The sequence below is a fragment of the Streptomyces sp. NBC_00885 genome (assembly GCF_045207475.1).
GTDB lineage: Bacteria > Actinomycetota > Actinomycetes > Streptomycetales > Streptomycetaceae > Streptomyces.
On the sequence record NZ_CP108796.1, the window covers coordinates 8,193,114 to 8,307,501 of the forward strand.

Here is a 114,388-nt window from a genome sequence, read left to right on the forward strand (position 1 = left end):
GCGGGATTGGTGGTCCTCGGCTCGCGTCGGCTGGGGCGGCTGGCGGGGGTGCTCAGTGCGGCTTCCACGACTGTCCCCGTGAGCGCGAACGCCGCCTGCCCAGTGGTCGTAGTGCCGGCAGCCGGGCGCACGGTGGAGGAACCTCCGTATCTCGTGGTGGGGCTGGACGGGAGTCCGTCGGCTGACGCTGCCCTGGACCATGCCCTGGAAGCCGCCGCCTCGCGTGGTGCCTCGGTGCGTGCCGTGTGGGTGTGGCAGCGCCCGCTGCTGGGATTCATCGATGAGCAGGCCGCGCTCGAGTCGTGCCACAGGCAGCTGCATGAAGCGGCCGCAGGGCGGTCCGGTGGCCACCGGGATGTGCCGCTAAGTCATACGGTGCTGAGGGGGCATCCGGTTGAGGCACTGGCCGAGGCTGCCGAGCACGCCCTCGCCGTGGTCGTCGGCCGCCGTGGCCGGGAGGGCTTCACCGGCATGCGACTCGGCTCCGTTCCGCATGGTCTGCTGCACAGGGCAGTCTGCCCCGTGGTTACGGTGCCTCCAACGGCTCACTAGGATCGCTGAATGCTTCCCTGGAACTGGCGGAAGGGCCCTGAGGAGGGCGCGGAGAAGCGGCTGGCTGCCGTGCACCACAATCGGGATCCGCGAGAAACGGATGGGCCTTTCGCCTCTTGCAGTGCTCATCCGGCGGAAGCGTCATATGCCGAGCTGCCCGTCGGTCGTCCGGTGTCCTCGCGGCGGCTCGACGTCCAACCCCAGGTTGTCGTACTCGTAGCCGATCGTCTGGTGCACGGCGACCACGCCGTCGACGGAGCGGCACAGGCGCTCGATCACCGGGATGTCGGCTCGCTCCGTGACCCGGCCGGTCAGCGTTACTACGCCGTCCCGCACTCTTGTATGCACAGTGCCCGGTGAGAGCCCCAACGTCTTGTCCAGCACGTCCCGGTGGATTTCGTCGCTGATGGCGTCGTCGCGCCGCAGGAAGGGCCGAAGCAGGTCGCAGCGGCTGACGATGCCGACGAGTTTGCCGGCCTCGTCGATGACGGGTAGCCGCTTGACGTTATTGCGGTCCATCGTTCTGGCCGTCTCGACGATGCTCCAGGCCGGGCGGGCCGTGACGGCGGGAGAGGTCATCATGGCCTGGGCGGTCTCGGCCTCGGCCTGTGCCTGATCCAGTGGCATGAGTCTTAGCCGGGCACGGCGTCCCTCCGGGTAGGGCAGGCCCGCCGCCCTGCGCAATAGGTCCGCCTCTGAGACGACGCCGAGGGGATGGCCTTCGTCGTCGACGACCGGGACGGCTGTGATGTCGTTGTCGTTGAACAGCTGGGCGATCTCCTTGAACGACGAGGAAGGGCGCGCCGTGATAACACTCGGCGTCATGATCTCGGAAACGGTGCGGTGCTGCATGTCCTTGCTCCTTCTCGGAGCCTGTTGGGCCCAGGTATGCGGGATTCGGCCTCCCCACCACTCTCCGCCGCAGGCTCGTGTGAAAGCAGAGCCGAATGGACTCCGAAAAGAATTGATCACCCCGTCACCCCGTCACGCCGGGAGACACGCGGGATGGTGGGCGACGACAGCACGTGCAAGGAGTCAGGGTGATACCACTGGCCGCACGCTGGCCTTCTCGGTTGTCCGGCTGCGCGAGGCGACAACAGATCGGCCTCCGAGAGGCACCGATCCGCCGTCGAGGACATCGCCCTTCGGCCGCCCTCAAGGAAGACCGCCCGCTGATCGGGGGTGAGCCCGAGCCGGGTGAAAGCGCCCGGAACAAGCAGTACAGAGGCGGATGACCTGGGAAGAAGCTTCATGCCCGGCCGCACAGCCGGGTAGCAGTCCGCCGCCTGACGCAGGGAGACATGTGTGGCTGGCGGCGGCCGCGCCGCCAGCCGGCACATGGTTTCTGGGGAACCTTCCCACCGCACTGGTCGGCGGTGACACTTGCTGTCGGTCCCGGCCTTGTGGCCAGGGCACCATCACAGCCGCACAGTGTCGAGCGGGAGTGGCCATGGCGAGCGTGCATCCGATGGACCGGCAGGCCGTGTACGACGACTTCGAACGCGCCCGACAGACCTTCCACCACCTGCTCGAGACGGCCACCGCGGCCAATCTGGGCAGGGCCACCCGCGGCACCCGGTGGACCAATAAGGAGCTGCTGTGGCACATGCTCTTCGGCTACATGCTGGTCCGCGTGCTGCTGTTCCTGACGCGGGTCTTCGGGCGGCTTCCGCGCGGCGTCGGCAAGGCGTTCGCTCGCGTACTGAATGCGGCGACGGTGCCGTTCCACTTCATCAACTACCTCGGACCTGTGGGAGCGGCGAAGGTCTGCGGGCCTCGCTGGATGGCTTCCATGTTCGACGATGTCATCAGGTCTCTCCGCCGCAGACTCGCAGGGGAATCCGAGGCAGACCTGGCCCGGGGCATGCACTACCCCGTCCGATGGGACCCGTTCTTCCGGGACTTCATGACGCATGGGGACATCTACCGATACCCGACCCAGCACTTCGACTTCCACCGCCGCCAGCTCACCCTTGACGGCGGCGACTGACCCACCTGGGCACGAGCGAGCCGACAGCCGCAGCTCCGCACGCGCCTGAGGTCAGCTGATTGCCGGGCTGCGGCGCTCCAGCAACACCACGTCCCGCCACACACCGTGGTGGCGCCCAATGCGCTCACGGGTGCCGATGACGCGGAAGCCCGCGCGCTCGTGCAGGGCGAGGCTGGCGGTGTTCTCGGGGAAGATGCCGGACTGGATCGTCCAGATCCCCGCGTCCTCGGTCGAGGCGATGAGCGCCTTCAGCAGCGTGAAAGCCACACCACGGCCGCGGGTGCCGGGGTGCACGTACACGGAATGCTCCACGACCCCGGCATACGCGCAGCGGTCGGAGACTGCTGTGGCGGCGACCCAGCCGAGCACCGCACCGCTCGAGTCGACGGCGGCGAAGCGGTGCCCGGGCAGCTTCGCGGCGTCGAAGTCTTCCCAGCTGGGGGCGCTGGTCTCGAACGTGGCGTTGCCTTCGTAAATGCCCGCCTGATAGATCGCCAGGACTTGGTCGGCGTGCTCGGCGGACAGCGGCACGATGACCGCGGACGACGGGCTGGTGTGGCTGGACATGTGCTGGGATCCCCCGTGGTGATCAGGCGGCCGTCGCGGCGGCGGTGAGGAGCTTGCCCATGGCGGCGAGCACGGGGGGCTCCACGCGGTAGTAGACCCATGTGCCGCGCCGCTCGGAGGTCAGCAGCCCGGCTTCCTTGAGCTTCTTCAGGTGATGGGACACGATCGGCTGGGAGACGCCGACGTCGGAGATGTCGCGCACGCACGCCTCGCCGCCCTTGTGGGAGGCGATCGCGGAGAACAGCCGCAGCCGGACCGGGTCGCCGAGCGCCTTGAACATCTTCGCGGCCGTCTCGGCTTCTTCGGCCGTCATGTGGCGCTCGGTCAGCGGCGGGCAGCACGGCGCCACGACTTCGTCGGGTTCCAGCAGCGGCAGCACCTTCGTATTCGACACACGTCTATGTTGACACACGTCGAACTATTCCGTGGCGGGGCCCGTGCAGCGCAGCGGCGGGCCAGGTGGGCGGAAAGGCGCCGGGCGACGCGGGCGGCGTCCCGGCCGACGCCGTGCAGGGAGTTGGATGACGGGCCGCGCTGCCACTCCAGCCCGACGAGGGCAGGGCCGGACGGTGGGGGCGGCCGAACGTGCCGGATGCCGCAACAACAGCCCGCGCTGCCAGACCACCCCCAGCCCCGCGGGCGCAAGCGGCCTCCCGGCCCTGGGGGAGCGCGCAGCCGCCGACCGGATCACCTACCGCGTCCCCGACCTCAAGGACCCCGCCGTCCGCACCCGGTACGCCGGAAAGCGCACTGCGGTCATCGGCTCCGGCGCTTCCGCCTTCACCGCCCTGGCCTACCTGGCCGACCTCGCCAAGGGCGACGGCGGTGCGGGAACACATGGGGTCTGGATCCTGCGCCGTGGCATCAACGGCTCGACCTTCGGGGGCGGCGAGGCTGACCAGCTGCCCGCCCGCGGTGCTCTTGGCCTGGCGGCGAAGGCCGCCGTCGACCAGGGATACGCCGACGCGGTCACCGGTTTCCGCACCGAGGCGGTGGAACGGGACGGCGACGGCCGCCTGGTGCTGGTCGCCGAGGACGGCCGCCACCTGGACCCCGTCGACGAGGTCATCGTGCTGACCGGCTTCCGCCCCGACCTCACGTTCCTCTCCGAGATCCGCCTCGGCCTCGACGAACGCCTCCAAGCCCCGGTGGACCTCGCCCCGCTGATCGACCCCAACCAGCATTCCTGCGGCACCGTCTACCCGCACGGCCACCGCGAGCTGTCCCACCCCGAACAGGGCGTCTACCTCGTCGGCATGAAGTCCTACGGCCGTGCCCCCACCTTCCTGGCCATGACCGGCTACGAGCAGGTCCGCTCCGTCGTCGCCGCCATTGCCGGGGACATCGAAGCAGCCGACCGCGTCGAACTCACCCTCCCCGAAACAGGTGTATGCGGCGGCGCCGGACTCTTCAACACCCCCGACACCAGCGAGACGTCCGGCGGCGGCTGCGCCCCCGCGCCCGCTCTGGTACAGATCGGCACCGCTGCGGCTACCTCGTCCGGCGGATGCTGCGGCTCGTGACCGACCTCAACGCCGGCAGCCGTGGGGCCGCGACCGGAACAGGGGACCGGTCGCGGCCCCGCGCCGCCCTCCCTGCCCTGTGCCTGACGCAGGTCACCAGCTGGGGCATCCTCTACTACGCCTTCCCCGTCCTGAACCCGCAGATCACCGCCGACACCGGCTGGCCGACGGGCGCCACGACCGCGGCGTTCTCCGCCGCCCTGCTCATCTCCGCGCTCGCCGGGATCTGCATCGGCCGAGTCCTCGACCACCGAGGCCCACGCACCGTCATGACGTCCGGCTCGATACTTGGCGCCCTCAGCATTCTCGTCATCGCCACCGCCCCCAACCTGACGGTGTTCGCAGCGGGGTGGCTGCTCGCCGGCCTTGCGATGGCGTCCAGCTTCTACCTGCCCGCCTTCGCGGCATTGACCCGCTGGTGGGCACCGGACCACGTCCGCGCCCTGACCATTGTCACCCTCGCCGGCGGTCTTGCCTCCACTGTCTTCGCCCCCCTGACCGCCGCGCTCGCCAACCACCTCTCCTGGCGCGCCACTTACCTGGTGCTCGGCGGGATCCTCGCTGTCGTCACAGTGCCTGCGCACGCGATCGCATTGAACACCCCCTGGCCCAAGGCGCCTCCACCTGCCACCGCGCATACCGACTGCAGTGCGGCATCCGTTGCACGCAGCCGACCGTTCTGGATGCTCGCCGCATCCCTCACTCTCTCCGCCTTCGCCATGTACGCCGTCGTCGTTGCCCTCGTCCCCCTCCTGCTCGAACGCGGATACACCACCACTCAGGCCGCCTGGGCCCTCGGACTCGGCGGCGCAGGACAGACCCTCGGCCGAACCCTGTACGCCACGCTCGCCCGCCCCACCGGAGTGACCACGCGGACCAGCGCCCTGGTCGCCCTCGGCAGCGTCACGACCGCCGCCTTGGCGCTCACGCCGGGCCCGTACGCCCTGCTGGTCACCTTCTCGATCGCGGCGGGGACGGTCCGCGGCAACATGACCCTGCTTCAGGCCACCGCCGTCACCGACCGCTGGGGCACCACCCATTACGGCCGCCTCTCCGGACTCCTCGCAGCCGGCCATGTCGCAGCCGCCCTTGCGCCCTTCGCCGGGGCCGCGCTCGCTTCGCCGCTGGGCGGCTACCCGCACTTGTTCGGCCTCCTCGCCGCGGCGTCCGTCATCGCCGCCGCCCTCGCCCTGAATACTCTGCCCAGCCACACAGGCGCCTAGGAACGGCAACTGCCGCCCGGCTGTGGGTTCATCCTCCACACCGCGCGTTCGAAGCGGGTTCGCACGGATGCCGGAGAGCTCACCCTGGTGGAGCCCGCCGTCGATCGATGGTCTGCTCGCAGACGTCCGGCCTGCGATAACGGCCACAGAGGCTCCGTACCCGAGTACCGGGGCGGAGCCTCTACGCGTCGGAAGGGAATCACGAGCTGCGAAGCCGCTAGACGTCAGCGATCGGCCCTGTGCCACGGCGCGTCGGGCCGGGAACGGCGAGCGTCGGCCGCGACCGCCCTGGAGCAGGCCCGCTCGGCCGGCAAGTTCACACCGGTCGATGACGCCTGGGGCTGCCGCCCTCAAGCCCACGGGGAGAAAGACGGCACCAGGACCTGACCGCCGAAGACCCCCAACCGGAACGGCCGCAAATCAGGCACGTCACCCTCGTGCCGTCCCGACTGACCACCGTCACAGCACAACCACGCGCCACCACCACGACAGGAACGGAGAACCGATAAGCGACCCCCCAAACCGGCCACATCCTGGACGACAACGACCGCGGCATCGGCTCGGGTCTGGACCGGGCTCTCAGATCAGATGGAATTCCTCGGGCAGCTGGGGCTCGTGCCCGACATGCCGTCCTGACTCTGCCGTCCCTCTGCACGACGACGGGGGGCAGGCCAGGTCAGGGGCCTGGCGTCTGGTGGATGGCCGAACCTGCACCGTCCCCGCCTGCGCTCACAACGGTGTCCAGGCGCCATGGCGATCCTGGATCCGTGCGCTGCGCGGACTCGGCGACGACAAAGGCGTACGTCGCGGCGATCCCGTCCCCGGGAACGGGGCCGAGGTAGATGTGGCCGGTCAGGTGGGACCAGGCGGACAGGTCCAACGGGGCGGCCGGATCGGTGGCCTTCACATGCACGACGGTGCCCGGCGGTGCGCCGTCGATCTCGCGGCGGACACGCAGTAGCAGGGTGACGCACAGCAGGCCCGAGCCGTCGACGGCCAGGGGCGGACCTTGACGGACAGAGGCGGTCATGCGAGACCTTCGCGGGCGGCGGTGATCAGAGCTTCGGCGGCGCGGTCGATGTCGTCCGCCGTGGTCCAGCGGCCGATCGACAGCCGTAGAGCGCCCAGGCTGCGGGCGTCGTCCAGGCCCATCGCGTGCAGGACGGGTGAGGGGGTATGGGTGCCGCTGTGACAGGCTGAGCCGGTGGAGGCGGCGATCTCCGGTACAGCGGCGAGGAGTTCGTGGCCTCGAACGCCGTCGATGCTGAGGTTGAGGGTGTTGGGCAGACGCGGTTCCACGGGGCCGTTGAGGTGCACCCGGCCCGGCAGCGCCTCGACCAGGCTGGCGTGGAGGCGGTCGCGCAGCCCAGCGACGCGTTCGGGGCCGCCGCTTGCCAGGTCCGCGGCGGCGAGGTGTGCGGCGGTGCCAAGCGCGACGGCGAGCGCCACGTTCTCGGTGCCCGCGCGCAGGCCGTGCTCCTGGCCCCCGCCGTAGAGCAGCGGTTCGAGCGTGACGCCGTGGCGTACGTACAGGGCGCTGACGCCTTTGGGCGCGTACATCTTGTGCCCGACGACCGTCAGTAGGTCGACGCCCAAGTGCCTCACGTCCAGCGGGATTTTTCCGGTCGCCTGGGCGGCGTCGCAATGGAAAAGCGCACCGTGGGCCCGGGTGATGCGGGCCAGGTCGGAGATTGGCTGGAGGGCGCCGGTCTCGTTGTTGGCGGCCATGATTGAGACGACGACCGTGTTCGGCGTGAGGCCGGAGGCCAGAGCAGCCGGGTCGACCAGGCCGTCGCTGTCAACCGGCAGGTACGTCACCTCAATTCCGTGCAGGCGCTCCAGCGCGCGGCAGGTCTCCAGCACGGCGGGGTGTTCGGTGACCTGCGTGATCACATGCGGGCGGTCAACCTTCGCCGCCAGGACGGCACCGCGCAGGGCGAGGTTGTTCCCTTCCGAGCCGGGGCCGGTGAACACGATCTCGCCGGTCTCCGCGCCGATGAGCTCGGCCACCTGGGTGCGGACGCGGTGGAGGGCCGCCGTCGGCTCTGCCGCATAGGCGTGGTCGCTGGAGGGGTTGCCGAACCAGTCCGCCAGGTACGGCCGCATCGCTTCGACCACCCGCGGGTCGACTGGGGTGGTGGAGTTGTAGTCGAGATATACGGGCCCGCCGGCCAGGCCCGGGTGAGCGGGGATCACGCGGCACTCTCCGTCTCCACGGGCAGCTCGGCCAGCCGCCACTCCAGCATTCCGTCGGTGAGCCGCACCGCCCTGCGTCCGCTCTCACGGAGCAGACGTACCGCGTCGTAGGCCAGCACGCAGTAGGCGCCCCGGCAGTAGGTCACCACCTCCGTCTCGTCGGGCAACTCGGCGATGCGGTCGGCGAGTTCCTCGACCGGGATGGAGCGCGCGCCGGGGATGTGCCCGGCCGCGTACTCCTCGGCCGGACGCACATCGAGGATTACGACCTCGCCTGCCGCCGTGCGGGCGAGTAGGTCTTCCCGGTCGACCTCGGCCGCGTCGTCCGTGCCGAGGTAGGCGGTGCGGGCGGGTTCGACGGCGGTCTGGTGCGTCTGGGCGACCTGGCGCAGGAGCGCGTAGAGGGCGGCGACGTCGACTCCGGCCAGCCGGTAGTGGATGCGTACGCCGTCACGGCGGGTGGCCACGAGTCCGGCCTGCTTGAGGGTCTGCAGGTGCGCCGAGGCGGTGGTCAGGTTCAGCCCCGCGGTCTTGGCGAGCGCATCGACGGTGCGTTCGCCCTGGGCCAGCAGATCGAGCAGTTCCAGGCGCTTTCCACTGCTCAGCGCCTTGCCGGTGCGCGCGAATGCGTCGTACAGCGCGGCTTTGCGTGCGGGGTCTCCCATGGCATCCTCCATCGTTCCATGGAATATTGTAGCTAAGGGTGGGTGCTGAAGCGACCTGCACCTGCCGTGACACCTGGAGGATCCGATGGGCTTCGCCGACGACCACTTCATACCGCTGGTCGATGAGGGGCTGGGCAACAGCGCCTACGTCGTCGACCTCGGTGATGGACGGGCCCTTGCCGTGGACGCGAGCCGAGATCTGCGTGCCCTGCGGACGGCTGCCGCGCGGCGCGGGCTCACGGTTGCCTTCGCCGCCGACACCCACCTGCACGCCGATTTCCTGTCCGGTGCGGTGCAGCTGGCCGCCGACGACGGCGCGGCCGTACTCGCCTCCGCCGCCGGGAACCGCGCCTTCGAGCACACCGCGCTCGCCGACGGCGACGAGACCGACCTCGGCGGACTGACCCTGCGGGCGCTGGCCACGCCCGGCCACACCGACGAGCACCTGTCCTTCCTGCTCCTGGACGGGGCACGCGAGCTCGGAGTCTTCACCGGCGGTTCGCTGATCGTCGGCTCGGCCGCCCGTACGGACTTGCTCGGCGCCGACCGTGCGGAGGAGCCGGCCCGTGCCCAGTACCGCTCGCTCAAGCGCCTGGCCGAGCTGCCGGATGCGACCGCGGTGTGGCCGACGCACGGCGCCGGGTCCTTCTGCTCCGCCCCGCCCGGCGCGGAACGCACCACCACCATCGCCGCACAGAAGCGGGCCAACCTGCTGCTGGCCGCGCCCGACGAGGACGCCCTCGTACGGGAGTTGCTCGGCAGTCTCGGCTCCTATCCGGCCTACTTCGACCGCCTGGGCGAGATCAACCGTCGTGGGCCCGCGGTGATCGGCTCCGCTCCCACGCTCGCCGCGCTCACGACGGCCGACACACGCCAACTGCTGGGCCAGGGCGCACAGCTCGTCGACGTACGCTCCGTCGCGGACTTCGCCGCCGGCCACATCCCCGGCGCCATCTCCATCCCGTTGCGGGACCAGTTCGCCACCTGGCTGGGCTGGTTGCTCCCCGACGACGTCCCGCTCGTCTTCGTCACCGCCCCAGGACAGGACCTCGCCGAACTCACCTGGCAGTCCCTGAAGATCGGATACGAGTGGCTGGCCGGGCACCTCGGCGGCGGCATGGCAGCCTGGACCGCCGACGGCGGACCGCAGCAGACCATTGCGCTGGTCACCGCCGACCGGATCGCCGAGCGTCCCGTCCTCGACGTACGTCAGCGGGCCGAGCACACCACCGGCCACATCGCCGACGCGGTCCACATCGAACTCGGAGACCTCGTCGCACACACTGATGAAGCACCGGACGGCGCGGTGGTCCACTGCGGGCACGGCGAACGCGCCATGACCGCTGCCAGCCTCCTGCAGCGCGCCGGGCACCGGGATCTCGCAGTCCTCGACGGCGGCCCCGGCGACTGGTCCAAAGCCACCGGCCACCCCCTGGAGGAGAGCGCGTGACCACCCACGCCACCGACGAGACCAGCTCCGGCATACGCCTCGGACTGCGTGCCAATCTGGCCCAGTTCAGCCTGCTCGTCGTGGTCAACGCCCTGGTCGGCGGCATGCTCGGCCAGGAGCGCACGGTCTTGCCGCTGCTGGCCGACGATGTCTTCCACTTGTCCGCCTACACCTCCGCGTTGACCTACATCCTGGCCTTCGGCGCCACCAAGGCCGTCACCAACTTCTTCGCCGGCACCTGGTCCGACCGCTACGGCCGCAAGCCGGTTCTGATCGCCGGATGGCTGATCGCCCTGCCGATTCCCGCCATGCTGGCCTGGGGCCCGTCCTGGGGCTGGATCATCGCCGCCAACATCCTGCTCGGCATCAACCAGGGACTTACCTGGTCCACCACGGTCATCATGAAGATCGACCTGGTCGGCCCCGAACGACGCGGCCTGGCCATGGGCTTCAACGAGGCCGCAGGCTATGTCGCCGTCGCCGCCACTGCCATGGCCACCGGAGCCATCGCCGACCACGCAGGCCTGCGCCCCGAGCCGTTCCTGCTCGGCGCCTCCTACATCGTCCTCGCACTGGGCCTGTCCACCTTCGCGGTACACGAGACCCGCGACCACGCCCGCTTCGAGGCCGCCCGCCACGTCACCCCTGTCGGCAGCGAGCACGACGGGGAACTGACCACGGGCCAGATCGCGCGACTCACCAGCCTGAGCGACAAGGCCCTCTCCGCCGCCAGTCAGGCCGGCATGGTCAACAACCTCAACGACGCCCTCGCCTGGGGCATCTTCCCCCTGCTCTTCGCCGCGCACGGTCTGTCCATCGCCGAGATCGGCATCCTGGCCGCGCTCTACCCCGCCGTCTGGGGCGCCGGGCAGATGCTCACCGGCTGGTGGTCCGACCACGTCGGCCGCAAGCACCTGATCACCGCGGGCATGCTGCTGCAGGCCGCCGCAATCGCACTCGTTGCCGCCGGGACAACGTTCGGCGTCTGGGCCACCGCCCAAGTCCTCCTCGGCATCGGCACCGCCCTGGTCTACCCCACCCTGCTCGCCGTCATCGGCGACGTCGCCCACCCCGCCTGGCGCGCCCGCGCCGTCGGCGTGTACCGCCTGTGGCGCGACGGCGGCTTCGCCGTCGGCGCCCTCCTTGCCGGAGTCCTGGCCGACGCCTTCAGCCTGACCACTGCAATCTGGGTCATCGCCGCCCTCACCGCCGCATCAGGCCTCGTCGTAGCGGTCCGCATGTACGAGACCCACCCACGCAACTGACACCAGGGCCGCGCCAACCACCGGTACGGCCGACTGGCCGGATTTCCAGCGGCAAGGCTTGTGCACTGACGTAGCGGCATGCCTGTCGAGTCGCTCCCCATCGACGTAAATCGACCACCTGCCAATCGGGTCGCGATGCCACACCGTGCGCTAAGGATTGAAGGAGCGGCTCCCGAGGCGGATGTAGGCTGCGCGCAGACGTTCTGGCGCGGTAACGGCCACGAGGCTCCCACGGGGTCGGGTCGCGCCAGGTTGGGGTGGCTTCGCCGGTGAGGCGGCGAGGCGGGACGACGAACCCCGTGGCATCATCGGTGCGTTTGACGGTGGTGACCGCGAGGCGGAGCGGGGTGCGGGCCCCAGTCGACGAGCGGGCGTATCCGCCGTCGGCCCACACCAGGGTGATCCTGCGGTGGAGTTCACACAGTCGCTGCAGCAGGGGCATCGCGGCATCCCGGTCCTGGACGCTCGCGGCGGTGGCCGGCAGCAAGCCCCGGCAATCCACGACCTGCCCTTTGCGGCCCGCCACCTTCTTCCCGCCGTCCCGGCCGACACCGTCGGCGCCGACCGTGTCGGTCGTCCATAGGGACTGCGAGTCGACGATCGCCGCCGTCGGCGTGCGGCTGCAGCGTACACTGCTGGGCAAATCACAGTTTTGATTAATTTAACCTTGCAATTCTGGCAGGAGCGTAGCCAGAACCGTCGGATCCGGCGTCCGATCTGCCCGGAAGGGGCGCAAGGAGGAAGATTTCCCGATGACCCGGCCGGAGGACCCGCGCACCGCGGCGGCCCGGATGTTCGCCGAGGCCGGCGCGTTCGGCGAGCTTCTGGCCGGGATCGAGTGGGCGGCGACGCCGCTCGGGCCCCCCGAGTCCTGGCCGGGGCCCCTTGTGGACACCCTGCGCCTCATGCTCACCTCTGAGCATGGGATGGCTCTGTATTGGGGCGCCGAATTCGCCACGCTGTACAACCTGGGCTCCTCACCCATTGTCGGCGCCAAACACCCCTGGGCGCTCGGCAGGCCCTATAAGGATGTGTTCCCTGAGGTCTGGGTCCACCCCGTGAGCTCCCACTTCCACTATGTGACCGACACCCGCAAGCCCCTGCTGATCCCCGATGAGCCGCTCATCATGGAGCGCCACGGCTTTCCGGAACAGTGCTACTTCGACTCCGCCTTCCAGCCCGTGCTGCTGGACGACGGCACCGCCGGCGGCGTGCTGCAGATCATCACCGAGACCACCGGCCGGGTACTGGGCGAGCGCCGGCTGCGCCTGCTGAGCGAGACCGGCGCCCGCACCGCCGGGCTGCCCACCCCGGGCGAGGTCGCCCGCGTCGTCGCGGAGGTGCTGGGCTCCTATCCCGAGGAGATCCCGTTCCTGGGTCTGTATCTGGCCTCAGAGCCGGGGATGCTGCGGCCGGCTGCCTCCGCCGGGCTCCGGCCGGCGCCCGAGGCCGTCTCGCTGAGTGCGGCCGACGGGGCGGAGGTCGCGGCCCGGCTGGCGCAGGTGGTCGCCGACGGTGCCCCTGCCACGCTGCCGGCCGCCGCGCTCACCGGCGGCAACACGACCGGGCAGCACGCCGCGGCCTCCCGGCTCCCCGTCGAGCAGGCGCTGGCCCTGCCGCTGGACTGCGCGGGCCACGTGGGGGGCGTCCTGGTGGTGGGCCTCAACCCCTGCTTCCCGCCGGCCGGGGCCTACCGGGACTTTTTGGAGGTACTTGCCGCCTCCGTGGCCGGGGCGCTGACGGCCGCGCTCGCCCACGACGAGCAGCGCCGGCGGGCGGAGGCGCTGACCGAGCTGGACCGGGCCAAGACCACCTTCTTCGCCAACGTCAGCCATGAGTTCCGCACCCCGCTCACCCTGCTCCTGGGCCCGCTCCAGCAGGCCCTGGCCGACGAGGACCGGCCCGAGCGGCGCGAGCAGCTGGAGCTGGCCGAGCGCGGCGCCCTGCGTCTGCTGAAGCAGGTCAACACCCTCCTGGACGTCGCCAGGGCCGAGGCCGGGCAGATGCGCCCGGCCGTCGAGCCGGTCGACCTCGCCGGTGCCACGGCCGAGCTGGCCGGGGTGTTCCGCTCCGCCTTCGAGGCGGCCGGGCTGACGCTGGAGGTGGACTGCCCGCCGCTGCCCAAGCCGGTGTCCCTGGACCGGGAGATGTGGGAGAAGATCATCCTCAACCTGCTCAGCAACGCACTGAAGTTCACCTTCACCGGCGGCGCCCGGGTGCAGGTGGCCGCGGTCGGCGACCGGGCCCGGCTGACCGTGACCGACACCGGCACCGGCATCCCCGCGGACGAGTTGCCGCGCCTTTTCGAGCGTTTCCACCGGGTCCGCGGCGCCCGCTCTCGCTCCCACGAGGGCAGCGGCCTCGGCCTGGTGCTGGTGAAGGACCTGGTGGAAGCGCACGGCGGCACCGTCGGCGTGGACAGCCGGCTCGGCCAGGGCACCACCGTCACCATGGACCTCCCCTTCGCCGCCGCCCACCTGCCCCGCCCGGACCCGCCCGTGGCCGGCGCTGGATCCCTTGGGGAAACCCCCAGGGAAGGCGGAGTCGGCCGGCCCGGCCGCGCGGCTGCCTATGTGGACGAGGCGCTGGGCTGGCTGGCGGCCGACCCCGTCCCCGCCGCGGCACGCACCCCGCACGCCCCCGCGACCCACGATGCCCTCCACGGCCCCGGCCCGCACGTGACCGACCGCCCCCACCGGGCCCGCCTGCTGGTCGTCGACGACAACGCCGACATGCGCGCCTACCTCACCCAGCTCCTGCAGCCCGACTACTACGTGCTGCTCGCCGCCGACGGCCGGGCCGCCCTGGAGATGGCCCTGGCGCAGCCGGTGGAGATGGTGCTCAGCGACGTGATGATGCCCCGCATGGACGGCTTCGAGCTGGTCCGGGCGCTGCGCGCCGACCCGCGCACCGCCCGCCTGCCCATCGTCCTGCTCACCGCCCGCGCCGGCGAGGAGGAATCCGTGCAGGGCCGGCACGCCGGCGCCGACGACTACCTGGCCAAACCGTTCTCCGCGCGCCAGCTGCTGGCTCGCGTCCGCACCGGGTTGGAACTGTCCCGGCTGCGCGAGCAGGTCCTGACCGAGACCCGCAACCAGGTGGCCGTGCTGGCCTCCCTGGCCGACGCGGGCCTGCGGCTGTCCGCCACCCTCGACCCGGACCAGGTATTGCAGACTGCCGGCCGGATCCTGCTGCCCGACTTCGCCGACCAGATCAGCATTCACCTCACCGCCGCGGCACCCGCCCCGGCGCAGTCGCCCCCGGCGTACATCGCCGGCACCCCCCTTCTGACCCGCGAGGCCCTGGCCACCGCCGCCACCCACGCGATCAACGGCACCGCCCCAGCCGGCCCTCACCCGGCGCCCGCCGCCGTGCTGGCCCTGCCGCTGCACGCCCACGACCAGACACTGGGGGCCCTGGTACTGGTCCGGCACGCCGACTACTCAGCGGTCGAACACAAGTATCTGGAGAACCTCGCCCACCGCCTGGCCCTGGCCTACGACAACTCCGCCCGGTACCACAACGAGCGCCGCCTCGCCCTGACCCTGCAGCGTGCCCTGCTGCCCCACCGCCTGCCCCAGGTGCCCGGGGTGCGCCTGGCCACCCACTATCGGGCCAGCAACCGTGGCGCCGAGGTCGGCGGCGACTGGTACGACGTGCTCGCACTGCCCGACGGTGCCGTGGGGCTGGCCATCGGCGACGTCATGGGCCACGACGTGGAAGCCGCCACGGTGATGGGCCAACTCCGTTCCGCCCTGCACAGCCTCGCGATGGAGGGCGCCGGCCCCGCCCGGGTGCTGGCCAGGCTGGACACCTACCTGCAGTCGCTCGCCACTGAACGCTTCGCCACCTGCCTGTACGCGGTCTACAACCCACACCGCCACCGCCTGCGCTACGCCGCCAGCGGGCACCTGCCGCCCCTGCTGGTAGCCGCCGACACCGCCTACCTGGAGCTGCCCCCGGAGCTGCCGCTGGGACTGGGCAGCACCCCGGTCGACCACGAGGTGGCGTTCCCGCCCGGCACCAGCCTGCTGCTGTACACCGACGGCCTGGTGGAAAACCGGGTGCTGTCCCTGGACTACTGCCTGGGGGCCCTGCGCCAGACCTGCGGCGCGATGCCCGCCGCCGCCCGCACCGATCCCCAGCAGATCACCGAACGGGCTCTGGAGCTGCTGAACACCCCCCACCGGGTCGACGATGACACCGCCCTGCTCGCCGCCACCGCCGAACCATCGCGTCGAACCGGCGACCCGCAGGCCGGCGGAAGTGCCGTATAACCGGTGTGCCGGCGGGCGCCGCCTGGTCGTCTTGGTGCTGGCATGACCGCCTGCGCAGGGCTGCTCGCCTGGGCGCCGGCGCGCGACGGTGTGGTCGGTGGGGGCGTTGGCGTTGAACGGTCGAACCGGCGGATGGTGAAAACTGCCCGGGCTGAATGTGGTCCAGGCATCTGCCTGAGGGCCGGCGACGTTCAAGGCAGCCCGAATCTAGGGGCGGCGCGGAAGCTCGCTCCAGGATTTCGCGCCTTGGCTGCGCAGCCAATCGCTCACCTCGTCGGCTTCGCTGACGAGGGCTGTGTCAAGTGGCGTCTTGTCGTCGTAGCCGATCCAGTCGATGTCCGCGCCTCGCCGGAGCAGGTACTGCGCGGTCTGCAGGTGCCCGCCCTGGCAGGCACCCCAGAAGGCTCGCGTCACCTCGTCGGGCGCCGGTGCTTCCATTGCATCGACGAAGGCTTCGACGCGGTCCAGCAGGCCGAGAGTCGCGGCGTCCTGGAGCGTGATGTGCGCACCGTGCTCGATGAGGAGGTACGCGGCCTGCCACTGGCCGAATGCACGGGCATCGGCCAGTGGGGTGCCACCGCCGATGACTGCACCGGGCGCCTCGAGGTCGGCTCCCGCTTCGATGAGGGCGTCGAGCACGGCTACGTCGTTGCTGCTGGCCGCCCAGTGCAGCGGCGTCTCAGTGTGGGAGCCGTCGAACCGGGCGTTGGGGTCGGCTCCAGCTGCAGCGAGGGCAGCGACAACCGCGGGTCCGTTGGGGAAGTGGCCCGGCCAGTCGGCCGCGATGTGCAGGAGGCTGCGGGAAGCCCCGCCCGCGCAGCCTTCTCCTGCGGCTTCACTGATCCTGGTGGTGGCCAAGCCGGGGTGGTCGGCGAGGAGTTGCTCAAGTGCTGGAAGATCGCCGGTGTGAATGGCCTTGGTCACGGCGACGGCGAGCGGATCGTGCGAGTGGAGCGTCACCATGGCCGGTCTCCCTTGGTCAGGCGTGGTTCGATTCTGTCAGCAGTCGGCCGAAGACCGCCTGCCCCAGGGCCTCGGCACGGGTCTGATCGACCGCGTTGCCGGTGAACTCGCAGTGCTGCGTGGACCACTTGCGGCGGTGGCGCGGCTGGTGAAGAAGTTCAGGGCGCCGCAGGCGCTGTCCGCGGCGGGGCCGGTGCAGGAGCGTGCTGCTCCGTCCCAGCACCGGGGGCGGAGCCGCTGCGCGTGGGAAGAGGAATCCGCTGCGCACAGGTTTCCTTTGCGCCGGCGAGCTGGGGCGACGTATGACCACGACCGAGCGCCACGCCACTCCCAGTGCGCCATCCAACCTTCGCGCCCCGCCCGGGAATCGTCATTCATTCCTGGTCGCTCTGCCGCTCGTCAGCGGGAACCTCCTCATCATCCTGATCTATTGGCAACGGCCATTCAGGGGTTACCTTCCACACCTTCGGCGGGGGCTCTGGCATATACCCTCCGTCTGGCAATGAGTACCAGCGACCGGTGTGCGGTGTCTTCGACTTGCAACCGAAGCACCATTCAGGCCGGTCACCGGGTTGCTCGTGGGTACGACGTACCCATGCGTCGAACAGCTCCGTTCCACATTCAGTGCATCGCCTGAAGGCCGACATGATCACCACTTCAGCGCACTTGTAGACATCGTCGGCTCCGGCCGACGTGCACGGGCGGCGTCGATGGCAAAGTTGTGCGCGATGGGCGTAAGCCACGTCGTCAACTGATCCGCGACGGGAGTCGTAGATCTGCGCGTGCCGCCACGCACGCTCGAAGGTCTGCTGGGAGGTGTCCTCGGCGAGCTTCGTATCGCGGGTGACAGCGATGGCGACGCCGAAGACCTTGTGCCGGAACCGCCGTACGAAGTCACGGCGAGTTCAGCGTCGCCCGTTGCCCGCCCCGACAGCAGGGCCTCGTCCGGGAGGCGGCCGACCGGGAACCAGAACTTCTGCATACCCTATATACGGAGCGAATCGGCCAAGGGATTGCCCGTGTCTACGGAAGGTCATCCTCCTGTTCGCTTCCGGTTGTACGCCCTTCCTGGAAGTCGGACTCGTCCGGTGAAACGATGTTCGTATGCATGCAGCCGCCGGTGCGGCGCCTCGTGCCCACCGGGCAGGAACAGGGAGGCGAGCCATGCAGAGTGACCCCGAGATCATCGAGTTCCTCAACGAGCAGCTGACCGCCGAGCTGACCGCGATCAATCAGTACTTTCTGCACGCCAAGATGCAGGAAAACTACGGCTGGACCAGGCTTGCCGCGTACACCCGGCACGAGTCGTTCGACGAGATGAACCACGCGGAGATCCTGACCGACCGGATCCTGTTCTTGGACGGCCTGCCGAATTACCAGCGGCTCTTCCATGTACGGGTGGGACAGACGGTGACCGAGATGTTCCAGGCGGACCGCGAGGTGGAGGTCGAAGCGATCGACCGCCTCAAGCGCGGCATCGAGGTCATGCGGGCCAAGGGCGACATCACCTCGGCGAACCTCTTCGAGTCGATTCTTGCCGACGAGGAGCACCATATCGACTACCTCGACACTCAGCTCGAGCTGATCGAGAAGCTGGGTGAGCCGCTGTACGTCGCCCAGCTGATCGAGCAGCCGGAAGGCTGAGCCGCCTGGGTTCACACACCGGCGGCGGTGACCACGGCGTCGGTGGCGAAGCCGAGCAGCAGGCCCAGCAGGATCATCCAGGTGGTCAGCTCCTTCATGGCGGCTCGACGGACGACGGCCAGCAGCTCGATGATCACGAAGAGGATGGACCCGGCGGCCAGGCCCATGAAGGCGATGCCCAGGGTTTCGTTGACCACCTGCTGGCCGACCAGGGTGCCCACGAAGGTGGGGCCGCCGCCGATCAGGCCCAGCAGCGCGAGGCTGCCCCACGAGGGCCGTACACCTTCTGCGGCCAGCGGGGCGACGATCCCGAAGCCCTCGGTCGCGTTGTGCAGGCCAAAACCGATGACCAGCAGCACGGCAAGGGAGATCTCGCCCTGGGCGGCGGAGTTGCCGATCGCCAGGCCTTCCGCGAAGTTGTGCAGGCCGATGCCGATGGCGATCATGAGCGCGAGGTTTGCGGCACGCGAGCGGGCCGTGTGGACCAATTCGGTCGCGGTTGCCGCCCCCGGGCCCTCGGACGACGCCGCGGCGGAAGCCCGGCGGCGGGCACTCCACCGGTCGTAGTACACAAGACCGCACAGACCGACGACAAGGCCGGCGGTGAGCACCAAGCCGCCGGTGGCCGCTGTCGCCCAGCGGTGATCACTCAGCGCGGCGTCGGTCGGCTCCCAGGCCGCGCTGAGGACGTCCCAGAGCAGGAAGAGCAGGATGCCGATGGCGACCGCGTTGAGAGCGGTTCTCAGGCGGGGGACAGGGCTGCGCAGGCGGCCGATGGGCAGGCCGAGATAAATGGTGAACCCGGCAATGGCGCCGAGCAGAGCGATCTGCGAATCGGACATGGCCGTTCCAGGTAGGGCTGCGCAGGGACTGGCTGCGCAGCATTGGAAGGTAAGCCTTCCCTAACGAGGCTATGCCCTGCCGAGAGTCCGTCGCATCTTGTATCGGCTATCTCCCGGCGCCATGTGTTCTGTACCTGGAGCTTCTACACCGCTGATGAGCTGGCGGCGCGGCGCCGGCGGATGATCACTTCTGTGGCGAGCACGCCTGCGAAGAGTGCGGCAATGATCGCTGGGCCGATCTTGTCCAGGCCGTTGGCGATAGTGCGCTGGACGGCACCCGCAGCGTCGATGACCGAGTCTTGTGTGGTCGGGTCACGCTGGGCCTCAAGCGGCCCGCACATCGGGCTCTGCCCCGCCCATGGGCCGTAGCCGGTCCTGGCCGGGGCCCCTTAGCCTGGCGTTCATGGCTCCCCTGGCACATGAGACGACAACTGATTCTGCCTGCCGCTGCTGGCTGATCCGCGGCTACGACGGTGACCGGAACGAGAGCCTGGTGCCGTACTGGCTGGAGGGCGGATTCTGTTCCGCGTCTTGGTGGGAGGTCCCCGAGGTACCGACGGATGCGTCACGGGCGGAGGCGTGGGAGATCGTCGCCACGGCGATGCCCGGCGGGCCGCAGGGGCGCATTGCCCATGTGGCTGGTGCCCTCTACCGGTTCGCGTCCGTCATGGATACCGGGGACGTAGTGGTGACTGCGAAGCAGGGGCAGCCCGTACACGTCGGCATCGTGGAGGGCCCGCACTATTACGACGCCGAGGGCGAGAAGCGTCTGGCCCGGCGTCACAACGTCAGCTGGCTCACCGTCAAGGCACCTCTGACGCTCGACGCTTTGCCCCAGGGCGTATGCGAGCAGCTGATGGCCGGCCAGGCGACGCTCTCGAGGCTGGACAAAGAAGCGGCTGAGTACTTCATCGCGTTCTGCGCGCCGGAGGGCCAGTCCTCGTCGTCCTTCCCAACAGGCGGCCGGGCAGTGCTCGCTGCCGACCCTGCGTCCCGCTACGCGCGGCTGTGCGCCGAGCTCGCCGCTAGGGAACACGACACACACGGGGTGCGGGTGGCACATACGGTCACCGCCCCGGTCCGCCGCGCCAGGGCGCGGGACGCCGTGCTGACGCGCTGCGAGGGCGCATGCGAAAACCCGGGATGCGAGGGTGCGCCACGCGACGTGAAGGACTCTGGCCGGCCGATCCTGGAAGTTGACCACATCCACGACATCGCCAAGGGCGGTCGGGACGCTCCTGAGCAGATGATCGCCCTGTGTCCGAACTGCCATGCGGTGAAAACGTACGGGACGACACGGGAGGCGCTACGCGACCGGCTGCTCGGTGTGGCCCAAGCGGCGCACGCGACCTGGCTGAGCCGAGCCCCCGGCGCTGCTGAGTATTGACATACAGATCAGCCTGGGTGCCACCCGCGGCCGGAACGTCAGAGCTCGGTGTTGATGATCGCCTCGATCAGGACCTTGCCCTCCGGCGTCATGTTGATCTCCTTGGCCCGGTCGTCCACGGCAGTCAGGCCGCGTTCCTCCAGTGAGCGGAATATGCGCCGCCATGGCTCGTCCAGCAGGGACCGTCCGCTGAAACGCCGCTGGTGAAGCTCGTCTCGCAGTGGCTGTAGTGTCGACAGCGCCATCTTGATCGACCTGGCCTCCTGAGCGTCTTCGGAGAACTGTGTCGCCGACTCCAGCGGAAGTCGGCCGGCCTCCAACGCGGCGGTGTACGTCTTCGGGTTCACATCGGTGATCGCCTCAGATGTCCGGCAACTGGAACTACCACCGAGACCGATCGCGACTTCGGCTTCCTGCTTGTCCTGGTCGACCATGATGGACTTCCACGTTTCCGGGCCGAGGCCGTCTCGTGCGAAGTACATGGTGGGGTGCTCACGGAAGCCTCCGCGGGTCAGGCCCTCGGTGAGGACCTCGCGCATCTGGTACTGCTCCCCGAGGGATGGCCAGCGATGGCCGGCTTGGGCCAGCTTGCTCCGGTAGGCGGGCAGTTGCCAGGCGGCAGGCTTCTCCCCGGACACTCCGGTTCTGGTGTCGCTGTAGGACTTCAGATGCAGCTTGGCGCACACCACGGCCGTCAGATCGTGCTCAGTGATGATGTCGAGGTCCCTGCGGACGCTGTCGACGCTCTGGTCAAGCAGCCCGTACATGAGGTCGATGCTGATCCACTCGAAGCCGACGCGCCGTGCGTTGCCGATGAAGTCCACACACATCTGGGCTGTGTGCTCGCGGCCGCACTGCTGGAGCACCAGGTCGTCGAACGACTGCACCCCGCTGGACAGTTTGGTGCAGCCCAGTTCGGCCAGCAGTTCAAGTTTCTCGACGGTGAAGGTGCTCGGATCCCCCTCGAAGCGGATGGCCGTGTCCGGAGTGAAGTTGAAATTCTCGCGATAGAAGCTGATCAATCGGCGGATGGCCCGCGGTGGGAGCAGCGATGGAGTGCCGCCGAAGACATTGAACTCGCCGATCGGCGCCGACCCCAGATGGGGTACCTCGCGCAGCCACATTTCAGCTTCACGGATGTTCCAGTCGACCCATTGGCCGGCCTTGCGTTCGGTGACATCCGGCCTTCCCTTGACCAACACCACTGGGTACTGGCAGAACCGGCACCGGTACGCGCAGGTGGGGATGTAGGACCACAGGTGGAAAGGCGCAGTCGAGGCGAGTTGCCGGTCGAGGTCGGCCAGGAAGTCCGACGGTGAATAGTCCGGGATGTTGCCGGGGAACACGTGGGCGCCGAAGGGATCCTCCGTCACGTACTCGAGGAGGTGTTGATTCGCCGGGGCAGCCAGCACCTCCAGCACCGAGGGCACCGGATATCGCGGATCAAGCTCATGCAGAGAGGCCACAGCCTGTCCATTGCTCAGGCTCATCAGAACACCCCTCCATTTCCGAAGTAGTTGTGTGCCTCGCCGGATTCCCTGTCCTCGCAGAAGTACCTGACGAACTCGGAGAAGCGCTCGGGCGGCACCTCGCGCAGGCAAGCGGGCAGCGGTGGCGGATGGCCGATGTCCTCGCCCACAGTGGCGCGCAGTCTGGCGAACAGCTCGTCGGCGAACTCGAAGTACAACCGGTAGGACGGGGTCTTGTAGGAGTGGATCGCGGCGAAGTCAATCAGCCGCATTTCGTCCTTGATCTCGGTGATCCGGTGACCGAGCCGATGAGCGAGTGAGGGTCCGAAGAAGTGGACGACTGCGTCGTTGTCGAGAAGGGAAGGGGTCAGCAGTACCGGGAGGATGATGTTCTTCGGCGTGAAGTCCTTGACGGAGAAATCCCACGCTTGTTGTGCTTCGTCCTCAGTGAGATCTCCCTCGCGGTCAGGCGTTGGGTCCTGTACCCGGATGTCCCGCATGACGATGATCCCGTCGGATCCGTAGGCCCGACCGGTGATCACCTCATCGATGGCGTGGTTGATCCTCCGCGGATTGATCTGAACGCGAGACGTGGGGACATAGGTGATGTCCTCCCCGGAGTTGCGAACCCGAATCCCGAAGTCCCAGTCGTCGGAAAGGTGGTTCACGAAACGCCCGTCCTGCAGTTGGTAGGCGATCTCGATGCCGCCGACCTTCTCGTAGGCGTCCCTGTCGACCACAAACCCCTTGCCGTCCGGGAAACCACCGAACAGCCCGAACGCCACAGCTCGGCAGCGGAGCGTGCGCTGGACAGCGGTCCACAGCCGTGGTCGGCGGGTGAAGTGCTCTGCGGCGTAGTAGTAGTTGCAGACACCGATGGCGGCCTTGCTCGACTCCATGGCGGCGAACAGCTCCCACAACCAATACTCATCCACCTGGCAGTCGGCGTCGGCCGAGACGAGGTAGAACCTCTCCTCGGCGGCGCGGCGCCCGCGTCTTCTACTGCGTACCGACGCGAAGTCCATGCCCTTCTTCCGTGCGCAGGCGACACCCTGCTCGTGTTCCGCGACGACGTGGATCGCCAGATCGGGGTGGTCGGCGGCGAATCGGCGCGCGATCTTCACTGTGTCGTCGGTGGAGTTGTTGTCCACCACCACAATCTCGTACAGCGTCTTGTCGAGCGGCCCATGTGCACTCCGCTGTTCGTGGAGTGAGCTCAGCACCGCAGGCAGGTTGTCCGCCTCGTTGTAGACCGGCAGTACGACGCTGAGCCTTGTCCGCTCGTCCATCGGGGCAGGGAGAAGCTCGACCAGCACCTCATCGACACGGGAGGTATCGAACTGGTCTTTGCCGAGCCGGTAGTTGAACTCCGCCGTTTCCTCGCTCTCCCGCTCGTCCAGTACCAATTCGGCCACGCTGTCAACAAATGACTGGGTGGGCAGGTCATCTGTGGTGAGTTCCATGACGGGGGCGCGGAAGCCCTTGTCGCCGTACACCGTGTCGTACAGGGCGTAGCGACTGGTGATGTAGGGGACGCGCGAGGCGATCGCCTCCCCGATCGGGTTCCCATAGCTCTCGTAGTCGTAGGAGGTGAGGAACGACATCACGTTGGCGTGGGCGAGCAAGTCCCGCACCGAGTACCCGTGCCCGGACGCACATCCGACATGGGTTTCGTGCGGCGCGAGCCAACCGCCGAAAACGACCCGATCGCGCACTCCGAGCGTCTCGGCGAGACGGATGAGCTTCGCGTGCTCCTCCGGCGATTCCGAGGTGTCGCCGGCAACGAAGAGATAGATGTCCGCGAGGTCCGCGAGCTTGGCCACCAGGTGTATGTCCCGGTCGATCCGCTTCTGCGGGATGATCCTGGTACAACGGGCGATGAGCACGGCATCCTCTGGGATTCCGTGTTCGCGGCGAAAACCGGCGTTGTGCTGGTCAACGACTGCCGGCACGTGCGTGAAGCTATTGGGGAACACGCCGATGTTCTCCAGGCCTGGTGTCCACTCAAGAGTCTTGCGCCGTGCCTCCTCGTGCGGCACGACGTAGTAGATGTGTGGTGAGTTCACAGGAGCCACAGTGCGTGAGTACGGAAAATCACCGTACTTCTTGATTCCCGGTTCGCTCTGCCACATCAGATCGTGGTCGCGCCACAGTACGAAGCGGCTCAGCTTATTCCGCCGGCCGTACTGCTCGATGGCTCGGTAGAGCGCCTTCGTGTACACGATGTTCTCAGGCAGAGTGCCGTTTTCTACCATGACGAAGGACACGTCGAGGCGCTGCCAGTGCTCCACGATCCGCTGACCCAGCGCCTCGGCGACAGCGTCCACCCGAGGCAGCAGTTGCTCGCCCAGGCCGCCCTGAATGTACTCGCGCAAGACGGCGGCAATGAACGACTGGTCGTAGCCCGGGATCTCGTCGATGCCGTCGATCCGGTCGAGTTGAACCCAGTCCGGGAGCAGTGCGGCTTCGTCTGTGTAGGGCCTGAAGAAGGAATTCTTGTCAGCCTTGATGTCGTAACCGAGGTCGAGATACGTGCGATAGCCCTTGTCCCGGAACGCTAGCGCGGTCTTCACGAACTCCACCACCACGCCGGAAATCGGAGTGGCGTCGAAGGAGACTCCCCACAGAACGGTCATGGAATCGACGCTCCTGCCCGCTGTCGGACCTTGTGGCTTCTTCGACGCTAGCGCCCTCGGCGACCACTGGCGAGGGCACGTCAATGACCTGCGAGAACGATGGCACTGGGGACGCTTGAGACCGAGCAGGCGACGATCGCCCCCTGGCCGGACCTGGCCCACCGGCGGATTGGGTCGGCCAGGATGCGCAGCCGGGGCTTGCGGTCCCCTCCTCGCGTGACACCACGGCTACACGTACGACCACTTGGGTGGTACGGCGTCCTGAGCCGTCGGTCGGGATGCGCGGTGGTGCCCCCCGGTGGATGGTGGACTCATGAACCAGCACCACCATCAGTCCCAGGGGACGATCGACATCGACACGCGGCTCGTCACGACCGGTGCCGTGCTCACCGCGGCAGGAGCCATGGTGGCGTGTGCCGGCATGGCCATGGCCGCCTTCGCCGTGGTCACGGCAGGTCGGCGCATGATTCGCGACATGGACGTGCCTCCGGCCCAGCAGGCGGCCATGAAATGGCGGCAGGCCAAGGAGGCGTCCCTGGCGGGCATGCGGGCGTGGCAGTCCGCGTCCGACGCCCAGAACGGGTCGCTCGCCCGCTAAGTCGGGCGAAGTCGCTCCGCCCACCGGGTCCCGGGCCCGGTGGGCGGAGCGATGCCTCCTGTGGGGACTACGCGCCGACCCGACCGTAGGCCTGGTCGGTTGCCCGGCGGCGATGCCACCCGGTGGATCCCGGCGACCAGGTGCCCGACGAGCTGGAGATCTGTCAGCCCGACCGGGACGCCCTCGACTTCGCGCCGGTTTCCCCTGCCAGACCGGCAGTGACGGTACCCATCCGGCACTCGCTTGGCTGGCCCCGGAGTGCCGGCGTCAGGACGGAGTGCCAGGGTGGAAAGCGCCACTCGAAGAAGGTGGCGGACATTTGGGCATTCGCTGAGAACAACCGGTGAGACCACGCATCGGTCCGCATCGCGAGGAGGCAGTGCGCATGCCCGTCGCCAAGGCAGGACCGGCGGACGCGTCACCACAGGATCCACTGACTCTTCTCCGGAGCCGCAGCTATCTGGGGCTTCTGGTGATGGCCGCACTGGTCGGAGTGCCGGTGTCAGCGGCGGCGTTCGGCTTCCTCGCGCTGGTCGGCGAGCTCCAGCCGTGGATCTATACCGATCTGCCCGAGGCGCTGGGGTTTGATGGAACGCCAGTGTGGTGGCCGCTGCCGCTGCTTGCCGTCGGGGGACTGCTCACGGGGCTTGCCGTGCAGTACCTGCCGGGACACGGAGGCCATGAACCGTCAGAGGGGTTCAAGAGTGCGGGCGCGCCCCGGCCCATCGAGCTTCCCGGAATCTTCTTCGCCGCCCTGGCGACCCTCGCCTTCGGTGCGGTCCTCGGACCGGAATCGCCTCTCCTGGCCCTCGGCGGCGGTCTGGCCGCTGGCGCCGCGCGCCTGGTCAAGCGGGACCTCCCGGAGCGGGCGAGCGCGGTGATGGGAGCGGCGGGCAGTTTCGCGGCCATCAGCTCGCTGCTGGGATCGCCACTGCTGGGAGCGTTCCTCCTGATGGAGGCCTCCGGGCTCGGCGGGCCGATGCTTGGCGTCGTGCTGGTGCCGGGGCTGCTCGCTGCCGGCATAGGTGCGCTGATTTTCGTCGGCCTGGGATCCTGGACGGGCCTGGGTACTTACTCGCTGGCAATCCCGGACGTGCCGAAGGCCACGACCCCGACAGCCGCAGAATTCGGCTGGGCGCTGGTCGTCGGACTGTCAGCCGCTCTCCTGGGCGCGGGAATCCGATGGCTCGCCGTTCGCCTGAAGACGCACGTCGAACGTCGACGCGTGGCGGCCACGGTGGGAATGGGACTGGTCGTGGCGGGGCTGGCGATCGGCTACGCGGAGAGCACCGGCAAGCCCGCGACCGACGTGTTGTATTCCGGCCAGGTGGCGCTGAATCCCCTTCTCTCGCAAAGCGCCATGTATTCGGTGGGCACGCTTTTGCTGCTGGTGTTGTTCAAGGGCCTGGCCTACTGCGCATCGCTCAGCAGTTTCCGGGGAGGCCCCATCTTTCCGGCGATGTTCGTGGGGGCGGCGGGCGGCATGCTGCTCTCCCACGCCCCGGGGCTGTCCCTCACCGCAGGGTTCGCGATGGGCATCGGAGCGATGAGCGCCGCGATGCTGAGACTTCCGCTGGTCTCCGTCCTGCTCGCCACACTGCTGATCGGGTCACAGGGGCTCACCGTCATGCCGTTGGTGATCGTCGCAGTGGTGGTCTCGTACGTCGCGTCTGCCAGGCTCACACCTCGTCCTGCCCCGGAGCCGGGTGGGGAGAAAAAGCCGAGTCTGCAGCACCCCTGAAAACGCGTCCGGCGTGCACGGTTTGCGGGAACTCAGGGCGCGCTGCTGGTGCCGTCATGGAACAAGGGCGCGCGCAAGGGCCTGGACGGCGCGAAGTGCGGCACGACCATGGGCTACAGATACGAGAGGGGTGTCAAGAAATGGACACCCATCGCCTGGGGCAGCCAGGCATGGTGCGCGGACTTCGCGAAGTTCACGTGGTACTGGGGCAAGGCCGACGTTGCCGGAATCAACTCGCTCGCCAGCTCTTTCAAGGGCTACGGCGATCGCCATCACACGTGGCACCCGCGCGGAAGCTACACGCCGAAGCCTGGGGACGCGGTGACCTACGACCGGGATCACGACGGCACCATCGACCACGTCGGGGTCGTCGTCAACTCCAATAAGTCGAAGAGGACATACAGCTCCGTCGAGGGCAATGTCGGCGTCAAGTACGGCAACAACAAGAAGGGCGAAGGGCTGCTGAGGAAGACCGGCCAAAGCGCGGTCAACACGGATGTGGTCGGTTTCACGACCCCCGTTTCCAAGAAATAGCACCAGCCCGTTCGATCGCGGGACCACGTGCGGAGGGTGGTCCACGCACTCCTCTCAATACCCGAGGCCGGCTCAGCTTCTCCGGCCACGTCACACACCGAGGAAGAAGAGGGATGCCATGAGGATGAACAGCGTTTTTGGCGGCAGGCGCACTGGCAATGGGCGCGGTCCTGGCGATGCCGGCATCGGCCCAGGCGGCCGCAGAGCAGTTCTCGTTCTACACGTCTGACGCGAAGCGGGGAGGATACGTCAGCGGCACGCTGGTAAGTGGCGGATCCTCGTGGAACAAGTGCTCCTACGCCAAGATCAAGAACAACTCGGGCAGCTACGTTCAGGACAAGGCGCGCGACGGCAAGGCCGCTGTGGCCTGGCTGGTCTATACCGACTGCAAGTCCGGGGCCGTCAAGTGGCGCGAGCTGGGAAGGGCCAGCGGGTACGGCAAGGTGGACTACCTGCCGGGCACCCCGGTCTACAACGCGAAGAAGGCCAAGGTCGCGGTGTGCCTCTCCTCCAAGAAGAACTGCCGGTACAGCCGGTACTGATCCGCCACCGGCCGCCGGGGCATCCTCTCGAGGAGGATGCCCCGGCGGTGCTTCCGGCATACAGCCGCAGTTGCCGTACGCCGCGGTCCGGGTGCCCCGTGGAGTGCCTGAGGTGCCTTCAGGCCGGCTTCAGCCGGGGTGCGGGAGGCTGGGATGACGCATCGGTCATGGCGGACCCGTGGTGCTCGGCGCAGTACTGCTGGTGGGCGAGGTGCTGGCACTGCCGGTAGGACTTGCGGAAGGGGTCGCCGTCGGCGAGGCCGACTGGCTGGGACGGTCACTGGAGGGACGGGGCGTCGGCCTGGCCTTCACGGGTGGACCGGTGGGGGCTGCGGGAGTTCGGGCAGTCGGGGATTCCTGGTGAGTGGCCGTCGGACGAGGGCGCCGAGTCGCATCACTGTTCCGGTCCCGGACACTTCCTCTGGCCGGGTGCGTCGTAGGACGTTCCGGCATACGTGAGGCCCCAGGTGACTCGGTGACGGAAACATCCGGCTCGTCGGAGGATGCCTGTTCCGGGCTCGGCGCCGCCATTGGGGTGCCGGCGGAGTGCTGGGTCAGCAACGATGCGGCGGCCAGGCCGCCGAGCATGGCGAAGGTGGCCGCGGCAAGAGTCCGACCGCCGTACTTCTTCAGTCGCGGCGCACAGCGGCGCCGGGCTGCCGGCCCATCGGATGAGGGCGCGGGCGACCAGGAAACGTCGGGGGACTCGACGGAGCCCGGTGCCTCGATGACGAGGGCATCCAGCGCAGCCAGGTCGGCTGCCCGTGCACCGCCGCTGTGATCGCTCGGCGTTGCCATGTCGGAGTCGTATGCCCCGCACTCCGGGCACGTCACGGCGCCGTTGAGGGCGCGGCGGCAGGGAAGGCAATAGTCCATGGGATCGACCGCTCAGTACGTGATGCGCTGGACGGAACCGCAGTCGGCGGACCAGGCTGCGGGGCAGCCGGCGACCGGAAGGCGCCGCTCGGTGTCTTTCGGAAGGATCCTTGGCATGTGCGAACCTCACTCACTCACCGGTCTGCAGGCGGGCACCGGTTACCGAGGTCAACGAGCCTGAGAGATTCAGCGTTCAATCCCCGGCTGAAACGTGGGGCACGCAACTCCCTTGGAGGTTACGGCTGGTCACACCAGCGCCGTCGGTCCGCCGTCCGGGCCGACAGCCACGGCCTACTCCGAGTCAATGGCGTTCACACCCTGGGGCTGAACGTCCTCTTCGGCGCGGTGACTCTCTTCGCCCCTGTGATGTACGGAGCCGTCTTCGATGGCGATGTGGACACAGGCATCTCCACAGACCTCCCAAGGACCACGTCAAAAGTCTGAGCTCTGGCTACCCTTGTGCCCGTCCAACTACGAGGGGTGTTGCATGGGCAGCGACGGTCTTCCGCGAGGCGTCGTGGTGGTCATGGGGGTGGCCGGTTGTGGGAAAAGCACGATCGGTCGGCTGCTCGCCGAGAAGCTGGGTGTCTCCTACGCGGAGGCCGATGACTTCCATCCGCCCGCCAACATCGCGAAGATGGCCGCGGGACAGCCCCTCGACGATGATGATCGCCGCCCCTGGCTGACGGCCATCGCGGGCTGGATCCGGGACCGCGGCAGAGCAGGGGAGGGCGGGGTCGTCTCGTGTTCGGCGCTGAAGCGCCGCTACCGGGACATCCTGTGCGAGTCCGGGTCGCCGGTGTGGTTCCTGCATCTGACCGTGGAGCGCGCACTCGTGGGTGAGCGGGTCGCCGCGCGCAGCGACCACTTCATGCCGGTCTCCCTCGTGGACTCGCAGTTCCAGGCGTTGGAGCCGTTGCAGCCCGACGAGCCTGGCGTGGCGGTCGACGCGTCCGCCACGCCCGAGGAAATCGTGCGGGAAGCCGTCGCGCGCCTCAGTGGCGCTGGAACCGTATGAGCCGTACCGCGACCTGTCGGCGCGCGGCGGTGGCACCTATCTCGGCGTAGATCTCTGCCGCCAGTTCCAGGGCCTGTACGACCATGTCAGAGGTGCTGCCGATCGTCTCCCGGCAGCGGCTGATGCCGTCCCATGCCTTCGCCAGCTCCAGTCGGCTGCCCACCTGCCTGGCCGGCTCGAGGACCGAGTCGAAGTTGGCCAGAGCCTCACGACGGTCACCTGCCTTCTCCAGCAGGATGCCCCTGTGATTGAGCACCTCTACGACTCCGAGTTCGTCGCCGACGTCCCGGTAGCCTTCTCCGGCCTTGTCCAGGTGGCGGAGCGCCGTATCCCTGAGCCGGGCGTCCTGTTGGAACAAGCCGACATGGAAGAGGGAGACTGCGAGATTCTTGGTGGCGTTGGCGGTGCCGATGCCGTCACCGATGGTGTGGTAGAGCGCCAGTGCCCGCTGGAGCAGGGTTGCGGCGCGGCGGAAGAGGCCTTCGTCGTTGCGCTCGATCCCTTCCTCGTTGTGCACGATGCCTTGCTCGTTGAGCGCGTTGGCCTGTCCGAGTTTCTTGTCCTCGGGCGTGATGTGGTCCGGCAGTTCGCCGCTGAAGATGCTGTCCGCCTCGCTCAGGGCATCGAGGGCGTCGTCGTGGAGACGGCGCAGTCGGTTGATGATGCCCAGGTCGTTGAGGGCCACCGCGAGCGCGGGCCGGTCGCCGAGGCGCCGGGCTGCGTCCGCCGCCGCGGCGTGGCGTTCGGCCGCCTGGTCCCAGGGCCCGTGGCTGCGCAACGGGCCGGCCATGGCGCTGGTGAGGCGGATGGTCCAGCGGTCCAGACAGTCGCTCCACTCCTTGTCCTCGCGCCGAGCCTCGTCCGCCAGTTGTGCGATGTCGAGGCATGCCAGCAGATGCGTCCGGTGCCGCTGGTGCCACTCCAGAGCCTCGATTCTCGAGGAGGTGGCGGGAGCGGTCGTGGTGTTTCCTGCGGTCGGTCCGGGGCGCGACGGGGGCTGGTGCGGGTCGACGCGGGGGCGGACGTGGCGGGTCAGTGCCGGCTCGGCGCTGGCGGATCTCTCGAGGGCGGTGCGCCAGTAGTGGCCCAACATTGCGTCGATCACCTTGTGTGCCGTGGCCGGTCGGACCTTCCCCCTGGCAAACGGAACGAGCAAGTCGTGCATGGCGTACCGGACATCCGCGTGGTGGGCTGAAGGCAGGGCGACGATGTCGAGGAGGGACGCGTCGCACAGGCGCTGGAGGTGGGTGCCGATGCAGGACTCCTTCTTCCTGCCGACGAGCGTGGGTGTCAGGCCGGCCAGTGCGGCCGCGGCGTGGACGCTGAAGTCGGATCCGAGTGGATGGAGTCCCAGCAGCCTGAAGACCCGCTGTGTGTTCCTTGGCAGATGCCGGTAGGACGCCTCAAAGAGAGCGGAGACCGCCAAGCTCTCCGAGGAGCAGAGGTCGTCGAGGCCTTGGAGAGGGCTCTCGGCGTGGCCGGTCTCGGCCAGGATCCGGTGGAGGTCGGCGCTGCTGCCGCGCAGTCGCGCAGCGAGGATTCGGATGGCCAGCGGCAGATGCCCGCACTGCTTGAGCAGACCGGCCAAGGCTTCCTGCTCGATGTGGTCGGCATCCTGGCCGGCCGCGTGGTGGAACATGCGCAGGGCGTCGGCTGGCTGCGGGGGCTCCAGGTGCAGGGGGGTGCTGTCCAGGAGGTGGAGCCCGGTCCTGTGACGGGTGGTGACCAAGAGGAGGTGCTTGCCGTCACCGGGCAGTACTTGCTGAACGTGGGCGCAGTCCTGGACGTTGTCGAGCACCAGCAGCGTCTGCCGGCCTGATGTCCAGCTGCGCCAGAGTCTGGCCCGTTCGACTTGGCTGGACGGAATCTGGCTTGCGCTGATTTTGGCCACTTGGCCCAGGAGGGCAGCCAGGGTCTCGGTGGGCGTGGGCCGGGTGTCCGAGTAGCCGCGCAGGTTGAGGAATTCCTTCGGTCCCTGGAAGCGGCTTTTGAGTTCGTGCGCGGCGGTCAGGGCGAGAGCGGTCTTGCCCACACCTGCCATGCCCCACAGTACGACGACAGCTACGCCGTGCCTTTCCCGCTCCAGCCGGTCCACTTCTGCGCGGATCGCGGCCAGTTCCTGGCTCCTGCCGGTGAAGACCGCGCGGCTGGGAGGGCATGGCAGATAGTCGTTCGTGAAGAGGGGCTGGGAGCGGGGGCCCTCAGCGTCCGTGTGCTGGCAGTCAGCCGTTTCCTGGGGCGTTTCTGAGACTCGGTAGTTGACCTCCATGTCGCCGTTCTGTACGAGGAACGACGTGGCGGCCTTGTTCGTCTGTGAGTGGTGCGAACCGGGCACGATGCCCGGATGCGGGCCGCCGTGCTCGGCCCCGGGAGACATGTTCACGGCCGACCACCGCACCCTGTGGCCACACTTGACGGCTGTCGGCCGGCGCCCGCCGTGAGGTTGCGTCTCCCGCCGGGAATTGCTCTTTGGTTCACCGGTCACCGCCGCTGTCCGCGCCGGGGGTGCTTCCCCGTGAACGTGTGGAGGACACCTGACTCACGTGGATGCTGCCGCCGCCCTGGACAGCGAAGAGTTGACCGCCATCACGGGCGGTGTTGTTCTGCACCCAACTCTGCTGGTGCTGGGGAAGCTCATGGCACACCTCCTCCACCATCGCTCTCAGGTCGTCTTCGGCCTCGGGGTGTTCGCGCAGGAGCGCTGCCAGTCGCCGCCTCCAGAGCCCGACCAACTCCCCGCGGACGGTGTCTGCATCCTCGTCCTCCTCAACCAGGGCGGCATCACCGGCCAACTGCGCCTCGACGGCCTCCAGCGCGTGGCCGCGGCGATGAAACAGCCGGGCCGCGGTGGCTTGGGCGGACTCCCACGCATTGGTGGCCATCGCCGCGACGATGGTGTGTGCGCCGGTCATCGCCAGGGTCGTCAAGGGATCCGTGTCCAAGGTTTCTCCTTCAATCCGGTTCGGGTGCTCACCCGACGCATACGCCCAGCGCGTTCACTGGATGTCGCTGAGGGGTTCCGCCGGTGGCGGGGCGTCAGTCCACGAGCGACAGCCCCTGGGTGGTCGACGGCGGGGAAACAGGGCTGCGGAACTGCCTGGCCCGGATCCAACTCTGTCCTACAAACGCATCATTCCGGCTGAACTCGCCTGGCGCAGAGGTTGAATGCAAGTTGTGCAAGAAAGGCAAATGTCAGTTGAAACCGGCAGCAAGTCGATCCATATCAGACGAATACTGATCGCGGATGGGGATCGGGCGGGCGTCTTCGTTTGCCGCGCTTTCGTTGAGCACACCGCCGATCTCGGCGAAATGCGGCTGGAGTTGGCCACACAGGAGTCAGGGAGTCTCCTCGCTTGCTGGACAGTGCCTGGCCCGGGCGATGAGCAGGGCTACATCGTCGTGATCTCCCGGGTGTCGCAGGGAGCGCAGCAGCATGTCGCAGGTGTCGTCCAGCGAGCGATCGGGGTCGTCGAGGAGTTCGAGGAGGGTGTCCAGGCGCGCGTCGATGGGCTGGTCGCGGGTCTCGACCAGCCCATCGGTGTAGAGGACGAGTTGGTCGCCCGACACGATGTCGAGGCGAGTCGTGTCGAAGGCGACGCCACAGCCGCCGAGCGGTGCGCCGGTGGGCAGGTCCAGAAGTTCGCGTTTGCCGTCCGGGTGGACGAGGACGGGCGGCAGGTGCCCCGCGAGGGAGACGTGGCACCGCGCGCTGTGCGGGTCGTAGACGGCGTAGACGCAGGTGGCGATGGTGTCCAGGTCCTCGGTGATGTGGTCGAGGTGCTGGAGGACTTGGGCGGGATCGAGGTCGAGGCCGGCCAGGGTGCGGGTGGCGGTGCGGAGCTGGCCCATGGTGGCCGCGGCGCTGACGCCGCTGCCCATGACGTCTCCCACGACGAGGGCGGTCTTGTCGCCGCCGAGCGCGATGACGTCGAACCAGTCGCCGCCGATTTCGCTGGCTGCCTGGGCGGGCTGGTACCGGGAGGCGACAGCCAGCCCGGGCCGTTGCGGTGGCGGGTGGGGCAGCAGGCTGCGCTGGAGGGTGAGAACGGTGCGGCGTTGTTCCTGGACGGCACGGTGCCGCTCCGTGACGTCCACGCTGGAGGTCACCACCCCCAGCACTTTCCCGTTGGGCGCCTCGAGCCGGTGGAAAGAGATCGACCACGCATGCTCGTTCTCCGGGTCGGCGGGGGTACGGCCGACGGTGTACTGGTCCGAGACCGGGGTTCCCGTAGCCAAGACCTCGCGCATCGTCGCTTCGAAGGACTCGTCCAAAAAGGGCAGCACGTCGTGGACGTGCCGGCCCACGTGTTCGGCGGCGGGCACGCCGTTCATCCGCTCCTCCGCCGGGTTGACCGAGACGTAACGAAGGTCGGTGTCCAGTACACCCAGTCCGATGGGTGACTGGGACACCAGTCGGGCGGACAGTGCCAGATCCCGTTCGACCTGCCGTAGCGTTGCCTGATCCGCGGCCAGGCCCAGGGCGTAGTTGTCGCCCCTATCGTCCTGCAGCCGCATGTTGCGGAACTCCACCAGCCGCGTGCTGCCGTCCTTGTGCCGGACGGGGAAGACGCCGGCCCAGCTGCCGCCCTCCTCAATGACCTGGGCGAACACGCCCAGTACGGCCTCCATCTGCTCCTCATGGACCAGCAAGTGGCCGGCGAACTGGCCGAGAGCCTCCTCGGCGGTGTAGCCGAACAGGTCCTCGGCCTGCGGGCTCCAGAGATCGATCCTGCCCTCGGCATTGAGTACGACGGCGGCGACGCCCAGCACGTCCAGCAGACCACCTGACGCGGCGGAGGCAGACCCAGTCGGTCCCAGGTCGTCCCCGAGGGATCCGGTCGGACTCATCGCAGGCACTCCTTCCGCCCGCCGCCGCAATACTGCTGCCTGCCACGGCTCGGGCCCGCGCGTCGCCCATCGCTCTGGGCTACTCCATGGTCTCCCCGCAGCCGCCGACCACGCACCCCCCAGCACCCGCTGCCCGGGCTGACCGCTGCGCGCAGCTGCGGCCATGCCGGCTACGCCAACGTCGCGCGGAGGGGGTCAGCCGAGCCTCTTGCGCTCAAAATGCATCACGGGGCAGGCGGCAGCCAGACATGCCGCGAGGTCCGCGCTGTCCGCGGAGTCGGCGGCGGGGAAGACCGCCTGGATTTCCTTGCCGCGCGCGGGCATCGGGCGTACGTGCAACGCTCCGCCGGCCTCGCGGGCGAGGCTGTCGACGATCATCAGGCCTCGACCGCAGTCCCGTCCGGGATCGGCCTCGAGCCGGGGCAGCGGCAGGAAGGGGTGGTCGTCATGCACGGCCAGCGCAAGCGTCGTCCCGGTTCTGGTGAGCGTCACCGTGGTCCTGGCAGACTGCGGGACGGCGTGCCGTGCGGCATTGCCGACCAGCTCGGAGATCACGAGCGAGGCCGTGTGCAACCCGTCCTCGTGCAGCCCCCAGTCCCGCAGCACGCCTGCCGCCCTCTTTCGGGCGACCGGGACCTCCGCGGGTACCGCGAGCACGGTGAAGCCGTAGACGCAGACGGCGTTGCCCGGCTTTGGGCGAGAGGCCGGTACGCGGTGGGTGTGGGTACGGCGCCGTGCCGCGGACGGATTCGAGACGGTGGTTCGCATGGCGATTCCCGGTGGTTTGCCCGGCAGGGTTACCGGCGGCTGTTGAGTTGCGCCCTCCTGAAGGCGCGGTCTGTGACCAGCGGACGGCCACGCTGAGTCGACCGCTGCACACGGTCGGTTCCGCGGGAGCGGAGTGGGACTGCTATCGACCGATGTTCGACATTGCCGAACCCTAATCGGGTTTCGATGATGGGACAAGGGTCAGTTCAAGGCATTTGTCTCCACCGGGGGCCGGGCGGCCCAGGCGTCGCGCACGGACGACCGGATCTCGGGGCCGCCGCCAGCCTCCCCGCTCCGGCGGCTCGCCCTCCGGGCAGGAGGGCTCTGGGACCCTGGTTACGCACCCGTGGGCGGTCGGCGCGCGGCGTACGTTCCCGCGCCCGCCGCAAGCAGCATCACGCAGCCCGTGAAAATCAGCCCGGCTTCGCGCAGTCCGATCCATGTGGCCATGGCGCCGACACCGACCACCGGCAGGGAGATCCCGGCGTAGGCGACGACGAAGAACGCCGAAATGGTGCCGCCTCGTTGCTGTGCCGGAGCCGCGCCGCTGACCAGGGTGAGTGCCGCGCGAAAGGCCAGTCCCTGGCCGCTGCCGCCGCACAGAGCGCCCAGGACGAGCAGAACGAGAGATTCGGCGATCAGTGACGCCGCCACCAGCATCAGGCCCACGACGAGGATGCCGCACCCCACGGGGAGCGCGAGGCGCGTGCCGATCCGTTGTGTCAGGGACTGCCCGACGGTCGAGGCCAGGAACACGGAGAACGCCAGCCCGCCGGCAACGGCCAGATTGTGCACACCCAGCGTCTGCGAGGCGAAGCTCGGCGCGACCGCAGTGAACAGCCCCAGCAGCGCGAAGCCGGCGAACGCCGCCACCGCGGCGGGCGCGAAGACACCCTTCACCTCCGGAGGCACCGTGAGTCCCTGGGGCTTCAGCGGGGGCCATCGCTTCGGTTCCGCCACGGTCTCCGGCAGGAACCAGGTGATGGCACTCGCCACAGCCACCAGCCCCAGGTGGACCCAGAACGGCAGCATCAGCGGCCACGGCGCGTACTCCGCGAGCAGCCCCGAGAGCAGTGGCCCGCAGCCCAGACCGCCCATATTCGCCGCAGTGGCGGCGAACCCGGCTCGCGCCTTCTTGCCGGGAGGTGCGAGCTCGATGATGGCCGCTGTCGCCGCACCGCTCAGCAGGCCGGCCGCGCCGCCGGACAGCAGCCGCCCCGCGAAGAGCAGAGGCAGACCGCTCTGCAGGAGGAAACATCCCGCACTCGCGGCCGACAATGCCATGGCGCACAGGAGCACGGGTCTGCGGCCGACCTCGTCGGAGTAGTTCCCGGCCACCAGCAGCACGGTGATGACCGCGACCGCATATACGGCGAACACCACGGTCACCATCAGCTCGGAGAACCCGATCTGTTCCTGATAGAGCCCGTACAGCGGTGTGGGCAGAGTGGTCCCGGCCATCCCGATGGCGAATACCGCAGCCGCAGCCGGATAGCCCGGTCGCCAACCGCCGACTGCGTTCACTGCTCCCGTGCGAACGATCACGCACGTCACCTTACGAGCGGTGTCACGGCCCGCCTCGCTACTCGCTCGGCCGGCCGCGCGCGGCGGTCATCGTCCGCGGGTTGCTCCACGCCGCCGGTGTGCGGGCAGGGGGGAAGCCGGATACGAGTCGTCTTCCTCCTCGTCCAGCGGCGGCAGTTCGACGGTGTAGCGCGGCTGGAGGAACAGTCCCTGATGCTGCGGTGCAGTCGGCGAGCCTGCTGCGTTCTGTATGGGCTGAGCAGGATCGAGGTGGGGCGAGGCAGCAGTCATGTACAACCATCCGGAGTTGAGGGCCGCGCGGACCAAGGCGGAGCTGCCGACCCGTGATGATCGGGATCTGTCTGCTCCGCGTGCGCAAGCCCATTAGATCGCATTCGCGGCGGCAGCGGCGGCGCCGGCTTCCTGCTCGCGCTCGATGCCGAACTCAGGGGCTGTCGCTGCCGACGCCGTGGTGACTGCCCGGTCGGCCGTGCCGCCGTGCCGGATGGCGCTGGCTGCCGCTCGCCGCCGGTCACCATCGCCCAGTAACGGGGCATCAAAATCCGCGTCTCCAGGCTCCCGAGCGCATGGTTCCTCGCCGGGTCAGGCGGCGCCGGTTCGCGCCGCGGTGACCGCCACCGTCGCGTAGTGCATCGTGAAGCTGCCCCCCATCGCATCGATGGCGGCGCCGACGCCCTCCAGCACCTCCGCCAGCTTGTCCGACGGAAGCCGGGTGAAGGCTCCGAGGGTGGGCATCTGGTCCAGCCACGCGTCCCGGGTGTAGGACCACTCCCAGTCGAAATCGCCACTGCTCGGGGCCGCTGAACCCACCCACCTCCCGGATTCCGTCAGCGGCCGTGGTGACCAGCACCTGGTATCCGTCTTTGGCTTGTTTCGTCATCGCCTGGAGGCTGAACGGCGAGTCGGGCATCACCTGCCGGTACACCGCGGCGAGGGCTTGTGCCACGTCGGGCGGAAGCTGGAATACGTTCCAGAACGCTGCCAGTCGGCCGCCGGGCCGCAGCACCTGTGCGGCCTTGGCCGCTCCCGCCACCGGGTCGATCCAGTGCCAGGCCTGGCCGGCGACAACCGCATCGAACTCCCGGCCGGCCGGGTCCCAGGCTTCGAACGTCGCTACGTCAACCTCGACCCCGAGCCGCCGCGCCAAGTCGGCCATCCGTGCGTCGGGCTCCACCCCGAGCACCCTGCAGCCGGCCGCCTGGAACTGCCGGGCGGCGATTGCGGTACCGCAGCCGACGTCGAGGACGCCTGGGCCGGGGCTGCCGACGACGATCCGGTCCACCATGGCGTCGGGATAGCGGGGCCGGGCCCGGTCGTAGCGTTCGGCATCCGAGCCGAACGACTCCGCTACCTGTCGGCGTTCATGAGGCTCGTGTTCGGAGTGGGGCGCCGGCTCCGGCGGTATAGTGGGCATGTGCCCACTAATAGTGGGCACATGCCCACTCGTCAACCGGGCGGGCCCGGGAGGAGAGACGCACGGTGCCAACAGGTGTAGCCATCAGCGACGTGCCCGAGCAGCTTTTCGGCGCCGCCGAGCGTGTCCTGCTCCGGGACGGGCCGAGCGCGCTGACCAGCCGGGCGGTCACCACGGAGGCAGGCTGCGCGAAGGGAGTCCTGCACCGGCACTTCGCCGACTTCGACGCCTTTCTCGCCGAGTTCGTGCTCGACCGCGTACGCCGGATCGACAGCCAGGGGGCCGCCCTGCGCAACTCCGCCGGGACGGGCACCGTCGCGGACAACCTCACCGGCGCCTTGACGGACCTGTTCGGGTCGGTCGCAGTGGCGATCGTCGGCCTTGTCACCTCTCGGGATGACCTGCGCGCCCGGCTCCGCCGGACCACGCCGACCGGCATCCCGGTCCTGACGGAAGCTGCGGCCATGGTCGTCTCGTACCTCACCGCGGAGCGCGAACTGGGCCGTATCGCGGCGGATGCCGATGTCGACACGCTCGCTCCCACGCTGATCGGGGCCGTGCACATGCTGTTCGCCGACCGGAAAGGCACTCCGCCGGAGGCTGGAGCCGTCCACAAGGTCGTGACCGCTGTCGTCGCCGGGTGAGCGGGATTGTTCAGCTCGCGGCGGCAGCTCCGGTCCGCCGGTGCGAGTGACGCGCCGGCCGCCTCGGGGGAGGCCGGCGCGTCGCTGCCCGTTCAGGCCTGCTGCTCGCTGATGTTGACCAGCCAGATGATGCCGAAGCGGTCCGTGCACATGCCGAAGACGTCGCCCCACATCTGCTTCTCCAGGGGGACCGATACCGTGCCGCCGCTGGACAGCTCCTCCCAGTAGCCGCGCAGTTCGTCGGCGTTGTCTCCGCTCAGGCTCACGGAGATGTTGTTGCCGTACTTGTACTCCATCCCCGGCGGGCTGTCGGCGGCCATGAGCGTGAAGCCACTGTCGGTCTCGAGCATGCTGTGCATGATCTTGTCGGCTCCGGCTTCCTTCTGGCCGAAATCGCCGAAGGTGTTCACCGTCAGGGTGCCGCCGAAGATCCCCTTGTAGAACTCCATCGCTTGCCGGGCGTCGCCGTCGAAGGCGATGTACGGGTTGAGGCGAGATGGCACGAGATATTCCTTTCGTGATGAGACGTCAGTTCCGGCAGATTAGGCCGCGTGCTGCCGGACATCGGGGCGACTCCCCGGCACGTGAACGTCGGCCTGCTGTCGCCCCGCCATTCCGCCCGGTCCCCGCCGCCTTCAGTCTCTGGGACTTGGCTCCGTAGGCCGTCCTGAAATGATCAGAAGCGCCGGGTGGGCACCCCGGTCCGGTAAGCGCCCGGGGTCGCGCCCGTCCACCGGCGGAACGCGCGGATGAATGTCGCCGCATCGGCGTAGCCGAGCCGTGCGGCGATCTGGTCGACTCCGAGTCCGCGGGTGGACAGCATCTCGACAGCGCGAGCGTGCCGCACTTCGTCCACCAGGCGCCGGTAGGACGTGCGTTCCACAGCCAGACGGCGGTGCAGCGTGCGGGTGGAGACGTAGAGCTCGGCTGCGGCAACACCCATGTCGGGGATCCCGTCCGGCCACTGCGTGAGCAGGTCCCGTACCCGCGCCGCGAGTCCGGTGTCGGCGCGGCGGGCCAGCAGGAGGTCGCACTCGCGTTCGCATACCTGCATTGTGTGCCGGTCCGCCTGTGGCAGCGACTGATCCAGTGCCGCTGCGAGGGTGACGATCGCGTTGCGCGGAGCCCCGAAGGCGATCGGCGTGTCGGCGAATGCCTCGTACGGTAAAGGCTCTTCAGGTCGCGGGAAGCGCAGGTCCAGCCGGAGGGGTGTGAAGGGCCGGCCCACAATGGTGTCCAGGATGGTGCGGATGTTGGCCATTTCCCGCTCGACGAAGAAGTGCCGGACGGGCTGGGGCACGAGCCCGTCGTCCAGGACGAGGCGGACCTCGTCCCTGTCTTCCTGAAGGTGGATCCCGACCATGGCGAAGGTGAGTTCCAGATAGCGCAGTCCCACAGCCGCCGCTTCGCGCAGCGTCGGGCTGGCGAGGAGTGCGAAGCCCCACACGCTGTACGTGCGCAGCGGAATCCGGCTGCCGACCTCAAGGCCCAGGCCGGGAGCATCGCCCGTGGCGCGGACCAGGTTCCGAGCCACGACGAGCTCCTGCCAGGCTCGGACATGTGCGGTGTCGTCGGCGAGAGCGTCCCGGTCCACGCCGCTGCCGTCGAGGCAGGCGAGTACGGGCACTCCGTGCTCGACGCCGACGTCGACCATCGCGCGGACGCCTGCGATGCCTCGCTGGAACTGCCGCGGACTGGTGGAGACTTCGGCCGCCGCCGTGTGTCCGGAACGGCCAACAGCATGGCTGCCATTGCCTGAAACCAGCACGACCAATCCCCCTAGCATCGGAAGGGATCGATGCGGCGAATCCCGCCGCGGGCTGCCATTCAGACTATCCGGGATGCGTGTGCGGGCCAGGGCGCGTAGGCGGTATCAGCCATGGTCACCCGGGGCTCGGCCCATCCCACATCCATCGCGTATGCAACCGCTGTACTGGAATTTTCGAATCGCGCAGGCGGAGTGATTGATGGACGAATTCAGCACGGTGGAAGTGGTACTGGTCGACAATGAGGACCTTGTGCGCCGGGGATTTCGGCAGGCCCTCGGGGAGGCGCCGGACATCATCGTGATCGCCGACACAAGGGTCGGCGAGGTGGCACTGCGAACGGTCGAGCTGCGGCGACCGCAGGTCGTACTCGTCGATGCCGAATGCGAATTCATTCAGAAACTCGCTCGGCCTGCCAGGGCGTCAGCACCCGGAATCACGCCCGGAATCATTGTCCTGACCAGCATCGGCCTTGACAGTCATCTGTTCGGGTCGCTTAAGGCGGGTGCGAGCGGCTTTCTGCTCAAGAGCGCAAGCCAGGAGGAACTCACCTCGGCCGTCCGGGCGGTCGCCCGCGGCGCGGCCTTCATCTGCCCCACGATGACCCGGCGGCTGATCGATCGGTTCGAGATCCTTCCGCCGCCGCAAGAGCGCTCTCACGCGGCCGCTCTGGCTGCCCTGAGCGGCCGGGAGAGGCAAGTGCTGTGTGGTATCGCCTTGGGCAGGTCCAACCAGGAGATCGCCCTCGATTTGCATGTGTCGCCCGCCACCGTGAAGTCCCACGTCTCGCGCATCCTCGCCAAACTCGAGTTGCCGAACCGGATGCACGCGGCGCTGATGGCTCAGCGGAGCGGCCTCGTCCAGTCGCCCCGGCCTCCTGGGCCTCCCGGCCGTCCTGCGCCCGCGGTCAGGCGGGCTTGGTGAACGCGAGGACCACGTTGTGACCGCCGAAACCGAAGGAGTTGGAGATCGCCGCCGTGACCTCGATGCGCCGCGGACGCTTCGTGACGAGCTCCACCTTCACCTCGGGGTCCTTGTCGTCGAGGTTCCTGGTCGCGGGAATCACGTCGGTGAACACGCTCAGGGCCGTGAAGATGGCCTCGATCGCGCCGGACCCGCCTATGAGATGGCCCGTTGCCGATTTCGTCGCCGTCACAAGGGCATGCGGTCCGATTGATTCCAGTACTGCCGCTGCTTCGATGCGGTCCCCGACGGGCGTACCGGGAGCGTGCGCGTTGACGTGGACGATGTCCTGAGGGCTGAGCCCACCGGCGCGCAAGGCCCGGCGGATGGCGCGGACCTGACCGTCCGTCGAAGGAGCTGTCATGGCGTGCGCGTCGGAGCTCATGCCCGTACCGGCGAGCGTGGCATACGTTCGTGCGTCGCGGGCTCGTGCGGATTCGGCTCGCTCCAGTACGACGACACCGGCGCCCTCGGACATGACGAAGCCGTCGCGGGCACTGTCGAACGGCCGCGATGCGGCCTGGGGTTCCTCATGACGGCTGGACAGGGCTCCCATACGGGCGAAGGCAGCCATGGACAGCCGGCCGATGCACGCCTCGGTGCCGCCGGCGACAACGACATCCGCACGCCCCGAACGCAGTATGGCGAGCCCCATGGCGATTGCCTCCGCTCCGGAGGCGCAGGCGCTGGTCGGCGCGTGGGCGCCGGCGCGGGCGCCCAGGTCCAGACTCACGGCGGCCGCCGAACCGTTGGGCATCAGCATCGTCACAGCGAACGGTGACACGCGGTCGGGCCCCTTGGTCGAGGAGACATCATGCTGTTCGACCAGCGTCTTTCCTCCGCCGAGGCCGGTGCCGATCACCACGGCCAGCCGCTCCGGCGCCACTTCGGGTGCGCCGGCGTCGGCCCACGCCTGTCGAGCGGCGACCATGGCCATCTGCTGGCAGCGGTCCATGCGCCGCGCCTCGACCCGGCCCAGTACCTCGGTCGGTTCCTGACTCAGCCGGCCTGCCAGTCGTACGGGCAGGTCGCGGGCCCATGGTTCGTCCAGCACGGTGATCGGGGATTCACCGGCGAGCAGCGCCGTCCAGGTGGAGTGGACGTCGGCGCCCAGGGGCGTGGTCATTCCCAGGCCGGTGACCACAACGCCGGTCGTACCGATGACTGTTCCGTTCGGGAGACCGGGGAGAACGGGGAGATCCGGGAGCTTCGGATAACCCGAGAAGTGGTCGTCAGGTGCTTCGTAGGACATCACGGTTCCCTTTCTGAAGCCTTCTGGGGAAATGTTCTCCCTTGGACTTGGGCCGTTTGTTGTCCACTGCCCTTGGTCATGACGGTAGCCAGTACGAGGCGCTTTCCGTAACGGTCGACGGACGGAACCGTGAGGGCGACCGAAGGCTGAATTGATGTCCGCCTTCCGGGCTACTGGACAATGGCCTCCGGTAGGGGAGGGACACCGTCCGACGGCGAATACCCTATATTCCTCAGCCGACTTAGCATCTCTTCGAGTGCAACGGCAAAGGCAACGCCAATGGCCAAGCCGAACAGGAGGACCGTGATGTCAGAGGATGCCCTCACAGATTCCCGACCCGAGCCGACGACCTTGGTCGAGCTCTGCAGGTATCGCGCGTCCAGGGAGCCCGATCGACGGATGTTCGCCTTCCTGGAGAACGGCCTCGACGAGTCCGACTCACTCAGCCTCGCCCAACTCGACGCCCGCGCAAGGGCGGTCGCCGCGCGTCTGAGCAGGCATGCCCCGCCGGGCGCCCGCGCCGTGCTGAGTTTCCCGCCGGGCCTGGACTTCGTGTCCGCCTTCTTCGGGTGCCTGTATGCCGGCCTGATCGCCGTGCCCGCTCCTCCGGTGCTGCGCGTCGGCGTCGACGACCGCTATACGCGCTTCCATGCGATCGTCGACAGCTGCCGGCCGGATCTGCTGCTGTCGAACGGGTCCAGGCTCAGCCGTGTCGAGGCGTTGCTGAAGGACATGTCCACATCGCACCGGCCGACCTGTGTGGCGACGGACGAGATAGGTGAGGCGGAGGCGGATGGCTGGAACGCACCCCGGATCGGCCCCGATACGGTGGCCTACCTGCAATACACCTCCGGCACGACCGGTCCGCCTCGGGGCGTTGTGCTCACCCACGGCAACGTCCTGCACAACCTCTCGCTGATCCTGGCCAACGGTTCAAGGGCCACGGACGACCTCGTACGGCAGCCGCCCGTCGTGTCCTGGCTGCCCGTGTTCCACGACATGGGACTCATCTCCGGAGTGCTGCAGCCCATCTATGTCGGGTACGACGCCGTGCTGATGCCGCCCACGGCGTTCACTCAGCAGCCGGCCAACTGGCTGCGCGCCATATCGGACCGCGGGGCCGGCATCAGTTCGGCACCCGGTTTCGCGTACGAACTGTGCCTGCGGCGGGTGTCCGAGCAGCAGTTGCGTTATGTCGATCTCAGCGGCTGGCGGATAGCGGTGGTCGGGGACGAGCCGGTGCGCGCAGAGATGATCGACAACTTCAGCGCCATGCTCGCCCCTTTCGGCTTCCGCCGCGAGGCGTTCTTCCCGAGTTACGGGATCGCCGAGTCCACGGTCATGCTGAGCGGCGGGCCGGTGGAGCCCGAACCGGTGATCCGCCGGTTCGACGCGGTGGCGCTGGCGAAAGGCAAGGTGCAGCCGTCCGCGCCCCAGGAGGAGGCCCGTCGGCTGGTCGGCCTGGGCCAGTTGCACCCGTCCATGACCGTCGCAGTGGTGGATCCGGCCACCGGCGAACCGTGCGCCCCGGACGAGACGGGCGAAATCCTCGCTTCCGGACCGAGTATCGGTACCGCGTACTGGAACGCCCCCGAGGAGACCGCAGTTACGTTCAACGCCGCCGTGCGCGGACAGGAGGGCCGCCGGTTCCTGCGCACCGGCAGCCTCGGCTTTCTGGACGGCGGCCAGCTCTTCGTCACCTGCCGGGTGGCCGACCTCATCGTCGTGGAAGGCATGCAGCACTACCCGTACGACATCGAGGCGAGCGCGGCAGGAAGCCACGCCGCGATACGGGACGGCTGCTGCTGTGCCTTCACCGTCGAGGACGGCGGCCGCACGCGCCTCGTGGTCCTGGCCGAGATCAACAGCCGATTCCGCGTGACGGCAGGCCATGCCCCGGACACCCCGTCGGGTGCCCGCGTGATCGTGGGGGCGGATGAGGTCGAAGAAGCCGTCCGGGAGGCCGTGTTCGTAGGCCACGGTCTCCGGGCCGACGACGTTCTCCTCCTCAGGGCCGGTTCGCTGCCCTTCACCACCAGCGGCAAGCTGCAGCGCGCCCAGTGCCGGTCCAGGTACCAGGTGTTCGAGACGGTCTGAACCTCGCTCCGTGCAGGGAGGGCGCGCACATTGCCCGCCGCTCTCCTTCCTCCTTCCTCCGTTTGGAGTGGTCTCATGCGTACTGATCGACAGCACGGTGTCCGACTGCCCGAGGGGGTGGCCGGCGAGTACGGCGAGCTGCCGACGCTGACCGACCTGTGCCGCGCTCGTGCCGCGGCCGAGCCCGACCGGAAGTGCTTTGTGTTCCTGGGCGACGGGGTCGAGGAATCGGACTCACTGACCCTGGCCGAACTTGACCACCACGCACGGGCGATCGCCGTGACGCTACGAAAGCAGGTGCCCACCACGCGCGCACGCGCGCTGCTGAGCTACCCGCCAGGACTGGATTTCCACGCCGCCTTCCTGGGCTGCATCTACGCGGGTCTGATCCCGGTCCCGGTGGCTCCGCTCGACGGCACGCGGGGTAACGCCAAGTGGACCCGGGTGGAGTCGATCGCCGCGAGTGCCGAGCCCTCCCTGTTCCTGTCCACCGGCCCGATGCTTGCCGCCGCGGAGCCGGTCCTCACCGGCATGGACGGGCTCGCCCGACTCGCACGCGTGGCGACAGACGAGGTCTGCCTGGACCTGGCTGTGCAATGGACCCCGCCGGCGGCCGCCGCCGAGATGGTCGCCTACCTGCAGTACTCTTCGGGATCGACCGGCGTGCCGAAAGGCGTCGCGATCACTCATGGCAATGTGCTGCACAATCTGTCGTTGATATACGACACCACGCGCCGGCCTGCCGACGACGCCGGGCTGCCCCGCCCGTCGTCGGTGTCGTGGCTGCCGCCGCACCACAACATGGGCCTCATCTGCAACGTCCTGGACCCCCTCTACTCCGGCCGGGACGTCACACTGCTGCCGACGATGACATTCGTACAGCGTCCGCTCACGTGGCTGCGAGCGATCTCCGGGCTCGGACGCGTGGACAGCTGCGCGCCGAACTTCGCCTACGACCTGTGCGTCCGCCGGGTGACCGACGCCCAGCGCCGTGAACTCGACCTCAGCCGTTGGGAGATGGCTCTGGTCGGAGGTGAGCCCGTCCGCGCCGATACGCTCGACCGCTTCAGCGCGGCATTCGCAGAGGCCGGCTTCCGCCGAGAGGCGCTGTCCCCCGCGTACGGCCTCGCTGAGGCGACAGTGATGGTCACGGCCTGTCCGGTCGGCAAGGGCCCAGAAGTCCTGCGGGTCGACTCCGAGGCGCTCGCCGCCGGAAAGGTGCGCCCAGCCGCGTCGGCACAGCACAGTCGGGAGCTGGTCGGCTGCGGCCCGATCCATCCGTTGAGCACGGCTATTGCCGTCGACCCGGAGACAGGCAAGCCCTGCGAGGAGGACGAGGTGGGCGAGATCTTCGTGTCCGGCCCGAGCGTCGCGACGGGATATCTGAACGCTCCCAAGGAGAGTGCCGAGACCTTCATGGGGACCCTTCCCGACCAGCCGGGCGAGCGGTTTCTCTGTACCGGTGACCTCGGATTTCTGCACAGCGGGGAGCTGTTCATCACCGGTCGGGCGAAGGACGTCATCATCATCGCCGGTGCCAACCACTACCCGCAGGACATCGAAGCCACCGTTGAGGCCAGCCACCCGGCAGTCCGCGAGTTCGGTACGTGCGCGGTGTCGGTCGACGACGGCGCACACGAGCGGCTCATCGTGCTCGCCGAGACGACGACAGCAGTCGGCGGCGAGAGTGATGAGCCGGTGAACGCCCAGGAGATCAAGCGGGAGATCAGGCGCGCCGTCCATGCCGGTCACCGCATCCAGGTTCACGATGTCGTCCTTCTCAAACCGGGGACCCTGCCGCTGACGACGACGGGCAAGCTGCAACGGCGCGACAGTCGGGAGCGGTACCTCGGGGGCTCCTTCGAGGCCGCCTTGATCGAGTAGGGACCAGTCGTTGGCGGTGATGTCCGCCGCTGCCCCGAACGGCGTACGCAGCCCGGTCGCGACGGCGCGCCGTGCCCCGGGCCACCTGGCCCCGGCCTGTAATGGGTGCCGAACGGCCCCCAGACCTCTCATCACGGCCCTCGGCCTGTGCCAGGACGGAGAGCGATGCACGAGATGTCCATCGCGATGGCTGTCGTCGACCAGGTGGAGCAGGCGGCCGCCGAGGCGGGCGACGTCACCGCCGTGACGTCCGTACGGCTCCACGTCGGCGAGTTGGCCGGAGTTGTCCCCGACGCCCTGTCCTTCTGCTTCGAACTGGCCTGTGCCGGGACCGTTCTGGAAGGTGCCGAGCTGGTCACGGAGTTCGTGCCGGCTCGTGCCCGCTGCGAGCCGTGCGCGGACGAGTGGGCGGTCGGCATGCCGCCGCAGCTGTGCTGTCCGGTGTGCGCAAAGGCGACCGACGAGCTGCTGTCGGGCCGCGAACTGCAGATCGTCGGCGTGCAGGTGGAGGACGGCCAGGGGCACCGACGCACCCGTGAACCCATTTCCGAGGAGTGCTGAAGCATGTGCCGTGTGGTCGATCTGCAACAGGCGGTCCTCGCCAAGAACGACGCGACCGCGCACGCGCTGCGCGCCGGCCTTGCCGCCCGCGGCACCACGGTTGTCAATCTGCTCTCCAGCCCCGGCAGCGGGAAGACGGCTCTGCTGGAGGGGGAGCTGCTGCTGGCACGGGAGCGGGGAGTACGGGTCGCGGCGCTGACCGCCGACCTCGCCACCGAGAACGACGCCCTGCGGCTGGCCCGCTCAGGAGTCCCGGTCAAGCAGGTGCTGACCGACGGTCTGTGTCACCTGGAGGCCGGAATGCTGGGCAGGCACCTGGAGGGATGGCTGCCCGATGACACCCGGCTGCTGTTCGTGGAGAACGTCGGCAACCTGGTCTGTCCGGCCTCGTACGACCTCGGTGAGACCCTGCGGGTTGTGCTCGCCTCCGTGACGGAAGGGGAGGACAAGCCGCTGAAGTACCCCACCGCCTTCGGTCTGGCGCACCTGGTGGTGGTGACCAAGACCGACATCGCGGAGGCGGTCGAGTTCGACGAGGCGGCGTTCCGGGCGAATGTCGCGCAGGTCAATCCCGGGGTGGAAGTGCTGCTGACGTCGGCGCGGCGGGGCGACGGCGTGGGCGCGCTGCTGGACCGGGCGGCGGCGGCCGCCGGCGGCGAGCCGGTGCACACACCCGTAATGGCCCGTCAGGAGCGGCACCATTACCACGATCACGGGACGCACACCCGTGCGGCGGCCGCCTCCGGCGCCACGGCGCAGTCCGGCTCGTGAGCGGTCCACAGCGAGCCGCCGGCCTCGCCGTCGTCGATCAGGCGGTGCAGCGCAGACGGGTCACCGTCCGGGGCGTGGTGCAAGGCGTCGGGTTCCGGCCGTTCCTGTACACGCTCGCCACCGGGCTCGACCTGGTCGGTCATGTGACCAACACCGGTGAGGGCGTTGTGGCGGAGGTCGAGGGTCCGCCCGCCGACGTCGCCCTGTTCTGCGACCGCATCGGCGCGCAGGCGCCGCCTCTCGCGCGCGTGGAGTCCGTCGACCACCATGAGGTCCCCGCCGCCGGAGGTGACGGGTTCGTCATCACCCCCTCCACGACCACAGGCCCCGCGCGCACCCTGGTCTCGCCGGACATGGCGACCTGCGCGGCCTGTCTAACCGAACTGGCCGACCCGGCCGACCGGCGTCACCGCCACCCCTTCATCACCTGCACACACTGCGGCCCCCGCTTCACGATCGTCCGCGGACTTCCGTACGACCGGGACCACACGACGATGGCCGACTTCCCGATGTGCGCCGACTGCGCCCGCGAGTACGCCGATCCGGCCGACCGCCGCTTTCACGCGCAGCCGGTCGCCTGCCACGCCTGTGGCCCCCGACTGCGTCTGCTCGTGGCGCAAGCGGATACGGAAGGCTCACCCCGGCCCGTTTCCGCCGCGGACCCCGTTGCCGAGGCCCGCAGGCTCCTGTCGCAGGGCGCGATCCTCGCAGTGAAGGGCATCGGCGGGTATCACCTCGCCTGTGACGCCTCCAACTCCCGGGCGGTGGCCACGCTGCGCCGGCGCAAGGCCCGCGGGAACAAGCCGTTCGCCCTGATGGCCAGGACCGTCGCCGACATCGAGCACCTCGTGCATCTGGGCCCCGAGGAGCGAAGCCTGCTGACGGGCTGCGTCAGGCCCGTCGTCCTGCTGCGACGGCGCACCGACGCGGGATGTCCCACGGTCTCGCAGGAGGTCGCCCCCGGCAGTCCCGATCTCGGCGTGATGCTTCCGTACACACCCCTGCACCATCTGCTTCTCGGCCTGCCCGCCGATGCCGACGGGCCACGCCTGCTCGTGATGACCAGCGGCAATGTGGCGGGGGAGCCGATCGTCACGGCGGACACCGACGCGCTGACCCGGCTGGCGCACCTGGCGGACGCCTGGCTCACGCACGACCGCGGGATCCACGTGCCCTGCGACGACTCCGTGGTGCGGGTGTGCGACGGGGAGGAGCTGATCGTCCGCCGTTCTCGTGGCTACGCCCCGCTGCCCGTCGCACTGCCCGTACCGGTGCCCGCGGCTCTCGCTGTCGGCGGCGACCTCAAGAACGCGTTCTGTCTCGCGGAAGGGCGCAGGGCCTGGCTGTCGGCGCACATCGGGGACATGGACGACCTCGCCACACAGCAGGCCTTCGAACGCGCCGAAACACAGCTGGAGTCGATCACCGGAGTGCAGCCGGAGCTGCTGGCGGCAGACCGGCATCCGGGCTATCGGTCCGGACAGTGGGCCACCCGGCACGCGGCCGGCAGGCCGGTCGTACGGGTCCAGCACCATCACGCGCACATCGCCTCCGCGATGGCGGAGCACGGACTGGACGGGAGCCGCCCGGTCATCGGGGTCGCGTTCGACGGCACTGGCTACGGCGACGACGGGGCGGTGTGGGGCGGGGAGTTCCTGCTCGCGGACTACGACCGGTTCAGCCGCCTCGGACACCTTGCCTATGTCTCCCAGCCGGGCGGCGACGCCGCGGTGCGCCGCCCGTACCGCATGGCACTGGCCCATCTGCGCGCAGCCGGCATCGCCTGGTCCCCGGACCTGCCCTGCACCGCCGCTTGCCCGTCCGGCGAACTCCGGGTCCTGGAGCAGCAGTTGGAGCGGAACCTGAACTGTGTGCCCACCTCCAGCATGGGGCGGCTGTTCGACGCTGTGTCCTCGCTCGCGGGTGTCTGCCACCGGTCCGGATACGAAGCTCAGGCTGCCATCGAGCTGGAGGCGGCCGCCCTGACGGCAGCGGCCGATGACGACGCGGGCTACGCGTTCGCCGTGGGGCCTGCGGGTGACGGCCGGGCTGCGGCAGCCGCCGATCCCGCTCCCGTTCTGGCAGCGGCCGTCGCCGACGTACGGGCGGGCACATCCCCGGCCCTGGTCGCCGCGCGCTTCCACCGGGCCGTCGCCGGCCTCGTACACACGATGTGCGTCATGGCGCGCGAGGAGCACGGGCCGGACACCGTGGCGCTGACCGGAGGTGTCTTCGTCAACGCCCTGCTCTCTTCGGCGTGCGCGCGGATGCTCCGCGAGGAGGGCTTCACCGTCCTGCGCCACCGCCATGTCCCGCCGAACGACGGGGGACTGGCGCTCGGGCAACTGATGGTGGCCGCACACGCCGCCGTGGCCCAGCGGTCGAACAGCGACTGAGGATGTGCCCGGTAAGAGCGGGCCATGAACCCCCCACAGCGAGGAGAAGCGCATGTGCCTGGCGGTACCCGGGAGAGTCCTGGACATCGAGGAACGCGACGGCACCCGTATGGCCAGCGTCGATTTCGGCGGCGTCGTCAAGGAGGTATGCCTGGAGTATCTACCGGACCTTCAGGTCGGCGAGTACGCCATCGTCCACGTGGGGTTCGCCCTGCAGCGCCTGGACGAGGAGTCGGCCAAGCAGACGCTCGAGCTCTTCGCCACGCTCGGGATGCTCCAGGAGGAGTTCGGCGATCCGTGGGAGCTCGCGGCACAAGCGGGTGGATCCCCGCTGCCCGCCGCCGGTATGGACACACCCCAGGAGGCACAGAAGTGAAGTACATCGACGAGTTCCAGGACCCGGATCTGGCGCGGCGTCTGCTGGACGACATCCACTCCACCGTGACCAGACCGTGGGCGCTGATGGAGGTCTGCGGGGGGCAGACGCACACGATCATCCGGCACGGGATTGACCAACTGCTGCCCGATCAGGTGGAGTTGATCCACGGACCTGGCTGTCCCGTGTGTGTCACCCCGCTGGAAGTGATCGACAAGGCGCTGGAGATCGCCTCCCGTCCGGAGGTGATCTTCTGCTCCTTCGGTGACATGCTCCGCGTGCCGGGGACCGGCCGTGATCTGTTCCAGGTCCGCAGTGAAGGCGGCGATGTACGGGTCGTCTACTCGCCGCTCGACGCCCTGAGGGTCGCTCAGCAGAACCCGGACCGGGAAGTGGTGTTCTTCGGCATCGGATTCGAGACGACCGCCCCGCCCAATGCCATGACGGTGTATCAGGCGCGCAGACTCGGGATCCGCAACTTCAGCCTGCTGGTGTCCCATGTCAGGGTGCCTCCCGCGATCGAGGCGATCATGCAGTCCACGAGCTGCCGGGTGCAGGCCTTTCTCGCGGCCGGGCATGTGTGCAGCGTGATGGGCGTGTCGGAGTATCCCGAGCTTGCGGAACGGTTCGGTGTCCCGATCGTGGTGACCGGATTCGAGCCGCTGGACATCCTCGAGGGGGTACGCAGGACCGTACGGCAGCTGGAGCGCGGCGAGCACACCGTCGACAACGCCTACCCGCGTGCCGTCCGCCCCGAGGGAAACCCCGCCGCGCAGGCCATGCTGGCGGATGTCTTCGAGGTCACCGACCGCGCCTGGCGCGGTATCGGAATCATTCCCGACAGCGGCTGGCGGCTGTCCACGCGGTACCGGGACTACGACGCCGAGTACCGCTTCTCGGTCTGTGGCATCCAGACCAGGGAGCCGGCGGAGTGCCGCAGCGGCGAGGTTCTGCAGGGCCTGCTGAAGCCGCACGAGTGCGAGGCCTTCGGCACGCTGTGCACGCCCCGGACCCCGCTCGGCGCCACCATGGTCTCCAGTGAGGGCGCGTGCGCCGCGTACTACCTCTACCGGCGACTGGACATCAAAACCGCATCGCTGGAGGCGAGCCCCGTTGTCTGAGACCACACAAGCGCCCTCGGTCGCCACGCCGGTGAACGGCTCGCCGCAGACCACCGAACTGCCGGACCCCACGGCGTGGACCTGCCCGGCCCCGCTGCGGGACCAGAGCCGGGTGGTGATGGGCCACGGCGGTGGCGGCGCGCTGTCCGCGGAGCTCGTCCAGCACATTTTCGCGCCCGCCTTCGGGGGAGAGGTGCTGCGGCAACTGGGCGACTCCGCGGCGGTCTCGCTCGGCGGCGTCCGGCTGGCCTTCTCCACGGATTCCTTCGTGGTGCGGCCGCTGTTCTTCCCGGGCGGCAGTATCGGCGACCTGGCCGTCAACGGCACCGTCAACGACCTTGCCATGAGCGGTGCCCAAGCCGCGTATCTCTCCTGCGGGTTCATCCTGGAGGAGGGGGTCGAGCTCTCGGTGGTCTCACGCGTGGCCGGGGCGCTCGGCGCCGCCGCACGCACCGCGGGGGTCGAAGTGGTGACCGGCGACACCAAGGTCGTCGAGGCGGGCCACGGCGACGGGATCTACATCAACACCGCCGGGATCGGCATCATCCCGACCGGCGTCGATCTGCGCCCGCAGCGCGTCGTCCCAGGTGATGTGGTGATCGTGAGCGGTGCGATCGGCGTCCATGGCGTCGCGATCATGAGCGTCCGTGAGGGCCTTGAGTTCGGTGTCGAGATCGAGAGCGACTGCGCGGCGCTCGGCGGTCTGGTGCAGACGATGCTCGCAGTCACCCCGGACCTGCATGTGCTGCGCGATCCCACGCGCGGAGGCCTGGCAGCCGCGCTGAACGAGATCGCGGCGGCCTCCGGCGTCGGAGTCGTCATCCAGGAGCGCGGCATTCCTGTCCCGGCACCCGTGGCCAACGCCTGTGCCATCTTGGGGCTGGATCCGATGTACGTCGCCAACGAGGGCAAGCTCGTGGCGTTCGTCCCGCGCGAGCACGCGGAGCCGGTCCTCGAAGCGATGCGCTCGCACCCTCTGGGTGCTGACGCGACGGTGATCGGCGAAGCCGTGGAGACGCACCCCGGCATGGTGGTGGCGCGCACCGGACTTGGCGGCACGCGGGTGGTGGACCTGCCGATCGGGGAGCAGCTGCCGCGGATCTGCTGATGCCGTTGCCGTCGCTGCTATCCCTGGTTGTTGAGGAAGCCTATGGCCAGCGCGCCCCACCAGCAGACCTGGGATACGAGTGCGGTGGCGGCGCCCCACATCAGGGTGCGCGGGGATGGCGAGGCCGCCGCGGCTCCGGCGATCCGGCGTCGCAGGATGCCGGCCTGGAGGCCGTTGAGGCTGAGGAGGAGGACGAGGGCCAGCTTGATGCGGGTGAGGGGCGAGGCGAGGTCGGGGTGGAGCATGATGCCGCTGGCCACGAGTCCTGCGAGCCCGGCCCAGATCGGGGTGTGCAGGCGCGATGCGCACCCGACCGCCTCGCCCAGTTCGCACCGGCCGGTGAGCCACAAGAGTCCGTAGTAGTCGGCCACCAGAACGGCTCCGAAGCCGAGAACCAGGGACGCCAGGTGCACGAAGAGGGCAGCTGTGTGCAGGGCGGGGTCGGCCCGCAGGTGCGTGGAGATCCATACGCATGCCGTCCAGCCCAGGCAGATCAGTAGCGCACCCGCGGCCGATGTCCACCAAACCGGCAGCGGGCCGGTGTTGTCTCGGTCGGCCGGGTGGCCGACCGAAGAGATGGAGGGGTGGCTGGACATCGACGGCTCCGAGGACTGAGATCTTACAAGAAATTTAGGTAAGGCTTACCTTGTCTGAGCTCTGCAGGTCAATGCGGCCGTATCCCCGTCGGATCCACCCGAACGCACCGAGACACGTACAGGTGCCCTCAACTTCCCTGCACGGGAAGGCCATTCGCAACCCCGGCGGACCGGCCCGGCAGGGCAGCAGACAGACGTGATTTTCCGCGCAGGGCGGGTCTGGTGTGCGGTCCGGTGACTGGGGGTGTCAGGATGAAGCCATGAGTAACGTGTTTTTCGACATCACCATCAACGACGAGCCCGCCGGCCGGATCGTCTTCGCGCTGTTCGACGACGTGGTCCCCAAGACCGCGAGGAACTTCCGCGAGCTCGCCACGGGCGAGCACGGCTACGGCTACGAGGGCTCCTCCTTCCACCGCGTCATCCCTGACTTCATGCTCCAGGGCGGCGACTTCACCGCCGGCAACGGCACGGGCGGCAAGAGCATCTACGGAGCGAAGTTCGCCGACGAGAACTTCCAGCTCAAGCACACCAAGCCGGGCCAGCTCTCCATGGCCAACGCGGGCCCCAACACCAACGGCTCGCAGTTCTTCATCACGACCATCGTCACCGACTGGCTGGACAACAAGCACGTCGTCTTCGGCGAGGTCGTCGAGGGCATGGACCTCGTGAAGCGGATCGAGGGCCTGGGCTCCCGCAGCGGTGCCCCCAAGGCGAAGGTCACGATCGCCAAGTCGGGCGTCGTCGAGGGCTGATCCCGTCCGCGCGGCGACCGCCGCGCGAGGTCAGGGGTCGGGCGAGTCGCTACCACGGCGGCCGCCCGGCCCCGGCCCGAACCACTTCGGGGTGCAACCGTGGCGGCGTGAGCGCGGAGCCATGGTGCGGTGTATGCAGGACCTATGAGTCATGGACGACTCCGCCGGAGCACTCGCTGGTCATGGGAGCCGGGTCACGCCCTTGTGGCCGTACCCCTCGCGATGATCGCGATCGTCACGGCGGTCGACATCCTGGCTCCCCCCGACGTCCACCTCGGCCCTTTCCTGGTCGCCGCTCCAGCGGTCACAGCCTCCTTCGCCGGGCCTCGGACGACCGCGTTCATCGGCGCCGTCGCCGTCCTGGCTCAGGCAGCGGTCGCGATGGCCCGCACCACCCTCACCGACCTGAACCACACCTTCCAGATCATCGCTCTGATCCTGATCTCGGTCATCGTGACCTTCTTCGCCTACCTGCGAGAACGGCACGAGAAGGAACTCATCCAGCTCCGCTCCGTGGCCGAGGCGGCCCAGCAGGTGGTGCTGCGGCCGCTGCCGCAGCGGATCGGTCCGCTGCGTATCGCCTCCGTCTATCTCGCGGCCGAAGCGGAGGCGCAGATCGGCGGCGACCTGTACGCCGCCGCCCGCACGGCACACGGGACCCGGCTCATCATCGGGGACGTCCGGGGCAAGGGGCTGGAGGCGATCGGGGACGCCGCTCTCCTCCTCGGCGCCTTCCGGGCCGCTGCCCACCGGCAGGCCGACCTGCCGGCGCTGGTGGCCTATCTGGAGGGAACAGTCTCCTCGAACCTGGACGACCCCGGGGCCGATCCCGACGACCCCGACGATCACGGCGAGGCATTCATCACCGCGGCCGTCCTCGACGTCCCGGACAAGGAGTCGACCCTTGACCTGATCAATTGCGGCCACCCCTCGCCCCTGCTGCTGCGCGGTGGGCAGGTCACCGCGCTGGACGTGCGCCGTCCGGCACCACCCCTGGGCCTCACCGAATTCATGGACGCCGACGTCGCTCCCGAGGCATTCGCCTTCGAGCCGGGCGACATCATCCTGCTCTACACGGACGGCGTCATCGAGGCCCGGGACCGGTCCGGCACCTTCTACCCCCTTGCCGAGCGGGTTGCTTCATGGACCGGAGAACATCCTGACGCCCTCCTCAGCCGACTCTGCCAGGACCTCCTGAGTCACGTCGGCGGAAGCCTGGGCGACGATGCGGCGATGGTGGCGATCGAGCGCATGCCGGGCATGGGGGAGGCCGGGATCAGCCGGCCGTGAGCGTGCCCATCCACTCCTCGATCGCGTCCGGGGTGCGGGGCAGCGCCGCGGACATCAGCCGGGCACCGGACGCGGTGATGACCAGGTCGTCCTCGATCCGTACGCCGATGCCCCGCAGCTGCGGCGGCAGCGTCTCGTCGTCGGGCTGGAGGTAGAGGCCCGGCTCCACGGTGAGGACCTGGCCCTCCTCCAGCACGCCGTCGAGGTAGGTCTCGGCGCGTGCCTTGGCGCAGTCGTGGACGTCGAGGCCGAGCATATGGCCGCTGCTGCACAGGGTGTAGCGGCGGTGGAGGTCGCCCTCGGGGCTCGTCAGGACGCCCCACTGGGACAGCCCCTCCGCGATCACCCGCATGCAGGCGCGGTGGAAGTCCCGGAAGCTCGCGCCCGGTTTGAGGGCCGCGATCCCCGCGTCCTGGGCGGCGAGAACCAGTTCGTACACCTGACGCTGCACGGGGGAGAAACGGCCGGACAGCGGAAGAGTGCGCGTGATGTCCGCGGTGTAGAGCGTGTCGGTCTCCACGCCCGCGTCGAGCAGCAGGAGCTCGGCCGGGTCGAGGGCGCCGTCGTTGCGGATCCAGTGCAGGACGCAGGCGTGGGCACCGGAAGCGGCGATAGTGTCGTAGCCGGTGCCGTTGCCTTCGGCCCGGGCCCGCAGTCCGAAGACGCCCTCGATGTGGCGCTCGCCGCGGGGATGGGTCAGCGCCCGCGGCAGGGCGCGTACCACGTCCTCGAATCCGGCGGTCGTGTGGTCGACGGCGAGCTGGAGCTGGCCGACCTCCCAGGCGTCCTTGACGAGGCGCAGTTCGGACAGCGCGGTGGCCAGTGCGGTGTCGCTGGAGGCGTCCCGGGCCGGCGGCAGCCGGTCCAGGCCGTCCAGGTGCGCGCAGCGGATTCCGGTGAGGCGTTCGGTCTCGGCGAGGTCGGGACGGCGGCCCACCCAGAATTCGCCGTACCGCCGGTCGCGGTAGAACTCGTCGCCGTCGCGGGGGGAGCGGGGGCGCAGATACAGGACCGCCTCGTGGCCGTGCGGCCCGGACGGTTCGAGGACCAGTGCGTGACCCGGCTGGTCCTCTCCGGTGAGGCCGGTGAGCCAGGCGTAGGCGCTGTACGGGCGGAAACGGTGGTCGCAGTCGTTGGAGCGGACCTTCAACTGTCCGGCGGGTATCAGAAGTCGCTCGCCCGGGAAGAGCGCGGAGAGCCGGGCACGGCGGGCCGGTGTGACGGTGTGGGCGGGCACGCGGGTGTCCGCCGGAAGCGGGGTGGCCGCCCAGCCGGTGCGCATGAAGGACGCCAACTCGGGTGAAACGGGCAAATCATGGCTGCCCGTGCCGGGGCGCGCGGGCGGGTGGGTGAAGGTTTCGTCGGCAGTCACGGGAACTCCTCGAAGACGAAGGGGCTCTGAGGGGTTGTCAGTGCAATTTCACATTACTATGTTACGGGTCACATCGTAGACCATCCGAGTCCGGAAGCGATTCCCGTCCGTGCTCGGCCGGTTCGCGATGACCGCACCGCTGTCACACCGCACAGCCACCTCCCACCTCCCACATCAGGAGTCACCGGTGTCCCAGCTCAGATCCGCGCGCAGACCCCTGCTCGCCGGAGCAATAGCCGTCGCCCTGCTCGCACCGCTCGGGCAGACCGCCCAAGCCGTGGACAGGGAACCGACGGCCTCCAAGGCACCCGCCACCTTCGCCGCCCGGCCGGGCCCGGTCGCCACGCCCGCGAGCGTAGGCTCCGACAACCCCTTCGACGAGGTCGAACACCTTGCCAAGGCGCCCAAGCCCGCCCTCAAGCCGGCCTCCGCACCCGGCGGATTGACACAAGGCCGCACACCCGGCCGCCAGAGCCCGGGCAAGAGCAAGGCTTCTTCGGGCGCTCCGGTCAGCGCCGCAGGAGTCCCCTGCACCCTCGACGGCATCACGCGCCTCGCGCCCGAGCAGTTCGCCGACTTCCTCGCCGACCCGGCCGTCACCGCCGACGGCTGCCTGAGAGACCTCATCTGGACCTGGGACGCCCGGCTGACGCCGGTGATGTCCGACGCCCACGTCCAGGCCGTCGGCCGCCGGATCTCCTCGCTCGCCGCCGCCCACGACGGCCGCAACGGCACCCACCTGCTGGAGATGTTCACCTATCTCCATGCCGTCGTGTACCACGACTTCTCGCGCCCCGAGATTGACATCACCGACGTCCCGACCACCGAGGTCCTCCGGCGCGCGATCTACGACTTCGGCACCGCGGCCCGCACCTTCCAGGTCACGCGGACCAACGCCGAGACCCTGCGCGAGGCGCTCTACACGGGCAGCGCCCCGGGCCTGCGGCACAGCCAGCTCGGGCTGATCAGAAAAGTCCTCGCCACGATGGACCGCTACCACAAGGGTCAGTACGACAACGCCTCCTGGGGCGGCGCTGCCCTGGCCGCCCTCTCGGTGAACTACCTCGGCATCTACCCGGGCAACCGGGACTCGGCCTTCCACAACGTGGTCACCGAGAACGCCTCGTACCGCGCCTCCTTCCGGGCCTTCGCCGACTACACGCACCTCAAGGGCACCGTCAACGAATGGGTCGTGCGCGACGCCCTCGGTGAATACGGCCGCTTCGGCCAGGTCGACGCCCTGAAGGCGCGGATCGTTCCCGACCTCGGCGCCCTGCTGCCCGTCGCACGCGCCAACTTCGGCGACGGAAGCCGCCCCTGGGCCTCACTCGTGTCGTGGCTCAACTTCTACGAGGCGTGCAAGCCCTACGCCGTGTGCAAGGAGGACATCGAGCGGAAGATCTTCCCTTACACGTACACCTACGACAACGGCGCCATCAAGGTGCGCACCGGTCTCGACCGCGCCACCGTCGACCAGCTCTACTACGCGAGCAAGCAGGTCAGGGCGCACTTCCACCGGGTCCTCGGCACCGAGCAGCCGCTGGCCGGCGACACCAACACCTCGCTGACGATCGTGCTCTACGGATCGCGCGCCGACTACGAGGTCTACCACCCGATCCTGACGGGGATGGGGACCCAGAACGGCGGCATCTACATCGAGCGCGGCGCCACCTTCTACACCTATCAGCGCCGGGTCCCGCAGGACTCCTCGCTCACCCTCGAGGAGCTCTTCCGGCACGAGTACGTGCACTACCTCAACGGCCGCTGGGCCGTGCCCGGCTACTTCGGCGAAGGGCCCTGGTACAGCGGTGACCGGACCACCGCGATGGACGAGGGGACGGCCGAGTTCTTCGACGGCGCCACCCGCGACGACGGGATCAAGGTGCGCAAGTCCCTGATCCGCGGAATCATCAATGACACCGCGGGCGGCGGGCCCCGGATGACCGTGAACCAGCTGCTGCACGCCACGTACGACGGGGACGGCTTCCGCTTCTACAACTACGCGGGCACCTTCTTCGAGTACCTGTGGACCGAACGCCCCGCCCTGCTGCGCGAGATGTACGGACACCTGCGTGCGAACGACCCCGCGGGCTTCGACGCCTGGCGCACCCGCCTCGGCGGCGACGCGGCGCTGCAGCGGGCGTACGACAGCTTCCTCGACGCGCAGATCGCCAAGGTCGACGACCTATTCGTGCCCAACACGACCTTCACACCCAACGATCAGCTCAGGGATGCCACTTCGGAGGCCGTACGCCAGTCCTTCGCCACCGCCACGTACGCCGACCCGGTGTGCTCAGAGGGGGGCGAACCCGGCAAACGGCGCTTCACGTGCACCGGGAGGATCACCGCGAATCTCTCCGACGCGGGCAGCCCTGACCTTGTCTTCAAGGACATGTCCGAGACGGTCGACTACTTCATCCTCGACCGTGCGGGGGCGGCGTCGAACAACCTCGCCGACATGAACTGCTCCTTCGGGCCGGTCGAGATCTGGAGCAACCGGCTCGCAGGCTCGTCGACGTACCGCTGCGAGGGGCCGCTGCGCAGCTGACGCGCTCCGCTCCTGGGCGGTCCCGTCGTGGTGCGCGCGACGGGACCGCCCGAACCTAATGCCCCCCAGCCCGCCCGGGCATTGAAAAGGTGACATTGTACGCTGGCACTCCGCGCCATCCCGGAGGACATGCCATGGGCGACCTGAAGCAGCGCAACCTGATCACGGCCCAGGAACGGCTGCGCGACCAGGTGGCCCACGCGCTGCGCGCCGCACTCGTCGCGGGCGAACTGCGTCCCGGCAGCGTCTACTCCGCCCCGGGGCTCGCCGCCGACTTCGGTATCTCCGCAACCCCCGTACGCGAGGCGATGCTTGACCTCGCCCGCGAGGGCCTGGTCGAGCCCGTACGCAACAAGGGCTTCCGGGTCACCGAAGTCAGCGAACGCGATCTCGACCAGTACACCGAACTGCGCGCGCTGATCGAGGTCCCGACCGTCGGCAACGTCACCCGGAGCGCGACCACGGAGCAGCTGGAGGCACTGCGCCCGATCGCCGAGGAGATCGTGACCCAGGCGCGGGAGCACAACCTCATCGGGTATCTGGACGCCGACCGCCGCTTCCACCTCGGCCTGCTCGCCCTGGCAGGCAACGACCGTCTCGTCGAGACAGTCGGCGAGCTGCGCAAGCGGTCCCGCCTCTACGGTCTGACCCGGCTCGACGAACGCGGCCAGCTGATCTCCTCCGCCGAGGAACACCTGGAACTCCTGGACCTGATGGTGGCGGGCGACCACACCGCCGCCGAAGCCTGCATGGCGCGCCACCTCGGCCATGTCCGCTCCCTGTGGGCCCAGGCCCGCGACGAGCCGGTCGAACCCCGTCCCAAGCGCACCCTCGGCGCAGCTGTCATCGGCCGCCAGGCCCGCTGACCGGCACCGACGTGGTCACGGCCGGCGGAAGACCGTGATCGAGTGGCCGACCTCCTCGACCGGCGTGCTGCTGTCGATCAGCGCCTTGAGCCGGACGCCCGCCTTGGCGATCGAGGAGTCGGACACGACCAGCAGTCCGTGAACCTGGTCCGGGGGCACCGTGCGCGGGTCGGACGCGTCGATGCCGTAGAAGGCAGGCACTCCGCTGCCCTTGTAGACGAGCCAGACCTTCTCGCCCGGATACCGCTGCCTCAGACGGTCGGCGAGCCTCCCCAGGTCCTGGCCCCAGTCGACATTGGAGTCGTGCAGACGCAGGTGGGTCTTCGACGGCCCGCCGAACGCCTCGTTGGAGTACGGCAGGTAGTACGGGTACGTCCGCAGTGAGCTGACCGCGACGAACAGGACCAACACCGCCGTCACGACGTGTGCCCACCGCCTTCTCAAGGCGACCACGCAGGCCGCCGCGACGGCGAGGAACATCGGCAGGAAGACGGCGTAGCGGACACCGAAGTCGCGGGACCCGTTGAGCGCCGCGGCCAGCAGTACGGCCGGGGGGACGAGCACATACGGCGCCGCGGGCCGCAGCCGGGGCAGCGCCACGACTGCGACGGCACCGGCGAGCCAGAGCGCCAGCATGCCCAGCGGGGTCTTGATCAGCAGCGCGGTCGGCAGGTAGTACCACAGCGAGCCGGCGTAGTGCCTGCCCAGCAGGAAGCCGGTCCACTTCGCGTCCTCGAAGGCGAACTGGACACGCATGCCGTCCCGGTACGGCTGGGGGAACGGCAGCCAGTCGACGGCAAGTCCCCGCAGCCCGTGGGCGACCGGCACGCCCTCGGGCGCAGCCCAGCGCAGGCGCGGGTCGACGGCGAGATAGGTCGCCCACACCACGGCGACCATGACCAGCGCCACCGCGACCGCCGCCGCCACGCCGAGCGCAAGCAGCCGCGCCGTCCCGCGCCTGCCGGTGCCGCGCGTGCGGCGGGCGTACCAGACCGACAGGACGACGAGGAGCAGCAGCACCGGAACCGCGGGCAGCGCGCTCATCTTCGTGGACACGGCCGCGCCGAGCGCCGCCCCGGCGAGCGGGAGATACAGGCGCGGCCGCAGCCGCGCCCGCCACAGCAACCAGACCGATGTCAGCAGGAAGCCGGCCATGGGTACGTCGAGCGTGGCCAGCGACCCGTGAGCGATGACGTCGGGCGAGAACGCGTACAGGGCGAGCGCTGTCAACCCGCCCACGGAGCCCGTGAGATCACGGGCGAACGCGAGGACGACCAGCCCGAACAGCAGCGTCAGCACGATCACCGGCAGTCGCGCCCACAGCATCACCCGCCACGGATCGTTGCCCGACTCGTAGAGGAGGTGCCGCCCGAGCGCCCCTTGGTTGCCGACGAAGGCAGGGTCGAGATGAGGGTGGGCCCATGCCGGACCGGTCGCGATGATCAGCTTGCCCAGCGGTGGGTGCTCAGGGTTGTACCGCAGGCTGTGCTGCTGTACGTAGACCACTGCCGTGCCCACGTACACGGGCTCGTCGATGGTCGGGGTCTGCTTGACCGCGGTCGTGACCATGGCGAGGGCCATCTGCGCGAGGAGCGCGACCACGGCGAGTGCGAACAGCCATTGCCGGTGGCGCCGCAGGCCGTCGAATCGGCTCGACGGCTTCTCGGTGGCCGACGGCGTTCGCGGGTGGGTCACAGCGGGCGCAGCGGCGTGCTCGGCAGCGGCGGGTTCGAGGACCGAGCGTTGATCTTGCGTCATCGGCCGTGTATTCCGGAGAGCGACGTCATGGCCCTACTTTCCCCTATCCACTTCCGTGACCGTGACCCGACGGGTGTGTACCGCATCGCCCTGCGTTGCCCGCGTCTCCTCGCCGGGCTGAAACCGGCCGGAGGTGGAACCGAGCAGGTGCGCCGGTCGTTTCCGGGGTGGAATGCATAAGCACGGTGCAGGGGGCTGCGATGGCAGGCGCGGAAGTCAGCGAGTGGCGCGGGTCGTCCCGTGCCGCGGCCGCGGCCACGCTGATGGTCGGCTGGGTGGCGCTGCTGTGGGCACTGGAAGTGGTCGACGTGGCCACGGGCCATGCCCTCGACTCGTACGGAATCGTCTCGCGCGAGCCGTCGGAACTGGTCGACATCGTCCCGTCCGCCTTCATCCACTTCGGCTTCGGGCATGTCGCGGCCAACAGCCTCCCCCTCCTGGTCTTCGGCTTCCTCGCCGCACTCGGCGGCGTCCGGCGCTTCCTGGCCGTGTCGCTGCTCATCGTTGTGGTGGACGGCCTCGGCGTCTGGCTGATCTCCCCGTCCAACACCAACACGGCAGGGGCGTCGGGCCTGATCTTCGGCCTCTTCGGCTACCTGGTGGTGCGCGGCTTCGTGGACCGCAAGCTGCTGGACGTGGGCGTGGGCCTGCTGATCGGCGCGATCTGGGGCAGCTCGATCCTGCTCGGCATATCCCCGGCGAACACCGAAGTCAGCTGGCAGGGCCACCTCTTCGGGCTGATCGCGGGTGTGGCGGCGGCGTTCGTCTTCCGGCGCCGGGCGGGGAGGCCCAGCCCGGCCGGCGTGTGACGTGCGCAAAATCGGCCTCGGAGCCCGGGTGAGCCGACCCGGCGGCTTGCCCTAATCTGTCGCCCATGAACGCACCGGGGGACCTTGTCGACGGGCGGTTCGAGCTGATCGAGCGGCTGGGGAGCGGGGGCATGGGCACGGTGTGGCGGGCGCGCGACACAGTCCTTCAGCGCGAAGTCGCCCTCAAGGCGGTCCGCTCCGATGCGGGTGTTTCCGAGGCCGTGGGCGAGCGAGTGCTGCGTGAGGCGCGGGCGCTGGCGCGGCTCAGCCACCCCCATGTGGTGACGATCCATCACATCGTGGCGGCGGATCCCCACCCGTGGATCGTGATGGAGCTGGTGCCCGGTGTCTCGCTGCAGGAAAGGCTCGACCGCGGCCCGCTGGCCCCGGTGGAGGCCGCGCGCATCGGCCGTCAGGTGCTCTGGGCACTGCGGGCCGCGCATGCGGCGGGCATCCAGCACCGGGACGTCAAACCCGCCAATGTCCTGCTGCGTCCCGACGGAACTGCCGTGCTCACCGACTTCGGGATCGCGGCACTCCAGGGTTCGACGTCGCTGACGGCCACCGGCGAACTCGTCGGCTCGCCCGAATATATGGCCCCGGAGAGAGTCCGCGGCCGCGACGACGACCCGGCCTCCGACCTCTGGTCCCTGGGGCTCGTGCTGTACGTAGCAGTAGAGGGCGTCAGCCCGCTGCGCCGGACCACGGCGCTGGCGACTCTGGCCGCGGTGATCGACGATCCGGTGCCACCGCCCACGCGTTCGGGGCCGCTCGCCCCCGTGCTTCAGGCACTGCTCGTACGGGACCCGGCGGCGCGCCCCGACGCGGCCCGGCTGGACACGATGCTGGCTCAGGTGGAGTCGGGTGCCGTGCCGCACTGGGCGCAGCCGACGGCGACCACCGCGCTGCCGCCGATGCCGGGCGGGCCCGTGCCGCCCGTACCGACTCAGCTGGACAGCCCGAGGCCGACCCTTCCGCAACAGCCTCAGCCGCTGCCCGCCCAGGACCGGCCGCGGAGCCGTACACCGATCCTCGTCGCCGTGATCGCCGCGGCGCTGGCTGTCACCGTGGCGACCGCGCTCGTCCTCACACTGGGCGATCGGGGGGACAACAGGGCGGGCGGCAGCCAGGGTTCGTCGGCGAGTACGTCGTCGTCATCGGCCGCGACGACAACGGCTCCGGGCCCCACGCCGAAGCCCACACCGACCCCGACGGTTACCCCGACGCAATCGGTCACACAGATCACGCCGCCACCTCCATCAGCGGGCCGCTGGATCGCCCAGCTCTTCTCCGAGCCGGTCGGCTCCGGCACCGCAGCCCGAGACCTGCGGCTCGCCAAGGTCCGGCAGTCCGTGCCGGAGGCGGTCTTCGCCCGCAGCGACGACTACGCGTCGCTGCGCCCGGGCTACTGGGTGATCTACGCCCCGGGCCCCTTCGCCGACGGCCGTGCCGCGCTGACCTTCTGCGCCGAACGAGGCAGGACCTCGGCGAACACATGCATCGGCCGCTATCTGAGTACGAGTTCGGCCGACATCTGGCTGCTGTGCCGCCCGCCGGCGACCAGCCCGGGCGGCCGCTGCACCCGCTCATAGCTCTACGGCGATCCGCTCCCGTGAACCGCTCCAGCGCTCTCAGCCGGGGAATGGTTTGCGGGCGATCACGTAGGCGCGGCGGGTCTTGGCCTCGGTATACGCGCTCAACGACACACAGCCCGTCTCCCGGACACTGGCGCGAGGCGTCGGTTCGTGCAGCCAACGGCTGGCCGTGCTCGAAGCGGTCGCCCGCGCGGGCGGTATCTCCACCCGTGTGCGCGGCTTTCTGGTGGACGGTTCGTTCTGGTACTCGCGCTTCCCGCGGCTCCGCCGCCTCGTGCCCGACATGGTCCTCCTGGCCTGGCCGGAGTTCCGTACGGGGCAGACCTGGTTGAACGTCTCCGAGCTGTACGCGCCGCTCGACGCGCTGAGTGCGGCCAATCCCCAGGGATTCACCAACACCGGGCCGCAGACGCTCTTCGAGGCTCTGTCCTCCACCGCCGTGGACTGGGACGGCTCGACCTGCGGCTCCGACAGCTGCTCGTCCTTCGACCTGTCGGCACTGGTGCGCGAGGACCTCGGGCGCTTCTCCTCGCGCGACGAGCTCTTCGCGGCGCACGGCCAGACCTTGTGTCCGCCGGCCAGGATCATCGGCGGTGCGCTGCTGGGCCGTCGCGCGGCAGGTGCCGCTGATGCCCCGTCGTAGGGTGACCAGGTGACGACGAAGTCGGGGACGAGCGGTGGGCGGCTGCTGTACGGGTGCATGGGGCTCGGCGGCAGCTGGGACACCGAGCCTTACGGCGCGCAGGACATCGCGGATGCCGAGGCGGCGATCGAGGCGGCGCTGGACAGTGGGATCACCACGTTCGACCACGCCGACATCTACCGGCACGGGAAGGCCGAGGCAGTCTTCGGCGAGGTTCTCGCCCGTACCCCGGGGCTGCGGGAGCGCATCGTCGTACAGACCAAGTGCGGCATCCGTCTCGCGGACGGTGAGCGGCCCGGCATCTACGACCTGAGTGGGCCGGCCATCGCCCGGCGGGTCGAGGAGAGCCTGGCCCGGTTGCGGACCGACGTCATCGATGTGCTGCTCCTGCACCGCCCGGATCCGCTGGCAGACCCGGACGACATCGCCGAGGCGCTGATGTCGCTGCACCGGCAGGGTCTTGTGCGACGGTTCGGTGTGTCGAACATGGGCGCCGTGCAGATGGCCCCCCTTCAGGCACGTCTCGATGTCCCGCTGGTCGCCAATCAGCTGGAGATGAGCCTGCAGCAGCGGGACTGGCTCGAAGCCGGTGTCCTCGTGAACACCCCGCAGGCAGCAGCCAACGGCTTCCCGTTCGGGACGGTCGAGTTCTGCCGGGCGAACGGAATCTCCCTGCAGGCGTGGGGGGCACTCGCGCAGGGTCGTTTCACGGGCCGCCAGGAAACGCCGGGCGAGGTCGCGACCGCACGGCTCATCTCGGCACTGGCCGACAGGAAGGGCACCACGCCGGAGACGATTCTGCTGTGGTGGCTGCAGCGGCATCCGGCCGCGATCGTTCCGGTGGTCGGCAGCGCGCGTCCTGACCGTATCCGTGCCTGCCGTGACGCCGCGCAGCGGGAACCGGATCTCAGCCGGGAGGAATGGTACGAACTCTGGCTCACCGCCCGCGGCGCGCCTCTTCCCTGACGGCGCCGCGCTTCCTACGCTCCGACGGAGCTCATGTCCCGTACCCGGGCCGCAGGGCGGCGGGCCTGCACGAGGCGGAAGCGGCCGGTGATGAACGACGGATCCGCAAGGGCGGTTTGAGCACCCGCGGGTGTGGCCGCCTCACAGAAGTCGCCGTACACCGCCGACTGGTCCACGAAGACATTCCCGGCGAGGTTCTCCGACAGTTGCACTCCGGCGTCGAGGGCTGCCGCCTCGGCCGCCCCCAGGACCAGCGGGTCCGTCGAGTGGACGGAGGCGTACTGGCCGCCGTGGCCGCGCACGGTACGGCGGAAGATGTCCAGGCTCTGCGAGGTCGATTCGGTGGCGATCACGAAGGAGACGGGACCGGCCCACTCGCGGGAGTACACCCTCTCGTCGTGTGCCTCCAGCCGGACGATCAGTGGTGTACGGATGTCCGCCGCCGGATGATCGGGGTGGTCGACCGGCAGGGATGCGTGCACCACCACTCCGCATCCAGCCGCATGCGCGAGGGAGCTGCGGATCCGGTCGCTGCCGATCGCCCCGAGAATCCCCGCCGCACGCCGCGGTTCCGCGAGAAGGCGCTTCACGGCGCGGCTCAGGTCGACACTGAACCGCCCTATGGGTTTGTGACCTTCGTTGGTCGTGATCCCGGGGGACGGCACCAGGATGTTCTGCGGCGCCGTGCAGGTCTGGCCGCTGCACAGTGACAGGGACAGCGCCAGCTCGCGCAGCATGGTGCGGTAGTCGTCGGTGGAGTCCACCAGCACGGTGTTGGCCCCGATCGATGTGGCGAACACGTCGGCCTGACGGGCGTTGCGCCGCAGCCAGTCGCCGAAGCGGGCCGAGCCGGTGAAGTCGATGAGCCGGACCGCGGGGTCGGTGGCGAGCCGGGACGCCAGTTTCTCGCCGGGCTCTTCCGCCGCCAGTGTCACCACGTTGGGATCGTGCCCCGCCTTCGCCAGGACGTCCCTGGCGACCTGGACGGTCAGCGCGAGCGGGAGGACCGCCCGGGGGTGCGGCTTGACGATCACCGGATTTCCGGTCACCAGGCTGGCGAAGAGGCCCGGATAACCGTTCCAGGTGGGGAAGTCGGGGCAGCCGATGAGCAGTGAGACGCCGCGCGGGACCACGGTGCAGGTGCCGTCCATCCGCACCGGGTCGCCCAGCTTGCCGGGCCGCTGCCAGGAGAGCTCGGCGGGATTGCGTACGGACTCGGCCAGCGCACGGGCCACGGCCTCAAGTCCCCGGTCCTGCGCCTGCGGACCGCCCGAGCGGTGGGCCGTGGTGTACGCCTGCCCCGTGGTGTGGTGCAGCGCGTGCGCGATCTCATGGCTGCGGTCGTGGAGCCGGCAGAGCATCTCCACGGCGAGCAGGGCCCGGCGCCGCGGTCCTGCCGCACGCCAGCCCGCCGTCGCCCGCACCGCCGCCCCCACCAAATCGCTCGGTTCGGAACGGAGATAGCGCACGCCCAGGCTGAGGCCGTACGGAGAGCACTCGGTCCCGACCCGTTCACGGGCCCCGGGCTGCCCCAGGCCGAAGTCCTTCCCCAGCATCGACCGGAACACCGCTCCGCCACTGTGCGCCGCCCCTCTGCGACGGTCGACAGCACCGGTCGGCCCCTCGGTGAACGGAGCGAAACCCGCACCGCTCACCGCAGCCTTGACGGCCTGCTCCAGCAGGTTGCTCTCGTCGAAGGAGCCGGTACGCATCAGTGGTCAGCCTTTCCGCGGATCCGCGTGCTCCACGGCCGCTCGGGACGACCGGTCGCGCCAGCGCGCGTACTCCGCTTCCGGCTCGCCCGTGTACGACCACGGCACCCGGGTGGCCCGTCCCTTGAGCAGGTCGAAGACCGTCGCGGCCTCGACGAGTAGTCCTGCCTGGGCGAGAGCGTGAGCGAGATGGTTGAGGTCGGCGACGTCCTGTGCCGCCTCGACGGGGGACCGGACCGCGATCCAGCGTTCCATGGTCTCCATGAGGTCCCAGCGCTCCCCGGCCCAGTAGCCGACCATCGCGTGCGGGCTGACGCCTTCGTTCTCGGTGCGGTGACGGAACTCCTCCGCGCGGGCGACCTGCGGCATGACCAGCAGCGGGGAGCCGGCAGGAGCGTAGACCGCGCAGTCGCGGGCGAAGGCGTAGGCCTGGCCGTGGGAGCCGTGCCAGCGAGCCGTCATGTAGCGAAGAGCCTGATGGTGCGCCTCGCGGTGGTACGGATCGCGGGCCAGCAGTTCCGGCCACCACCGGTTCATCGCCTGGGCGCCGTTCTCGTACAGCCTGCCCAGGGTGATCAGCGACACCCAGGGATGGGGGTCCTGGGGGAAGGCATCGGCGGCGTTGAGGCAGATGTGGGCCGTGCGGTCCAGGATGTCGGGGCCAGGGATGGTGCTCGTACGGGCGGCTGCGAAATGCCGCATCACCTCGGTGTCCGCCCGCAGTACGAGGGCGTCCGCGCTGTGCGGCTGCGCGGTCTGCCAGGCTTCGACGATCCGTTTGTCGGCGGCGGTGTGGGCGAGCAGCCGGATGCGGTGACTGCGGCGGTCCCAGTCCCTGTGGGGACTGGTTGCGAGCAGTTCGTGTGCGCCTTCCCAGCGGCCCATGACCATGTCCTCGCAGGCGGCGGACAGGGCCTTGTCGCCGAAGGTCTGGTCGTAGTGCGGTGCCGCGGAGCGTCTTCGGTTCCAGGCCAGGGCCATGGCAGGCGTCCTTTGATCAGAAGGCGGAACTGGGGTCAGAAGTCGGTGAGGAGTTCGTCCTGACTCCTGGCCAGGTTGACGGCCTGGGTCTCGCCGGAGTCCGCGCCCCCGAAGGAGTCGTCCATGACGCGCGCCCGGTCGGCGTCGAGACGCCCGCGCTCGAAGTACGGCCGCTGCCTCAGCCACGCGGCGAGCATCGGTACGAGCCCCAGGGCGAGCGTGCCGAATCCGATGACCAGCGCCGATGTGCTCAGGGAGGCCACGGACTCGATCATGATCCAGAGCATGAACAGCGCGCCGGCCAGCGGCCACAGTCCCATGAGGAGGAAGTTGGACACGGAGGCCCGCAGCAGTTTGCGGTGGACGACGACGGCGCCCAGTCCGGCCAGGCTGTAGTAGAAGGTGACGAGGAGACAGACTCCGCTCACGGCGTCCGAGAGCATCGACTCGCCCGGCTCGAGCCGCACGGCCTCGACGATGGCGAGCGTGCCCGATGCCACGGCGATCACGACGGTGGCCAGCCACGGCGTGTGCCGCTTGGCATGGATACGGCCGAGGACGGGGGGAAGCGTCCTGTCCCGGCCCATGGCGAACAGGGTGCGGCCGGCCTGGATGAGGGCGGTCTCCAGCATGGCGACCGTCGACAGGAGCAGCGCGAGCACCAGCAGGGTGCCGCCCACACCCGGCCAGACCCGCTGGCCGAGCTCGATCAGAATGCCCTCCGGGCTGTGCGACACGGCGTCCGGCGTCATGAGGACATTGACCGCCACGGCGACCAGCGCGAACAGCAGGAACGCCAGGACCACACCGATGACCCCGCCGAACCCCGAGCCGCGCGAGCCGCGCCGGGTCTCCTCGCCGAGATTGCTGGTCACGTCCCAGCCCCAGAACGCGAACGTGGCGATCAGCGCGCCCGTCACGAAGGACTCCTGCCCCTCGAAGTGACTGAAGCCGAACCAGCAGAAGGAGAACTCCGTCCCGCCGCCGTCGGACAGCAGCGCGGCCAGGGCGAAGCCGATCAGCAGGACCACCTGCACCGCCGTGATGACGGTCAGCGCGCGGGCTCCGATCCGGGCTCCGAACGCCACCACCCCTGCCATCAGGAGGAACCAGCCCGAGCCGACGAGCGCGGCCAGGACCGGGTCACCGACCAGGCTCGGCGCGACGAGTGACAACGTCGCGTTGCCGGCGGGCACCGTGCTGGAGGCCATGAAGACGGTGCAGGCGACCACCAGCGACCAGCCGCACAGGAACCCGAGGAACGGGTGCAGCGAGCGGGCGACCCAGCTGTACGCGGCTCCCGCATTGGGGTCCACACGGCCGAGTTGCCGGTAGGCCAGGGCGATGCCGATCACGGGTATCGCGCAGTAGAGCAGCGCGGCGGGGCTGGCCACACCGACAGCGGCGATCAGCGCCGGAATCGTTCCGGCGACCGTGTACGCCGGACCGCATCCCGCGACGGCCATGACCACCATGTCCCACGTGCTGAGGGCGTCCGCCCGCAGACCGCCTCCGGTGCCGGATCTCATGCTCAACGGACGTGCCTTTCCAGAGAAACCACCACGGCGCAGCCCACGGCGCCCCCGGGGGAGAGCAGACCCGTCAGGGGCTGACGAAGAGGTCAGGATGTGTCGATTCAACGACGCAGGGGCCCACGGGCACCCAGAATGTGCGGTTGACCGGCGTGGACTCGGCAGATCCTGCCGAAATGAATGTGAATTTGCAAGACTTCGAGCAGTGGAATATCCACATTCATGCGACATGGTCGCACCGAGGTCAGTGGACGGGGTGCGCCTCCTCCGCTCCCGGGCGCTCGAACTGGGTGCGGTACAGCTCCTCGTAGCGTCCGCCGGCGGCCATGAGCTCGTCGTGGGTTCCGCGCTGAACGACCTGGCCCTTCTCGACGACCAGGATCAGGTCGGCGGCCTGCACGGTCGAGAGCCGGTGGGCGATCACCACCGCGGTACGGCCCTCCAATGCCTCACCCAGGGCTTCCTGCACGGCCGCCTCGGAGGTGGAGTCGAGGTGGGCCGTCGCCTCGTCGAGGATGACCACCCGCTGGCGGGCGAGCAGCAGCCGGGCGATGGTCAGCCGTTGCCGCTCGCCGCCGGAGAGCCGGTATCCGCGTTCGCCGACGACCGTGTCGAGGCCGTCGGGCAGCGAGGCGACCAGGTCGGCCAGCCGGGACCGGCGCAGAGCGTCCCAGATGTCGTCCTCGGTGGCGTCGGGCCGGGCGAGGAGCAGGTTGGCGCGGACGGATTCGTGGAAGAGATGACCGTCCTGGGTGACCATGCCGATCGTCTCGCGGATCGAGTCCGAGGTCAGGTCGCGAACGTCGATGCCGTTCAGCCGTACAGAACCGGCATCGGCGTCGTACAGCCTCGGCATGAGCTGCGCGATCGTGGACTTGCCCGCGCCGGACGAGCCGACCAGCGCGACCATCCGGCCGGGTTCGGCGCGGAAGGAGATGTCGCGCAGCACCTCCGTGCCGCCGCGGGAGTCGAGGGTGGCGACCTCTTCGAGGGAGGCGAGGGAGACCTTGTCGGCGGATGGGTAGCCGAAGCGGACCCCGTCGAACTCCACGGACACGGGCCCGTCCGGCACCCGGCGGGCGTCCGGCTTCTCGGCGATCAATGGTGTGAGGTCGAGGATCTCGAAGACCCGCTCGAAGCTGACCAGGGCGCTCATCACCTCGACGCGTGCGCCGGCCAGTGCGGTCAGCGGGGCGTAGAGGCGGGCGAGGAGGAGGGCGAGGGCGACGACGGCGCCCGGGTCCAGGCTGCCGCGCAGCGCGTAGTAGCCGCCGAGTCCGTAGACCAGGGCGAGCGCCAGGGCGGACACGAGGGTCAGCGCGGTGATGAAGACCGACTGGGCCATGGCGGTACGGATGCCGATGTCGCGCACCCGGCGGGCGCGGGCGGCGAATTCGGCGGACTCGTCGGCGGGGCGTCCGAAGAGTTTGACGAGCGTCGCGCCGGGGGCGGAGAACCGCTCGGTCATCTGGGTGCCCATGGCCGCGTTGTGGTTGGCGGCCTCGCGCTGCAACTTGGCCATGCGGGAGCCCATCCGGCGGGCGGGGACGACGAACACCGGCAGCAGGAGGAGGGCGAGCAGGGTGATCTGCCAGGAGATGCTGAGCATGACGGCCAGCGTCAGCAGCAGGGTGACGAGGTTGGACACGACGCCGGACAGGGTGTTGCTGAAGGCCCGTTGGGCTCCTATGACGTCGTTGTTGAGCCGGCTGACGAGGGCGCCGGTGCGGGTGCGGGTGAAGAAGGCGACCGGCATCCGCTGGACGTGGTCGAAGACCGCCGTGCGCAGATCGAGGATCAGCCCCTCGCCGAGGGTGGCCGACAGCCAGCGGGTGAGCAGGCCGAGCGCCGCCTCCGCGATGGCGATGACAGCGATCAGCAGCGCGAGCCGGATGACCGTGCCGGTGTCCTGGCCCTTGACGATCGCGTCGACGACGCGGCCTGCGAGGACGGGTGTGGCCACGGCGAGCAGAGCGGTGACCACGCTGAGCAGCAGAAAGCGGAAGAGCTGCCGGTGGTGCGGGCGGGCGAAGGCGGCGATGCGGCGCAAGGTGGCCCGGGAGAAGGGCCGTCGCTCCTGTTGGGCGTTCATCGCACTGTGGAGCGATGTCCATGCGGTGACTTCCATGTCCATGCGGTCTCTCCGGATTCTGGTGGGCCGACGCGGTACCCGTCGGCCGGCATGGCCCGGGGCGCACCCAGAACGCTATGACCTGAACCAAACTTGAGGTCAATGGATTCCTCAAGACGGCCGTGGCCCTGACCGGGCAACCAAACGCCGAGACGTCGTTGGTCCGGTGGTCGCGGAACATTGCCGGACGCCGTCCGATGCTAGAAATGGTGCATGAAGGGACATTCCCTGCGATCCCGGCTCTCGTCGAGCCGCACCTTCGCCGGTCGGCTGCTTCGCGGCCGGGGCGGACGTCCCGTTTCGGGAGGCGAGCGAAGCGCAGGAGCCCGCAGAGCGCCCTCCGCGGCACAGCATCCGCCGCCGCCCCCGCCTTCCCGGCTGGGTCCGCACAGTGCGGCCGGTCAGGTGCTCCTCCTGCAGATGGCGGTCGCGGTACTGCTGATCGCCGGGGCCGTGGTGGCGCTCGTCTTCCAGGCGCGGTTCGACAGCGAGCGGGACGCCGAGAACCGCTCGCTCGCCGCCGCCGAGTCCTTCGCGGACGCTCCGGGCACCGCAGTGGCGCTGAGGGTTCCCGTTCGGACCGCCATGCTGCAGTCCCACGCGGAGGAGGCCAGGCGGGGATCGGGAGTGGACTTCATCGCCGTGATGAGCAAGGACGGTATCCGCTACGCCGACACCGATCGGAGCCTGATCGGCCGCCGTGCCGAGGACATCGAGCGCGCGGCGGCCGGAGAAGCCTTCACGGAGATCTTCGAGGGAGACCCGAACAACGCGGCCCGGGCCGTCGTCCCTGTCATCGACGCCCAGGGCTCCGTCATCGGCCTGGTGGCCGCCGGAGTCCGGATCGAACACGTCGGGAGCGCGGTGGACCGGCAGCTGCCGTGGCTCTTCGCCTGCGCCGGCGCCGCGCTTGCCCTGGCAACGGTGAGCTCCGCGCTGGTGAGCAGGCGGCTGCGACGCCAGACGCACGGTCTCGGCCCCACCGAGATGACCCGGATGTACGAGCACCACGACGCGGTTCTGCACGCCGTGCGGGAAGGCGTGCTCATCATCGGGGGCGACGGCCGGCTGATGCTGGCCAACGACGAGGCGCGCAGGCTCCTCGAGCTGCCGCATGGCGCGGAAGGGCGCCACGTCGCCGATCTCGGACTCGACGCCGACACCGCGGAGCTGCTTGCCTCGAGTCGTGCCGTGACCGACGAGGTGCACCTGGCCGGGGACCGCCTGCTGGCCGTCAACACGAGGCCCACGGACCCGTACGGCGAAAGCTCCGGCAAGGTCGCGACGCTGCGGGACACGACCGAGCTGCGCGCACTGTCCGGAGTGGCCGAGGTGGCCCGGGAGCGCCTGAAGATCCTGTACGAGGCCGGGGTACGGATCGGCACCACGCTGGACGTGACGCGGACCGCCGAGGAATTGTCGGAGGTGGCGGTCCCGCGGTTCGCGGACTTCGTCACGGTCGAGCTGCTGGACCCTGTGGTGCGAGGCGACGAGCCCTCGGGTGCGGACACGGAAATGCGCCGTACGGCGGTGAGCGGCATCCGCGACGACCACCCGTTCCAGCCGGTGGGCGACGTGGTCAGGTTCGTCGTCCCCAGCACGCCGATGGCGGTGGCTCTGGCCGGCGGCCATGCGGTACTCGAGGCCGATCTGACCGTCGCCCACGGCTGGCGGGCCCAGGATCCCGCGGGAGCGGACCAGGCCCTTGCATACGGCGTCCACTCGCTGGTGGCAGCGCCGTTGCAGGCTCGTGGCGTCGTCCTGGGAATGGCCAACTTCTGGCGCTCGGAGCGTCCCGAACGCTTCGAGGAAGAGGATCTGTCCTTCGCCGAGGAACTGGCCGCCCGCGCCGCCGTGGCCATCGACAACGCTCGCCGGTTCACCCGCGAACACGCCATGGCCGTAACCCTCCAGCGCAGCCTGCTGCCCCGCGTGCTGCCCGAGCAGAACGCCCTGGAAGTCGCCTACCGCTATCTGCCCGCGCAGGCGGCCGGGGTGGGTGGCGACTGGTTCGACGTCATCCCGCTGCCCGGAGCCCGGGTCGCCCTGGTCGTCGGCGACGTCGTGGGCCACGGCCTGCACGCCGCGGCCACCATGGGCCGTCTGCGCACAGCGGTCCACAACTTCTCCGAACTCGACCTGCCACCGGACGAGATCCTGGGGCACATCGACGAACTGGTCTCCCGTATCGACCAGGAAGAGGGCGGCGACGGCGAGGGCATCACGGGAGCCACGTGCCTGTACGCCATCTACGATCCGGTTTCCGGCACGTGCAGCATCGCAAGGGCCGGGCACTTCGCCCCCGCGCTGGTCCGCCCGGACGGCACGGTGGACTTCCCCGACGTGCCCGTCAGCCCACCGCTGGGCCTGGGCGGACTGCCCGTCGAGACCGCCGAACTGCAACTGGCCGAGGGCAGCCGCCTCGTTCTCTACACAGACGGACTCATCGAACACCGCGATCGCGACATCGACACCGGACTGCGCCTGCTGGGCACCACCCTGGCCGAGGAGGCGAACCGTACGCCGGAGGAGACGTGCCGGGCCGTGTTCAGCGCCATGGAGTCCGCGCACCGCAGGGACGACATCGCGCTGCTCGTCGCCAGGACCCGCCTGCTGGACTCCGCCAAGGTCGCCGAATGGGACGTCCCCTTCGACCCCGCGGCCGTCGCTCCCGTACGTGCCGCGTGCGGCCGTCAGCTCGAGACATGGGGTCTGGGCGAGATCGGCTTCACCACCGAGCTGATGCTGAGCGAACTGATCACCAACGCGATCCGCTACGGATCCGAGCCGATCCATGTGAGATTGCTGCACGAACGCCGTCTGATCTGCGAGGTGTCCGACGGCAGCAGCACATCCCCCCACCTGCGCAGCGCGGCCACGACGGACGAGGGCGGACGTGGTTTGTTCCTTGTCTCCCAGTTCGCCTCGCGGTGGGGCACCAGGTACACGCCCACCGGGAAGGTCATGTGGACCGAGCAGTCTCTGGCCGACGGCCGGCAGTCGGCGGCGCTGCAGCTGGACGATGTGCCCTGGTGACCAATCGCCGCCGCCGTCACCGGACCACCGGCCGCCGGCACCCCGCTACTTCCCGTCGGTGGCGCAGAGTTCCTTGTCGATCAGCGCGTTCTGCGCCAGTTCCGTGGAGAGGTCACTCGCCCCGTCGCCCGTTGCTTCCAGGACGACGGCCCGCCGGCCGTCGGCGCTCACCCCGTCCCGGGTGGTGTAGCCGGCCAGGTCGCCGCCGTGGCTGTAGTAGACCCCGCCGCACGACAGCGGGATCCGCATCAGGCCCAGGCCGTAACTCGCGCCGGGCCAGACGGGGTCCAGTTCCGGCGCCCGTACGGTCGTCTTCATCTCGGCCATCTCGGCCGGGTGCAGCAGTCGGCCGCCCAGGAGCGCCGAGAAGAAGCGGGTCACGTCTCCGGTCGTGCTGATCATGGCACCCGCCGCGCCGGCCGCGGTCGGGTTGAAGTCGGTGACGTCGATCGTCGGGCCGGAGTTGCCGAAGTTGGAGTAGCCGTGCAGGTGCCGGCCGGGAATGCGGGGATACGTGTTCGGGGCGAAGGTGTCGCGCAGGCCGAGCGGCCGGATGATGCGCCGAGTCACCTCCTGTTGCCAGCTGTTGCCGGTGACCTTCTCGATGATCATTCCGGCGAGGATGTAGCCGGTGTTCGAGTACGCCCACTTGGCGCCGGGTTCGAAGTCCGGCGCGTGTTTCACCGCGATGGCGACGAGCCGGGACGGTGCCCAGGTGGTGTAGCGGTCGGCCTGGAAGCCGTCCACGCTGTTGATCTCGGGGAAGTCCGCGGTGTAGTTGAACAGCCCGCTGGTGTGGTTCAGCAGCTGTCGTGCGGTGATCTTGCTGCCGTCGTTGCCGTTGCCCTTCACCACGCCCGGCAGCAGGTCCTCGACGGTGTCGTCCAGGGACAGCCGCCCCTCGCCGGCCAGTTGCAGCACGGTGGTGGCGACGAACGTCTTGGTGGTGCTGGCGATCCGGAACCGGTCACCGGCGCGCACCGCTTCCCCCGTGGCGGTGTCGGCCACCCCGGCGGTGGCGTACCGCTTTCCGCCCGGGCCCGTCGACTGGGCCAGCACCCCGACGGTGCCGGTCTTCTGGATCGCGTTCACGCTGTCCTGAAGCCTGTTCTGGGGCCTGTCGTGCGTCGGCCCGGTGGCGCTCGCTGCGGGCGCCGCGAGGCCCAGGCCGAGTGCGGCCACCGCGGCCACCAGCGTCGTGTTCGTGAGATGGCGGTTCATCATGAGCTGTTGTCTCCCTGGGAGTTGGTGTCGCATCGCGGCGAGCGGTGCGATCACCAACGTAGAAAGAAGACGCCCGGACCACGATCAAGCCAGCTGGCCACTGCCCGGTACAGCCTGCTGTACCGCCCTCGGTCGTGTTCACGGCTCGGCTCATGTCAGCCGGCGGAGATCCTCCAGATAGCGCAGGACGGCGGCGACCCGGCGGTCCACCTGGTCGGTGGGGGACAGGTCGAGCTTGGCGAAGATGCTGCGGATGTGCTTGTGGACGGCGCCCTCGGTCACGACGAGCCGTTCGGCGATGGCGGTGTTGCCCAACCCCTCGGCCATCAGGGCGAGTACGTCCCGCTCGCGGGGGCTGAGCCGGTCGAGCCGGGTGTCCTGGCGGGAGCGGGTGAAGAGCTGCGCGACGACCTCGGGGTCGATGGCGGTGCCCCCGGCCGCCACCCGCCGCAGCGCGTCCAGGAACTCCTCCACCCGTCCGACGCGCTCCTTGAGCAGATAGCCCAGGCCGCCCACACCGCCGGTGAGCAGCTCGGTGGCGAAGGTCTGCTCGACATACGCGGACAGCACGAGGACCGCCAGATCGGGCCGCCGGCGCCGGGCCTCGACCGCCGCGACGATCCCTTCGTCGGAGTGGGTCGGCGGCATCCGTACGTCGAGGATGGCGACGTCCGGTTTGTGCGCGTCGATGGCGTCCAGCGCCTCGTCGGGGTTGCCCGCGGTGGCCACCACGTCGAGGGACTCGGCGCCCAGCAGGAGGGCGAGCCCCTCGCGCAGCAACGGGTCGTCCTCGGCAATCACGATCCGCATGGAAGATCCGCCTTCAGGGTTGTCGGGCCGCCGGGCGGGCTGGCCAGGGAGAGGTTGCCGTCGTGGGCCGCGATCCGGCGGCGGATGCCGGTGAGTCCGGAGCCGCCGTCCTCGTCCGCGCCGCCCCGGCCGTCGTCCTCCACGCACAGATGGAGACGGCCGCCGCGGCTGCGCGCCGTGACGGTGGCGTGTTCGGCGCCGCTGTGCTTGGCGATGTTGGTCAGAGCCTCGGCCACGATGAAGTAGGCGGTCGCCTCGACGGAGGCGGCACACCGCTCGGGAACCTCCACGTCGATCCGGCAGGGCACCGCGCAGCTCGCGGCAAGACCGGCGAGCGCGCCGGCCAGTCCGCGGTCGGCCAGCACCGGCGGCAGGATGCCGCGCGCGACCGTACGCAGCTCGGCCAGCGCCTGCTCGGCGGCGGTCTGGGCGCGTTCGAGGAGTTCGTCGGCGCCGGCCGGGTCGCGGGCCACCATGCGGCGGGCGGCGCCGAGCAGGACGGTGACGGAGACGATCCGGTTCTGGGTGCCGTCGTGCAGGGAGCGCTCGATGCGGCGCAGTTCGGTGGCGTGGGCGTCCAGGGCCGCGGCGCGCGTGGCGGTGAGCTCGGCGATGCGCAGGGAGAGGTCGGTGTCGGGGCCGGACGCGAGGAGCCGCCGTCCGGGCCGGGCCTGCAGCCCAGCCATGCCGGGCGTGAGCCCCAGGATGATGGCGATCCAGCCCACGCCCAGCATCGCCACGGCGAGGGCGTCCGGCCAGGAGTGCGCGTTGCCGAGCCCCACGGACGTGGCGGTCGTGTCCTTGGGCATGAGCTTCCAGTACAGCGGAAAGAGGCTGTCGCGCGCGGCGGAGATCGGCAGCAGGACGCTGAGGAACCCCAGGAGGGACCCCAGGGTGGCGTGCCGGACCAGCCAGCGCAGTTCCCGTCGGGTGGTGGGGTCTGGGAGGGCGAGGCGCAGTTGCGTCGGCGGAGGTTCCGGGGCGAGGACCTCGGGACCCCAGCGGCCGAGCCGCCGGCGCTCCCGGTCGGCCAGGGCGTGCAGCGCGCGCAGTGTGGCGGGCGCCATGAGCAGTCCCACCCCGACCAGGCTCGCCGCGGCGGTGACGGCCAGCCAGAGCAGCACGAGCAGGGCCGGCAGGGCTGTACTGAGCCCGGAGGTGAGCTGGCCGATCCCGGCGCCAGCGGCACTCGTGGTCCGTACGACGGTCTCCTTGAGACCCTCTCGCCGGTCACCGGCCGTCGCGTCCTGCTGGATCGCCATCCGCCGTCCTTCCCTCTGCTTCGCGAACGACCTTATGCCGCACGCCTGTTTGCCGTCAGCCGAGGGGAGGGGGAGTACAGCCTGCTGTACCTCGAACCGGGCGGTCTGCGGGATCGGCCGGGAGGGGTGCTGATCCATAGCGTCGGTGACGACAGCCGGACCGCGACGGACCAACCGCTCAGCACCCTGGGAGGAAGCCCCCATGACGACCACGGACCCCTACCGCCTCGCCACCCCCGCCCACCACACGCACGGCGCACCGTCGCCTGCCCTCACCCGCGGGGAGGTCGTCCGCACGCTGCTGTGGATCGTGGTGGTGATCAGTGCGGTCTCCAACATGGCGGCCTCCTACGGCAATGCCGACACCTGGGTGCACCTGGCCTGCGGCGCGGTCACCGTCCTCGGCGCGGGGACCCTCGTCGTGCGCAACCTGCGAGGCCGTCGATGAGCGCCGCCTTCGCCCGGACCCGCCGCTCGGCGGCCACCGCACACGACATGCCCGCGCCCGCCATCGCCCTGGACCGGGTCAGCAAGGCCTACCCGGGAGGCGTGAGCGCACTCGACGACGTGTCACTGACCGTGGAACGCGGCATGTTCCTCGCCGTGATGGGGCCGTCCGGCTCCGGCAAGAGCACGCTGATGCACTGCGCCGCCGGGCTGGACTCCCCGACGTCGGGGAGCGTCCGCATCGACGGCCACGAGATCGGCGGCCTGAACGAGACCCGCCGCACCGAACTGCGCCGGGAACGCGTCGGTTTCGTCTTCCAGGCGTACAACCTGATCCCCTCGCTCAGCATCGAGGACAACATCACGCTGCCGCTGCGGCTGGCGGGCCGCACCCCGGACCGCGACTGGGTGCGGACGCTGGTGGAGCGGGTCGGTCTTGCCGACCGGCTGACCCACCGCCCTGCCGAGCTCTCCGGCGGCCAGCAGCAACGAGCCGCAGTCGTACGGGCGTTGGTGGCCAAGCCGGCGGTCGTGTTCGCCGACGAGCCGACCGGCGCGCTGGATCTGCGCAGCGCCCACGAAGTTCTCGACCTGCTGCGGGGTCTCGTCAACGAACTCCACCAGACGGTGGTGATGGTCACCCACGATCCGGCGGCAGCGGCCCGCGCGCACCGGGTGCTGGTGATGGCCGACGGCCGCGTGGTCGAGGCCCTCGACACACCCACCGCCCCCGAACTGGCCCGCCGTCTCGTCGCCCTGGGAGAGGTCTGAGTCATGTTTCGTCTCGCGATACAGATGGTCAGGCACCGGATCACCGCGCTGATCGCCGTGGCCTGCGCGGTGCTCGGCGGCGCGGCCCTGATCACCGGCACCGGCGTACTTGCAGAGTCCGGCCTGCGCTCCCACCTGCCCGCCGGCCGTCTCGGCGGCGCGGCCGTCGTGGTCGCGGCAGACCAGGAGTTCCATCCGGTCGGGGACCTGCCGATCGCGCTTCCGGAGCGTCGCAGGGTCCCGGCCCGACTGGTCGGTGAACTGTCCGAGTTGCCGGGTGTCACCTCGACGGTCGGCGACATCAGCTTCCCCGCCGCCCTCGTCGACCCCCACGGACAGGTCGTATCGGCCGGGGATCCCCAGGCGGCGGGGCACGGCTGGTCCTCGACGCGGCTGCTGGACGGGACGCACGCCGACGGCCGCGGTCCGGCCGGTTCCGGCGAGGTCGCCGTGGACAGCGCCACCGCCGCGGCGGCGGGGGTGAAGGTGGGCGACCGGGTCCAGATCGTCGCGGGCGCCCGGCCCGCCGCCGGTTACCGCGTCTCGGCGGTGGTCGACGCTCCGGGCGCCGGTGTCTTCTTCGCCGATACGACGGCCGTACGACTGGCAGCGCGTGACGGCGGCCCGCACGCAGGAACCGTCGACCTGATCGGCCTGCGTACCGCGCCCGGCGCCGGGGAACGGGTCGCCGCCGAAGTCCGTACGAAGCTGAAGGGCACGGGTCTTGAGGTGGCAACCGGCGCGGGCCGCGGGGACCTCGTGTCGCCCGGCGCGGGCGCGTCCCGCTCGCTGCTGATCCTCCTCGCCGGTTCGCTCGCCGGGATCATCCTGCTGATCACAGGTTTCGTCATGGCGAGCGCGCTGGCCGTGTCGATCGCAGGGCAGCGCCGGGACCTGGCGCTGATGCGGGCCGTCGGCGCGACCCCGAAGCAGATCCGCCGCCTGGCCGCCGCCCAGTCCACCGTCGTCGCGGCCGTGGCCCTCGTACCCGGCGTGGCGCTCGGCTACCTGCTGGCCGGGCAGTTCTGCCGGCTGCTGGCGGACCGAGGGGTCATCCCGTCCGAACTCCCCCTGACCATCAGCCCGTTGCCCGCCCTCGCGACGGTCCTCCTGATGGCAGTGGCCGTGCAGATCTCGGCCCGAGGCTCCGCCTGGCGCACCTCCCGGATGCCGGCCACCGAAGCGGTCGCCGAATCACGCAGCGAGCCGCGCAACCCGTCGAGGATCCGGACGCGCATCGGCCTGTTGGTCATCGTCGCCGCGAGCACCATGTCGGTCCTGCCGCTCTTCTCCCGCACCGTCATCGGCGCCACGGCCACGTCCATCGCGGGCATCCTCGGTGCGATCGGCCTGGCCCTGGCCGGCCCGGCCCTTGTCCGGGGCATCGGGAACGCGGCGGCCCGGCGCACACGCTCCGGCGTCTCCGCCCCGACCTGGCTGGCGATGGCCAACGTCCGCGCCTACGCGCTGCGCAACGCGGGGATCGTCAGCACCCTGGCCATGGCGGTCGTGTTCGTCCTGACGTACACCCTCACCCAGACCACCGTGCTGGCCGCGACGGCGCACGACACCCGCACGGGCACGCTCGCCCAGCAGCGCCTGAGCGCGCCGGGCCTGGGCGGACTGCCCGACGGCACGCTCGCCGCCGTACGGAAAACGGCTGGTGTACGGGCGGCGGCCCCGGTCGGCACGACCACCGTGGTGTGGCCCTACAAGCAGTTCGGCGACACGGAGACCGAGTCCGGATCCGCGATGATCCTCACGCCGGACGCGTCGCATGTCCTCGACCTCGACGTACGGGAGGGCGGCCTGGACCGTCTCAGCGGCGCCACCATCGCCGTGAGCAGCGATGTCGCCCGCTCGCGCTCCGCAGGAGTGGGCCATCGGGTGAGCCTCGTCCTCGGTGACGGTGCGAAGGTCGACGTCAAGGTGGTCGCCGTCTACGCCCGGGGCCTCGGCTTCGGCACGGTCGTCCTTTCCCACGACCTCGCGGCCGGACACACCACGACGGGCCTCGACCAGAGCATCCTGATCCGCACGGACGGCACGGCGACCGCCCGGCGGGCCCTGACCACCCTCGCCGCGTCCCACCCGGGCCTGGCACTCGAGGAGACGAACCCTACGTCCGCCGACGGCCTGAAGGACGCACCGCCCGAGGTGTGGATCAACCTGGCCACGATCGTGGTCCTGCTCGTTTACCTGCTGCTCAGCATCGCGAACAAGCTCGTCGCCGCCACCGCCCAGCGCCGGGTCGAACTGGGGGCCCTCCGCCTCAACGGCACCACACCCCGCCAGATCCGCGCGATGATGCGCCGCGAGGCAGCCGTGACCGCTGTCACCGCGCTCACCACGGCCCTGTTGCTGTCGGCCTTGCCCCTCGCCCTTCTGGGTCAGGGCTTCCTCGGCCACCCTTGGCCGGCGGGCCCGGTGTGGCTGCTGCCCGCGCTCGCCCTGACGGTCACCGTCACGGCGTTCCTCACCATCGAACTCCCCACCCGGCAGGCCCTGCGCACGCCACCCGCGGACGCCATCCGCGCGCAGTGAGCGCCCCCTCTCGGCCCGGGTCAGCCCGCCAATGCGATCCACACAGCGGCGCCCAGGAAGACGATGGCACCGAAGAACGTGAACACCACCGGCCCCACCGTGTGTCGCCACATGAGCACCCGAGCCGTCTGCGGGTCGTGCGGCAGATACACCACTCCCACCTCCCGCCCCGTCGCCAGCCTCATCCCGCTCCCGCGGACCCGCGGTGAGAACTCCACCCGGTACCCCCGCTGGTCGGTGAAGGCGATGACCGGCACCCACATCGGCCCGTCGGAGTCGGTGGTGCGCACGTTGTCGACCACGAGGCCCTGCGTACGTGTCCCGCGCTGCCGCAACCGTCGTACCACCACGATCTCCCGCAGCGCGGCCGCAAAAAGCAGCATGGCGGCCGCCCCGCACATCACCGTACCGATGGACATTCCGCCACCTCTCCCTCGCTCACGCCTCTTTGTGCCTCGCCCGCACGAGACGCACTGACCTGGTGTTCGGTCGCGGTACCCGCCGGGGGCGCCTGGATCTGCCTGCCGTTACGAGAAGCAGGCGTGGACTGCTCGGAGTCGACGTCGGCGGCGACACGTCCGGCGCCGCCGGGGGAGCCACGGCCGGCGGTCACGGCGCTCAGGGCGAAGACGGCCAGGCCGCACCCGGCGATGATCCACCAGGCCGCCGACAGCGCCCCGGCGGCGACCACGGCGCCGATCACCGCGATGCCGATCGCGGAGCCTACCTGCCGGCTGGTCGCGGCCACCGCGGCGGCCACCCCCGCCCGGTCGCGCGGCAGGCCGGCCACCGCCGTGTCGGTGATCGGCGCGTTGACGAAGCCGAAGCCGAGGCCGAACAGCGCGTACGTCAGGGCGAGCAGGGCGTACGACGGGTGGGTGGACTGGGTGGCGAGCACGGCCAGCACACCGCTGGCGGTGATACCGGCCCCGGCGATCAGCAGCGGCACCCGCGGGCCCCGGCTGCCCACGATCCGCCCGGACAGCGGCGGGCACACGAGCGACAGCACCGCCATGGGCAGCAGCCGCAGCCCCGCCTCCAGCGGACTGAGCCCCAACTCGCCTTGCAGATACAGGGCGTTGGCGAACAGGAAGCCGCCGAGTGCGGCGAACGCGAAGACGGCTGTCAGGGTGGCCCCGCTGAAGGGCGCGCTGCGGAAGAGCCGGGGGTCGATCAGCGGTTCGGCGCGCCGGTTCTCGTACGGTACGAGCCCGATGAGCGCGCCCGCCGCGGCGACCAGGCAGGCGGCGATCAGCGGCGAGGTCCAGCCCTCGCCGGGGCCCTCGATGACGGCGTACGTCAGCGCGCCGAGCAGGACGATCACCAGCAACTGCCCCACCGGGTCTGCGCGGCGGGCCCGTGCCGCGCGGGACTCGGGGACGAACAGCGCGGTGAGGACCAGCGCGGCCAGCCCGATCGGCACGTTCAGCCAGAACACCGACCGCCATCCGACCGACTGCACCAGTACGCCGCCGAGGACCGGCCCGGCCGCCATGCTGATGCCGACCACTCCACCCCACACGCCGATCGCCCGCGCCCGTTCCCGGGGCTCCGGGAAGGTGTTGGTGAGGATGGCCATGGCGACCGGGGTGAGCATGGAACCGCCGACCGCCTGCACCATGCGGAAGACCACCAGCCAGCCCGTGGTCGGCGCCAGACTGCAAAGCGCCGAGGCGCCGGTGAACAGCACCAGGCCCAGCTGGAAGACCCGCCGTCGCCCGACCCGGTCGGCCGTGGAGCCGGCCGCCGTCAGCAGCGAGGCCAGCACGATGGTGTACGCGTCCAACGTCCACTGGAGCCCGGAGACCGAGGAGCCGAGGTCCCGCTGGACGGCGGGCAGGGCGACGTTGAGGACGGTGGTGTCGAGGCTGACGAGCAGGACGCTCAGACAGCAGACGGCCAGGACCGACGTCCGTCGGCCGCCGTGGGGTCGGTGCACGGGCGCTTTCCTTATCAGGGCCGGTTCGTGGCGTGCGAGTCGGCGAAGTCCCAGACCACGGCGAGGAGTTGCTCGGGGGTCTCGATCTGGGGCATGTGACCGGTGCGGTGGAGCAGCTCGAACCGGGCCTGCGGTATGGCCGCCGCGTAGGCGCGTCCGTACTCGGCGTCGACGACCTCGTCGCTCTCGCCCCACACGACGAGTGCCGGGTGCGTGACCTTGGCGAGCCGCTCGCGGAGGGTGGGGTCCTCCATGACGAACGGCCCGGAGTAGACCTGCAGTGCGGCGCGGTTGGCGGCCATGACCGCGCGGGCGGCCTCCGGAAGGGTGGCGGGGTCGACGGCGAACTTCGCGGGGTCGTGGAAGGCGAGCCGCGACAGCTCGGCGGGGGTGAGGGAGAAGGTCTCGGCGATGGGGTGGCCGGGGACCTTGATGCCGGCGGCGTTGACGAGGACGACGCCGCTGATCCGGTCGCTGCCGAGCAGGGCCAGTTCGGCGGCGATCCAGCCGCCGATGGAGTTGCCGACGACGGTGACGTCCGTGAGGCCGAGTTCGTCGAGCAGCCGTATGTAGGCCTGGGCGAGGGCGGGGACGTCGGTCAGCCAGTCGGGCCGGGCGGTGCCGCCGAAGCCGGGGTGGACCGGGGTGATGACCCGGGCCGGCCGCTGTTCGGCGAGCAGCCCGGCAAAAGGCGCGACCGTCTGCGGGCCGCCGCCGCCGTGCAGCAGCAGGAAGGGGTGGCCCTGCCCCTGGTCGTCGACGGTGATGTCGAGGTCGCCGGAGGGCAGGGTGAGGGTGTGGACGGTGCTGGTCATGGGTGTCCTCAAGGGGGTTGGGCGGTCAGAAGATTGGGCGTCAGAGGGCTGGGCTGGGCGTTCAGAGGCCTGGGCGGTCAGGCGAATTCGGTGGCGGGAACCGTGGCGTAACGGCTCATCACCTCGACGGTCGACTCGGCGTCCATCTCCCGGCCGCCGGCGATCATGTCCCGCAGATCGCGGAAGTACTGCACGTACAGGTCGGGCGTGAAGGTGTTGAGCATCACCGCCGGCTCGTCGCCGGGGTTCGCGAAGGTGTGCGGGGCGCCGGGCGGGATCATCGCGAGCGTGCCGGCAGGGGCGACGTGAGTGGTCTTGCCGACGGTGAAGTGCACGGTGCCTGAGACGACGTAGAAGCCCTCGTCGTGCTGGGCGTGACGGTGCTGCGGCGGGCCTTGGGTGTGCGGGGCGAGGGTGATCTCACCGATCCCGATCCGGTGCCCGGTGGTGCTCCCGTCCTCGAGGATGCGCATCTGGGTCGGGCCCAGACGGATCGTCTCGCCGCCGTCCGGGCCGACCACGGAAACCTCGTTCATTGCCGCCTCCTTCACGTCCTTCGTAAGAGCTTGCTCTCATAAGATTAGGGAGCCAGCTCTCTTTATGCAAGTTAACTCTCATGACGAGAGTGAGCGGTGATAAGCTGCCCGCGGAGAGACGGCAGGAATGAGCGGGAATGGGGACGTGACGTACCGATGGCGACGACGCAGACGGACACCGGCCGCAGCAACCAGAAGAAGCGCACGCGTACGGCGATCGTCGAGGCGGCCCGCGAACTCATCGGCGCGGGTGGCGAAGTGACCATGCCCGCGATCGCCCGCGCGGCCCTGGTCTCCGACGCCACCGCCTACCGGTACTTCCCGGACCTCCCGTCGCTGATCGGCGAGGCTCTCGCCGGCGTGTGGCCCGCCCCCGCCGACGCACTCCGCCCGGTCGCCGACTCCCGCGACCCCGTCGAACGCGTCGCCTTCGCCTGTGAGTTCCTGCTCCGCGGCATCCTCGTCCGCCAGGGCGCGGTGCGCGCGATGATCGCCGCCACCATCACCCGCCCCGAGGCGGCGGGGGAGCGTCCTGGTATCCGCTTCGGCCTCATCGACCACGCGCTTCTGCCCCTGAAGGACACGCTGGGGGCGACGGATCCGGACGCGTTCGCCCAGCTCAAGCGGGATCTCGCGGTGGTCGTCAGCGCGGAAGCCCTGTTCAGCCTCACCGATCTGTGCGGGCTCGCCCCCGACGAGGCCGTCGCGAGTGCCGTACGAACCGCGACGACCCTGACCGAGGCCGCTGTGCGCCCGGCTTCGCACGGGTGAAGCGGAGCCGACCTGGCGGGTTGGGTCTGCGCCCACGGCGAGCACTGTGTGCCGCAACGGCCATCGACGCGGGTGTGTCGGTCAGATGACCGGGGACCAAGCCGCGGCGCGGCGGTTCTTCACGCGCTTCGGCATGCCGCCCGTCGTGACCCGCGCCCATGGCGTGTCGGCCGCGGAGGCTACTTCCACTCGAAGACCCTGCCCGCTACCTTTCCGTCCTCGGTCGTGTCGAACTCGAACACGCCCACGGTCCCCGCGAGGTCCGCGAACTTGGCGGCAGCAGTCTCGTAGAAGATGGCGCCCCGCCAGTTCACTCCGCCGGTGTCGGTGAAGCGGCCGACGCCCTGACCGTGCCAGGTGACCGTCTCTCCCTCATTGGTCATGATGATCCCCTGGCCGTCGCCGATGAGCGTGCCGTCGGGCCGTACGAACGACTCGTACGTTCCGATGTCCCTGACTGCCGCGTTCAGCAGCGTGCCCACTGCCTGGAAGGAGACTTCCATCGCGGGCTGGCCGTTGTCGCTGGGAAGCACACGCATTGCGGTGGTCTCGCCCAGTTCTTCGCCGAGCAGATCGCCGAGCATGATCGGACTCCTCTCGAAACCCTCTCGGAACTCCTGATCCGCCCCCTCATCCCGGACTACGCCGGAAGCCTCCTGCCGTCAAACGGAGGCCGACCGGAGCCGACGGCGGCCGCGTCCCCCGGCACCACCTGCTCCGGGTGCTGTTACGGAACCGTCTTCCTTTCGCGTGCAACTACCGGGTCCCCATGACCGTCTACCAGGCGGAACTCGGACTACGCACGGACAAGGAGCCGACAGACGTGGGGGACATTCGCCGACGAGGAGTCGTCGCACTCGGGATCACCGCACTGGTGACCCCGTTCACTCTGGCCATGGGGAGCACGACCGCTCAGGCTGCGTCGTGTACGACGCAGACAGGGCCGTACCAGAGGCAGGTCGAGAAGTTCCTCGGGCGCCCGGTGGACGGAAAGCAGTCGGCCGCCGACTGCAAGGCGATCCAGGCCTTCCAGACGAAGCATTCGATCAGCCCGAACGCCGGTCTTGCGGGCCCCATCACCTGGGGCGTCATGGATCTGATGAACAAGCAGAAGGCCGTCGGGAAGAACCCGAACAGGGCCGGCAAGTGCCCGGTGAACAAGGGCCGCATCGCGTGCGTCGACCTGACGCTCCAGCTGAGCTGGGTCCAGGACGGCAGCAAGCTGGTGTACGGACCGGTGGCGGTGCGAACCGGCCGCGACGGTCACGAGACCCGCACCGGCTTGAAGAAGATCTATCTGCGGGACATCGACCATGTGTCGAGCCTGTACAACGTGCCGATGCCCTATAGCCAGTTCTTCGACGGTGGCCAGGCCTTCCACTCCGTGGGCATCAGCGTCTGGGCACCGCCCGGCTCGCACGGGTGCGTGAACATGACCAAGGGCGATGCCGCCAAGTACTGGAGCCTGCTCCGCAACGGCGACGACGTCTTCGTCTACGGCCGCAAGCCCGGAACCTGACCGGCTCACCGATTCCCCGGCGGGTGGCGACCGTGACGGTCGCCGCCCGCCGGGGTGCCGCAGCTAGGCCCTGTCCGGCCGATCTTGCCGGGCTCGCGTGCCCTGGCACGGCACTCCCCCGTAGCCCTTCGGGCACGGGAGGTACCCCCACGCTGCGTTGTCGTCAGTCGCCTACGCTCCGCGTGGGCTCGCCCCCTGCCTTCGGCGGGGGGACCCCCATCCTCCGGCCTGCGATGCACCATGCCGGACCCCGCTCGCTGATCCGGCCTGATCGACCGGACAGGCCTAGAGCGTAGGTATCCGGCTCTCGGCCGCGACGGCGTCGACGAAACGCCCGAGCCCTTGCGGGTTGCTCTGGAGGAACAGATTCGGCTCGATGAGTTCCAGCTCCATGACCACGGGTTCCCTGTTCTCGTTCAGTGCCAGATCCACCCGGGCGAAGAGCGGGGCCGCCGGCGACGGAATCGCGTCCAGCGCCGCCAGCGCCGTGTGGAGCTCCGCATCGGTCGGCCGATAAGGGGTGACACTCGGGTGTGCCACTCTGGAGTTGTCGATCACCCCTGGCTCGGTCAGTACGGGTCCCTTGCGGATCGCATGGCTGAAGGTGCCGCTGAAGAAGACCAGAGCGCGTTCACCCTCTTCCACGAGGGGCAGATACGGCTGGATCAGCACGCTGCGGCCTTGGTCGAGCAGACTTCGGGCATGTTGCACGGCGTCCGTGTGCCGGCCGGGCTCGTAGCGTGCGGTGTCCCGGGCACCCGCGGAAACCGAGGGCTTGACCACGACTCCGTCAGGCCTGTCGAAGTCCCCTTCGTCGAACCGCCCGCCCGGTTCGACGCAATGCGTCGGCACGATGGGGACACCGCGCTCGGCGAGTTTCAGCAGATAGCGCTTGTCGCTGTTCCAGCGCACCATCGGCGCCGGATTCCACAGCCGGGTGGCGCGAGCCGTCGTGTCGGCCCAAGTCAGGAACTCGCCGAGTCGTTCCGCGTAGTCCCAGGTGGACCGGATGACCGCCAGATCGAATCGGTCCCACCCGACGGAGTCCGCATCCCACGCGACGGATTGCGCCGCCAAGCCGTCAGCGCGCAGTGCGTCAACGATCAGCGGGAGATCCACGTCGTGGTCGACGCCCGCGTCGCTCGTCACGACCGCGATCCTGGCAGCGCCCATGCAACTCTCCAGTCGATACACCAATTCCGGACAGGGCACTCTTCCACACACGACTTCGCGGTGGTCACCCATTATCGGTGAGCACACGCTCACGCGAGCAGTTCGCGCACACCGGGGATGACCTGCGTGCCGTAGAGCAAAGCGGCCGGGATCACGCGCGGGGCCTTGACAGCGACCAATGGTCTGGACCAACTTGTACGTCCAGCGGTGGCCACCGTTCCGATGTGCAATCCCCCCACTCACACGCCGCGTTCACGCAGTGCGCCTTCCGCATGCCGCGGTGTGCTCTCCCCCCACGGAGGCCATGCAGTGCACAGGAAAGTACGCCCCCGCACACTGAAAGCCATCCTCGCCGTCGGCGTCCTCGCAGCCGCCGGTATCGCCGTACCAGCCGCCAATGCCACGGAGGAGTCGGCGCCTCGCGACACCTCGGTTGCGCCTGCCGCCGTCCCCACGCACGCCGTGACCGGTTACTGGCAGAACTTCAACAACGGGGCGACCGTCCAGACCCTCGCGGAGGTCCAGGACCAGTACGACATCATCGCGGTCTCGTTCGCTGATGCGACAAGCACGCCCGGCGAGGTCACCTTCAACCTCGACTCGGCCGGACTCGGCGGATACACCGTCGAGCAGTTCAAGGCGGACCTCGCCGCGAAGAAGTCCGGCGGAAAGTCCGTGATCATCTCCATCGGTGGCGAGAAGGGCGCGGTCGCCGTCAACGACGACGCCTCCGCGAAGGCCTTTGCCGACTCGGCTTACCGATTGATGCAGGAGTACGGGTTCGACGGCGTCGACATCGACCTGGAGAACGGTCTCAACTCCACGTACATGACTCAGGCGCTCAAGTCGCTGTCTGCGAAGGCCGGTTCGGGCTTCGTCCTGACGATGGCGCCGCAGACCATCGACATGCAGTCGACGTCGAACGAGTACTTCAAGACGGCGCTGAACGTGAAGGACATCCTGACTGTCGTCAACATGCAGTACTACAACAGCGGTTCGATGCTCGGCTGCGACGGAAAGGTCTACTCGCAGGGGTCGGTCGACTTCCTCACCGCCCTCGCCTGTATCCAGCTCGAAGGCGGCCTCGACCCGTCCCAGGTCGGCATCGGCGTGCCTGCCTCCACGCGGGGCGCGGGAAGCGGCTACGTCGAGCCGTCGGTGGTGAACAGCGCGCTCGACTGCCTGACGCAGGGCGTCAATTGCGGATCGTTCAAGCCGTCGAAGACCTACCCGGGGCTCCGCGGTGCGATGACCTGGTCCACGAACTGGGACGCGGCCGCGGGCAGCGCCTGGTCGAACGCCGTCGGACCGCACGTCCACAGTCTGCCGTAGAGCAGCAGAGCCCGTCAGTGTCAGCAGCGCCGCCGCTCCACCTGGCGGCGTTGCTGCACGTGGCGGATGTCGGCGGGGTTCTGGTAAACCCGGCTGCCCCACGGAACCATCACGGTATGTGGTTCTTCCTGGTGCCCCTCATATCGCTTCTTGCGCTTGCCTCGTGGATCGACTGGAGAGCGCGACGCCGCAGGAGGCAGATCCGCGACGGAACAGCCATGTCGCGGGATGTGCGGGATGCCCGCCGCGATGCGCACGCCTGGGAGGCTGGATCCCTGGGACACAGCGGCGAAGACACATCATGGATGAAGAAGCGGTCACCGTGAGACGCGGCAGCGTTCGAGGCCCGAGGAACACAACGCACTGACGCGCCGCCGTCATTCGCCTCGCCAGATGTTGTCGAAAGCCGCGTCCTCGATGACTCGCCGCTGCCGTTCGCCGTCCAGTTCCCTTACCGCGTCGTGCACGGCGGCGAGCACGGTCGCCACCGCGTCGTCGGACACGCTCGGGAGGTCGGCGGTCTCCTCGTCGAGGATCCCGACGGCCGCGGCAAGGGCGGCGAGGACGGGATCACCTGATGACCAGCGTTCCGCCGCCTGGCGGCGGGAGGCCGAATCGAGCAGTTCCGTCGCACTGTTCCGGGAGGGCATCCAGCGGTGGCGGCGTGGCTGAGTGAACTGCCCTTCCGCCTCAAGTGCGGCCAGATAGGCCGCGGACAGCCCGCGCCCCCGGCGCCACAGCCAGTCGTCGACCGACTCGTACGGTGCTTCGACGGCAAAGGACGACGCGGCCTCATCCAGCAGGCGATCGGGGATCGTGGGCCGAAGGCTCGGCACGATGCGATCGTCGTCCAGCCTGACGGCTTCGGCGCCCAGGAGGTCGATCACTTCGGCTCCTGCGAGCGCAAGGGAGAGATCGCCCTGCTCCACAGGCCGAGCGGACTCTCTGTCCATGGCGATGATCAACAGGTCCCGCGGTGTGGTCATGAATGGCTCCCCATGCCCAGGGCATCAGCCACCGGCCTGCCTCTGTCCTTCGGCCGCAATCTCGTCTACCCCCTCAACGTCCCACAGCGGGACTTGCCTGTCCTCCCGGCGGCGCGGAACACCCATCCTCAGCACGACGTTACGGCAGTGAGGGAAGGGACAGGATGACGTATACGAAGAAGGACGTTCAGGATGCCGCCGAGATGGCGCGTCGTGCTCGGTTCGGCAGTCTCCCGGAGCGAATCCGTCTGGAGGACACCGTTCAAGAGCTCCCGGCCACGGCACCGGACCCGGCGAAGGATACGTACAACTCCGACGAGTGGCTGACGCGTAACGCTCTGTAGCGCAGTCGACCCGGTTTACGCGGCTTGGTCGTACGACGCCGTTCGCACCAGTGGCCGACCCCCGTGACGGTCACTGGTGCGAACAGCGCGCGGCGTCAGAAGGTGCAGGCCGGGACACCGTCCAGCCACGCGGGCCCTTGGATGTAGATGTTCGTGACCCACGCCTTGTAGTCGGGCAGGTATGACCAGGCGTCGTTGGTGTAGCCGTCGGAGGTGACCAGTTCGGCGTGCTTCTGGCACTCGACGCGGATGGTCGTGGCCTGCGGGAAGGCGTAGACGCGCGCGGCCTTGGTGGACGGCTGAGCCTTGGTCCAGACGCCGGTGCCCCAGGTCTGGAAGATGTGCCCGCTCACCGGTCCGGTGTCGACCCGGACCGCTCCGTAGTAATCGCCGTTCAGCCGCACGTCGCTGACCATGAGTTTGGTGCCGGACTGCTTGGCCTCCACCATCTTGCCCGCGCCGAGATAGATGGCGATGTGGTGCAGTTGCCGGGAGTTGCCCCAGGCCAGCAGATCGCCGGGGAGCAGCGGGGCGAGCCCCTGTGCGGCGGTGAAGCGTTCGGCCGCGCGATGCGTGTAGTACTGGGCGCTGGCGACGCCGTTGAGGATGTCCGCCCCGGTGGCCTGGGCATAGGCGTGGCGGACGAGACCGGAGCAGTCGAAGCCGAGCCGCTCGGGATCGTGCTCGCTGGCCGGGTCGGTGGGATCCACGTGCCCGTACGTGGCACCGGGCTGCGGGCCGTGGCCGCCGCCCCACGTGTACCAGACGTCGGCGGCGACCTGCGCGCACGCGGCGGCAACGGCGCGCTCGGCCGCCGCGGAGGCTCCCGGCGCCAGGACGGCACACTCGCCGGCGGCGGCCGTACGAACGGCTGTGGCCGCGGGCGCGGTTGAGGCGGCCGCGGACGTGGGCGCCCAGAGGAGGAAGACCAGTAATCCGATGAGTGAGCCGATGAGACCGGATCGGCGGAGCATTGCAGGGACCCTCGTTTCTTGTTGCCGTAAGGAATGCACGAACTTCCGGAGCCGCCGTTCGGCAGCTCCGGAAGGTGTCCACGCGGGGAGGAACTACGGCTGAAGGGTGATCGAGTTGATCGGCGTCATGTCCTTGTCGATGTACCAGCCGGCCGGCAGGTAGCCCTGACAGCCCGTGCCGTTGTACCCGGTGCACGTCCGCATGGTCGCACCGCCGGTCTGGTTGTTGAAGATGCGGTATGTCCCGTACATGTTGCTGAGGTTGTGGGCCCCGTAGGTGTAGAACGTGTGGGTCGGACGGTCGTTGTTCCAGCCCGCACCCGGGTACATGCAGACGTACCCGGACTGGCACCCGTGGCTGGACGCCGCCTGGGCCTGGGTTGCGGTGAGTGTCGTCATCGTGCCGACAGCGAGCGCGAGCGCCGCGGCGGTCCTCATCATCTTGATCTTGCGCACGATTCCCCCTGGGAAGGTCTTGTTGCGTGCTGACGACTTCAGCCTGTCGCCGGGCGTGCACCGGGGTCGATGGGTTTCCTGTTGCCCGTCGGGCGAGCGGCTGGGAAACCGCCGGTGACCAGGCCGGACACCGGATCGAGGTCAACAGCCCGAGCTGGGTCCGTACGGCCCGCACGCGGGGCCGGGCTCCCCTCCCGCGAGCACTGAGCCGGACCAGGACGTGACCTGCCCGTTTCTCGGCGAGCGGATCACCGCCGCAGCCCCCGCGCGCTCATATCGTGAGGGAACCTGACGATGGCGGCGAAAGCGGGCGGACGATGACGGACCCAGTGATCGACTATTCGGCGGTGTTCCAGGCGCTGCCCGGCATGGTGGCGCTGCTGACCCCGGAGCTGGTGTACGCCGACGCCAACGAGGAGTTCCTGCGCGTGTCGGGCCGCAGCCGCGAGCAGCTGATGGGCCGCTACCTGTTCGACGTCTTTCCCGACAACCCGAACAACCCGGCCGCGACCGGTGCCCGCAACCTTCAGGCGTCGCTGCTGCGCGTGCTGGCCACCGGTGAGCGGGACGCCATGGCGCTGCAGCGCTACGACGTCGCATCGCTGGAGCGGCCCGGCGAGTGGGAGGAGCGGTACTGGAGTCCGGTCAATGCTCCCGTGCAGGACTCCGACGGCCGGGTCGTCCTGCTCGTGCACCGGGTGGAGGAGGTCACCGAACTCATCCGGGCCCGTGGCGGTCCCAGTGGGAATCGCGCCCGTGTACTGGAGGCCGAGCTCTACACCCGTGCCCGCGAACTGCAGGAGGTCAACGAGCGTCTGCGCCAGTCTCACGCCCGTGAACGCGAGGTGGCCCTTGCTCTCCAGACGGCGATGCTGCCCGCCCCCAGCCCGATGGGGCACCACCGGACGGCCGTGCGCTACCGCCCCGCCACCGGGGCCCTGAATGTGTGCGGGGACTGGTACGACCTGTTCGACCTGCCCGGCGACCGGATCGGGGTCGCGGTCGGCGACGTCGTCGGCAACGGCCTGGAGGCCGCCTGCGTCATGGGTCAGCTCCGCAGCGCGCTCAGTGCCGCCTCCCGCGTCGCCGATGGCCCCGCCCGTGCTCTGGACGTCCTCGGCCTGTACTCCCGCTCGGTCGACGGTGCCGAGAACACCACCGCCGTACAGACCTTCATCGACTGGGACACCCGGACCATCACCTACAGCAGCGCGGGCCACCCTCCGCCCGCGCTGCTGCGCGCCGATGGAACCGTCCAGTTCCTCGACGAGGCCACCGACCCGCCGCTCGGCGCCCGCCCCGACCATGTCCCCAGACCGCAGGCCACCGCGGTCTTCACCGAAGGCGCAACCCTCGTCCTCTATACCGACGGCCTGATCGAACGCCGCCGCGAGGACATCGACACCGGAATGCGCCGTCTCGCCGACTCCCTCACCCGCCACCAAGGCGCCGACCCCGAGGCACTGGCCGACGCCCTCCTGCTGGAGCTGCTTCCGTCCGGTGGCGTCACGGATGACACCGCCTTCGTCATCGTGCGGCTCTGACCCCGGACAGCCGCAATGGACCGCGTACCTGGGAAACAACAGGGTTCAGCGAACGCGTGGCGTCATACCCGGCTCCCACTTCTGCTGGTACCGGCTCGCCGACGCCCCTGCCGTGAAGGCCGCCGAGGATGCTCGGGACGTGCCCACGCGCCAGTCGATCTCCTTCACCGCCTGGTACCAGATGATGCCGATGATGTCGCGGTGGCGCGGCAGCGAGCGGAACATCTCGGTGATCCACTCTGCCTTGCGTCCGGCGGCGTCCGTGGCGCCGAGCTCGGTGATGACGAGCGGTTTCCGCGTGAAGCGCCGTATCTCGCTCCTCGTCGGCGTGAAGAGGCGGTCGAACGACTGGTAGTTCTCCTTGCCCACGGTGCCGTAGTAGCCGGACAGGCCCACCCAGTCCACGTATGCGTCTCCCGGGTAGAGCCGGGTGAGCGGCGTGGAGTTGGTGTAGCTGACGTTGGGGCTCCACACCCACAGGGCGTTATCTGCTCCCACCTCGTCGAAGATTGTGTGGACGTGACGCCACGCCCGGACGTACTCCCCGCGGCGGTTGCCGTTGGACTGCTCGCACCAGGGGTACCAGTAGCCGTTCATCTCGTGGGCGAGGCGGATGGCCACCGGGTAGCGGAGGGACTTGATGCCCCGCGCCCATGACCGTATGTACGGATCGAAGGAGCCGTGGATGATTCTCGACAGCCGGTACTCGGACTGCTTTCCGCGCAGCGTGGGTTCCTCGGCCTCGGCCTTGTGGTCCCACGGCTCCCAGGCGACCAGGGGCAGCATGCCCCGCTTGGCGACACGGTTGATGGCCTCGGCGTCGAACTGATCGCTCTCCCAGTCGGCCGAGAACTCGTACACCTGCGGACGGTGCCCGGTCTGGCGGGCGAAGCCGGCCGCTTCGGTGAAGTCATGGGCCCCCGCCGACGTGAAGACGCCGATGAACGCGGATCCCGCGGCGGGGAAAGCGACCGTGGGCCGCTTTGCGGTGGGGTGCGGCGCCGGCTGCTCGTCCGGCAGTACGGTGGTCGGGGGCAGCACGGCGTCGGCACGCGCGGCTGCCGCTCGGCGATCGCGGTCCGCCAGGCCCGGCGCCACCTGGAAGGTGTACCAGGACAGCAGGGCGGCACACAGAAGGGCGAGCACCCGTGGCGTGGTGATCCTCATTGCTCCGCCCTCGCCGTGCGCAAGCGGGTGGAGACATCCTGCGCCAGCGCGAGCAGCGGCGGGGCCGAGCCGGCCGCAAGAGCCAGCAGCGTCCAGATCCGCATGCCGGTGTAGTCATGGTTGTTGAGGAAACTGACGGCCAGCAGGCACCCCGCCAGCAGCGCCCACACCAGGTGCAGCCGGAAGGTGCGCAGGGACTCCTGGCTGCGCAGTTGGCCCTTGGCGGTGACCACGTATGCCAGCGGTCGGCGCAGCAGTGCGTTCGCCGCGGCGGCGATGTAGACAGGCCCGGCGAAGAGCGACAGCAGGATGCCCGCCATGCCGATCTCCCGCCTCTCGTGCTCGGCGAGGTTGAACCGGCGCAGCCACAGCCAGAGGGCGAACGAGCCGCCCATGCCCGCCGACCACAGCAGGAACCAGGGGAGTCCGGGCACTTGGATGGACGAGACTCCGAGCAGCATGTACAGGGCGGTGGCGAGGGTGCCGAGCGCCAGGCTCATGGCGACGCTCGGGTAGTAGAACTGAACCAGGTCGTACAGCAGCCGCTGGCGTGGCCGGAGCCGGATGCCCTGCCTCAACTTCGGGTTGAGCTTGATCTCCCAGATGCCATAGGCCCAGCGCCTCTGCTGGTTGAAGTAGTCGGTCCAGGTGGTCGGTCCCTCGCCCACGGCCACGATGTCGGGGGTGTAGACGCCCTTCCAGCCGTTTCCGGTGCCGGGATTGACCGTGCCGTGGATCCTCATGCTGGTCAGATGGTCCTCGATGATCGAGTCCTGGTAGCCGCCGATCTGCTGCCATGCGGAGACCCGGTAGAGGTGATTGGTGCCGATCAGCAAGGGGGCGTCCAGGCCGTTGCCGCCCCGTTCGACGATGCTGCTGAACAGGTACTGCTGCACTGAGGCGCCGTGGGCGACCCAGTTGTCGTAGGCGTTTCCGTACACCTGGGGGGCCACCACGAACGCGGTGTCCGGGTCGTGGAAGTAGCCCAGGGTCCGCTCCAGGAAGCACGGCAGCGGCACATGGTCCGGGTCCATCTGGGCGACGACGTCGTAGTTGTTCTCGTGCTCGGCGCGCCAGGCATTGTGGTTTCCGGACTTGGTACGTGCGCGGAAGGGACCGGACTGCTGGTTGTACTCCGGCCGGTCCTTGCGGCTGAAGTGGTGGACCCCCAGGCGCGCCGCCATCTGACGTACGGTCGGATCGTTTCCCTCGTCCAGGATCCAGACGTCCACGGTGCAGTCCCAGCGCTCGACCTCCAGCATGGCCCGCAGCGTCCGCTGTACGACGGCCATCGGTTCCTTGGACGGCACGATGGTGGTCAGCATGGCGACCCGGAGCCCCTGCGGCGGCACCATGGGGATCGGGTCCTTCGCCCGGAAGGCGAACACCCAGATCGCCACCGCCTGCACGATTTTGATCGTCTCCACCGCGATGACCAGGCAGAAACCGGTCCGGGCCAGGAACAGCCAGCCGTTGCCGACTCCGGTGATCCCAGGGCCGGGGACGTGTTCGGGCAGCAGCAGCCAGCCTATGAAGACGATGTCGGCCAGGGCTGTGGCCAAGGTGAGAGCGGTGAGCGAGACCCGGTCGCCCCGCCGCAGCACGGAGAAGTACTCCACTTTCCGGCCCGGGTTGGCCAGCGGGCCGCATTCCCGTGCGGCACGAGTGTAGGCGGCGACGGCTGAGGCGTTGCGGCGATTCTTCTTTTCGACGCGCCGGTCCGGGCGGCATGAGTATCTGGACATTTCCCCCCTTGCTGACCAACAGCGGGACTCGGGCGTGAATAAGCCGCTACCTGCGGTGAGTAGGACTGCGTGTGTCGCCCGCCCGGTTCCCGGTTGGTTCAAATGCGAACGGCGTAGAGCGTGCTGTCGTCGCTGCCGAAGTACACCGTGTCCTGGGTGACGGCCGGTGAGTGCACCGGAGCGGAGGCGGAGTAGGCCCACAGCTGCTCTCCCGTCGCAGCGTTCACCGCGTAGAGCTTGGTGTCGGCGCTGCCCACGTACACCACCGCGCCTGCTGCGGCCGGAGCGTGGACGTCTCCTGTGGCTGTGAACTCCCATGCGGGCTTGCCCGTGTTGGCGTTCAGCGCGTGCAGTGTTTTGCCGCCCCCCACGTACACCACTCCCTTGGCGATCGCCGGATTGGATCCGACGGAGGCGCCCTCGAATCGCCACACTTGCTTCCCTGTGCCTGCGTCGACCGCGTAGAGAACGCCGTCGGTGCTGCCGAAGTAGACGAGGCCGCCCGCTACGGCCGGGATGCCGGACACGGCCCCGCGAGTGGTGAAGGCCCACCGCTTCTCGCCGGTGTTCGCGTTCACCGCGTAGAGGCTGGTGTCGCTGCTGCCCACGTACACCGTCTCGCCGGACACGACGGGGGAGTGGGTGTCGTTGCCCGTGTCGAAGGCCCAGCGGCGCTTTCCGTCGGCCGCGTCGAGGGCGTACAGCCGGTGGTCCGCGCTGCCCACGTAGGCAACGCCCCCTGTCACGACCGGGGTATGGACGATGCCCTTTGTGGTGAACCGCCAGCGGACCTTGCCCGAACGCGCGTCGAAGGCGTACAGGGTGCGGTCGTCGCTGCCGAGGTACACGCTGCCGCCCAGCACGGTGGGCGCGGAGCCGATGGCCGCGGCGGTGGTGTGCTTCCATCGCTGCTGCCCGTCGGCGGCGTTCAGCGCGTACAGCGTGCCGTCGTTGCTGGCCGCGTAGACGAGATCGCCGGCCACCCTCGGGTAGGACAGCACCGTGCCGGTGGTCGTGAACCGCCAGCGCAGCGATCCCGCGGCGGTCGACTCGCGATCCCGCGTGAATCCCCAGGTGGCGGCTGCCAGCCCGCCGGCCCCCAGGGCACCGGCCGCGGCGTACAGCAGTCGGCGACGGCTGACCGGCCGCTGCGGCAAAGGCTCCGGGGCAGGCTCCGGCAGGCTCGGCTGCTGCTCGGGCACGGGGGAGTGGTCCGCCGAAGTCGATGTCGGCAGGTCCGGGAAAACGAGCGTTCCCGACGTGTCTTCGTCCTGCCAGGGCTTGGGCAGCCAGCCCGCGCCGAGCAGTTCCACAGGGGACCGTCCGCCGGTCAGAGCGGGCATGAGGGCCGACAGGGCCGGGCGGTCGGCAGGCCGCTTCGACAGGCACCAACTGATCAGTTCGCGCAACCCGGCCGGTATCGCCTGGAGTTTGGGCTCCTCGTGCACCACGCGGAACAACAGGGCCGGTACGGAGGCTTCGCCGAAGGGACCGGCACCCGTCGCGGCGAAGGCCAGCACCGAGCCGAGCGAGAACACGTCGGACGAGGGCTCGATCGGCAGTCCCTGGATCTGCTCGGGCGACATATAGCCCGGAGACCCGATCGTGGTGCCCGTGAGCGTCAGTCCGCTGTGCTCGGCGAGCCGGGAGATCCCGAAGTCGATGACGCGTGGCCCGTCCTCGGCAAGCAGCACATTGGCGGGCTTGAGATCCCGGTGGATGAGAGCCGCACCATGAATCGCCGTCAGCGCTTCCACCAGCGCCGCACCGAGCGCCCGCACGGACCGCTCCGGGAAGGGGCCGCCCTTGTGCACCGCTTGCTGGAGCGAGGGGCCGGGAATGTACGCGGTCGCCAGCCACGGCCGGCTTCCGTCGGGGTCCGCGTCGACGACCCCGGCCGTGAAGAAGCCACTCACGGCGCGTGAGGCGATCACCTCGCGGGCGAAGCGCTGGCGGAAGGCGGGGTCTTGTACGTAGTCGGGACGGATGACCTTGATCGCGACTCGCCGACCGCTCGGCGAGTACCCGAGGTAGACCCGGCCCATGCCGCCACTGCCCAACTGGGCGACCAGCCGGTATGGCCCCACCACGGTGGGGTCGTCAGGTCCCAATGGCTCCAAGGCGCCCCCCCCGGGTCACATCCTGGACAAACAACCGTGTCACTTGCGGCGGCAGTGTATCGGGTATTCATGGACATCAGATAGCGAAGGCGATCATCTCAATAAGTAAGATGAGATGAAGGGATCTTGTGTTCCATCTGCCGGGTACGAGCAGGTGAACCCGGGCGGCCATGCCCAGGCGTGCCTCCCCGGCCGTACCGGAGCACCATGAAGGTATGGTCCGGGCGAACGAGGACGTCGCATCACTCCTTCAGGAGTACGCCGACCTGATCGCGATCAGCGGCGGGGACGCCTTCAAGGCGCGTGCCTACGAAAAGGCCGCCCGCGCCGTCGGCGGCTACCACGCGGACGTCTCGAAGCTCGACGCCAAGGCCCTGCGGGAGATCCCCAACGTCGGCAAGTCGATCGCCGACAAGATCGCCGAGTATCTGCAGTCCGGCCACGTCGCCACCATCGAGGAGACCCGGACGTCGATTCCCGCCGGGGTGCGCGAGCTGATCACCATCCCCATGCTCGGGCCCAAGAAGGCCATGGTCCTCTACGAGGAGCTGGGCATCTCCTCCGTGGACCAGCTGCTGGACGCCATCCATGCCGAGAAGCTGCGCGACCTGAAGGGCTTCGGCGAGAAGACCGAGGAGAACATCCTCCACGGCATCTCCCTGATGCAGAAGGCCGGTGGCGGCCGGATCCTCATCGGCGCGGCCATGGACATCGCCGAACAGATCGTCTCCGACCTGTCAGTTATCCCCGGATGCGAACGGTGCACCTACGCGGGATCGCTGCGCCGCATGAGGGAGACGATCGGGGACATCGACATCCTCGTGGCGGCGGAGCAATCGGCGCCGTTCATGGAGGCCCTGAGCGGCCTTCCCCAAACGGCCGAGGTCATCGCGCACGGCGAGAAGAAGACCTCCATCCGCACCACCAAGGGCCTCCAGGTGGATCTGCGAGTCCTTCCGCCCGAATCCTGGGGAGCGGGACTGCAGTACTTCACCGGATCCAAGGCGCACAACATCCGCACCCGTGAGATCGCGGTACGCCACAAGCTCAAGCTCTCCGAGTACGGGCTCTTCCACGCCAAGAGCGGCGAGCTGATCACCTCGGAGTCGGAGGAGGACATCTACGACAGGCTCGGCCTGCCCTGGATCCCGCCGCCCCTGCGTGAGGACAGAGGGGAGATCGCGGCAGGAATGCGTGGCGAACTCCCCGACCTGCTGGCCGAGAAGGACATCAGGGGCGACCTGCACACCCACACCGACCTCACCGACGGACTCGCCCCCCTGGAGGACATGGTCGCCGCCGCTGCGGCCCGGGGCTACGCGTACTACGCGATCACCGACCACGCCCCGAACCTCTACATGCAGGGCATGACCGACGAGAAGATCCTGGCTCAGCGCGAGCGGGTGCGCGAACTCGACAGGAAGCACCACGGGATGCGGCTGCTTCACGGAACGGAGCTCAACATCGGCCCGGACGGGGAGGTCGACTGGCCCGGCGACTTCCTGGCGGGCTTCGACCTGTGCGTGGCCTCTGTCCATTCGCACTTCAACCAGAGCCGGCAGGCGCTCACCCGCCGGCTCGTCCGTGCCTGCGAGAACCCGCACGTGGCCGTCATCGGCCACCCCACCACTCGCCGGATCGGCAAGCGCCCCGGCATCGACGCCGACTTCGACGCGGTCTTCGAAGCCTGCGCGAGAACGGGCACCGCCCTGGAGATCAACGCGCATCCGGAGCGACTCGACCTCTGCGACGAGGACATCCTGCGCGCCAAGCGGTACGGCGTGAAGTTCGCGGTGAACTCGGACGCGCACTCCACCACGCATCTGCCCTACATGCGCTACGGAGTGGGCACGGCGCAGCGCGGATGGCTGACCAAGGACGACGTCATCAACACCTGGCCGCTGACGAAGCTGCGCCGGTTCCTGCGCAAGGGCGGCGCGGGGGCGTAGTGCTGTTGAAGCCGGCGTCACGAAAGGGCGGTGCCCCACGCCAGGAGCAGTGCCACATCGGCCGCCGCCACCGCGACCGTCCCGGCGAACGCCGCCTTGCGCCAGTACCGGCCAAGTGCGAGCCCCGCGACCGCTGTCGGCACTGCCGCGAACAGCGTGGCCGCTCCCCATGGGCCCGGCGGTCCCGCCGGGCCCACTACCAGGACCGCCGTTGCCGCCACCAGGGGGACCGGCAGCAGCAGCCGGGTGCCGGTGACGCCCAGCCGGTGCGGCAGTCCGCACACCCCGCTCCGCAGATCGTCGGGGATGTCGGGGAGTACGTCGCCCAGATGGGCCGCGATGCCGAGGAGTGCTCCGGCCGTCACGGCCCACCACGCCGGCCAGGGACGGCCGGGCGTGCTCAGGGTGACGAACGCGGGAAGACTGCCGAATCCGACCGCGTACGGGACCCAGGACAGCGCCGTCGCCTTCAGTTTCACGTTGTACGCCCATGCCGCGGCGACCGCCGCGAGGTGCACCGTACCGGCGGCAAGGCCGCAGGCCAGCGACAGCGGCACGCACAGCAGGAGCGCGGCGTACGCCGCGGCCCACACAGCGCCTGAGCCCACGCAGCCGTCGGCCACCGGTTTGCCCCGGCGGCCGGCCGCGGCGTCGCGCCGGGCGTCGAAGGCGTCGTTGCACCAGCCCACCGAGAGCTGGCCGGCCAGCACGGCCGCGCCGATCAGCGCGCAACGGGCGCCGCCGAGGCGGGCGCTGACGGCCAGTCCGGTGGCCAGGACCGTCACCGCGACCACCGGTCCCGGATGGCAGGACAGAACCAGCCCGGCCGCGCGGCGCAGGGGCCACGAGGCCGGGGCGTACGCGGGTGACCGATCCGTGGTGCCCATCGTGCGATCGTAGGCACTGTGAGGCGCAAGGGTGTGACAGCCGCACGGGCGACTTCAGGTGTCCCGGGCCCGCGCGCGGGCTAGGAATGGGCCCATGATGCCTCCCAGGCGGGAAGCCGGATGACCCGGATCGCAGCTGTTCACGGCACTCTGGCACCCCACCGCCACCCCCAGCGCGACATCACCGACATGGTGGCTCGCACTTGCCTGCCACCGGGCGCCGACCGCCGTGTCCTCGATCGCCTTCACGAGAACGCAGCTGTGCGTACGCGGCACACCGTGCTGCCCCTGGAACGCTACGGCGAACTGGACGGCCTCGGCGCCGCCAACGACGTGTTCATCACGGCGGCCACGAGCATGGGCGCCGAGGTGGTCCGCGGTGCGCTGCGGGCCGCGGGGCTGCGGCCCACCGATGTGGACCTGCTGATGTTCACCTCCGTCACCGGCGTGGCCGCGCCCTCCGTCGACGCCCGGCTCGTCGGGCGTCTCGGCCTGCGGCCCGACGTGAAACGGCTGCCGGTCTTCGGTCTCGGCTGCGTCGCAGGAGCGGCCGGTGTGGCCCGGCTGCACGACTACCTGCTCGGCCGGCCCGACCACGTGGCCGTGCTCCTGTCCGTCGAACTCTGCTCGCTCACCTTCCAGCGCAACGACACGAGGCCCGCCAACCTGGTGGCGACCGCGCTGTTCGGCGACGGGGCAGCGGCCGTGGTGGCCGTCGGCGACAGCGCGGCCCGGGCGGCAGGCCCCGAGGTGGTGGCCACCCGCAGCCGCATGTACCCCGACACCGAACACCTCATGGGCTGGGACATCCAGAGCTCCGGCTTCGGCGTGGTGCTCGACGCGGCCATCCCCGACGTCGTGCGCCGCCATCTCAAGGGCGACGTCGAGGGGTTCCTGGAGGAGCACGGCCTCAAGCCGAAGGACGTGGCTCACTGGGTGTGCCATCCCGGTGGACCCAAGGTCCTGGAAGCCGTATCCGACGCTCTCTCCCTGCCCGACGGCGCCCTCGACGTCACCTGGCGCTCGCTTGCCAGCGTGGGCAACCTGTCCTCGTCCTCGGTCCTGCACGTCCTTCGGGACACGCTCCAGCAGAAGTGTCCCGAACCGGGAACGCCCGGTCTGCTGCTGGCCATGGGACCGGGATTCTGCTGCGAACTGGTGCTGCTGCGCTGGTAGTTCGGAGAAACCGATGATCTGGTACACCGCCGTGGTGCTGGCTGTCGCGGCCGAGCGACTCGCTGAACTCGCCGTGGCGCTGCGCAACACCCGCTGGAGCCGGGCACGTGGCGGCATCGAAACCGGCAGAGGCCACTACCCCGCCATGGTCGCCCTGCACACCGCCCTGCTGGCGGGCTGCCTGGCCGAAGTCCGGCTGGCCGGCCGCCCGTTCCTGCCGCTGTTCGGCTGGACGATGGTGGCCGTGGTCGTGGCCGCCCAGGCCTTGCGCTGGTGGTGCATCCGTACGCTCGGACGTCAGTGGAACACCCGGGTCATCGTCGTCCCGGGTCTGCCCCTGGTGACCGGCGGGCCCTACCGATGGCTGCGCCATCCCAACTATGTCGCGGTCGCCGCCGAGGGGCTTGCCCTGCCACTGGTCCACGGTGCGTGGGTGACCGCCCTCGCCTTCACGGCGCTCAATTCCGTGCTCATGGCGGTCCGCATCCGGTGCGAGGACGGGGCTCTGGCTCTCGCGGCAGCCGGGGGAGTGCGGACGTGATCGACGTACTGGTCGCGGGCGGAGGCCCGGCCGGCCTGGCGGCCGCGATCCATGCCGCCGGGGCGGGGATGGAAGCCGTGGTCGTCGAGCCGCGCCCCGCTCCCGTCGACAAGGCGTGCGGCGAGGGAATCATGCCCAGCGGTGTGGCGGCGCTGCGTTCGCTGGGTGTCGACGTGTCGGGCCGTGAACTGCGCGGGATCCGCTACCTCGACGGTGCCCGTCGTGCGGAGGCAACGTTCCGGGACCGCCCTGGGCTCGGCGTACGGCGGACGGAGCTGCACGACGCCCTGTATCAACGGGCCCTGGACGTCGGGGTGAAGATCGTGCCGGGCAAGGTGGGGGAGATCCACCAGAGCCACGACCGGGTCAGGGCTGGGGGGCTGACGGCGCGTTGGCTGATCGCCGCCGACGGCCTGCACTCACCGCTGCGCCGCGCGCTCGGCCTGGACGGTCCCGGGGGAGCAGGACACCGTCGCTACGGCCTGCGGCGCCACTATCGCATCCCGCCGTGGGCCGATTTCGTGGAAGTCCACTGGTCCCGCCACGGTGAGGCGTACGTGACGCCGGTCGGTGACGACCTGGTCGGGGTCGCCGTGCTCAGCCGCCACCGTCGCTCCTACGAGGAGCACATGGCGGGATTTCCCGTACTCGCCGAGTTGCTCCGGGACCGGGAGGCGAATTCCGTACGCGGCGCCGGACCGTTGCGGCAGCGGGCCCGGACCCAGTGGTCCGGGCGGGTAGTGCTTGTCGGTGACGCGGCCGGCTATGTCGATGCCCTGACGGGTGAGGGTGTCGCCCTGGCGCTTGCGACGGCCGCGGCCGCCGTTCGATGTCTGGCCGCCGACCGTCCTCAGGACTACCCCGCGCAGTGGGCGCGGCTGACCCGGCGCCACCGTCTGCTCACCGAGGGTCTGCTGCGAGCCGCCCGGTACCCCGGCACGGCACGCCTGATCGTTCCCGCGGCCCACCGCCTGCCGGCTGCGTTCAGAGCGGCGGTGCATGCACTGCAGTAGGCGCAGGCCAGGAGCCGGGCCGCGACCCTGGCGCCCGGCTGCATAGGGGGACTCTGAGATCCTGACAGGGTGCTGCACACACCACGTCCTCCCCAGTCCATAACGGCGGACTCACCGCACCCCGAGGTGAGCCCCCTGCTCACCCAGTCCTGGCTGGACCTGGCGTTCCTGCACTGGGCCGCCGACCCTGCGGACGTGGCACCGCTCCTGCCGCCCGGCACGACTCCCGACACTCTCCACGGGGTCACCTACGTCGGACTTGTCGCCTTCCGGATGCACCGCGTCGGCTGGTTCCGCCTGCCCGGCGTCCCCTACCTGGGCACGTTTCCCGAGACCAACGTCCGTCTCTACTCGCGCGATGCCCATGGGCGGCGCGGGGTGGTCTTCCGGTCGCTCGATGCCTCCCGGCTGATCCCGGTGGCTGTCGCACGAGCGGCATTCCGGCTGCCGTACCTGTGGTCTCGTATGTCGATCCGGCGGGACGGCGACGTGCTCACCTACACGAGCACACGGCGCTGGCCCGGGCCGCGAGGCGCGCACAGCCGGATTGCCCTGCGGATCGGTGAGCGGGTCGAGAACCCAAGCGAGCTGGAACACTTCCTGACCGCCCGCTGGGGCATGCACAACACGTTCTTCGGCCGGTCGGTATACCTGCCCAACACGCATCCGCGCTGGCCCCTTCACCACGGCGAACTCATCGAGTGCGACGAGGACCTGGTGAGGGCGGCAGGACTGCCCGAACCGGAGGGAGAGCCGGTGAGCGTGCTGTATTCGCCGGGCGTCCCGGTGCGCTTCGGCCGCCCGGCCCGCCCCGGCGGTATCCCGACCCCCTGAGTGTCCCCGCAGGCGCGCCCCAAGGCCCGGCTCAGGCCGTCGGGATCCTCGTGAAGCGCCCCGCGATGTGGAGGTCGGCCTCGATCCCGGCGGCGGTCGCCCGCAGCTCGGGAAGGACTTCAGCCAGGCACTGCTGAACCGTGCGGCGGCTGCTGTGCATGGCGACGTTCACGGCCGCGACCGGCTTTCCGTCAAGATCGCGCACCGGTACGGCGAGTGAGCGCAGGCCCTCCTCGAGCTCCTCGTCGATCAGCGCGTACCCCTCTTGTGCCACGCGCTCCAGGACCGCTCGAAGTTCCGGCAGGCCGGTGACGGTCCGGGGTGTCAGCGCCCGCCGTTCGGTGCGCTCCAGCCGGTCGGCGCGTTCCTGCGGTGGCAGGCCGGCCAGCAGGACGCGGCCCATGGACGCCGCGTATGCAGGAAATCTCGTACCGATCTGGATGTTGACGCTCATGATCCGGCCGGTGGCAACGCGGGCCGTGTACTGGATGGCGTCGCCGTCGAGCACGGCCAGGGAAGCAGAGTCGTGCACCTGCTGGACGAGGGTGAGGAGATGGGGCGAGGCGATCTCGGAGAGTGTGGTGTGCGACAGCGGCGGACAGCCGAGCGCCAGCACGCTCGGGGTGAGGCGGAAGGTCCGCTCCCGCCCTTCCACGTACCCCAGGTGCTCCAGCGTGATGAGGGCGCGCCGGGCAGTGGCACGGGCGAGACCGGTGGCCTCCGCGACGGCGGCGAGAGTGAGTTCCGCCCTGCCCTCCCCGAAGGCGGTGATCACCGTGAGGCCGCGCGCGAGCGACTCCACGAACTCCGCGCCGAGCTCCTGCTTGGAGGCGCTGGTCCAGTCGGCCAGTCCACCGGCGGGCGGCTCGTCGGCCCGCTCTTCGTCTGCCGGGTGACTCAGGCGCTGTTCCATCGCGGCAACGGCATCGCGCGCCCGTGGCAGCAGTGACTCCCGCAGCGACTCGGCGCTGTGGCGGCTGGTGTGGCTCACCAGGCTCACGGCGCAGACCACTTCGCCGTCGGGGGCCCGGACCGGCAGTGCGAGGGCGATCAGTCCCGGCTCGATCAGCTGGTCGTCCGCGGCCCAGCCCTGCGCGCGTGCCTCGGCGGCGCGTTCTTCGAAGGCGGGCGCGTCCCCGGCCGCGTGGGGAGGCGGCAGAGCGGGCAGGAAGGGATCGGCTGTCCGCCGCCCGTGCCAGTGCGCCCACTCCTCCTCGCTCCAGTACGCGGCGAACACCGTTCCCTGCGCGGTGCGTTCGGCGGGCAGCAGATCCCCGATGCGGAAGGTGAGGGACATGGCCCGGCGCCGGGTGGTCTGATGGACGAAGCGGACGCCGTCACGGTCGGGCACCGCCAGGGACACGGACTCGTCGACCTCGGCGGCAAGCTTCTCGGCAAGCGGGCCGAGCAGTCCCGGCAGCCGGATCGCGGCCAGATAGGCGTTGCCGAGTTCCATGAGGCGCGGCGCCAGGACGACGCGGTGGCCGTCGAGCCGGAGATAGCCCATGCGTGCCAGGGTGGCCGCAATGCGGTCGACGGTGGAGCGGGCGAGGCCGGTCGATCGTACGAGCTCGCTCACGGTCATCAGGCCGCCGGCCTCGCTGATGTCACGCAGCACGCAGATGCCGCGCATCAGCGGCCCTACGGCTTCGGCGGGTGCCGTGTCGTTGGTCGGCGTCGTGACGGCCATCGGCCCTCCGTGCGGTTGTGGAGGGGGTCCTTCCGGGGCCCTCGGCGTTCCGTGCAGCCGTTGACATTGCGTGGCTGGTGAACGCACACTCCCGAGTAGAAGTGAACTGTAGTTCATCTGGCGAACAAGGACACCCCGCAGGTTCTCTCGGCCGGTGACAAGGACCCCCTCCATGAACAAAGCCACGCAGAGCGCCGCCGAGGCGATCGCCGACATCGGCGACGGCGCCTCACTGGCCGTCGGCGGCTTCGGGCTCAGCGGTGTGCCCAACACACTGATCGCGGCGCTCCTGGCTCGCGGTGTCCACGGGCTGCAGGTGGTCTCCAACAACTGCGGGGTGGACGGCGCGGGGCTCGGCACCCTGCTCGCCGCGGGCCGCATCGCCCGCGTCACCGGCTCGTACATCGGCGAGAACAAGGAATTCGCCCGCCAGTACCTAGGTGGCGAGCTGGAGGTCGAGCTCGTCCCCCAGGGCACTCTCGCCGAGCGGCTGCGGGCCGGTGGCTGCGGCATCCCCGCCTTCTTCACCCCCGCCGGAGTCGGCACCCAGGTCGCCGACGGCGGTCTGCCCCGCCGGTACGCAGCGGACGGCCGGGTGGCCAAGCCGAGCCCCGCCAAGGAAATCCGCACCTTCGACGGACTCGAGCATGTCCTCGAGTACGGCATCACCACCGACTTCGCGCTCGTACGGGCCGCACAGGGCGACCGCTGCGGCAATCTCGTCTTCAGCAAGACATCCCGTAACTTCAACCCCCTCGCCGCGATGGCGGGCCGCGTGACCATCGCCGAGGTCGAGGAACTCGTCGAGCCCGGCGAGATCGACCCCGATGCCGTCCATCTGCCGGGGGTGTTCGTCCAGCGCGTGGTGGTGCTCACCCCCGGGCAGGCCGCCGACAAGCAGATCGAGAAGAGGACGGTACGAGGCTGATGGCCTGGACACGAGCCGAGATGGCTGCCCGCGCGGCCGCCGAGCTGACCGACGGCTCGTACGTCAACCTCGGCATCGGGCTGCCCACGCTCGTCCCGGGCTTCCTTCCCGAGGGCGTGGATGTGGTGCTCCACTCGGAGAACGGGATCCTCGGCGTCGGGCCCTACCCGGCACCCGACGAGATCGACCCCGACCTCATCAACGCGGGCAAGGAGACCGTCACCGTCCGGCCCGGAGCCGCGTTCTTCGACTCTGCACTCTCCTTCGGCATGATCCGCGGCGGCCACATCGACACGGCCGTCCTCGGTGCGATGCAGGTCTCCGCCACCGGCGACCTCGCCAACTGGACGGTCCCTGGCAAGATGATCAAGGGTATGGGAGGCGCCATGGACCTGGTCCACGGAGCCCGCCGCGTCATCGTCCTGACCGGCCACACGGCCAAGGACGGCTCACCGAAGATCGTCCAGGAGTGCACCCTGCCGCTCACCGGCAAAGCCTGCGTGCACCGCATCATCACCGACCTCGCCGTCCTCGACGTCACCGGGGACGGGCTGCACCTGGTCGAGACCGCACCCGGGGTCACTCCCGACGAGGTACGGGACAAGACCGCCGCGCCCGTCCACATTCCCCTCTCCACCAGCTGACACCCCCGACCGCCATCACCCTCCGCCCGCACCAGGAGCTGACATGACCGACCGCCTTCGTGATGTCTATGTCGTCGACGCCGTCCGCACGCCGATCGGCAAGTACGGCGGCGCCCTGTCCGGCGTACGCCCCGACGACCTCGCAGCCCATGTGCTCGGCGCCCTCGTCTCCCGTACGCCCGACCTCGACCCGGCCCGTATCGACGACGTCTTCTTCGGCAACGCCAACGGCGCGGGGGAGGAGAACCGCGACGTGGCCCGCATGGCCGTGCTGCTGGCCGGGCTCCCCGTCACCGTGCCCGGCGCCACGGTCAACCGGCTCTGCGGCTCCGGCATGGAAGCGGTCATCCAGGCGGCCCGGGCCATCGCCGTCGGGGACGCGTCCATCGCCGTCGCGGGCGGCGTCGAGTCGATGAGCCGCGCGCCCTGGGTGGTACCCAAGCCCGAACGCGCCTTCCCCGCGGGCCACCAGGAGATGTTCTCGACCACGCTTGGGTGGCGCATGGTCAACCCGCGCATGCCCAAGGAGTGGACGGTCGCCCTCGGCGAAGGCGCCGAACTGGTCGCCGACCGCTACGGAATCGACCGCGAGGCACAGGACGCCTTCGCCCTCGAAAGCCACCAAAAGGCCGCGCGTGCCTGGGACGCGGGACTGTACGACGCGGAAATCGCCGTGGTCGACGGCGTCGACCTGAACCGCGACGAATGCATCCGCGACACCACGTCGACCGAAGCCCTCGCCAAGCTCAAGCCCGTCTTCCGTCAGGGCGGCACCGTCACGGCGGGTAACTCCTCACCGCTCAACGACGGCGCCGCGGCTCTGCTGCTCACCGATGAGGACGGCCTGCGCGCCACCGGCCGCGAGCCACTGGCCAGGATCGGCGCCACGGCCGTGACCGGCATCGAGCCCCAGTACTTCGGAGCCGGACCCGTCGAAGCGGTCCACCGCGCGCTCAAGAAGGCCGGACGCGGCCTCGGGGACCTGCACACGCTCGAACTCAACGAGGCGTTCGCGGCCCAGGCGCTCGCCTGCATCGGACAGTGGCCAGGACTTGACCCGGCCGTGGTCAACCCGCGCGGCGGGGCCATCTCCATCGGCCATCCGCTCGGCGCGTCGGGCGCCCGCATCACCGGAGCCGTCGCCCACCAGCTCGCCGCGGCAGGTTCCGGTACCGGAATCGCCGCCCTGTGCATCGGTGTCGGCCAAGGCCTGGCACTCGTACTGGAGAAGTGACCGGATAGCCGTATCCGGGCGGGTACTCGCCCGGGCGGGCCGGCCGGGACCGCGCCCGCGACGTCATGGCAGTACGCACATCAGTGTCCGGAGATGGGGGGCAGAATGTGAACCACCCCCGGAAAGAAGGCTGCTGATGCACACCACCGTCGGCATCATCGGCGCAGGCCCCGCCGGACTACTGCTCGCCCGGCTGCTGCGCAACGCCGGCATCGACAGCGTGACCCTCGAATCACGCGACCGGGCCCACGTCGAGAACCGCCAGCGGGCAGGCATCCTCGAACAGGGCACCGTGGACGCCCTGCGCTCCGCCGGAGTCGCCGAGCGCATGGACCGCGAGGGGATGGTCCACGACGGCATCGAGCTGCGCTTCGACCGCGGCGCCCACCGGCTCGACTTCCTCGCCCTCACGGGTGGCAGGAGCGTGACGGTGTACCCGCAGACCGAGGTGGTCAAGGACCTGATAGCCCGCCAGCTCACCGACGGCGGACCGCTGTTGTTCGAGGCCCAGGTGTGCTCCGTGGAGGACGCCGACAGCGACCGGCCGCTCATCCGCTACCTCCACGAGGGACGGGAGCAGAATCTCACCTGCGACTACGTCGTGGGCTGCGACGGCTTCCACGGGGTGACGCGCAACGCCGTCCCGGAGTCGCTCCGCACGACCTACGAGCGGATCCATCCTTACTCCTGGCTCGGGATTCTCGCCCAAGCGCCCCCGGTCTACGACGAGTTGATCTACGCCCATTCCGAGCGGGGCTTCGCCCTGGCCAGCATGCGGTCGCCCGCCGTCAGCCGCCTGTACCTCCAGGTCCCGAGCGACACCGATCCCGCCGACTGGCCGGAGAAACGTGTCTGGGACGAGCTGGACGCCCGCTTCGCCATCGACACCGACCCCGGCTGGAAGCTGGAGAGAGGCCCGGTCTCTGCCAAGTCCGTTCTGCCGATGCGCAGTTCGGTCACCGAGCCGATGCGTTTCGGCAGCGTCTTCCTGGCCGGGGACGCGGCTCACATCGTCCCGCCGACGGGCGCGAAGGGCCTCAATCTGGCGGCATCCGACGTCATCGTCCTGGCCCGCGCGCTGATCCACGAGCAGAACACGGGCTCGACGGAACTGCTCGACGCCTACTCCGACACGTGCCTGCGCCGGGTGTGGCGAGCGGAACACTTCTCGTACTCCATGACGACGATGCTCCACACGGATCCGGCGCAGTCCGCGTTCGACACCCGTCTGCAGCTGTCCCAGCTGCACCGCGTGGCGCACTCGCGGCACGCGGCGGCGGAACTGGCGGAGAACTACACGGGGTTGCCGGTGTAGGGCAGACAAGCCGGACTCCATCGCCGCCGCCTGCGGACCGGGCCCCTCAGCCCCGGTCGTACGTGTGGAACCCCCGGCCGGTCTTGCGGCCCAGGAGTCCTGCCTCGACCATCCGCTGGAGCAGTGGCGGCGGTGCGTAGAGCGGTTCTTTGAACTCCTCGTACAACGACTCCGCGATGGAGGCGACGGTGTCGAGGCCGATCAGGTCGGCGAGCTTCAGCGGGCCGAATGGGGTGGGCGCAGCCGAGTTCCATGCCCGTGTCCACGTCGGTGGCGGTGGCGAAGCCCGATTCGGCCATGCGGATCGCCGAGAGCAGGTATGGGATCAGCAGGGCGTTGACGACGAAGCCGGCCCGGTCCTGGGAGCAGATCGCGGTTTTGCCGAGGGTGTCGCGGGCGGACTCCTCGATGGCGGTGACGGTCTCCGGGGCGGTGTGGAGGGACGCCACCAACTCCACGAGGGGCAGGACGGGTACCGGATTGAAGAAGTGCAGTCCGAGGACCCGGTCGGCGCGGTGGGTGGCCATGCCCAGGCGCATGACCGGGATGGAGGAGGTGTTGGTGGCGAGGATCGCTTCCGGATCCTCCACGATCTTGTCGAGGGCGGCGAAGATTTCCGCCTTCGCGTCGGCGCTCTCGATGACGGCCTCGACGACGAGCTGACGGTCGGCCAGATCGTCGAGGCTGCCGGTGAAGACGAGCCGGCCAAGGGCGTCTTCGGCGGCGATGCGGTCGAGCTTGCCGCGCTGGACGGCGCGTTCGAGGGATACCGCCACACGCTGCCGCGCTCCACGGGCCGCGGTGGCATCCGCCTCTGGCTCACCGTCGACTGCTCGCCCCTCCCCACACGCCGCCGGCCCCGTCGGCGCCGATCGCGTACGAGGCGATGAACACGGTGCCGGAGAACTGGATCCCGTTCATCCCGGTGCACGTGCCCGGCGACAACCGGGAGATCCAGCTGCAGCGCGGTGCCATGCCCCGCGTGCTCGACGGCACGACGGCGCCGCCGGTGCCGGTGCGGCCGCGGACCACGCTGCTGGCCGAGGGCCTGAGCGCCGGGCAGCCGTACTTCGTACACGAGGAGGAGGTACCACGCGCGGGGACCCGGCTCTGCGCCGCCTACAACCGGACCCGCATGCCGAACGGACGCGTCGTGATCTGGTACGGCGTCCGGCGCTCGACCGGCCGGGGCGAGGGTTCGAGCTCGCTGGACTGGGACCGCCTGGTGGACCGGCCCGCGGCGGAAGACGAGTAATCCGCGTACGGGCGTCACCACGGCCGGCCCGCCCCCGGTACTTCCACCTGCGTCGTGAGCACCTGTCCGGTGCCGGGCTGTCTGGCTCGTCAGCCGTTCCCCGCAGGGCTGAGGCCGGAACTGTGGGCATGCATCGCCAGCATCAGCGCCGAGTCCGTGCGGAGCGTGATGCGCACCGGTGTGAAGGTGGTGGCGTCCACCGGCGACTCCCCGTTGCCGGGACTGCGGGCGTAGCGCGGATGGCCGCCTCCGCTGATCTGCCAGCGTATGCGGTGGCCGACGGCGAAGCGGTGGGCGGTGGAGCTCATCGGCACGGTGATCCGCGACGGCTCCTGCCCGTCCGTCCGCAGCCTGCCCAGCCCGTCACAGATGTTGACGGAG

General features: G+C 69.6%; 98 protein-coding genes and 4 pseudogenes (2 of these 102 only partly in view). 53 read left to right on the forward strand and 49 right to left on the reverse strand.

The features are described 5' to 3' along the window. A protein-coding gene (locus tag OHA61_RS37325; protein WP_406306809.1) for a universal stress protein crosses the window boundary here: on the forward strand, positions 1-552 show its 3' portion. 315 nt of this gene lie to the left of the window's left edge; 552 of the gene's 867 nt are visible here — the last part of the coding sequence; its start codon lies off the left edge, out of view; it ends in the stop codon at positions 550-552. Between the two features lie 141 nt (positions 553-693). Here the strand turns inward: OHA61_RS37325 and OHA61_RS37330 are convergent, their stop codons facing one another. Continuing rightward, on the reverse strand, positions 694-1,404 hold the full coding sequence (locus OHA61_RS37330; RefSeq protein WP_406306811.1) for a CBS domain-containing protein: 711 nt from the start codon (positions 1,402-1,404) through the stop codon (positions 694-696). A gap of 598 nt (positions 1,405-2,002) precedes the next feature. On the opposite strand from OHA61_RS37330, the gene OHA61_RS37335 reads away from it, so the two are divergent. After that, positions 2,003-2,542, forward strand: coding sequence for a DinB family protein (locus OHA61_RS37335; protein ID WP_406306812.1), 540 nt, complete (start codon positions 2,003-2,005; stop codon positions 2,540-2,542). A 51-nt stretch (positions 2,543-2,593) separates the two neighbouring features. On the opposite strand, the gene OHA61_RS37340 is transcribed toward OHA61_RS37335, so the two are convergent. Beyond that, complete coding sequence (locus OHA61_RS37340; RefSeq protein ID WP_406306814.1) at positions 2,594-3,109, reverse strand: GNAT family N-acetyltransferase; 516 nt, start codon at positions 3,107-3,109, stop codon at positions 2,594-2,596. A 22-nt stretch (positions 3,110-3,131) separates the two neighbouring features. Then, complete coding sequence (locus OHA61_RS37345) at positions 3,132-3,503, reverse strand: ArsR/SmtB family transcription factor (protein ID WP_406306816.1); 372 nt, start codon at positions 3,501-3,503, stop codon at positions 3,132-3,134. Positions 3,504-3,729: 226 nt separating this feature from the next. On the opposite strand from OHA61_RS37345, the pseudogene OHA61_RS37350 reads away from it, so the two are divergent. After that, a pseudogene (locus OHA61_RS37350) lies at positions 3,730-4,632 on the forward strand (flavoprotein); the annotation flags it as partial. Continuing rightward, the gene (locus OHA61_RS37355) at positions 4,629-5,855 is read left to right on the forward strand and encodes an MFS transporter (protein ID WP_406306818.1); all 1,227 of its coding nucleotides are present in this window, start codon (positions 4,629-4,631) and stop codon (positions 5,853-5,855) included. The pseudogene OHA61_RS37350 and the gene OHA61_RS37355, both read left to right, overlap by 4 nt. 676 nt (positions 5,856-6,531) lie before the next feature. Here the strand turns inward: OHA61_RS37355 and OHA61_RS37360 are convergent. Genes OHA61_RS37360 through OHA61_RS37370 form a run of 3 tightly spaced genes read right to left on the reverse strand, consistent with a single transcriptional unit; the run spans position 6,532 to position 8,716 of the window. Beyond that, positions 6,532-6,885 (reverse strand): sulfurtransferase TusA family protein, encoded by a 354-nt coding sequence (locus OHA61_RS37360; protein WP_406306820.1) that lies wholly within the window; start codon positions 6,883-6,885, stop codon positions 6,532-6,534. Continuing rightward, positions 6,882-8,051 (reverse strand): cysteine desulfurase family protein, encoded by a 1,170-nt coding sequence (locus OHA61_RS37365; RefSeq protein WP_406306822.1) that lies wholly within the window; start codon positions 8,049-8,051, stop codon positions 6,882-6,884. Before OHA61_RS37365 ends, OHA61_RS37360 begins: the two co-directional genes overlap by 4 nt. Continuing rightward, a complete protein-coding gene (locus tag OHA61_RS37370; RefSeq protein ID WP_406306824.1) occupies positions 8,048-8,716 on the reverse strand; it encodes an ArsR/SmtB family transcription factor in 669 nt (222 codons plus the stop codon). The genes OHA61_RS37365 and OHA61_RS37370 overlap by 4 nt, the downstream gene beginning before the upstream one ends. Before the next feature lie 85 nt (positions 8,717-8,801). Here OHA61_RS37370 and OHA61_RS37375 point away from each other — a divergent pair, with 85 nt between their 5' ends. The 4 genes from OHA61_RS37375 to OHA61_RS37390 all read left to right on the forward strand — a co-directional run bounded on the left by OHA61_RS37375 (position 8,802) and on the right by OHA61_RS37390 (position 15,708). Beyond that, positions 8,802-10,166: a rhodanese-like domain-containing protein gene (locus OHA61_RS37375; RefSeq protein ID WP_406306826.1), complete on the forward strand. Its 1,365-nt coding sequence runs from the start codon at positions 8,802-8,804 to the stop codon at positions 10,164-10,166. After that, positions 10,163-11,431: an MFS transporter gene (locus tag OHA61_RS37380; protein ID WP_406306828.1), complete on the forward strand. Its 1,269-nt coding sequence runs from the start codon at positions 10,163-10,165 to the stop codon at positions 11,429-11,431. Before OHA61_RS37375 ends, OHA61_RS37380 begins: the two co-directional genes overlap by 4 nt. A gap of 409 nt (positions 11,432-11,840) precedes the next feature. After that, complete coding sequence (locus tag OHA61_RS37385) at positions 11,841-12,014, forward strand: hypothetical protein (protein WP_406306830.1); 174 nt, start codon at positions 11,841-11,843, stop codon at positions 12,012-12,014. Positions 12,015-12,183: 169 nt separating this feature from the next. Further along, positions 12,184-15,708 (forward strand): SpoIIE family protein phosphatase, encoded by a 3,525-nt coding sequence (locus tag OHA61_RS37390; RefSeq protein WP_406306832.1) that lies wholly within the window; start codon positions 12,184-12,186, stop codon positions 15,706-15,708. Between the two features lie 207 nt (positions 15,709-15,915). Here OHA61_RS37390 and OHA61_RS37395 read toward each other — a convergent pair whose 3' ends face one another. From OHA61_RS37395 to OHA61_RS37405, 3 genes and pseudogenes are all read right to left on the reverse strand, one after another. Further along, a complete protein-coding gene (locus OHA61_RS37395) occupies positions 15,916-16,671 on the reverse strand; it encodes an ankyrin repeat domain-containing protein (protein ID WP_406306833.1) in 756 nt (251 codons plus the stop codon). Between the two features lie 16 nt (positions 16,672-16,687). Further along, the gene (locus OHA61_RS37400) at positions 16,688-16,939 is read right to left on the reverse strand and encodes a hypothetical protein (RefSeq protein WP_406306835.1); all 252 of its coding nucleotides are present in this window, start codon (positions 16,937-16,939) and stop codon (positions 16,688-16,690) included. Between the two features lie 411 nt (positions 16,940-17,350). Next, positions 17,351-17,653, reverse strand: a pseudogene (locus OHA61_RS37405) (RNA polymerase sigma factor); the annotation flags it as partial. A 182-nt stretch (positions 17,654-17,835) separates the two neighbouring features. On the opposite strand from OHA61_RS37405, the gene bfr reads away from it, so the two are divergent. Further along, complete coding sequence (bfr, locus tag OHA61_RS37410) at positions 17,836-18,315, forward strand: bacterioferritin (protein ID WP_406306837.1); 480 nt, start codon at positions 17,836-17,838, stop codon at positions 18,313-18,315. An 11-nt stretch (positions 18,316-18,326) separates the two neighbouring features. Here bfr and OHA61_RS37415 read toward each other — a convergent pair whose 3' ends face one another. Together OHA61_RS37415 and OHA61_RS37420 are read right to left on the reverse strand one after the other, a co-directional pair. Beyond that, positions 18,327-19,157 (reverse strand): ZIP family metal transporter, encoded by an 831-nt coding sequence (locus tag OHA61_RS37415; RefSeq protein ID WP_406306839.1) that lies wholly within the window; start codon positions 19,155-19,157, stop codon positions 18,327-18,329. A 143-nt stretch (positions 19,158-19,300) separates the two neighbouring features. Further along, on the reverse strand, positions 19,301-19,498 hold the full coding sequence (locus OHA61_RS37420; protein ID WP_406306841.1) for a hypothetical protein: 198 nt from the start codon (positions 19,496-19,498) through the stop codon (positions 19,301-19,303). Between the two features lie 62 nt (positions 19,499-19,560). Here OHA61_RS37420 and OHA61_RS37425 point away from each other — a divergent pair, with 62 nt between their 5' ends. Further along, complete coding sequence (locus OHA61_RS37425; RefSeq protein ID WP_406306843.1) at positions 19,561-20,544, forward strand: HNH endonuclease; 984 nt, start codon at positions 19,561-19,563, stop codon at positions 20,542-20,544. A 38-nt stretch (positions 20,545-20,582) separates the two neighbouring features. Here OHA61_RS37425 and OHA61_RS37430 read toward each other — a convergent pair whose 3' ends face one another. Further along, the gene (locus OHA61_RS37430) at positions 20,583-22,034 is read right to left on the reverse strand and encodes a radical SAM protein (protein ID WP_406306846.1); all 1,452 of its coding nucleotides are present in this window, start codon (positions 22,032-22,034) and stop codon (positions 20,583-20,585) included. After that, positions 22,034-24,649, reverse strand: a complete 2,616-nt coding sequence (locus OHA61_RS37435) for a glycosyltransferase (protein WP_406306847.1) — start codon at positions 24,647-24,649, stop codon at positions 22,034-22,036. The genes OHA61_RS37430 and OHA61_RS37435 overlap by 1 nt, the downstream gene beginning before the upstream one ends. Positions 24,650-24,962: 313 nt before the next feature. On the opposite strand from OHA61_RS37435, the gene OHA61_RS37440 reads away from it, so the two are divergent. The 6 genes from OHA61_RS37440 to OHA61_RS37465 all read left to right on the forward strand — a co-directional run bounded on the left by OHA61_RS37440 (position 24,963) and on the right by OHA61_RS37465 (position 29,958). After that, positions 24,963-25,247, forward strand: a complete 285-nt coding sequence (locus OHA61_RS37440; protein ID WP_361915088.1) for a hypothetical protein — start codon at positions 24,963-24,965, stop codon at positions 25,245-25,247. Positions 25,248-25,632: 385 nt separating this feature from the next. Then, on the forward strand, positions 25,633-26,988 hold the full coding sequence (locus OHA61_RS37445) for a chloride channel protein (RefSeq protein ID WP_406306848.1): 1,356 nt from the start codon (positions 25,633-25,635) through the stop codon (positions 26,986-26,988). A 48-nt stretch (positions 26,989-27,036) separates the two neighbouring features. Then, positions 27,037-27,522, forward strand: coding sequence for a CHAP domain-containing protein (locus OHA61_RS37450; RefSeq protein WP_406306850.1), 486 nt, complete (start codon positions 27,037-27,039; stop codon positions 27,520-27,522). 137 nt (positions 27,523-27,659) lie between these two features. Continuing rightward, positions 27,660-28,064 (forward strand): hypothetical protein, encoded by a 405-nt coding sequence (locus tag OHA61_RS37455; protein WP_406306851.1) that lies wholly within the window; start codon positions 27,660-27,662, stop codon positions 28,062-28,064. A gap of 178 nt (positions 28,065-28,242) precedes the next feature. Next, complete coding sequence (locus tag OHA61_RS37460; RefSeq protein ID WP_406306852.1) at positions 28,243-28,428, forward strand: hypothetical protein; 186 nt, start codon at positions 28,243-28,245, stop codon at positions 28,426-28,428. 999 nt (positions 28,429-29,427) lie between these two features. Then, complete coding sequence (locus OHA61_RS37465; RefSeq protein ID WP_406306853.1) at positions 29,428-29,958, forward strand: gluconokinase; 531 nt, start codon at positions 29,428-29,430, stop codon at positions 29,956-29,958. Here OHA61_RS37465 and OHA61_RS37470 read toward each other — a convergent pair. The 6 genes and pseudogenes from OHA61_RS37470 to OHA61_RS37495 all read right to left on the reverse strand — a co-directional run bounded on the left by OHA61_RS37470 (position 29,936) and on the right by OHA61_RS37495 (position 38,533). Beyond that, positions 29,936-32,335 carry an NB-ARC domain-containing protein gene (locus OHA61_RS37470; protein ID WP_406307604.1) on the reverse strand — a complete coding sequence of 800 codons (2,400 nt, stop codon included), beginning with the start codon at positions 32,333-32,335 and terminating at the stop codon, positions 29,936-29,938. The genes OHA61_RS37465 and OHA61_RS37470 overlap by 23 nt on opposite strands. Before the next feature lie 97 nt (positions 32,336-32,432). Then, positions 32,433-32,900, reverse strand: coding sequence for a hypothetical protein (locus OHA61_RS37475; protein ID WP_406306854.1), 468 nt, complete (start codon positions 32,898-32,900; stop codon positions 32,433-32,435). Between the two features lie 394 nt (positions 32,901-33,294). After that, complete coding sequence (locus OHA61_RS37480; RefSeq protein ID WP_406306855.1) at positions 33,295-34,806, reverse strand: SpoIIE family protein phosphatase; 1,512 nt, start codon at positions 34,804-34,806, stop codon at positions 33,295-33,297. A gap of 195 nt (positions 34,807-35,001) precedes the next feature. Next, positions 35,002-35,574 carry an ATP-binding protein gene (locus OHA61_RS37485; protein WP_406306856.1) on the reverse strand — a complete coding sequence of 191 codons (573 nt, stop codon included), beginning with the start codon at positions 35,572-35,574 and terminating at the stop codon, positions 35,002-35,004. A gap of 336 nt (positions 35,575-35,910) precedes the next feature. Further along, positions 35,911-37,119, reverse strand: coding sequence for an MFS transporter (locus OHA61_RS37490; RefSeq protein ID WP_406306857.1), 1,209 nt, complete (start codon positions 37,117-37,119; stop codon positions 35,911-35,913). A 582-nt stretch (positions 37,120-37,701) separates the two neighbouring features. After that, a pseudogene (locus tag OHA61_RS37495) lies at positions 37,702-38,533 on the reverse strand (class I SAM-dependent methyltransferase). 65 nt (positions 38,534-38,598) lie between these two features. On the opposite strand from OHA61_RS37495, the gene OHA61_RS37500 reads away from it, so the two are divergent. After that, complete coding sequence (locus OHA61_RS37500) at positions 38,599-39,177, forward strand: TetR/AcrR family transcriptional regulator (RefSeq protein WP_406306858.1); 579 nt, start codon at positions 38,599-38,601, stop codon at positions 39,175-39,177. 92 nt (positions 39,178-39,269) lie between these two features. Here OHA61_RS37500 and OHA61_RS37505 read toward each other — a convergent pair whose 3' ends face one another. After that, entirely contained in the window at positions 39,270-39,680 is a 411-nt protein-coding gene (locus tag OHA61_RS37505; protein ID WP_406306859.1) for a VOC family protein, read from the reverse strand. A 173-nt stretch (positions 39,681-39,853) separates the two neighbouring features. Next, positions 39,854-40,945, reverse strand: a complete 1,092-nt coding sequence (locus tag OHA61_RS37510) for an AraC family transcriptional regulator (RefSeq protein ID WP_406306860.1) — start codon at positions 40,943-40,945, stop codon at positions 39,854-39,856. 199 nt (positions 40,946-41,144) lie between these two features. Here OHA61_RS37510 and OHA61_RS37515 point away from each other — a divergent pair, with 199 nt between their 5' ends. After that, the gene (locus OHA61_RS37515) at positions 41,145-41,867 is read left to right on the forward strand and encodes a response regulator transcription factor (protein WP_406306861.1); all 723 of its coding nucleotides are present in this window, start codon (positions 41,145-41,147) and stop codon (positions 41,865-41,867) included. On the opposite strand, the gene OHA61_RS37520 is transcribed toward OHA61_RS37515, so the two are convergent. Further along, entirely contained in the window at positions 41,851-43,158 is a 1,308-nt protein-coding gene (locus tag OHA61_RS37520; protein WP_406306862.1) for a beta-ketoacyl-[acyl-carrier-protein] synthase family protein, read from the reverse strand. The genes OHA61_RS37515 and OHA61_RS37520 overlap by 17 nt on opposite strands. Positions 43,159-43,464: 306 nt before the next feature. Here OHA61_RS37520 and OHA61_RS37525 point away from each other — a divergent pair, with 306 nt between their 5' ends. The 8 genes from OHA61_RS37525 to hypE all read left to right on the forward strand — a co-directional run bounded on the left by OHA61_RS37525 (position 43,465) and on the right by hypE (position 53,472). Continuing rightward, positions 43,465-45,255: a fatty acyl-AMP ligase gene (locus OHA61_RS37525; RefSeq protein ID WP_406306863.1), complete on the forward strand. Its 1,791-nt coding sequence runs from the start codon at positions 43,465-43,467 to the stop codon at positions 45,253-45,255. Between the two features lie 75 nt (positions 45,256-45,330). Then, complete coding sequence (locus OHA61_RS37530; protein ID WP_406306864.1) at positions 45,331-47,139, forward strand: fatty acyl-AMP ligase; 1,809 nt, start codon at positions 45,331-45,333, stop codon at positions 47,137-47,139. A gap of 165 nt (positions 47,140-47,304) precedes the next feature. Continuing rightward, a complete protein-coding gene (gene hypA / locus OHA61_RS37535; RefSeq protein WP_406306865.1) occupies positions 47,305-47,700 on the forward strand; it encodes a hydrogenase maturation nickel metallochaperone HypA in 396 nt (131 codons plus the stop codon). A 3-nt stretch (positions 47,701-47,703) separates the two neighbouring features. Further along, complete coding sequence (gene hypB / locus OHA61_RS37540) at positions 47,704-48,471, forward strand: hydrogenase nickel incorporation protein HypB (protein ID WP_406306866.1); 768 nt, start codon at positions 47,704-47,706, stop codon at positions 48,469-48,471. Further along, entirely contained in the window at positions 48,468-50,867 is a 2,400-nt protein-coding gene (hypF, locus tag OHA61_RS37545; protein ID WP_406306867.1) for a carbamoyltransferase HypF, read from the forward strand. The genes hypB and hypF overlap by 4 nt, the downstream gene beginning before the upstream one ends. A 52-nt stretch (positions 50,868-50,919) precedes the next feature. Then, a complete protein-coding gene (locus OHA61_RS37550) occupies positions 50,920-51,243 on the forward strand; it encodes a HypC/HybG/HupF family hydrogenase formation chaperone (RefSeq protein ID WP_324974227.1) in 324 nt (107 codons plus the stop codon). Continuing rightward, positions 51,240-52,364: a hydrogenase formation protein HypD gene (gene hypD / locus OHA61_RS37555; RefSeq protein WP_406306868.1), complete on the forward strand. Its 1,125-nt coding sequence runs from the start codon at positions 51,240-51,242 to the stop codon at positions 52,362-52,364. Before OHA61_RS37550 ends, hypD begins: the two co-directional genes overlap by 4 nt. Next, on the forward strand, positions 52,357-53,472 hold the full coding sequence (gene hypE, locus OHA61_RS37560) for a hydrogenase expression/formation protein HypE (protein WP_406306869.1): 1,116 nt from the start codon (positions 52,357-52,359) through the stop codon (positions 53,470-53,472). Before hypD ends, hypE begins: the two co-directional genes overlap by 8 nt. Before the next feature lie 17 nt (positions 53,473-53,489). Here hypE and OHA61_RS37565 read toward each other — a convergent pair whose 3' ends face one another. Next, positions 53,490-54,068, reverse strand: a complete 579-nt coding sequence (locus OHA61_RS37565) for a hypothetical protein (RefSeq protein ID WP_406306870.1) — start codon at positions 54,066-54,068, stop codon at positions 53,490-53,492. Positions 54,069-54,328: 260 nt separating this feature from the next. Here OHA61_RS37565 and OHA61_RS37570 point away from each other — a divergent pair, with 260 nt between their 5' ends. Continuing rightward, a complete protein-coding gene (locus OHA61_RS37570; protein WP_328681480.1) occupies positions 54,329-54,823 on the forward strand; it encodes a peptidylprolyl isomerase in 495 nt (164 codons plus the stop codon). 144 nt (positions 54,824-54,967) lie between these two features. Further along, positions 54,968-56,113 (forward strand): PP2C family protein-serine/threonine phosphatase, encoded by a 1,146-nt coding sequence (locus tag OHA61_RS37575; RefSeq protein ID WP_406306871.1) that lies wholly within the window; start codon positions 54,968-54,970, stop codon positions 56,111-56,113. On the opposite strand, the gene OHA61_RS37580 is transcribed toward OHA61_RS37575, so the two are convergent. Continuing rightward, positions 56,100-57,485, reverse strand: a complete 1,386-nt coding sequence (locus OHA61_RS37580) for an aminopeptidase P family protein (protein WP_406306872.1) — start codon at positions 57,483-57,485, stop codon at positions 56,100-56,102. The two genes, OHA61_RS37575 and OHA61_RS37580, sit on opposite strands and share 14 nt — an antisense overlap. A 187-nt stretch (positions 57,486-57,672) precedes the next feature. On the opposite strand from OHA61_RS37580, the gene OHA61_RS37585 reads away from it, so the two are divergent. Together OHA61_RS37585 and OHA61_RS37590 are read left to right on the forward strand one after the other, a co-directional pair. Continuing rightward, on the forward strand, positions 57,673-60,033 hold the full coding sequence (locus OHA61_RS37585) for a collagenase (protein ID WP_406306873.1): 2,361 nt from the start codon (positions 57,673-57,675) through the stop codon (positions 60,031-60,033). A 134-nt stretch (positions 60,034-60,167) separates the two neighbouring features. Beyond that, positions 60,168-60,899: a GntR family transcriptional regulator gene (locus tag OHA61_RS37590; protein WP_406306874.1), complete on the forward strand. Its 732-nt coding sequence runs from the start codon at positions 60,168-60,170 to the stop codon at positions 60,897-60,899. Between the two features lie 15 nt (positions 60,900-60,914). Here OHA61_RS37590 and OHA61_RS37595 read toward each other — a convergent pair whose 3' ends face one another. Beyond that, complete coding sequence (locus OHA61_RS37595) at positions 60,915-62,657, reverse strand: phospholipid carrier-dependent glycosyltransferase (RefSeq protein ID WP_406306875.1); 1,743 nt, start codon at positions 62,655-62,657, stop codon at positions 60,915-60,917. Between the two features lie 200 nt (positions 62,658-62,857). On the opposite strand from OHA61_RS37595, the gene OHA61_RS37600 reads away from it, so the two are divergent. The 4 genes from OHA61_RS37600 (at position 62,858) to OHA61_RS37615 (ending at position 66,670) form a co-directional block, all read left to right on the forward strand. Further along, the gene (locus OHA61_RS37600) at positions 62,858-63,466 is read left to right on the forward strand and encodes a rhomboid family intramembrane serine protease (protein ID WP_406306876.1); all 609 of its coding nucleotides are present in this window, start codon (positions 62,858-62,860) and stop codon (positions 63,464-63,466) included. 65 nt (positions 63,467-63,531) lie between these two features. Continuing rightward, on the forward strand, positions 63,532-65,058 hold the full coding sequence (locus OHA61_RS37605) for a serine/threonine-protein kinase (protein WP_406306877.1): 1,527 nt from the start codon (positions 63,532-63,534) through the stop codon (positions 65,056-65,058). A gap of 85 nt (positions 65,059-65,143) precedes the next feature. Further along, entirely contained in the window at positions 65,144-65,704 is a 561-nt protein-coding gene (locus tag OHA61_RS37610; protein ID WP_406306878.1) for a transglutaminase domain-containing protein, read from the forward strand. A gap of 9 nt (positions 65,705-65,713) precedes the next feature. Beyond that, positions 65,714-66,670, forward strand: coding sequence for an aldo/keto reductase family oxidoreductase (locus OHA61_RS37615; protein ID WP_406306879.1), 957 nt, complete (start codon positions 65,714-65,716; stop codon positions 66,668-66,670). 14 nt (positions 66,671-66,684) lie between these two features. On the opposite strand, the gene paaN is transcribed toward OHA61_RS37615, so the two are convergent. The 4 genes from paaN to OHA61_RS37635 all read right to left on the reverse strand — a co-directional run bounded on the left by paaN (position 66,685) and on the right by OHA61_RS37635 (position 73,029). Continuing rightward, entirely contained in the window at positions 66,685-68,382 is a 1,698-nt protein-coding gene (gene paaN / locus OHA61_RS37620) for a phenylacetic acid degradation protein PaaN (protein WP_406306880.1), read from the reverse strand. A 6-nt stretch (positions 68,383-68,388) separates the two neighbouring features. After that, positions 68,389-69,363, reverse strand: a complete 975-nt coding sequence (locus OHA61_RS37625) for a hypothetical protein (protein ID WP_406306881.1) — start codon at positions 69,361-69,363, stop codon at positions 68,389-68,391. Positions 69,364-69,398: 35 nt separating this feature from the next. Then, on the reverse strand, positions 69,399-70,892 hold the full coding sequence (locus OHA61_RS37630; RefSeq protein WP_406307605.1) for an APC family permease: 1,494 nt from the start codon (positions 70,890-70,892) through the stop codon (positions 69,399-69,401). Positions 70,893-71,139: 247 nt separating this feature from the next. Then, complete coding sequence (locus tag OHA61_RS37635; protein WP_406306882.1) at positions 71,140-73,029, reverse strand: ABC transporter ATP-binding protein; 1,890 nt, start codon at positions 73,027-73,029, stop codon at positions 71,140-71,142. 417 nt (positions 73,030-73,446) lie between these two features. Between OHA61_RS37635 and OHA61_RS37640 the strand changes: the two genes are divergently transcribed. Further along, positions 73,447-76,062: a SpoIIE family protein phosphatase gene (locus OHA61_RS37640; RefSeq protein ID WP_406306883.1), complete on the forward strand. Its 2,616-nt coding sequence runs from the start codon at positions 73,447-73,449 to the stop codon at positions 76,060-76,062. 45 nt (positions 76,063-76,107) lie between these two features. On the opposite strand, the gene OHA61_RS37645 is transcribed toward OHA61_RS37640, so the two are convergent. The 3 genes from OHA61_RS37645 to OHA61_RS37655 form a co-directional block, all read right to left on the reverse strand. Next, positions 76,108-77,286, reverse strand: a complete 1,179-nt coding sequence (locus OHA61_RS37645) for a serine hydrolase domain-containing protein (protein ID WP_406306884.1) — start codon at positions 77,284-77,286, stop codon at positions 76,108-76,110. 150 nt (positions 77,287-77,436) lie between these two features. Beyond that, positions 77,437-78,096 (reverse strand): response regulator transcription factor, encoded by a 660-nt coding sequence (locus OHA61_RS37650; protein WP_406306885.1) that lies wholly within the window; start codon positions 78,094-78,096, stop codon positions 77,437-77,439. Then, on the reverse strand, positions 78,084-79,358 hold the full coding sequence (locus tag OHA61_RS37655; protein ID WP_406306886.1) for a sensor histidine kinase: 1,275 nt from the start codon (positions 79,356-79,358) through the stop codon (positions 78,084-78,086). The genes OHA61_RS37650 and OHA61_RS37655 overlap by 13 nt, the downstream gene beginning before the upstream one ends. A 202-nt stretch (positions 79,359-79,560) precedes the next feature. Here OHA61_RS37655 and OHA61_RS37660 point away from each other — a divergent pair, with 202 nt between their 5' ends. The 3 genes from OHA61_RS37660 to OHA61_RS37670 are packed head-to-tail and all read left to right on the forward strand — an operon-like array spanning position 79,561 to position 83,120. After that, positions 79,561-79,806 carry a hypothetical protein gene (locus OHA61_RS37660; protein ID WP_406306887.1) on the forward strand — a complete coding sequence of 82 codons (246 nt, stop codon included), beginning with the start codon at positions 79,561-79,563 and terminating at the stop codon, positions 79,804-79,806. Then, on the forward strand, positions 79,803-80,576 hold the full coding sequence (locus OHA61_RS37665) for an ABC transporter ATP-binding protein (protein WP_406306888.1): 774 nt from the start codon (positions 79,803-79,805) through the stop codon (positions 80,574-80,576). Before OHA61_RS37660 ends, OHA61_RS37665 begins: the two co-directional genes overlap by 4 nt. Positions 80,577-80,579: 3 nt before the next feature. Continuing rightward, positions 80,580-83,120, forward strand: coding sequence for an FtsX-like permease family protein (locus OHA61_RS37670; protein ID WP_406306889.1), 2,541 nt, complete (start codon positions 80,580-80,582; stop codon positions 83,118-83,120). 20 nt (positions 83,121-83,140) lie between these two features. Here the strand turns inward: OHA61_RS37670 and OHA61_RS37675 are convergent, their stop codons facing one another. From OHA61_RS37675 to OHA61_RS37690, 4 genes are all read right to left on the reverse strand, one after another. Next, positions 83,141-83,539, reverse strand: coding sequence for a DUF3592 domain-containing protein (locus tag OHA61_RS37675; protein ID WP_406306890.1), 399 nt, complete (start codon positions 83,537-83,539; stop codon positions 83,141-83,143). Further along, entirely contained in the window at positions 83,521-85,059 is a 1,539-nt protein-coding gene (locus tag OHA61_RS37680) for an MFS transporter (protein WP_406306891.1), read from the reverse strand. Before OHA61_RS37680 ends, OHA61_RS37675 begins: the two co-directional genes overlap by 19 nt. Positions 85,060-85,073: 14 nt before the next feature. After that, positions 85,074-85,874 carry an alpha/beta fold hydrolase gene (locus OHA61_RS37685; protein ID WP_406306893.1) on the reverse strand — a complete coding sequence of 267 codons (801 nt, stop codon included), beginning with the start codon at positions 85,872-85,874 and terminating at the stop codon, positions 85,074-85,076. 77 nt (positions 85,875-85,951) lie between these two features. Then, entirely contained in the window at positions 85,952-86,410 is a 459-nt protein-coding gene (locus OHA61_RS37690; protein ID WP_406306894.1) for a cupin domain-containing protein, read from the reverse strand. Positions 86,411-86,566: 156 nt separating this feature from the next. Here OHA61_RS37690 and OHA61_RS37695 point away from each other — a divergent pair, with 156 nt between their 5' ends. Further along, entirely contained in the window at positions 86,567-87,181 is a 615-nt protein-coding gene (locus OHA61_RS37695) for a TetR/AcrR family transcriptional regulator (RefSeq protein ID WP_406306895.1), read from the forward strand. 179 nt (positions 87,182-87,360) lie between these two features. Here the strand turns inward: OHA61_RS37695 and OHA61_RS37700 are convergent, their stop codons facing one another. Next, positions 87,361-87,765 (reverse strand): hypothetical protein, encoded by a 405-nt coding sequence (locus OHA61_RS37700; RefSeq protein ID WP_406306896.1) that lies wholly within the window; start codon positions 87,763-87,765, stop codon positions 87,361-87,363. A gap of 239 nt (positions 87,766-88,004) precedes the next feature. On the opposite strand from OHA61_RS37700, the gene OHA61_RS37705 reads away from it, so the two are divergent. Beyond that, positions 88,005-88,700 carry a L,D-transpeptidase gene (locus OHA61_RS37705; RefSeq protein WP_361918688.1) on the forward strand — a complete coding sequence of 232 codons (696 nt, stop codon included), beginning with the start codon at positions 88,005-88,007 and terminating at the stop codon, positions 88,698-88,700. A gap of 285 nt (positions 88,701-88,985) precedes the next feature. Here OHA61_RS37705 and OHA61_RS37710 read toward each other — a convergent pair whose 3' ends face one another. Continuing rightward, positions 88,986-89,873: a RimK family alpha-L-glutamate ligase gene (locus OHA61_RS37710; protein ID WP_406306897.1), complete on the reverse strand. Its 888-nt coding sequence runs from the start codon at positions 89,871-89,873 to the stop codon at positions 88,986-88,988. Between the two features lie 309 nt (positions 89,874-90,182). Between OHA61_RS37710 and OHA61_RS37715 the strand changes: the two genes are divergently transcribed. Next, positions 90,183-91,205 (forward strand): chitinase, encoded by a 1,023-nt coding sequence (locus tag OHA61_RS37715; protein ID WP_406306898.1) that lies wholly within the window; start codon positions 90,183-90,185, stop codon positions 91,203-91,205. Between the two features lie 20 nt (positions 91,206-91,225). Here the strand turns inward: OHA61_RS37715 and OHA61_RS37720 are convergent, their stop codons facing one another. Further along, a complete protein-coding gene (locus tag OHA61_RS37720) occupies positions 91,226-91,462 on the reverse strand; it encodes a hypothetical protein (protein ID WP_406306899.1) in 237 nt (78 codons plus the stop codon). Positions 91,463-91,582: 120 nt separating this feature from the next. Then, complete coding sequence (locus OHA61_RS37725; RefSeq protein WP_406306900.1) at positions 91,583-92,191, reverse strand: GPP34 family phosphoprotein; 609 nt, start codon at positions 92,189-92,191, stop codon at positions 91,583-91,585. A gap of 164 nt (positions 92,192-92,355) precedes the next feature. Between OHA61_RS37725 and OHA61_RS37730 the strand changes: the two genes are divergently transcribed. Next, positions 92,356-92,535 carry a hypothetical protein gene (locus OHA61_RS37730; RefSeq protein WP_406306901.1) on the forward strand — a complete coding sequence of 60 codons (180 nt, stop codon included), beginning with the start codon at positions 92,356-92,358 and terminating at the stop codon, positions 92,533-92,535. Between the two features lie 95 nt (positions 92,536-92,630). On the opposite strand, the gene OHA61_RS37735 is transcribed toward OHA61_RS37730, so the two are convergent. Next, on the reverse strand, positions 92,631-93,509 hold the full coding sequence (locus tag OHA61_RS37735) for a C40 family peptidase (RefSeq protein WP_406306902.1): 879 nt from the start codon (positions 93,507-93,509) through the stop codon (positions 92,631-92,633). Positions 93,510-93,602: 93 nt separating this feature from the next. Further along, positions 93,603-93,965, reverse strand: a complete 363-nt coding sequence (locus OHA61_RS37740; RefSeq protein WP_328681518.1) for a hypothetical protein — start codon at positions 93,963-93,965, stop codon at positions 93,603-93,605. A 317-nt stretch (positions 93,966-94,282) separates the two neighbouring features. On the opposite strand from OHA61_RS37740, the gene OHA61_RS37745 reads away from it, so the two are divergent. Next, positions 94,283-95,509, forward strand: coding sequence for a PP2C family protein-serine/threonine phosphatase (locus OHA61_RS37745; protein ID WP_406306903.1), 1,227 nt, complete (start codon positions 94,283-94,285; stop codon positions 95,507-95,509). 45 nt (positions 95,510-95,554) lie between these two features. On the opposite strand, the gene OHA61_RS37750 is transcribed toward OHA61_RS37745, so the two are convergent. From OHA61_RS37750 to OHA61_RS37760, 3 genes are all read right to left on the reverse strand, one after another. Next, positions 95,555-96,676, reverse strand: coding sequence for a glycoside hydrolase family 26 protein (locus OHA61_RS37750; RefSeq protein WP_406306904.1), 1,122 nt, complete (start codon positions 96,674-96,676; stop codon positions 95,555-95,557). Beyond that, positions 96,673-98,421: a glycosyltransferase family 2 protein gene (locus OHA61_RS37755; RefSeq protein WP_406306905.1), complete on the reverse strand. Its 1,749-nt coding sequence runs from the start codon at positions 98,419-98,421 to the stop codon at positions 96,673-96,675. Before OHA61_RS37755 ends, OHA61_RS37750 begins: the two co-directional genes overlap by 4 nt. Before the next feature lie 98 nt (positions 98,422-98,519). Next, complete coding sequence (locus OHA61_RS37760) at positions 98,520-100,511, reverse strand: PQQ-binding-like beta-propeller repeat protein (protein ID WP_406306906.1); 1,992 nt, start codon at positions 100,509-100,511, stop codon at positions 98,520-98,522. A 245-nt stretch (positions 100,512-100,756) separates the two neighbouring features. On the opposite strand from OHA61_RS37760, the gene polX reads away from it, so the two are divergent. Further along, positions 100,757-102,490: a DNA polymerase/3'-5' exonuclease PolX gene (gene polX, locus OHA61_RS37765; RefSeq protein ID WP_406306907.1), complete on the forward strand. Its 1,734-nt coding sequence runs from the start codon at positions 100,757-100,759 to the stop codon at positions 102,488-102,490. Positions 102,491-102,507: 17 nt separating this feature from the next. Here polX and OHA61_RS37770 read toward each other — a convergent pair whose 3' ends face one another. Then, entirely contained in the window at positions 102,508-103,377 is an 870-nt protein-coding gene (locus OHA61_RS37770) for a UbiA family prenyltransferase (protein ID WP_406306908.1), read from the reverse strand. Positions 103,378-103,497: 120 nt separating this feature from the next. Here OHA61_RS37770 and OHA61_RS37775 point away from each other — a divergent pair, with 120 nt between their 5' ends. The 4 genes from OHA61_RS37775 to OHA61_RS37790 all read left to right on the forward strand — a co-directional run bounded on the left by OHA61_RS37775 (position 103,498) and on the right by OHA61_RS37790 (position 106,941). Further along, positions 103,498-104,553 carry a type III polyketide synthase gene (locus OHA61_RS37775; protein WP_406306909.1) on the forward strand — a complete coding sequence of 352 codons (1,056 nt, stop codon included), beginning with the start codon at positions 103,498-103,500 and terminating at the stop codon, positions 104,551-104,553. A gap of 13 nt (positions 104,554-104,566) precedes the next feature. Further along, on the forward strand, positions 104,567-105,094 hold the full coding sequence (locus tag OHA61_RS37780) for an isoprenylcysteine carboxyl methyltransferase family protein (RefSeq protein WP_406306910.1): 528 nt from the start codon (positions 104,567-104,569) through the stop codon (positions 105,092-105,094). Further along, complete coding sequence (locus OHA61_RS37785) at positions 105,091-106,107, forward strand: NAD(P)/FAD-dependent oxidoreductase (RefSeq protein WP_406306911.1); 1,017 nt, start codon at positions 105,091-105,093, stop codon at positions 106,105-106,107. Before OHA61_RS37780 ends, OHA61_RS37785 begins: the two co-directional genes overlap by 4 nt. A 69-nt stretch (positions 106,108-106,176) precedes the next feature. Beyond that, positions 106,177-106,941 (forward strand): YqjF family protein, encoded by a 765-nt coding sequence (locus tag OHA61_RS37790; RefSeq protein ID WP_406306912.1) that lies wholly within the window; start codon positions 106,177-106,179, stop codon positions 106,939-106,941. Between the two features lie 31 nt (positions 106,942-106,972). Here the strand turns inward: OHA61_RS37790 and OHA61_RS37795 are convergent, their stop codons facing one another. Further along, positions 106,973-108,631 carry an IclR family transcriptional regulator C-terminal domain-containing protein gene (locus OHA61_RS37795; RefSeq protein WP_406306913.1) on the reverse strand — a complete coding sequence of 553 codons (1,659 nt, stop codon included), beginning with the start codon at positions 108,629-108,631 and terminating at the stop codon, positions 106,973-106,975. Between the two features lie 172 nt (positions 108,632-108,803). Here OHA61_RS37795 and OHA61_RS37800 point away from each other — a divergent pair, with 172 nt between their 5' ends. The 4 genes from OHA61_RS37800 (at position 108,804) to OHA61_RS37815 (ending at position 112,752) form a co-directional block, all read left to right on the forward strand. Next, the gene (locus OHA61_RS37800; protein ID WP_406306914.1) at positions 108,804-109,559 is read left to right on the forward strand and encodes a CoA transferase subunit A; all 756 of its coding nucleotides are present in this window, start codon (positions 108,804-108,806) and stop codon (positions 109,557-109,559) included. Next, on the forward strand, positions 109,559-110,203 hold the full coding sequence (locus tag OHA61_RS37805) for a 3-oxoacid CoA-transferase subunit B (RefSeq protein WP_406306915.1): 645 nt from the start codon (positions 109,559-109,561) through the stop codon (positions 110,201-110,203). Before OHA61_RS37800 ends, OHA61_RS37805 begins: the two co-directional genes overlap by 1 nt. Positions 110,204-110,246: 43 nt before the next feature. Further along, on the forward strand, positions 110,247-111,437 hold the full coding sequence (locus OHA61_RS37810) for a thiolase family protein (RefSeq protein WP_406306916.1): 1,191 nt from the start codon (positions 110,247-110,249) through the stop codon (positions 111,435-111,437). Between the two features lie 136 nt (positions 111,438-111,573). Then, the gene (locus OHA61_RS37815; protein ID WP_406306917.1) at positions 111,574-112,752 is read left to right on the forward strand and encodes a 4-hydroxybenzoate 3-monooxygenase; all 1,179 of its coding nucleotides are present in this window, start codon (positions 111,574-111,576) and stop codon (positions 112,750-112,752) included. 46 nt (positions 112,753-112,798) lie between these two features. Here OHA61_RS37815 and OHA61_RS37820 read toward each other — a convergent pair. Next, positions 112,799-113,528, reverse strand: a pseudogene (locus tag OHA61_RS37820) (3-hydroxybutyryl-CoA dehydrogenase). 110 nt (positions 113,529-113,638) lie between these two features. On the opposite strand from OHA61_RS37820, the gene OHA61_RS37825 reads away from it, so the two are divergent. Beyond that, positions 113,639-114,007: a hypothetical protein gene (locus OHA61_RS37825; protein WP_406306918.1), complete on the forward strand. Its 369-nt coding sequence runs from the start codon at positions 113,639-113,641 to the stop codon at positions 114,005-114,007. A gap of 89 nt (positions 114,008-114,096) precedes the next feature. Here the strand turns inward: OHA61_RS37825 and OHA61_RS37830 are convergent, their stop codons facing one another. Beyond that, positions 114,097-114,388 carry the end of a CocE/NonD family hydrolase gene (locus tag OHA61_RS37830; protein WP_406307606.1) on the reverse strand. It continues 1,337 nt past the right edge of the window, so the window shows 292 of its 1,629 coding nt (coding positions 1,338-1,629); the start codon falls outside the window, past its right edge — the gene reads right to left on this strand; the stop codon is at positions 114,097-114,099.

Excerpts from the sequence above, each read along its gene's own strand:
- OHA61_RS37515 (WP_406306861.1), top strand. The coding sequence starts at position 41,145 with ATGGACGAATTCAGCACGGTGGAAGTGGTACTGGTCGACAATGAGGAC.
- OHA61_RS37675 (WP_406306890.1), bottom strand. The coding sequence starts at position 83,539 with ATGTCCATCGGTACGGTGATGTGCGGGGCGGCCGCCATGCTGCTTTTT.
- OHA61_RS37395 (WP_406306833.1), bottom strand. The coding sequence starts at position 16,671 with ATGGTGACGCTCCACTCGCACGATCCGCTCGCCGTCGCCGTGACCAAG.
- OHA61_RS37695 (WP_406306895.1), top strand. The coding sequence starts at position 86,567 with ATGGCGACGACGCAGACGGACACCGGCCGCAGCAACCAGAAGAAGCGC.
- OHA61_RS37335 (WP_406306812.1), top strand. The coding sequence starts at position 2,003 with ATGGCGAGCGTGCATCCGATGGACCGGCAGGCCGTGTACGACGACTTC.
- OHA61_RS37340 (WP_406306814.1), bottom strand. The coding sequence starts at position 3,109 with ATGTCCAGCCACACCAGCCCGTCGTCCGCGGTCATCGTGCCGCTGTCC.
- OHA61_RS37730 (WP_406306901.1), top strand. The coding sequence starts at position 92,356 with ATGACGTATACGAAGAAGGACGTTCAGGATGCCGCCGAGATGGCGCGT.
- OHA61_RS37775 (WP_406306909.1), top strand. The coding sequence starts at position 103,498 with ATGACCCGGATCGCAGCTGTTCACGGCACTCTGGCACCCCACCGCCAC.
- OHA61_RS37570 (WP_328681480.1), top strand. The coding sequence starts at position 54,329 with ATGAGTAACGTGTTTTTCGACATCACCATCAACGACGAGCCCGCCGGC.
- OHA61_RS37435 (WP_406306847.1), bottom strand. The coding sequence starts at position 24,649 with ATGACCGTTCTGTGGGGAGTCTCCTTCGACGCCACTCCGATTTCCGGC.
- OHA61_RS37370 (WP_406306824.1), bottom strand. The coding sequence starts at position 8,716 with ATGGGAGACCCCGCACGCAAAGCCGCGCTGTACGACGCATTCGCGCGC.
- OHA61_RS37330 (WP_406306811.1), bottom strand. The coding sequence starts at position 1,404 with ATGCAGCACCGCACCGTTTCCGAGATCATGACGCCGAGTGTTATCACG.
- OHA61_RS37710 (WP_406306897.1), bottom strand. The coding sequence starts at position 89,873 with ATGGGCGCTGCCAGGATCGCGGTCGTGACGAGCGACGCGGGCGTCGAC.
- OHA61_RS37815 (WP_406306917.1), top strand. The coding sequence starts at position 111,574 with ATGCACACCACCGTCGGCATCATCGGCGCAGGCCCCGCCGGACTACTG.
- OHA61_RS37550 (WP_324974227.1), top strand. The coding sequence starts at position 50,920 with ATGTGCCTGGCGGTACCCGGGAGAGTCCTGGACATCGAGGAACGCGAC.
- OHA61_RS37665 (WP_406306888.1), top strand. The coding sequence starts at position 79,803 with ATGAGCGCCGCCTTCGCCCGGACCCGCCGCTCGGCGGCCACCGCACAC.
- OHA61_RS37465 (WP_406306853.1), top strand. The coding sequence starts at position 29,428 with ATGGGCAGCGACGGTCTTCCGCGAGGCGTCGTGGTGGTCATGGGGGTG.
- OHA61_RS37390 (WP_406306832.1), top strand. The coding sequence starts at position 12,184 with ATGACCCGGCCGGAGGACCCGCGCACCGCGGCGGCCCGGATGTTCGCC.
- OHA61_RS37795 (WP_406306913.1), bottom strand. The coding sequence starts at position 108,631 with ATGGCCGTCACGACGCCGACCAACGACACGGCACCCGCCGAAGCCGTA.
- bfr (WP_406306837.1), top strand. The coding sequence starts at position 17,836 with ATGCAGAGTGACCCCGAGATCATCGAGTTCCTCAACGAGCAGCTGACC.
- OHA61_RS37645 (WP_406306884.1), bottom strand. The coding sequence starts at position 77,286 with ATGATGAACCGCCATCTCACGAACACGACGCTGGTGGCCGCGGTGGCC.
- OHA61_RS37800 (WP_406306914.1), top strand. The coding sequence starts at position 108,804 with ATGAACAAAGCCACGCAGAGCGCCGCCGAGGCGATCGCCGACATCGGC.
- OHA61_RS37670 (WP_406306889.1), top strand. The coding sequence starts at position 80,580 with ATGTTTCGTCTCGCGATACAGATGGTCAGGCACCGGATCACCGCGCTG.
- OHA61_RS37485 (WP_406306856.1), bottom strand. The coding sequence starts at position 35,574 with ATGCGAACCACCGTCTCGAATCCGTCCGCGGCACGGCGCCGTACCCAC.
- OHA61_RS37625 (WP_406306881.1), bottom strand. The coding sequence starts at position 69,363 with ATGGCCCTGGCCTGGAACCGAAGACGCTCCGCGGCACCGCACTACGAC.
- OHA61_RS37690 (WP_406306894.1), bottom strand. The coding sequence starts at position 86,410 with ATGAACGAGGTTTCCGTGGTCGGCCCGGACGGCGGCGAGACGATCCGT.
- OHA61_RS37635 (WP_406306882.1), bottom strand. The coding sequence starts at position 73,029 with ATGGACATGGAAGTCACCGCATGGACATCGCTCCACAGTGCGATGAAC.
- OHA61_RS37595 (WP_406306875.1), bottom strand. The coding sequence starts at position 62,657 with ATGACGCAAGATCAACGCTCGGTCCTCGAACCCGCCGCTGCCGAGCAC.
- OHA61_RS37480 (WP_406306855.1), bottom strand. The coding sequence starts at position 34,806 with ATGAGTCCGACCGGATCCCTCGGGGACGACCTGGGACCGACTGGGTCT.
- OHA61_RS37660 (WP_406306887.1), top strand. The coding sequence starts at position 79,561 with ATGACGACCACGGACCCCTACCGCCTCGCCACCCCCGCCCACCACACG.
- OHA61_RS37590 (WP_406306874.1), top strand. The coding sequence starts at position 60,168 with ATGGGCGACCTGAAGCAGCGCAACCTGATCACGGCCCAGGAACGGCTG.
- OHA61_RS37750 (WP_406306904.1), bottom strand. The coding sequence starts at position 96,676 with ATGAGGATCACCACGCCACGGGTGCTCGCCCTTCTGTGTGCCGCCCTG.
- OHA61_RS37755 (WP_406306905.1), bottom strand. The coding sequence starts at position 98,421 with ATGTCCAGATACTCATGCCGCCCGGACCGGCGCGTCGAAAAGAAGAAT.
- OHA61_RS37605 (WP_406306877.1), top strand. The coding sequence starts at position 63,532 with ATGAACGCACCGGGGGACCTTGTCGACGGGCGGTTCGAGCTGATCGAG.
- OHA61_RS37700 (WP_406306896.1), bottom strand. The coding sequence starts at position 87,765 with ATGCTCGGCGATCTGCTCGGCGAAGAACTGGGCGAGACCACCGCAATG.
- OHA61_RS37810 (WP_406306916.1), top strand. The coding sequence starts at position 110,247 with ATGACCGACCGCCTTCGTGATGTCTATGTCGTCGACGCCGTCCGCACG.
- OHA61_RS37360 (WP_406306820.1), bottom strand. The coding sequence starts at position 6,885 with ATGACCGCCTCTGTCCGTCAAGGTCCGCCCCTGGCCGTCGACGGCTCG.
- OHA61_RS37445 (WP_406306848.1), top strand. The coding sequence starts at position 25,633 with ATGCCCGTCGCCAAGGCAGGACCGGCGGACGCGTCACCACAGGATCCA.
- OHA61_RS37600 (WP_406306876.1), top strand. The coding sequence starts at position 62,858 with ATGGCAGGCGCGGAAGTCAGCGAGTGGCGCGGGTCGTCCCGTGCCGCG.
- OHA61_RS37420 (WP_406306841.1), bottom strand. The coding sequence starts at position 19,498 with ATGTGCGGGCCGCTTGAGGCCCAGCGTGACCCGACCACACAAGACTCG.
- hypB (WP_406306866.1), top strand. The coding sequence starts at position 47,704 with ATGTGCCGTGTGGTCGATCTGCAACAGGCGGTCCTCGCCAAGAACGAC.
- OHA61_RS37375 (WP_406306826.1), top strand. The coding sequence starts at position 8,802 with ATGGGCTTCGCCGACGACCACTTCATACCGCTGGTCGATGAGGGGCTG.
- OHA61_RS37825 (WP_406306918.1), top strand. The coding sequence starts at position 113,639 with ATGAACACGGTGCCGGAGAACTGGATCCCGTTCATCCCGGTGCACGTG.
- polX (WP_406306907.1), top strand. The coding sequence starts at position 100,757 with ATGGTCCGGGCGAACGAGGACGTCGCATCACTCCTTCAGGAGTACGCC.
- OHA61_RS37520 (WP_406306862.1), bottom strand. The coding sequence starts at position 43,158 with ATGTCCTACGAAGCACCTGACGACCACTTCTCGGGTTATCCGAAGCTC.
- OHA61_RS37805 (WP_406306915.1), top strand. The coding sequence starts at position 109,559 with ATGGCCTGGACACGAGCCGAGATGGCTGCCCGCGCGGCCGCCGAGCTG.
- paaN (WP_406306880.1), bottom strand. The coding sequence starts at position 68,382 with ATGCGTACCGGCTCCTTCGACGAGAGCAACCTGCTGGAGCAGGCCGTC.
- OHA61_RS37530 (WP_406306864.1), top strand. The coding sequence starts at position 45,331 with ATGCGTACTGATCGACAGCACGGTGTCCGACTGCCCGAGGGGGTGGCC.
- OHA61_RS37685 (WP_406306893.1), bottom strand. The coding sequence starts at position 85,874 with ATGACCAGCACCGTCCACACCCTCACCCTGCCCTCCGGCGACCTCGAC.
- OHA61_RS37630 (WP_406307605.1), bottom strand. The coding sequence starts at position 70,892 with ATGAGATCCGGCACCGGAGGCGGTCTGCGGGCGGACGCCCTCAGCACG.
- OHA61_RS37415 (WP_406306839.1), bottom strand. The coding sequence starts at position 19,157 with ATGTCCGATTCGCAGATCGCTCTGCTCGGCGCCATTGCCGGGTTCACC.
- OHA61_RS37640 (WP_406306883.1), top strand. The coding sequence starts at position 73,447 with ATGGCGGTCGCGGTACTGCTGATCGCCGGGGCCGTGGTGGCGCTCGTC.
- OHA61_RS37770 (WP_406306908.1), bottom strand. The coding sequence starts at position 103,377 with ATGGGCACCACGGATCGGTCACCCGCGTACGCCCCGGCCTCGTGGCCC.
- OHA61_RS37725 (WP_406306900.1), bottom strand. The coding sequence starts at position 92,191 with ATGACCACACCGCGGGACCTGTTGATCATCGCCATGGACAGAGAGTCC.
- OHA61_RS37565 (WP_406306870.1), bottom strand. The coding sequence starts at position 54,068 with ATGTCCAGCCACCCCTCCATCTCTTCGGTCGGCCACCCGGCCGACCGA.
- hypA (WP_406306865.1), top strand. The coding sequence starts at position 47,305 with ATGCACGAGATGTCCATCGCGATGGCTGTCGTCGACCAGGTGGAGCAG.
- OHA61_RS37470 (WP_406307604.1), bottom strand. The coding sequence starts at position 32,335 with ATGTCTCCCGGGGCCGAGCACGGCGGCCCGCATCCGGGCATCGTGCCC.
- OHA61_RS37430 (WP_406306846.1), bottom strand. The coding sequence starts at position 22,034 with ATGAGCCTGAGCAATGGACAGGCTGTGGCCTCTCTGCATGAGCTTGAT.
- OHA61_RS37655 (WP_406306886.1), bottom strand. The coding sequence starts at position 79,358 with ATGGCGATCCAGCAGGACGCGACGGCCGGTGACCGGCGAGAGGGTCTC.
- OHA61_RS37735 (WP_406306902.1), bottom strand. The coding sequence starts at position 93,509 with ATGCTCCGCCGATCCGGTCTCATCGGCTCACTCATCGGATTACTGGTC.
- OHA61_RS37575 (WP_406306871.1), top strand. The coding sequence starts at position 54,968 with ATGAGTCATGGACGACTCCGCCGGAGCACTCGCTGGTCATGGGAGCCG.
- OHA61_RS37780 (WP_406306910.1), top strand. The coding sequence starts at position 104,567 with ATGATCTGGTACACCGCCGTGGTGCTGGCTGTCGCGGCCGAGCGACTC.
- OHA61_RS37425 (WP_406306843.1), top strand. The coding sequence starts at position 19,561 with ATGGCTCCCCTGGCACATGAGACGACAACTGATTCTGCCTGCCGCTGC.
- OHA61_RS37440 (WP_361915088.1), top strand. The coding sequence starts at position 24,963 with ATGAACCAGCACCACCATCAGTCCCAGGGGACGATCGACATCGACACG.
- OHA61_RS37525 (WP_406306863.1), top strand. The coding sequence starts at position 43,465 with ATGTCAGAGGATGCCCTCACAGATTCCCGACCCGAGCCGACGACCTTG.
- OHA61_RS37650 (WP_406306885.1), bottom strand. The coding sequence starts at position 78,096 with ATGCGGATCGTGATTGCCGAGGACGACCCGTTGCTGCGCGAGGGGCTC.
- OHA61_RS37745 (WP_406306903.1), top strand. The coding sequence starts at position 94,283 with ATGACGGACCCAGTGATCGACTATTCGGCGGTGTTCCAGGCGCTGCCC.